Source organism: Cumulibacter soli (genome assembly GCF_004382795.1).
Classification (GTDB): domain Bacteria; phylum Actinomycetota; class Actinomycetes; order Mycobacteriales; family Antricoccaceae; genus Cumulibacter; species Cumulibacter soli.
Genome location: NZ_SMSG01000001.1, coordinates 286318 through 399950 on the forward strand (window position 1 = coordinate 286318; position 113633 = coordinate 399950).

At 64.4% G+C, this 113633-nt stretch carries 118 protein-coding genes and 1 tRNA gene (2 of these 119 only partly in view); 49 read left to right on the plus strand and 70 right to left on the minus strand.

Features of this window, described 5'->3' with window-relative positions:
• Positions 1–22 carry the 3' end of a beta-ketoacyl-ACP synthase III gene (locus E1H16_RS01390; RefSeq protein ID WP_134321901.1) on the plus strand. Its footprint begins 923 nt before the window's first position, so only the last 22 of its 945 coding nucleotides appear in the window; its start codon lies off the left edge, out of view; the stop codon is at positions 20–22.
• Positions 23–157: 135 nt separating this feature from the next.
• On the opposite strand, the gene menD is transcribed toward E1H16_RS01390, so the two are convergent.
• From menD to rpmF, 4 genes are all read right to left on the minus strand, one after another.
• Positions 158–1816 (minus strand): 2-succinyl-5-enolpyruvyl-6-hydroxy-3-cyclohexene-1-carboxylic-acid synthase, encoded by a 1659-nt coding sequence (gene menD, locus E1H16_RS01395; protein ID WP_134321902.1) that lies wholly within the window; start codon positions 1814–1816, stop codon positions 158–160.
• Positions 1813–2781 carry an o-succinylbenzoate synthase gene (locus E1H16_RS01400; RefSeq protein ID WP_243837549.1) on the minus strand — a complete coding sequence of 323 codons (969 nt, stop codon included), beginning with the start codon at positions 2779–2781 and terminating at the stop codon, positions 1813–1815. Before E1H16_RS01400 ends, menD begins: the two co-directional genes overlap by 4 nt.
• A gap of 83 nt (positions 2782–2864) precedes the next feature.
• Positions 2865–3011: a type B 50S ribosomal protein L36 gene (gene ykgO / locus E1H16_RS01405; RefSeq protein ID WP_481764296.1), complete on the minus strand. Its 147-nt coding sequence runs from the start codon at positions 3009–3011 to the stop codon at positions 2865–2867.
• Positions 2984–3151 (minus strand): 50S ribosomal protein L32, encoded by a 168-nt coding sequence (rpmF, locus tag E1H16_RS01410; RefSeq protein WP_134321904.1) that lies wholly within the window; start codon positions 3149–3151, stop codon positions 2984–2986. Before rpmF ends, ykgO begins: the two co-directional genes overlap by 28 nt.
• A gap of 80 nt (positions 3152–3231) precedes the next feature.
• Between rpmF and E1H16_RS01415 the strand changes: the two genes are divergently transcribed.
• Entirely contained in the window at positions 3232–4173 is a 942-nt protein-coding gene (locus E1H16_RS01415) for a 1,4-dihydroxy-2-naphthoyl-CoA synthase (protein ID WP_243837551.1), read from the plus strand.
• A 5-nt stretch (positions 4174–4178) separates the two neighbouring features.
• On the plus strand, positions 4179–5306 hold the full coding sequence (locus E1H16_RS01420) for an AMP-binding protein (protein ID WP_208378792.1): 1128 nt from the start codon (positions 4179–4181) through the stop codon (positions 5304–5306).
• On the opposite strand, the gene E1H16_RS01425 is transcribed toward E1H16_RS01420, so the two are convergent.
• Positions 5307–5606 (minus strand): DUF4229 domain-containing protein, encoded by a 300-nt coding sequence (locus E1H16_RS01425; protein ID WP_166741577.1) that lies wholly within the window; start codon positions 5604–5606, stop codon positions 5307–5309. It abuts the gene before it with no gap.
• A gap of 143 nt (positions 5607–5749) precedes the next feature.
• Here E1H16_RS01425 and E1H16_RS01430 point away from each other — a divergent pair, with 143 nt between their 5' ends.
• Positions 5750–6001, plus strand: a complete 252-nt coding sequence (locus E1H16_RS01430) for a hypothetical protein (RefSeq protein ID WP_134321906.1) — start codon at positions 5750–5752, stop codon at positions 5999–6001.
• 107 nt (positions 6002–6108) lie between these two features.
• Here the strand turns inward: E1H16_RS01430 and ccsB are convergent, their stop codons facing one another.
• The 7 genes from ccsB to E1H16_RS18720 all read right to left on the minus strand — a co-directional run bounded on the left by ccsB (position 6109) and on the right by E1H16_RS18720 (position 13593).
• Positions 6109–7158: a c-type cytochrome biogenesis protein CcsB gene (gene ccsB / locus E1H16_RS01435; RefSeq protein ID WP_134321907.1), complete on the minus strand. Its 1050-nt coding sequence runs from the start codon at positions 7156–7158 to the stop codon at positions 6109–6111.
• Positions 7158–8864: a cytochrome c biogenesis protein ResB gene (gene resB, locus E1H16_RS01440; protein WP_134321908.1), complete on the minus strand. Its 1707-nt coding sequence runs from the start codon at positions 8862–8864 to the stop codon at positions 7158–7160. The genes ccsB and resB overlap by 1 nt, the downstream gene beginning before the upstream one ends.
• A complete protein-coding gene (locus tag E1H16_RS01445) occupies positions 8861–9631 on the minus strand; it encodes a cytochrome c biogenesis CcdA family protein (protein ID WP_166741578.1) in 771 nt (256 codons plus the stop codon). The genes resB and E1H16_RS01445 overlap by 4 nt, the downstream gene beginning before the upstream one ends.
• Entirely contained in the window at positions 9628–10197 is a 570-nt protein-coding gene (locus E1H16_RS01450; protein WP_134321909.1) for a TlpA family protein disulfide reductase, read from the minus strand. Before E1H16_RS01450 ends, E1H16_RS01445 begins: the two co-directional genes overlap by 4 nt.
• The gene (locus E1H16_RS01455) at positions 10194–10823 is read right to left on the minus strand and encodes a histidine phosphatase family protein (protein WP_134321910.1); all 630 of its coding nucleotides are present in this window, start codon (positions 10821–10823) and stop codon (positions 10194–10196) included. The genes E1H16_RS01450 and E1H16_RS01455 overlap by 4 nt, the downstream gene beginning before the upstream one ends.
• Positions 10824–10825: 2 nt before the next feature.
• A complete protein-coding gene (gene hemL, locus E1H16_RS01460) occupies positions 10826–12151 on the minus strand; it encodes a glutamate-1-semialdehyde 2,1-aminomutase (RefSeq protein WP_134321911.1) in 1326 nt (441 codons plus the stop codon).
• A gap of 1127 nt (positions 12152–13278) precedes the next feature.
• A complete protein-coding gene (locus E1H16_RS18720) occupies positions 13279–13593 on the minus strand; it encodes a hypothetical protein (RefSeq protein WP_243837553.1) in 315 nt (104 codons plus the stop codon).
• Here E1H16_RS18720 and E1H16_RS19000 point away from each other — a divergent pair.
• Complete coding sequence (locus tag E1H16_RS19000; RefSeq protein WP_424948519.1) at positions 13496–13777, plus strand: TlpA family protein disulfide reductase; 282 nt, start codon at positions 13496–13498, stop codon at positions 13775–13777. The genes E1H16_RS18720 and E1H16_RS19000 overlap by 98 nt on opposite strands.
• Before the next feature lie 25 nt (positions 13778–13802).
• Here the strand turns inward: E1H16_RS19000 and E1H16_RS01470 are convergent, their stop codons facing one another.
• The 3 genes from E1H16_RS01470 to E1H16_RS01480 all read right to left on the minus strand — a co-directional run bounded on the left by E1H16_RS01470 (position 13803) and on the right by E1H16_RS01480 (position 15789).
• Positions 13803–14012 (minus strand): hypothetical protein, encoded by a 210-nt coding sequence (locus E1H16_RS01470; protein WP_243837560.1) that lies wholly within the window; start codon positions 14010–14012, stop codon positions 13803–13805.
• 75 nt (positions 14013–14087) lie between these two features.
• Positions 14088–14765, minus strand: a complete 678-nt coding sequence (locus tag E1H16_RS01475) for a hypothetical protein (protein ID WP_134321913.1) — start codon at positions 14763–14765, stop codon at positions 14088–14090.
• Between the two features lie 370 nt (positions 14766–15135).
• Positions 15136–15789, minus strand: coding sequence for a hypothetical protein (locus E1H16_RS01480; protein ID WP_134321914.1), 654 nt, complete (start codon positions 15787–15789; stop codon positions 15136–15138).
• A gap of 142 nt (positions 15790–15931) precedes the next feature.
• On the opposite strand from E1H16_RS01480, the gene E1H16_RS01485 reads away from it, so the two are divergent.
• The 3 genes from E1H16_RS01485 to E1H16_RS01495 all read left to right on the plus strand — a co-directional run bounded on the left by E1H16_RS01485 (position 15932) and on the right by E1H16_RS01495 (position 20189).
• The gene (locus E1H16_RS01485) at positions 15932–16756 is read left to right on the plus strand and encodes an enoyl-CoA hydratase-related protein (protein ID WP_134321915.1); all 825 of its coding nucleotides are present in this window, start codon (positions 15932–15934) and stop codon (positions 16754–16756) included.
• A gap of 179 nt (positions 16757–16935) precedes the next feature.
• Positions 16936–18510 (plus strand): ABC transporter substrate-binding protein, encoded by a 1575-nt coding sequence (locus E1H16_RS01490; protein WP_134321916.1) that lies wholly within the window; start codon positions 16936–16938, stop codon positions 18508–18510.
• 107 nt (positions 18511–18617) lie between these two features.
• The gene (locus E1H16_RS01495) at positions 18618–20189 is read left to right on the plus strand and encodes an ABC transporter substrate-binding protein (protein ID WP_134321917.1); all 1572 of its coding nucleotides are present in this window, start codon (positions 18618–18620) and stop codon (positions 20187–20189) included.
• A 43-nt stretch (positions 20190–20232) separates the two neighbouring features.
• Here the strand turns inward: E1H16_RS01495 and hemB are convergent, their stop codons facing one another.
• The 6 genes from hemB to E1H16_RS01525 all read right to left on the minus strand — a co-directional run bounded on the left by hemB (position 20233) and on the right by E1H16_RS01525 (position 26087).
• Positions 20233–21210, minus strand: a complete 978-nt coding sequence (hemB, locus tag E1H16_RS01500) for a porphobilinogen synthase (RefSeq protein WP_134321918.1) — start codon at positions 21208–21210, stop codon at positions 20233–20235.
• A gap of 70 nt (positions 21211–21280) precedes the next feature.
• Positions 21281–22834 (minus strand): bifunctional uroporphyrinogen-III C-methyltransferase/uroporphyrinogen-III synthase, encoded by a 1554-nt coding sequence (locus tag E1H16_RS01505; protein ID WP_134321919.1) that lies wholly within the window; start codon positions 22832–22834, stop codon positions 21281–21283.
• Entirely contained in the window at positions 22831–23760 is a 930-nt protein-coding gene (gene hemC, locus E1H16_RS01510) for a hydroxymethylbilane synthase (protein WP_134321920.1), read from the minus strand. Before hemC ends, E1H16_RS01505 begins: the two co-directional genes overlap by 4 nt.
• Entirely contained in the window at positions 23757–25064 is a 1308-nt protein-coding gene (locus tag E1H16_RS01515) for a glutamyl-tRNA reductase (protein ID WP_134321921.1), read from the minus strand. The genes hemC and E1H16_RS01515 overlap by 4 nt, the downstream gene beginning before the upstream one ends.
• A complete protein-coding gene (locus E1H16_RS01520) occupies positions 25061–25741 on the minus strand; it encodes a redox-sensing transcriptional repressor Rex (RefSeq protein WP_243837561.1) in 681 nt (226 codons plus the stop codon). The genes E1H16_RS01515 and E1H16_RS01520 overlap by 4 nt, the downstream gene beginning before the upstream one ends.
• An 85-nt stretch (positions 25742–25826) precedes the next feature.
• Complete coding sequence (locus tag E1H16_RS01525; protein WP_134321923.1) at positions 25827–26087, minus strand: glutaredoxin family protein; 261 nt, start codon at positions 26085–26087, stop codon at positions 25827–25829.
• 83 nt (positions 26088–26170) lie between these two features.
• Between E1H16_RS01525 and E1H16_RS01530 the strand changes: the two genes are divergently transcribed.
• Positions 26171–27175 (plus strand): HAD family hydrolase, encoded by a 1005-nt coding sequence (locus tag E1H16_RS01530; RefSeq protein WP_134321924.1) that lies wholly within the window; start codon positions 26171–26173, stop codon positions 27173–27175.
• On the opposite strand, the gene E1H16_RS01535 is transcribed toward E1H16_RS01530, so the two are convergent.
• The 8 genes from E1H16_RS01535 to E1H16_RS01570 all read right to left on the minus strand — a co-directional run bounded on the left by E1H16_RS01535 (position 27099) and on the right by E1H16_RS01570 (position 32837).
• Positions 27099–28019, minus strand: a complete 921-nt coding sequence (locus E1H16_RS01535) for a lysophospholipid acyltransferase family protein (protein WP_134321925.1) — start codon at positions 28017–28019, stop codon at positions 27099–27101. The two genes, E1H16_RS01530 and E1H16_RS01535, sit on opposite strands and share 77 nt — an antisense overlap.
• On the minus strand, positions 28016–29041 hold the full coding sequence (locus E1H16_RS01540; protein ID WP_134321926.1) for an NAD-dependent epimerase/dehydratase family protein: 1026 nt from the start codon (positions 29039–29041) through the stop codon (positions 28016–28018). The genes E1H16_RS01535 and E1H16_RS01540 overlap by 4 nt, the downstream gene beginning before the upstream one ends.
• A 19-nt stretch (positions 29042–29060) precedes the next feature.
• Positions 29061–29159 (minus strand): 30S ribosomal protein bS22, encoded by a 99-nt coding sequence (locus E1H16_RS01545; protein ID WP_003948845.1) that lies wholly within the window; start codon positions 29157–29159, stop codon positions 29061–29063.
• Positions 29160–29256: 97 nt separating this feature from the next.
• Positions 29257–29478: a helix-turn-helix domain-containing protein gene (locus E1H16_RS01550; RefSeq protein WP_134321927.1), complete on the minus strand. Its 222-nt coding sequence runs from the start codon at positions 29476–29478 to the stop codon at positions 29257–29259.
• 171 nt (positions 29479–29649) lie between these two features.
• A complete protein-coding gene (gene proC, locus E1H16_RS01555; RefSeq protein ID WP_134321928.1) occupies positions 29650–30462 on the minus strand; it encodes a pyrroline-5-carboxylate reductase in 813 nt (270 codons plus the stop codon).
• 12 nt (positions 30463–30474) lie between these two features.
• Entirely contained in the window at positions 30475–31092 is a 618-nt protein-coding gene (locus E1H16_RS01560) for a TetR/AcrR family transcriptional regulator (protein WP_134321929.1), read from the minus strand.
• Positions 31093–31115: 23 nt separating this feature from the next.
• On the minus strand, positions 31116–31853 hold the full coding sequence (locus E1H16_RS01565) for a sugar phosphate isomerase/epimerase family protein (RefSeq protein WP_243837563.1): 738 nt from the start codon (positions 31851–31853) through the stop codon (positions 31116–31118).
• Positions 31854–31901: 48 nt separating this feature from the next.
• A complete protein-coding gene (locus E1H16_RS01570) occupies positions 31902–32837 on the minus strand; it encodes a Ppx/GppA family phosphatase (protein ID WP_134321930.1) in 936 nt (311 codons plus the stop codon).
• A 56-nt stretch (positions 32838–32893) separates the two neighbouring features.
• Here E1H16_RS01570 and E1H16_RS01575 point away from each other — a divergent pair, with 56 nt between their 5' ends.
• Positions 32894–33691 carry a DUF3109 family protein gene (locus E1H16_RS01575; RefSeq protein ID WP_134321931.1) on the plus strand — a complete coding sequence of 266 codons (798 nt, stop codon included), beginning with the start codon at positions 32894–32896 and terminating at the stop codon, positions 33689–33691.
• A 46-nt stretch (positions 33692–33737) separates the two neighbouring features.
• Here E1H16_RS01575 and E1H16_RS01580 read toward each other — a convergent pair whose 3' ends face one another.
• From E1H16_RS01580 to E1H16_RS01590, 3 genes are all read right to left on the minus strand, one after another.
• On the minus strand, positions 33738–34037 hold the full coding sequence (locus tag E1H16_RS01580) for a hypothetical protein (protein WP_134321932.1): 300 nt from the start codon (positions 34035–34037) through the stop codon (positions 33738–33740).
• Between the two features lie 101 nt (positions 34038–34138).
• Positions 34139–34819 (minus strand): response regulator transcription factor, encoded by a 681-nt coding sequence (locus tag E1H16_RS01585; protein ID WP_134321933.1) that lies wholly within the window; start codon positions 34817–34819, stop codon positions 34139–34141.
• Positions 34820–34840: 21 nt separating this feature from the next.
• Positions 34841–36100, minus strand: coding sequence for a sensor histidine kinase (locus E1H16_RS01590; protein WP_134321934.1), 1260 nt, complete (start codon positions 36098–36100; stop codon positions 34841–34843).
• Positions 36101–36346: 246 nt separating this feature from the next.
• Between E1H16_RS01590 and phoU the strand changes: the two genes are divergently transcribed.
• Positions 36347–37051: a phosphate signaling complex protein PhoU gene (gene phoU, locus E1H16_RS01595; protein WP_134321935.1), complete on the plus strand. Its 705-nt coding sequence runs from the start codon at positions 36347–36349 to the stop codon at positions 37049–37051.
• Positions 37052–37120: 69 nt separating this feature from the next.
• On the opposite strand, the gene E1H16_RS01600 is transcribed toward phoU, so the two are convergent.
• Positions 37121–37867 carry an SDR family NAD(P)-dependent oxidoreductase gene (locus E1H16_RS01600; RefSeq protein ID WP_134321936.1) on the minus strand — a complete coding sequence of 249 codons (747 nt, stop codon included), beginning with the start codon at positions 37865–37867 and terminating at the stop codon, positions 37121–37123.
• A 50-nt stretch (positions 37868–37917) separates the two neighbouring features.
• On the opposite strand from E1H16_RS01600, the gene E1H16_RS01605 reads away from it, so the two are divergent.
• The gene (locus E1H16_RS01605) at positions 37918–38493 is read left to right on the plus strand and encodes a type III secretion system chaperone family protein (protein WP_243837564.1); all 576 of its coding nucleotides are present in this window, start codon (positions 37918–37920) and stop codon (positions 38491–38493) included.
• 17 nt (positions 38494–38510) lie between these two features.
• The gene (locus E1H16_RS01610; protein WP_134321937.1) at positions 38511–39266 is read left to right on the plus strand and encodes a phosphoglyceromutase; all 756 of its coding nucleotides are present in this window, start codon (positions 38511–38513) and stop codon (positions 39264–39266) included.
• 82 nt (positions 39267–39348) lie between these two features.
• Here E1H16_RS01610 and E1H16_RS01615 read toward each other — a convergent pair whose 3' ends face one another.
• The 5 genes from E1H16_RS01615 to E1H16_RS01635 all read right to left on the minus strand — a co-directional run bounded on the left by E1H16_RS01615 (position 39349) and on the right by E1H16_RS01635 (position 42993).
• The gene (locus E1H16_RS01615; protein ID WP_134322343.1) at positions 39349–40362 is read right to left on the minus strand and encodes a UDP-N-acetylmuramate dehydrogenase; all 1014 of its coding nucleotides are present in this window, start codon (positions 40360–40362) and stop codon (positions 39349–39351) included.
• A 2-nt stretch (positions 40363–40364) separates the two neighbouring features.
• Positions 40365–41198 (minus strand): alpha/beta fold hydrolase, encoded by an 834-nt coding sequence (locus E1H16_RS01620; RefSeq protein WP_134321938.1) that lies wholly within the window; start codon positions 41196–41198, stop codon positions 40365–40367.
• The gene (locus E1H16_RS01625; protein ID WP_424948517.1) at positions 41195–41482 is read right to left on the minus strand and encodes a DUF2516 family protein; all 288 of its coding nucleotides are present in this window, start codon (positions 41480–41482) and stop codon (positions 41195–41197) included. Before E1H16_RS01625 ends, E1H16_RS01620 begins: the two co-directional genes overlap by 4 nt.
• 130 nt (positions 41483–41612) lie before the next feature.
• A complete protein-coding gene (locus tag E1H16_RS01630; RefSeq protein WP_134321940.1) occupies positions 41613–42617 on the minus strand; it encodes a hypothetical protein in 1005 nt (334 codons plus the stop codon).
• A gap of 10 nt (positions 42618–42627) precedes the next feature.
• The gene (locus tag E1H16_RS01635) at positions 42628–42993 is read right to left on the minus strand and encodes a helix-turn-helix domain-containing protein (RefSeq protein WP_243837566.1); all 366 of its coding nucleotides are present in this window, start codon (positions 42991–42993) and stop codon (positions 42628–42630) included.
• A gap of 122 nt (positions 42994–43115) precedes the next feature.
• On the opposite strand from E1H16_RS01635, the gene E1H16_RS01640 reads away from it, so the two are divergent.
• Both E1H16_RS01640 and E1H16_RS01645 read left to right on the plus strand, forming a co-directional pair.
• Positions 43116–43688, plus strand: coding sequence for a peptide deformylase (locus tag E1H16_RS01640; protein WP_134321941.1), 573 nt, complete (start codon positions 43116–43118; stop codon positions 43686–43688).
• Between the two features lie 109 nt (positions 43689–43797).
• Positions 43798–45063 (plus strand): SAM-dependent methyltransferase, encoded by a 1266-nt coding sequence (locus tag E1H16_RS01645; RefSeq protein WP_134321942.1) that lies wholly within the window; start codon positions 43798–43800, stop codon positions 45061–45063.
• Positions 45064–45111: 48 nt separating this feature from the next.
• On the opposite strand, the gene E1H16_RS01650 is transcribed toward E1H16_RS01645, so the two are convergent.
• Positions 45112–45915: a class I SAM-dependent methyltransferase gene (locus E1H16_RS01650; RefSeq protein ID WP_134321943.1), complete on the minus strand. Its 804-nt coding sequence runs from the start codon at positions 45913–45915 to the stop codon at positions 45112–45114.
• Between the two features lie 86 nt (positions 45916–46001).
• Here E1H16_RS01650 and E1H16_RS01655 point away from each other — a divergent pair, with 86 nt between their 5' ends.
• Entirely contained in the window at positions 46002–46814 is an 813-nt protein-coding gene (locus E1H16_RS01655) for an enoyl-CoA hydratase/isomerase family protein (protein WP_134321944.1), read from the plus strand.
• Between the two features lie 126 nt (positions 46815–46940).
• Here the strand turns inward: E1H16_RS01655 and ygfZ are convergent, their stop codons facing one another.
• Entirely contained in the window at positions 46941–47969 is a 1029-nt protein-coding gene (ygfZ, locus tag E1H16_RS01660) for a CAF17-like 4Fe-4S cluster assembly/insertion protein YgfZ (RefSeq protein ID WP_134321945.1), read from the minus strand.
• A gap of 86 nt (positions 47970–48055) precedes the next feature.
• Here ygfZ and E1H16_RS01665 point away from each other — a divergent pair, with 86 nt between their 5' ends.
• Both E1H16_RS01665 and E1H16_RS01670 read left to right on the plus strand, forming a co-directional pair.
• Positions 48056–48952 carry an aminotransferase class IV gene (locus tag E1H16_RS01665; protein WP_134321946.1) on the plus strand — a complete coding sequence of 299 codons (897 nt, stop codon included), beginning with the start codon at positions 48056–48058 and terminating at the stop codon, positions 48950–48952.
• Between the two features lie 421 nt (positions 48953–49373).
• Positions 49374–49844: a hypothetical protein gene (locus E1H16_RS01670; RefSeq protein WP_134321947.1), complete on the plus strand. Its 471-nt coding sequence runs from the start codon at positions 49374–49376 to the stop codon at positions 49842–49844.
• A 42-nt stretch (positions 49845–49886) separates the two neighbouring features.
• Here E1H16_RS01670 and E1H16_RS01675 read toward each other — a convergent pair whose 3' ends face one another.
• Both E1H16_RS01675 and E1H16_RS01680 read right to left on the minus strand, forming a co-directional pair.
• Positions 49887–51146: a M18 family aminopeptidase gene (locus E1H16_RS01675; RefSeq protein WP_134321948.1), complete on the minus strand. Its 1260-nt coding sequence runs from the start codon at positions 51144–51146 to the stop codon at positions 49887–49889.
• A complete protein-coding gene (locus E1H16_RS01680) occupies positions 51146–51691 on the minus strand; it encodes a heme-binding beta-barrel domain-containing protein (protein ID WP_134321949.1) in 546 nt (181 codons plus the stop codon). Before E1H16_RS01680 ends, E1H16_RS01675 begins: the two co-directional genes overlap by 1 nt.
• Before the next feature lie 193 nt (positions 51692–51884).
• On the opposite strand from E1H16_RS01680, the gene E1H16_RS01685 reads away from it, so the two are divergent.
• From E1H16_RS01685 to pstB, 6 genes are all read left to right on the plus strand, one after another.
• On the plus strand, positions 51885–52634 hold the full coding sequence (locus tag E1H16_RS01685; protein WP_134321950.1) for a response regulator transcription factor: 750 nt from the start codon (positions 51885–51887) through the stop codon (positions 52632–52634).
• Positions 52631–53497, plus strand: a complete 867-nt coding sequence (gene mshD, locus E1H16_RS01690; protein ID WP_134321951.1) for a mycothiol synthase — start codon at positions 52631–52633, stop codon at positions 53495–53497. Before E1H16_RS01685 ends, mshD begins: the two co-directional genes overlap by 4 nt.
• A 258-nt stretch (positions 53498–53755) precedes the next feature.
• Entirely contained in the window at positions 53756–54853 is a 1098-nt protein-coding gene (gene pstS / locus E1H16_RS01695; RefSeq protein ID WP_134321952.1) for a phosphate ABC transporter substrate-binding protein PstS, read from the plus strand.
• A 182-nt stretch (positions 54854–55035) separates the two neighbouring features.
• Complete coding sequence (gene pstC / locus E1H16_RS01700) at positions 55036–56049, plus strand: phosphate ABC transporter permease subunit PstC (protein ID WP_134321953.1); 1014 nt, start codon at positions 55036–55038, stop codon at positions 56047–56049.
• The gene (gene pstA / locus E1H16_RS01705) at positions 56046–57134 is read left to right on the plus strand and encodes a phosphate ABC transporter permease PstA (protein ID WP_134321954.1); all 1089 of its coding nucleotides are present in this window, start codon (positions 56046–56048) and stop codon (positions 57132–57134) included. Before pstC ends, pstA begins: the two co-directional genes overlap by 4 nt.
• A gap of 30 nt (positions 57135–57164) precedes the next feature.
• Positions 57165–57941: a phosphate ABC transporter ATP-binding protein PstB gene (gene pstB / locus E1H16_RS01710; RefSeq protein WP_134321955.1), complete on the plus strand. Its 777-nt coding sequence runs from the start codon at positions 57165–57167 to the stop codon at positions 57939–57941.
• 81 nt (positions 57942–58022) lie between these two features.
• On the opposite strand, the gene E1H16_RS01715 is transcribed toward pstB, so the two are convergent.
• Positions 58023–59507 (minus strand): hypothetical protein, encoded by a 1485-nt coding sequence (locus E1H16_RS01715; RefSeq protein ID WP_134321956.1) that lies wholly within the window; start codon positions 59505–59507, stop codon positions 58023–58025.
• Positions 59508–59819: 312 nt separating this feature from the next.
• Between E1H16_RS01715 and E1H16_RS01720 the strand changes: the two genes are divergently transcribed.
• Positions 59820–60644, plus strand: coding sequence for an SURF1 family cytochrome oxidase biogenesis protein (locus E1H16_RS01720; protein ID WP_134321957.1), 825 nt, complete (start codon positions 59820–59822; stop codon positions 60642–60644).
• A 149-nt stretch (positions 60645–60793) separates the two neighbouring features.
• On the plus strand, positions 60794–61342 hold the full coding sequence (locus tag E1H16_RS01725; RefSeq protein ID WP_134321958.1) for a YbhB/YbcL family Raf kinase inhibitor-like protein: 549 nt from the start codon (positions 60794–60796) through the stop codon (positions 61340–61342).
• A gap of 92 nt (positions 61343–61434) precedes the next feature.
• Here E1H16_RS01725 and secA2 read toward each other — a convergent pair whose 3' ends face one another.
• The 4 genes from secA2 to E1H16_RS01745 form a co-directional block, all read right to left on the minus strand.
• Positions 61435–63786, minus strand: a complete 2352-nt coding sequence (gene secA2, locus E1H16_RS01730; RefSeq protein ID WP_134321959.1) for an accessory Sec system translocase SecA2 — start codon at positions 63784–63786, stop codon at positions 61435–61437.
• A 68-nt stretch (positions 63787–63854) separates the two neighbouring features.
• Positions 63855–64283, minus strand: a complete 429-nt coding sequence (locus E1H16_RS01735) for a hypothetical protein (protein ID WP_134321960.1) — start codon at positions 64281–64283, stop codon at positions 63855–63857.
• A complete protein-coding gene (locus E1H16_RS01740) occupies positions 64280–64864 on the minus strand; it encodes a hypothetical protein (RefSeq protein WP_134321961.1) in 585 nt (194 codons plus the stop codon). The genes E1H16_RS01735 and E1H16_RS01740 overlap by 4 nt, the downstream gene beginning before the upstream one ends.
• Positions 64865–64911: 47 nt before the next feature.
• Positions 64912–66234, minus strand: a complete 1323-nt coding sequence (locus E1H16_RS01745) for a UDP-N-acetylmuramoyl-tripeptide--D-alanyl-D-alanine ligase (RefSeq protein WP_243837568.1) — start codon at positions 66232–66234, stop codon at positions 64912–64914.
• 107 nt (positions 66235–66341) lie between these two features.
• On the opposite strand from E1H16_RS01745, the gene E1H16_RS01750 reads away from it, so the two are divergent.
• Positions 66342–67436: a D-alanine--D-alanine ligase family protein gene (locus E1H16_RS01750; RefSeq protein WP_134321963.1), complete on the plus strand. Its 1095-nt coding sequence runs from the start codon at positions 66342–66344 to the stop codon at positions 67434–67436.
• Between the two features lie 42 nt (positions 67437–67478).
• On the opposite strand, the gene rfbB is transcribed toward E1H16_RS01750, so the two are convergent.
• On the minus strand, positions 67479–68477 hold the full coding sequence (gene rfbB, locus E1H16_RS01755; RefSeq protein ID WP_208378793.1) for a dTDP-glucose 4,6-dehydratase: 999 nt from the start codon (positions 68475–68477) through the stop codon (positions 67479–67481).
• Positions 68478–68576: 99 nt separating this feature from the next.
• A complete protein-coding gene (locus tag E1H16_RS01760; protein ID WP_134321964.1) occupies positions 68577–69110 on the minus strand; it encodes a hypothetical protein in 534 nt (177 codons plus the stop codon).
• A gap of 141 nt (positions 69111–69251) precedes the next feature.
• Between E1H16_RS01760 and E1H16_RS01765 the strand changes: the two genes are divergently transcribed.
• The 5 genes from E1H16_RS01765 (at position 69252) to E1H16_RS01785 (ending at position 73210) form a co-directional block, all read left to right on the plus strand.
• The gene (locus tag E1H16_RS01765) at positions 69252–70769 is read left to right on the plus strand and encodes a serine/threonine-protein kinase (RefSeq protein ID WP_134321965.1); all 1518 of its coding nucleotides are present in this window, start codon (positions 69252–69254) and stop codon (positions 70767–70769) included.
• A 114-nt stretch (positions 70770–70883) separates the two neighbouring features.
• On the plus strand, positions 70884–71114 hold the full coding sequence (locus tag E1H16_RS01770; RefSeq protein WP_134321966.1) for an AsnC family protein: 231 nt from the start codon (positions 70884–70886) through the stop codon (positions 71112–71114).
• Positions 71115–71116: 2 nt separating this feature from the next.
• Positions 71117–71656 (plus strand): Clp protease N-terminal domain-containing protein, encoded by a 540-nt coding sequence (locus E1H16_RS01775; RefSeq protein ID WP_134321967.1) that lies wholly within the window; start codon positions 71117–71119, stop codon positions 71654–71656.
• Between the two features lie 19 nt (positions 71657–71675).
• Entirely contained in the window at positions 71676–72245 is a 570-nt protein-coding gene (locus E1H16_RS01780) for a carboxymuconolactone decarboxylase family protein (RefSeq protein WP_134321968.1), read from the plus strand.
• A gap of 110 nt (positions 72246–72355) precedes the next feature.
• On the plus strand, positions 72356–73210 hold the full coding sequence (locus E1H16_RS01785) for a hypothetical protein (protein ID WP_134321969.1): 855 nt from the start codon (positions 72356–72358) through the stop codon (positions 73208–73210).
• A 132-nt stretch (positions 73211–73342) separates the two neighbouring features.
• On the opposite strand, the gene E1H16_RS01790 is transcribed toward E1H16_RS01785, so the two are convergent.
• Complete coding sequence (locus E1H16_RS01790; protein ID WP_134321970.1) at positions 73343–74107, minus strand: SDR family NAD(P)-dependent oxidoreductase; 765 nt, start codon at positions 74105–74107, stop codon at positions 73343–73345.
• A gap of 43 nt (positions 74108–74150) precedes the next feature.
• Positions 74151–75347 (minus strand): cytochrome P450, encoded by a 1197-nt coding sequence (locus tag E1H16_RS01795; RefSeq protein WP_134321971.1) that lies wholly within the window; start codon positions 75345–75347, stop codon positions 74151–74153.
• 167 nt (positions 75348–75514) lie between these two features.
• Between E1H16_RS01795 and E1H16_RS01800 the strand changes: the two genes are divergently transcribed.
• Entirely contained in the window at positions 75515–77077 is a 1563-nt protein-coding gene (locus tag E1H16_RS01800) for a TM0106 family RecB-like putative nuclease (RefSeq protein WP_134321972.1), read from the plus strand.
• A 117-nt stretch (positions 77078–77194) separates the two neighbouring features.
• On the opposite strand, the gene E1H16_RS01805 is transcribed toward E1H16_RS01800, so the two are convergent.
• Entirely contained in the window at positions 77195–78706 is a 1512-nt protein-coding gene (locus E1H16_RS01805) for a fatty acyl-CoA synthetase (RefSeq protein ID WP_208378794.1), read from the minus strand.
• Positions 78707–78810: 104 nt separating this feature from the next.
• On the opposite strand from E1H16_RS01805, the gene E1H16_RS01810 reads away from it, so the two are divergent.
• Entirely contained in the window at positions 78811–79290 is a 480-nt protein-coding gene (locus E1H16_RS01810) for an SRPBCC family protein (protein WP_134321973.1), read from the plus strand.
• 21 nt (positions 79291–79311) lie between these two features.
• Here E1H16_RS01810 and E1H16_RS01815 read toward each other — a convergent pair whose 3' ends face one another.
• From E1H16_RS01815 to E1H16_RS01835, 5 genes are all read right to left on the minus strand, one after another.
• Positions 79312–80532 carry an MFS transporter gene (locus E1H16_RS01815; protein WP_166741579.1) on the minus strand — a complete coding sequence of 407 codons (1221 nt, stop codon included), beginning with the start codon at positions 80530–80532 and terminating at the stop codon, positions 79312–79314.
• Between the two features lie 124 nt (positions 80533–80656).
• Positions 80657–82102, minus strand: coding sequence for an MFS transporter (locus tag E1H16_RS01820; RefSeq protein WP_208378795.1), 1446 nt, complete (start codon positions 82100–82102; stop codon positions 80657–80659).
• A complete protein-coding gene (locus E1H16_RS01825; protein WP_134321975.1) occupies positions 82099–82560 on the minus strand; it encodes a MarR family winged helix-turn-helix transcriptional regulator in 462 nt (153 codons plus the stop codon). The genes E1H16_RS01820 and E1H16_RS01825 overlap by 4 nt, the downstream gene beginning before the upstream one ends.
• A 115-nt stretch (positions 82561–82675) precedes the next feature.
• Complete coding sequence (locus E1H16_RS01830; protein ID WP_134321976.1) at positions 82676–84421, minus strand: chorismate-binding protein; 1746 nt, start codon at positions 84419–84421, stop codon at positions 82676–82678.
• A 21-nt stretch (positions 84422–84442) separates the two neighbouring features.
• The gene (locus tag E1H16_RS01835) at positions 84443–84739 is read right to left on the minus strand and encodes an antibiotic biosynthesis monooxygenase family protein (RefSeq protein WP_134321977.1); all 297 of its coding nucleotides are present in this window, start codon (positions 84737–84739) and stop codon (positions 84443–84445) included.
• Positions 84740–84889: 150 nt separating this feature from the next.
• Here E1H16_RS01835 and E1H16_RS01840 point away from each other — a divergent pair, with 150 nt between their 5' ends.
• Entirely contained in the window at positions 84890–85897 is a 1008-nt protein-coding gene (locus tag E1H16_RS01840) for a DMT family transporter (RefSeq protein ID WP_134321978.1), read from the plus strand.
• Positions 85898–85916: 19 nt separating this feature from the next.
• On the opposite strand, the gene E1H16_RS01845 is transcribed toward E1H16_RS01840, so the two are convergent.
• From E1H16_RS01845 to E1H16_RS01855, 3 genes are all read right to left on the minus strand, one after another.
• Positions 85917–86399, minus strand: a complete 483-nt coding sequence (locus E1H16_RS01845) for a DUF1648 domain-containing protein (protein ID WP_166741580.1) — start codon at positions 86397–86399, stop codon at positions 85917–85919.
• Between the two features lie 63 nt (positions 86400–86462).
• Positions 86463–87692 (minus strand): MFS transporter, encoded by a 1230-nt coding sequence (locus tag E1H16_RS01850; protein ID WP_134321980.1) that lies wholly within the window; start codon positions 87690–87692, stop codon positions 86463–86465.
• The gene (locus E1H16_RS01855) at positions 87689–88384 is read right to left on the minus strand and encodes a GntR family transcriptional regulator (protein WP_166741581.1); all 696 of its coding nucleotides are present in this window, start codon (positions 88382–88384) and stop codon (positions 87689–87691) included. The genes E1H16_RS01850 and E1H16_RS01855 overlap by 4 nt, the downstream gene beginning before the upstream one ends.
• A 174-nt stretch (positions 88385–88558) precedes the next feature.
• Between E1H16_RS01855 and E1H16_RS01860 the strand changes: the two genes are divergently transcribed.
• The 4 genes from E1H16_RS01860 (at position 88559) to E1H16_RS19005 (ending at position 94387) form a co-directional block, all read left to right on the plus strand.
• Positions 88559–89362 carry an ABC transporter ATP-binding protein gene (locus E1H16_RS01860; protein ID WP_134321982.1) on the plus strand — a complete coding sequence of 268 codons (804 nt, stop codon included), beginning with the start codon at positions 88559–88561 and terminating at the stop codon, positions 89360–89362.
• A 195-nt stretch (positions 89363–89557) separates the two neighbouring features.
• Positions 89558–92197, plus strand: a complete 2640-nt coding sequence (locus tag E1H16_RS01865; protein WP_279586351.1) for an ABC transporter ATP-binding protein/permease — start codon at positions 89558–89560, stop codon at positions 92195–92197.
• On the plus strand, positions 92194–93999 hold the full coding sequence (locus tag E1H16_RS01870) for an ABC transporter ATP-binding protein (protein WP_134321983.1): 1806 nt from the start codon (positions 92194–92196) through the stop codon (positions 93997–93999). Before E1H16_RS01865 ends, E1H16_RS01870 begins: the two co-directional genes overlap by 4 nt.
• 151 nt (positions 94000–94150) lie before the next feature.
• The gene (locus tag E1H16_RS19005; RefSeq protein WP_134321984.1) at positions 94151–94387 is read left to right on the plus strand and encodes a helix-turn-helix domain-containing protein; all 237 of its coding nucleotides are present in this window, start codon (positions 94151–94153) and stop codon (positions 94385–94387) included.
• A 443-nt stretch (positions 94388–94830) separates the two neighbouring features.
• Here E1H16_RS19005 and E1H16_RS01880 read toward each other — a convergent pair whose 3' ends face one another.
• A complete protein-coding gene (locus E1H16_RS01880) occupies positions 94831–95142 on the minus strand; it encodes a putative quinol monooxygenase (protein ID WP_003941073.1) in 312 nt (103 codons plus the stop codon).
• Between the two features lie 108 nt (positions 95143–95250).
• On the opposite strand from E1H16_RS01880, the gene E1H16_RS01885 reads away from it, so the two are divergent.
• Positions 95251–96192 (plus strand): GlxA family transcriptional regulator, encoded by a 942-nt coding sequence (locus E1H16_RS01885; protein ID WP_134321985.1) that lies wholly within the window; start codon positions 95251–95253, stop codon positions 96190–96192.
• 588 nt (positions 96193–96780) lie between these two features.
• Here the strand turns inward: E1H16_RS01885 and E1H16_RS01895 are convergent.
• From E1H16_RS01895 to E1H16_RS01925, 6 genes are all read right to left on the minus strand, one after another.
• Positions 96781–97032, minus strand: a complete 252-nt coding sequence (locus E1H16_RS01895; RefSeq protein ID WP_134321987.1) for a hypothetical protein — start codon at positions 97030–97032, stop codon at positions 96781–96783.
• Positions 97033–97808: 776 nt separating this feature from the next.
• Positions 97809–99290, minus strand: a complete 1482-nt coding sequence (locus tag E1H16_RS01900; protein ID WP_208378796.1) for an MDR family MFS transporter — start codon at positions 99288–99290, stop codon at positions 97809–97811.
• Between the two features lie 152 nt (positions 99291–99442).
• Positions 99443–100654 carry a Dyp-type peroxidase gene (locus E1H16_RS01910; RefSeq protein WP_208378797.1) on the minus strand — a complete coding sequence of 404 codons (1212 nt, stop codon included), beginning with the start codon at positions 100652–100654 and terminating at the stop codon, positions 99443–99445.
• Positions 100629–101216 carry a copper chaperone PCu(A)C gene (locus E1H16_RS01915; protein ID WP_134321988.1) on the minus strand — a complete coding sequence of 196 codons (588 nt, stop codon included), beginning with the start codon at positions 101214–101216 and terminating at the stop codon, positions 100629–100631. The genes E1H16_RS01910 and E1H16_RS01915 overlap by 26 nt, the downstream gene beginning before the upstream one ends.
• 295 nt (positions 101217–101511) lie before the next feature.
• A complete protein-coding gene (locus E1H16_RS01920; RefSeq protein WP_134321989.1) occupies positions 101512–103023 on the minus strand; it encodes a PepSY-associated TM helix domain-containing protein in 1512 nt (503 codons plus the stop codon).
• A 448-nt stretch (positions 103024–103471) separates the two neighbouring features.
• Entirely contained in the window at positions 103472–104218 is a 747-nt protein-coding gene (locus E1H16_RS01925; RefSeq protein WP_134321990.1) for an SDR family oxidoreductase, read from the minus strand.
• Positions 104219–104376: 158 nt separating this feature from the next.
• Here E1H16_RS01925 and E1H16_RS01930 point away from each other — a divergent pair, with 158 nt between their 5' ends.
• Together E1H16_RS01930 and E1H16_RS18545 are read left to right on the plus strand one after the other, a co-directional pair.
• Positions 104377–105045: a sigma factor gene (locus tag E1H16_RS01930; protein WP_208378799.1), complete on the plus strand. Its 669-nt coding sequence runs from the start codon at positions 104377–104379 to the stop codon at positions 105043–105045.
• Positions 105042–105278 carry a sigma-70 family RNA polymerase sigma factor family protein gene (locus E1H16_RS18545; protein ID WP_208378800.1) on the plus strand — a complete coding sequence of 79 codons (237 nt, stop codon included), beginning with the start codon at positions 105042–105044 and terminating at the stop codon, positions 105276–105278. Before E1H16_RS01930 ends, E1H16_RS18545 begins: the two co-directional genes overlap by 4 nt.
• Before the next feature lie 19 nt (positions 105279–105297).
• Here the strand turns inward: E1H16_RS18545 and E1H16_RS01935 are convergent, their stop codons facing one another.
• Complete coding sequence (locus tag E1H16_RS01935; protein WP_134321991.1) at positions 105298–105771, minus strand: SRPBCC family protein; 474 nt, start codon at positions 105769–105771, stop codon at positions 105298–105300.
• The gene (locus E1H16_RS01940) at positions 105771–106091 is read right to left on the minus strand and encodes an ArsR/SmtB family transcription factor (RefSeq protein WP_134321992.1); all 321 of its coding nucleotides are present in this window, start codon (positions 106089–106091) and stop codon (positions 105771–105773) included. The genes E1H16_RS01935 and E1H16_RS01940 overlap by 1 nt, the downstream gene beginning before the upstream one ends.
• A gap of 206 nt (positions 106092–106297) precedes the next feature.
• Here E1H16_RS01940 and E1H16_RS01945 point away from each other — a divergent pair.
• The 3 genes from E1H16_RS01945 (at position 106298) to E1H16_RS01955 (ending at position 107606) form a co-directional block, all read left to right on the plus strand.
• Positions 106298–106373: transfer RNA gene (locus E1H16_RS01945), tRNA-Lys, on the plus strand.
• Between the two features lie 48 nt (positions 106374–106421).
• A complete protein-coding gene (locus E1H16_RS01950; protein WP_134321993.1) occupies positions 106422–107012 on the plus strand; it encodes a DUF4303 domain-containing protein in 591 nt (196 codons plus the stop codon).
• A gap of 192 nt (positions 107013–107204) precedes the next feature.
• Positions 107205–107606, plus strand: a complete 402-nt coding sequence (locus E1H16_RS01955) for a DUF4259 domain-containing protein (RefSeq protein ID WP_134321994.1) — start codon at positions 107205–107207, stop codon at positions 107604–107606.
• Between the two features lie 65 nt (positions 107607–107671).
• Here E1H16_RS01955 and E1H16_RS01960 read toward each other — a convergent pair whose 3' ends face one another.
• Positions 107672–109309, minus strand: a complete 1638-nt coding sequence (locus E1H16_RS01960) for an AMP-binding protein (protein ID WP_134321995.1) — start codon at positions 109307–109309, stop codon at positions 107672–107674.
• Between the two features lie 210 nt (positions 109310–109519).
• Between E1H16_RS01960 and E1H16_RS01965 the strand changes: the two genes are divergently transcribed.
• The 4 genes from E1H16_RS01965 to E1H16_RS01980 all read left to right on the plus strand — a co-directional run.
• Positions 109520–110659 carry a CaiB/BaiF CoA transferase family protein gene (locus E1H16_RS01965; protein WP_243837569.1) on the plus strand — a complete coding sequence of 380 codons (1140 nt, stop codon included), beginning with the start codon at positions 109520–109522 and terminating at the stop codon, positions 110657–110659.
• A 199-nt stretch (positions 110660–110858) separates the two neighbouring features.
• The gene (locus E1H16_RS01970; RefSeq protein ID WP_166741583.1) at positions 110859–112391 is read left to right on the plus strand and encodes a sodium:solute symporter family protein; all 1533 of its coding nucleotides are present in this window, start codon (positions 110859–110861) and stop codon (positions 112389–112391) included.
• The gene (locus tag E1H16_RS01975) at positions 112388–112810 is read left to right on the plus strand and encodes a hypothetical protein (protein WP_134321998.1); all 423 of its coding nucleotides are present in this window, start codon (positions 112388–112390) and stop codon (positions 112808–112810) included. The genes E1H16_RS01970 and E1H16_RS01975 overlap by 4 nt, the downstream gene beginning before the upstream one ends.
• A gap of 73 nt (positions 112811–112883) precedes the next feature.
• On the plus strand, positions 112884–113633 hold the 5' end (the start) of the coding sequence (locus E1H16_RS01980) for a metallophosphoesterase (protein WP_134321999.1). It continues 1041 nt past the right edge of the window; only the first 750 of its 1791 coding nucleotides appear in the window; it begins with the start codon at positions 112884–112886; its stop codon lies off the right edge, out of view.

Genomic DNA, 113633 nt, shown 5'->3' on the forward strand with positions numbered 1-113633 from the left:
TCAGGTCATCAAGGCTCCGTAGCCGAGGGAACGCCGCCTCGCGTGACGAAATACCCGTACACGATGCTGGTCGACGGGTCGCAGCGGGTCACGATCCGGCGGTGGTGATGTTCTCACCGCAACCGAGCACGCGGACTACGTATGCGGACTACCCGGGCTAGGCGTGGGTCGCGTCCGCGGCGGCGATAACCCGACGCGCGAAATCCGCGCGGCGCTCCCGCTCGTGATCCCGACTCACCTGCACCTCGATCACCCGAATACCACGGGTCGTCCCAGCGAGGGCTGCGCGCAGTGATTCGCGGTCACGGCAGCGCACATGAGGCGTACCGCTCGCCGCACAGAGCGCCGCGATGTCCACGCCCAGTGGCGTTCCGAAAACCCGTTCGAAGTCATCCGCGTACGCGGATGCACCCTGTTCCAGGCTCGCGAAGATCGCGCCGCCGTCGTTATTGATCACCACGATGCTCAGATCGGGTCGGGGCTCGGATGCGGCGATCAACAGGCCGTTGCTGTCATGCAGAAACGCTAGGTCGCCCAGCAGCGCGGTCACCGGCTCGTTGTGCTCGCGCTGATGTGCCAGCGCCGCGCCGATCGCCGTCGAGACCATCCCGTCGATCCCCGCGGCTCCGCGATTCAATAGAACTCGCCGTGCCCGGCGTGCGGCCCGGGTATCTAGATCACGAATCGGGTTGGACGACGCTACAACCAACAGGCCCGGGTACGTGTCGGCGACCTGGTGCGCGGCGGCGCCTGCGTCGAACCTCCGCGCCGACTCCTCGTCGATCACCGTGGCCGCAGCCAGATCGGCGCGGCGCCACACAGCGGCGAACTCCGGGTCGACCGGACCGGTGAAGGACACCGCGGACGCCAACCGGGCAGCATGGCCAGTCTGAAAGGCATCGGCCAGGTTGCCCTGGTCATGTACGACCGTAACGTCGATATCGCTCTCGGTCGCCAACGCCGGGATCGCACGCCCCAGCGTCGGCCTGCCCACGATCACCAGATGCTCCGGACGCCAGCGCGACAATAACGCCGAGGACAACAAGAACGCGCCGCTGCGCAGGCACTCCTCGTTGGCCCACCCCAATGCGCTACTGGCCTCGACATGAACAGGGAATCCGGCCGCCGTCGCCGATTCAATCGACGAAGCGGCCAGCGCTGCGCCGCATTCGGCTACAACTACCACGGTGCGCGGTGGCAGCGCGACGTCCACTAGTTCGGGGAGTTGTTCGCGGGGATTGCCTTCATGCTGGGGATCGGCAAGTTCATGAAGGCGCCAAGGAGCGTCGGGAACCAGTGGTGCGGTAAAACCGAGGTCGATCTGCACCGGTCCCGCTCCGCCGCTGGCACTGGTGAGTTCGGTGACAGCCTCCTTCAGCAAGACCGCCCAATCGCCGGGGCGCTGATCATCCAGATGGACCGCCGCGCGAGTCGCACTGCCAAACATACCCACCTGATCGATGGTCTGATTCGCTCCGGTACCTAGCAAGCCCAACGGACGATTTGCTGATATTACGACGATCGGCGTATGGGACGTCGACGCTTCGACCACCGCAGGATGAAGGTTAGCCACGGCCGTTCCCGATGTGGTCACCACTGCGGCGGGCACCCCGCCGGCCTTCGCCAGTCCAAGCGCCAGGAAACTCGCCGAGCGCTCGTCGATACGCACGTGCAACCGCAGGACGCCGGCCCGCTCGGCGGCGGCCAACTCCAGCGATAGCGGGGTATTTCGCGATCCGGGGCTAAGGACGTAATCGCGAATACCCGCATCCAGCAACGCACGCAGGGTTTCGTGTGCCAGCTCGACCGCGCTCATGCACCCACACCCGTCAGCGATATCGCTGATATCCGGTCGATCCAGCGTTGACGGGTAGTCGCGTCCGCGCGGACGTGGTCAAGTCGGTCAGGCACAATCCGCTCCTGCGGTACGGCGATCTCACCGTCGGCCGCGATCAGGCTGGTGCTACACGCATCATCGGTGAGCAACTGCGCAGTGTTGAGACCGCAGGCGTAGGGCAGTTCCGGCAGCGCCGCGGCCAGCGCTACGGACATTGCCAGTCCGACGCTGGTTTCCAGGGCCGATGACACCACCAACGGCAACGTCAGCTGCTCCGCGAGTTGCAGCGTGGCGGCAATCCCGCCCAGCGGCTGCACCTTGATGATTGCAACGTCCGCGGCTTCCTTGCGTTGCACGAGAAGTGGATCCTCGGCGCGACGGATCGACTCGTCCGCGGCGATCGGCGTGTCGACCGAGCGTCGTACGGCCGCGAGCTCGTCGACTGTTGCGCAGGGCTGTTCGGCGTACTCCAGCCCGCCGGCAGCGGCGTCGATCGCCCGGATCGCGTCGATCGCATCGGTCACAGTCCAGCCGGCGTTGGCGTCTACCCGGATCTTGCCCCCGGGTCCGAGCACGTCGCGGACGGCGGCAACTCGGTCGCAGTCCTCGCGCAGCGACCCTCCGGGCTCCGCGACCTTGACCTTCGCCGTACGGCACCCGCCGGAATCTCGTATAACCTGCTGCGCGCGCTCGGTACCGACGGCGGGGACGGTGCAGTTGACCGGGATCGACGTACGCCTCGGCGCCGGGAACGGATGCTGCGCACCATCGATGGCCGCGCGCAACCAGGGAGCAGATTCGTCCGGGCCGTAATCCCAGAACGGCGAGAATTCAGCCCACCCCGCCGGCCCCTTCCAGAGCACACCTTCGCGCACGGTGATTCCGCGGAATCGGGTCCGCATCCCGATGGAGTAGACGAAGAGCTCGTCGGGGTCAGGAATCACCCAACTAGTTTAGTTCGACTGGTTTTGGTTAGGCGGCCCTGACTGACCGATAGATTGTGATCCGCCAGTCAGGGTCGACACGCTTAGCCCTGTCGGGCCTTGAAGCGCGGATTGCGCTTATTGATTACGAAGGTTTTGCCGTGCCGCCGCACGACCTGGGACCCAGGACGGTTTTTCAACGAACGAAGACTCTTGCGGACCTTCACGGCAGTTCGACCCTCCCCTCGCACACCGCGCGTACCAGCCTGCGCGGCACCGAATGCTGCACCCCATCGACGACGATCGGCACGAGATCTGGCGCACTTGCCCGCCATCGCGCGCGTCTACTACGAGTGTTGCTGCGCGACGTACGCCGCTTCGGAACAGCCATACCAACCTCCTTATTGAGAACGATTCTCGATAGTACAGGATGGCGTCGTGCAGGTTCGGGTCGCTACGTAGACTCACGTCGTGACTGATAGCGCGCCCGCGAACGGCATCTCAGAGATCTTCGACCCGTCGTCCTGGCAGGAGGTGTCGGGATTCGACTTCACCGATATCACCTACCACCGCAGCGTCGGCGACGCCGAGACTAAATCTCGCGGCGTCGTACGTATCGCGTTCAACCGCCCCGAGGTGCGCAATGCGTTCCGCCCGAATACTGTCGACGAGCTCTACCGGGCGCTTGATCATGCCCGCATGTCTACCGATGTCGGCGCGGTCATCTTGACCGGTAACGGACCGTCTCCCAAGGACGGCGGCTGGGCGTTCTGCTCCGGCGGCGACCAGCGGATCCGCGGCAAGGACGGCTACAAGTACGCCGAAGGAACCACCAGCGACACCATCGAACCCGCACGGGCCGGCCGTTTGCACATCCTGGAAGTGCAGCGGCTGATCCGCACCATGCCGAAAGTTGTCATCTGCGTTGCGACCGGCTGGGTCGCCGGGGGCGGGCACTCGCTGCACGTCGTTGCCGACCTGACCATTGCCTCGGCCGAGCATGCGCGGTTCAAGCAGACCGACGCCGATGTCGCGTCCTTCGATGCCGGCTATGGCTCCGCATACCTCGCGCGTCAGGTCGGGCAGAAGTTCGCCCGTGAAATCTTCTTCCTCGGCTCGGAGTACTCGGCCGACGACGCCCATCGGATGGGCATGGTCAACAAGGTCGTGCCGCACGCCGAACTCGAGAAGGTTGCACTGGAGTGGGGCCGGACGATCACCCGCAAATCCCCCACCGCTCAGCGGATGCTGAAGTTCGCGTTCAACATGATCGACGACGGTTTGATGGGGCAGCAGGTATTCGCCGGCGAAGCAACTCGCCTGGGCTACATGACCGATGAGGCGGCCGAAGGCCGCGACTCATTCCTGCAGAAGCGCGACCCCGACTGGTCGGCGTACCCGTACCACTTCTAACGACCGTGCAACTCCTGCGACCGTACGTCGTACAAGCGGTCCCGACGCGTGCCGATATCGCCGAAGTCGCGTCGGTGCTCGGCGCACCACGAGACATCCTGCTGCCGGTGGACGCCGCTGATCGCGAGCGCGTCCTCGCTGCCGCTCGGGTCACCGATCCGGTCATCGGCGACCAGGAGCCCCTCGTGCTCGGCGTCGCCACGACTGGGTCGACCGGAGCACCGAAAATCGTGCTGCACACCGCGCGTTCGCTGCGCGCATCGGCTGATGCCGCCATCGAGTTCCTCGGCGGACACGGCCAATGGCTGCTGTGCCTGGGTATCAACCACATCGCCGGCATTCAGGTCGTACTGCGCTCCGCGCTCGCAGGGATCGACCCGGTCGTCTGCCCGGCCGGTGGTCCATCGTTCGTCGACCAGTTCACCGCGGCCACCAACCAACTCACCCACGCTCGCCGGTACGTGTCATTGGTCCCCACCCAGTTGCAACGCCTCATCGACGGCGGCGCGTTGGATGCCCTGCGTTCGCTAAGCACCATCCTGCTCGGTGGGGCGGCGGCGGATCCGGGCCTGCTGGCGCGCGCCAGAGACGCGGGGGTCAACGTGGTGACAACGTACGGCGCGAGCGAAACGGCCGGCGGTTGCGTGTACGACGGCATTCCGCTGCGGGGCGTCGAGGTCGACACCACCGGCGGTATCGTCCGACTCAGCGGTGATGTCGTCGCCAGCGGCTACCGCGATCCGGTAGCGCAGGACCCGCTCGACGGGCGCACGTTCACCACCTCGGATCTCGGCGAGATAAGTGACGGCCGGCTGCGGGTGCTGGGACGTGCCGACGACATCATCAACACCGGCGGCAAGAAAGTCTCGCCGCTGCGGATCGAGCAGGCGCTCCGCACCCTGCCTGGCATCGATGACGCGATCGTGGTCGGGATCCCGGACCTCGAATGGGGGCAGCGGGCTATCGCGCTCGTCAGCGGTCCCGGTTGCGATGAACCCCGCGAAGCGTTACGAACCTTGCTTGCACCGCACGAATTGCCTACCCAGTTCTTGCTGCTGCCGGAGTTGCCGTACAAAGGTATCGGCAAACCGGATCGCGCTCAGGCGTTGCGGATCGCGCTCGAGAATGCGTGATCAGTCGGCTTTCTTGCCGGTCGACCGGAACTCGTCGCGCATGCTGAGTTGTTTCTCCTTGCGCTGCGACATTCCTTCCGCGACGCGGACGCGCATCTTCGACAGCGCGAAGAAGGACACCGGAATGGACACGATGGCCGCCGCGACCGCACCCGGCAGACCTCGGAAACCGATCAGCCAGAACCCCGCCAGAATCAGCGCGAAAATACCGAGCCGCGCGATGAAGTAGCTCAGGGCGAGGCCGGTGGTGGACTGCTTCTGCTGCGGGGCCTCGGACGAGGATTCGGGAGTGTCGCTCACGGCCGCCATTATCGCACTGACTGCGCCGCAGGCGGTGAGATGTCGCGCACCGGCCCCTCACCCGATGCGAGTCATTGCCGCCACAGCGCGCCGCGGAATACCGAGTTAAAGTAGACCAGCACAGCACGACCGGAAGGCCCGCCATGTATGCGCTCTTCGCCGCGTTGATCGCCATAGCCGTGGTCACCATGATGTGGCGCTATTTGGAGCGTGAAACGCGTGCTGGTGACGATGACGACGGCGATCTTCAGGCCCGTCGACCCCGACCGGCCCTGCCCCGTCGCGCGCCCAAGACACGCACCCTCGCTCCGGACGACGATCCGGACTTCCTGCGCGAGTTGGGCAAACGGATCCATAAGGACCCCAACGACGAGCCCCGGCCCGACTCGAACTAACCAACCGGCGGCCAGCCGCCTGCGCTGCTGAAAACGCAGTCTGAGCGGCGCCTCATCGCTGTATGTGGCTTAACTGCACGCCTGGACTGCGACTTCAGCAGGCTGGATCACAGGCCGCTGTAGGAGTGCAGGCCGGAGATGACCGTGTTGACCACGACGAAGTTGAAGATCATCGTCGCAGCGCCCAGCAGGTTGATGTACGCCGCGCGCTTACCCTTCCAGCCTGCGGTCGCCCGCGCGTGCAAGTACACCGCATACACGACCCACGAGATGAACGCCCAGGTTTCCTTCGGGTCCCAGGCCCAGTAACGGCCCCATGCGGACTCCGCCCAAATCGCGCCGGTGATGATCGCGAACGTCCAGATCGGGAAGGCAAACGCCATGGTGCGCGCCGCGAGCCGATCCAGCACCCCCGACGACGGTAGGTTCCCGGCGATCCGCGACGGTACGTAGTCCTCGGTCTCCCGCTCACGCGCCTCATGCTTGGCCTTCACCAGGTACAGCCACGACGCGACCGCGCTCACCAGCAGAATTCCGCTGGCGATCGTCGCTGCCGTGACGTGCACAGCAAGCCAGTACGAGCGCAGGGCAGCCACGACTGGCCCCGCCTCGGCGTAGAACTGAAGTCCGATAACTACCAGGATCAGAATCACTGGGGGCAGGACGAACACGCCAAGGAAGCGTCGGGACGACTTCGCCGTCGAGAGCACGAGATAGGTCGTCACCGCGCAGATGCAGATAGCGGACGCGAACTCGAACATGTTGCCCCAGGGCAGTCGGTTCGTCGCGATACCGCGCGCCACCAGGGCGGCGACCTGCAGTGCCAGGCCGAGGATCGTCAGCACGAACCCGATCAGCCCGAGTCGGGGACCCCACACCGACTTCGACGGTGGCGGTTCGTTGGGTTCGACGGGTTCGTCTTCGACGAGACCGCCGGCAGCGGACGTCGAAGCTCCGACACTCGCCAGGTCGCGCTCGGTGGCCTCAGCGCGCAACACACGCTGGCGCTCGCGGGCCGCGGCCTTCGCGGCAGCACGCCGCTCCCCCTTACCAAACGCGTAGTCACCGCACAGGGCGAACAAGCCCGCGGAGTAGGCGACGATCGCGCCGGAGAACAAATGATCCGATACGGCCGCCAGCGACGCGTTGACGCTCATCAGGCCTCCTCATCTGGTGCAGGGTCGTCATAGAGAATACGCGCACGTAATCCGGCGAACTCATCGCCGAAGGCCGCGTGACCGGAGTGTGCGAGACCGCCGACCTCGATGCGGCGTACGCCGTCCTCGACATCTCGCACACGCACCCAGAGCCGGCGGCGCCGCAGGAACAGCGTGCCCATCAGTCCGATCAACGCGGTGATCGCGAACGCCAGTACCCAGCCCTGAGCGGGGTCATGGCTGATCTGGAAGGCCGCCCATTCGGCGACCCGATCGAAGGTGATCGTGGTGCCGTCCGGCAGGGTCACCGACTCGCCCGGAGACAGGTTGACCGACTCGACCCGCTCCAGCAATCCGTCCTCGATCACTTGCTGATCGAGCGTGTAGACCGACTGCGGAACACCGGTGTCGAGGCCGGTATAGCCCTGGTAGATGAACAACGCGACCATCGGGTTCAGCAACCGCGGGTCGGTGGACACGATCACGCCGTCCCCCGCGTCCTGCGCGGTCGGGGCGAGGAACCCTTCCATCGCCAAGGAGTTTTCCGCGTCCCCGGTGTCGATCTTCAAGGCGCCCTCGGAGCCGAAGTTCTGCTGATCCGACGGCAAGAACGGTGCCTGCTCCTCGCGGACGGTGCCGTCGGGCATCTCGATCGTGAAGACCGGCGCATATCCGTGCCCGGTGACATAGGCGCGGACGCCGTCCGTACGTAGCGGGTCGTTCGTTCCAATCACCTTGTGAGCACCGGTCGAGTCAGCAGCCGGGCCGTAGTTCACGTCGGAGAGGAACTGCGCCGGAGTGAGGTCGGCCTCGTACACCGTCTCGAACGAGTTCAGCGTGATGCACAGATCGGCCATATCGGCGCCGTCGACGAACGTTCCCCCGGCGAACGAGTCGTACGCCATCTGCGTATTGCAGAACTCCTCGCCCTCGATCGCGATGCGCGTGGCCTCGTAGCCATTGACCTTGCCGACGGCGAGCGCGATGAGCAGTCCCAGCAGGCTCAGGTGGAAAACCAGATTCCCGGCTTCCTGCAGGTAGCCCTTCTCGGCGCTGAGCGTTTCACCGTTGGCGTCGTGGCGGCGTACGACGCGCCACCGTTTGCCGCGCAGGGTCTTCTGCGCGTCATCGAGTACGGCGCCGGATTCCAGTTCGGTGGTCGCGTCGCCGTACTCGGCGAACCTGGACAGGTTCCGCGGCGCTTTCGGCGGTTTAGCGCGGATCCCGCGCAGATAGATCGAGATCCGCGGCACCAGGCAGCCGACGAGCGAGATGAACAGCAGCAAATAGATCGCGGCGTACCACGGCGAGGAGAACACCTCGAACAGGCCGAGCCGGTCGATCCATGGGGCGAGAGTCGGATGGTCGGCGTAATACTCACGGATCTTCGACGGACTCAGATTGCGCTGCGGCAATAGCGAGCCAGGTACGGAGGCCACGGCGAGCAAGAACAGCAGGATCAGTGCCGTACGCATCGAGGTGAGCTGGCGCCACCAGTAGCGGCCGATCTCGCGCGCGGAGTGAATCACCGGCTTACGCGGCGAGGCATCCTCGCGCCAGAGCACGTCCTCGCGCGGTTCGGGTTTGGAGTTCAGCGTATCGGCGTCGCGCTCGACATCGGCCTCCGCACGGGCATCGACAGAGTCGCTCCCCTGGACCTCGTCCTCGCGGCTGTTGGTCTCGGCATCGTGTTCGTCGCGGGTCACAGCAGGAGCTCCCCGGCCGGGAACCAACCTTGAATGGTGGCGACGATGTCGATCCACCAGCCCGTCAGCAGCACGATCCCGAGCAGGATCAGCATCACGCCACCGATCTTCATCAGCGCGCCGGCGTGCTTGCGCGCGAAACCGGAGGCCTTCATCGCCCAGCCGAATCCAGCGGCGATCAAGATGAACGGAAGTCCCAGGCCGATGCAGTACAGCGCGGTCAAGAACGCGCCGCGTTCGGCACTGCCCTCCTGATACGAGAGCGTGAGAATCGCGGTGAGCGTCGGACCGATGCACGGTATCCAGCCGATCGCGAAGAACGCCCCCAGCAGCGGTGCACCGACGAGTCCGGCGGCGGGCAGCTTGTGGAAGCGCCACTCGCGCTGCATCCACGGCAACTTCCCCAGAAAAGCGATGCCCATGATGATGATCAGCACGCCCATCACCTTGGTGATGGTTGCCTCGTATTGCCGCAACCAGTTTCCGGCCTGGCCGAACAGCGTGCCGTACGACACGAAGACCGCGGTGAACCCGAGGACGAACAGTGAGGCGCCGAGCATGACGCGGCGGCGGGCAGGTTGCTGCCGCGCGGCGGGTTCGGTCCCCGATTCGCCCGCGACGGTCGCGACATAGGACAGGTAGCCCGGCACAAGCGGCAACACGCAGGGAGATGCGAAACTCACCAGGCCTGCCGCGAGCGCGAGCAGGCTCGCCAGCAGTAGCGAGCCTGCGGTGACGGTGGTGTCGATGTCGGCGAGGAGGGTCATTCGGCCAGCAGCTTCTCGATCGTGCTGGTCAGATCGTCGAGGTTGACCGGGGCGGTGTACGCCGCAGCGACGCGACCTTCAGCGTCGAAAACGACGGTCGACGGGATGGCTGCGAGCGGGTAGTTATTCAGCTGCAGTCCGATCTTGGTACTCGGGTCGAACAGGCTCGGGTAGGTCAGTCCCTCTTGTTTGCTGTAGGTCTCACCCTGGCCCTTTGAGTCGCGGACCAGGACGCCGATCAGTTGCACACCCTGCGGTTGGTAGGTCTCGTACACCGCCTGCAGGTCCGGCGCCTCGACGCGGCACGGTGGGCACCAGGTGGCCCAGAAGTTCATCACGACGATCGTGTCGGCGTAGTCGTCGAGTTCGAACGGTTCGCCATCCAGCAGCTCGCCACTGATATTCGGCGCGTCCTGCCGCTCGTCGACAGGAATGACCTCGCCGTGCGGGGTGCCCTCCACGAACCGGAACTCGCTGCCGCCCTCAGGGGCGTCGGTGCTGGCCGAGCAGCCCGCGAGTGCAAGCGCCGAAACGAGGAATGCGGTCAGTATCCGTACGAGCCTCATGCGCCGACTCCGTTACCGCCGTCGCCGCACGGTTCGACGTACTCGACGTGTGAGACGACCTCGCCCTCGAAATGCAGTGAGGTCACGGACGCGAGCGCGCACTGACGACTGCGCGGATCGTGCCATAGCCTGCGACCCTGCACGGCGCAACGCATTGTCCAGATCGGCAGTTGGTGTGACACGCACACCGCCTGGTGACCGCGTGCCTGCTGGCGGGCGGCTTCGACGGCCATGCTCATCCGCACCACGATGTCGACGTACGGCTCGCCCCAGGAGGGCTTTATCGGGTTGCGTAGGTGCGGCCAGTTGCTCCGGCGGCTCAGGATCCCGCCCTTGCCTCCCCAGCGCTGGCCCTCGAAGGTATTAGCTGCCTCGATCAACCGTTCATCAACGGCGACTGGTAAATCCTTGGCACGTGCCAGCGGCGCTGCCGTGTCTTGGGCTCGCTGCAGCGGGCTGGCGACGAGGTAGCGAACGTCGCGATCGGCGAAATAGTCCGCTACCCGTTGCGCCATCTTCGCCCCGTCGTCGGACAGCCGGAACCCGGGCATCCGCCCGTAGAGGATCCCGTCCGGATTGTGCACCTCGCCGTGCCGCACGAGGTGGACGACGGTTTGCTCGCCCACCGTTACCGCGCCGCGGCCGCGGCGCTGGCGGCGTAGGGCAGCGCCTCATCGATCCGCGCCAGCACGGCATCGTCGTGCACGGACGAGAGGAACCAGCATTCGAATCCGGACGGCGGCAGGTACACACCGCGCGCGAGCATCTCGGCGAAGAACGCGGCGAACCGGGTCGAGGACTGGGTCCGCGCGAGTGCGTAGTTGGTGACTTCGGGCGCCTCGGTGTCATCTTCGAACAAGAAGACCGAGAACATCGTGCCGGCGGTCTGGATGCGGTGCGGTACGCCTGCGTTGAACAGCGCCGCGGACACCATGCCTTGCAACTGGCTACTGGCTGCCGCGATCTTGCCGTATGCCTCATCGGTGGACAGTTGCAGGCTGGCCAGCCCAGCAGCGGTCGCCAACGGGTTACCGCTGAGGGTGCCCGCCTGGTAGACCGGCCCGGCCGGGGCCAGCATCGACATCACGTCTGCACGGCCACCGAATGCAGCGGCAGGCAGTCCGCCGCCCATCACCTTGCCGAAGGTGAACAGGTCAGCGGTGACCGGGTCCAGTCCATACCAACCAGTGGCCGATGCCCGGAAACCTGTCATCACCTCGTCGCTGATCATCAGCGCGCCATGCGCCTCGGTGACTTCTCGGATGACCTGGTTGAACCCAGCAACCGGCGGTACGACACCCATGTTGCCCGGCGCTGCTTCGGTGATCACACAGGCGATCTCGGCACCTCGCTCGGCAAACAGCGCGCGCAACGCGGACGCGTCGTTGTACGGCAACACGAGGGTCTCAGCGGTCTGGGTCTGCGTAACGCCCTTCGTCTCCGGGATAGCCAGCGTCGCGACCCCCGATCCGGCTTCAGCAAGCAGCGAGTCGACGTGCCCGTGGTAGCAGCCGGCAAACTTGACGACCAGGCTGCGCCCGGTGAAGCCGCGGGCAAGGCGAATCGCGGACATCGTGGCCTCGGTCCCCGAGTTGACCAGTCGGATCGCTTCAACCGGGCTGCGCGAGACGATCTCCTCGGCGAGCAGCACTTCGTTTTCCGTCGGGGTGCCAAAACTCGTGCCACGCTGCGCCGCGCGAGTGACCGCCTCGACTACCTCCGGGTGCGCGTGCCCATGCAGCAGCGGTCCCCAAGAGCCGACGAGGTCGACGTACTCGCGGCCGTCGACATCCGTCATGAATGCGCCTTTACCGGAGGCTATGAACCGCGGCGTCCCGCCGACAGATTTGAACGCGCGGACCGGAGAGTTCACCCCACCCGGAACGACCTCGCTCGCGCGGGCGAACAGTGCGGCGGACGCGGGGGCTTCATCTGGATATGGCACGTTCGTCATTGTCCCACCCATGAGGCCGTCGTGCTCCCTCAGGCAGCGGTGGCCCGCACCACTCTGCTCTTCGCAGCACCGATCCTACGCACTAACGCACCCATCACATCGCATCGACGGCGTGCGGGCATAAGGTCAGTAATTTCATAAACATTTGAGAACGATGAAATTCAATTCATTGCGATTTTCCTCGCCGACACTTAACTTGACGGGGGTCGACCTAGAAATCACTGCTACAAGAGAAACAACGAGATCAGGTGATTAACGAAATGAGTTCAATCTCAGCACACGCAACCGGTCCTTCGAATCGAATCGGTCAAATTCGGCGCCGCTTGGCCACCATTGCAGCTGTCGGGTTAGCGGCAACTGGCTTGGTGATATCGAATGCCGCCGCCAGCGAGGCGGCTCCGGCTCCGGCTCCGGCTCCGGCTCCGGCTGCTACATCATGCGGCGTAAATCTTAGCGGGATCTATGGTCAAGCATATTGCTATAGCATCACGGCCCCGTATTCGCAAGTGCGGGCAAAAGTGTCATGCCCGGGCGGATATATCAACTACGGGCCATGGGTCGGCGCGCAGCAGTACTCAGCGGCGTTCTGCGGGTTTGGCATTTATCCGACTCTAGTCGACTACCAGCTCAGTTAGTAATAGTTAATAACCAGGACCAGCTTGATCAGAAAAACCCTGATCATCAGTCGATGGGAGTATTGCGACCCGAACCGCAATGCTCTCATCGACTCATGACCAGTTGACACACCAAAGGAGCGTGGAACGTCGGGTTGCCATATGAGGGTCTACAGATCACCACAAAGCTGTATCGTCTGCGTCCGTTCCCGACATTCCTGTTTCACGCGAGTTGTACGTCATCCATTAATAGATCGCCACCGCGCAGGATCAAACGTTAGCCCGCACCCGGTGAGGCTCGATGACTTGCCAGCGCAGTCCGCGTCGGGATCGCTCGGTTTATCTATAGCAGGAACCATAGTCACCGCGCGGTTACCGCCTCCCGCTCGATTCAGACGTCATCGGCCGTAATTCACACATGTACGCGTTCGCTGTCCTTCACGCCAGATGGCATAGTGGTGCGTAGTCCTCGCATTCCAACCCGAAGGCCAACATGCGCCGCCCCTACATCGCTCAGCGTCTACTGGTTGCCTGCCTCATCATGATCGCCCCGGTCGCAGGCTGTAAGTCATCCAACGCCTCGCCAAGTTCCGGGCCGAGCCCGAGCGTCGCCGAACGGATCGATTCGGCATCGCTCGACTGGATCGACAGCGTTCCAGACCTACACACGCTCGGAAAGCCAACTGTCATCAATTTCTGGGCAACGAATTGTGGGCCCTGCGTCGAGGAGATGCCGATGCTGCAGGAGTTCGCGAGCGTGCACACAGCCGACGTAGCGGTAATCGGGATCGCCATGGAGCGATCAAGTTCAACTGTCGAGTCTTTCATCGACGAATACGGTGTGACCTACCCAATCGGCGTGGACGCAAAGTCAACCGTGGGAAGCCTTTTCCCAGAAGTGGTTGGGCTTCCGGTCTCCCTTTTCATTGATTCGAGCGGGCGCGTAGTCGAGACGCACATAGGGGCGCTCACAGCGTCAGATCTCGACGGATTCTTGGCACCCGCCCGTTAGCCATGAGCCGGCCTGGCTCATCCGACTACCGCAACATTGCCACCCGGATGTTCCATGTGTCGCCATCGACGACCGTCAGGTCCGCGCCTTTACCGGAGGCTATGAACCGCGGCGTCCCGCCGACAGATTTGAACGCGCGGACCGGAGAGTTCACCCCACCCGGAACGACCTCGCTCGCGCGGGCGAACAGTGCGGCGGACACGGGGGCTTCATCTGGATATGGCACGTTCGTCATTGTCCCACCCAGGAGCGGGTCGTGCTCCTTCAGGCAGCGGTGGCCCGCGCCACTCTGGCTGCCGTAGCGGCGTCGTCACGCCTCAATTGCGCCGGCCACCTTACGTTCAAGCGCAGCCATACCGCGGCGCGGCAGTACGACGATTCCGTTGATCTCCTCGCGTCCACGCCCCAGTGCCTGAGTGCGTTCCTGTGCAGAGGCGCCGTCATCAGCGGCGAGATCGAACAGTTTGCGAGCGCGGTTCAGATGCGCCTGATCGGCGACATCGAAGTCGCTGAATCCGCGCCTAATCGCTTCAGCCTCGGCTGCGCGGAACGCGGTCTGCAAGGTATGGACCGCGGCTCGGTACTGGTCGACATCGTCACGATCAGTGAGATCCTCGGCGCTGCCCGGCCGCAGACTGTCAGCAGTGAGCATCGCGTGATGGAAGGCCGACACGAGCGGGTCGCGCACATCCGCCATCACCGGATACTCCAGCATCCGCTGAGGGTCGAGTTCGTACGCAGCCCACTCGTCGATCGTTTCCTGATGCTGCCGCATGAGAGTCCGCACCTCACGCGTACGAGTAGCCCCTTGTTCGAGGGCCGACCCCTGCGCCTGCACTTTCGCGAGGCGGACCTCCTGCTTGAGTCGGTAGCGCTCCTGGGCCCGTTCGGCCCGGCGCTCGTTCATCGCCTCAAGCCGATTGATCGCAGTCGAGATCACCCCGCCGAAGACGGGGATGATCCAGAACAGATGCCACATCCATTGCACGCCGCTAGTATGCGCCCGTTGAACGGCTCCGGCATCTGCCATATGTCACGGCCCGCACGGAATCTCCCCCGAAACGCGCGCGACGGCGGACCCTGCGGCGTCTCCGCTCGCTCGTACCTCGCTCAGTCGACGGCCGGTCGAGCAGGAATACCCCACAACCCGGTCACCGACGGCAGCGCACCCCCCCAATCCGGTCATCGACCGAAGCGGCGACGAGGAACGAGGAACCGCGCAGCGGAGATGCCCGCAAGACACCCACACACCAACACCCCGCGACGTCTCCGTTCGCTCGTACCTCGCTCAGTCGACGACCGTACAAGCAAGAACGACCGGATAAGCAGGGACGACCGGCTGGGCAGGGACGACCGGTTCAGAGGTCGTATGGGGCGAAGAAGTCCGGTCCCGATTTGCGGCCGTCAACATCAGTTCGCTGGGTATGCGGCTGCGCAGGATGAGCACCCGCCTGATCCCCCGGCAGCGTGGCCGGTCCAGGTGCAGCATTGGGGATCGGGGCCAGACCGATTCCGGGCAACGGGAACATCCCGGGGAAACGTCGCGCGAGTTGCTGGCGCGCCATCTCGCGGTTCCGGGCGTCCTGTGCACGCATTCCGGTAGCTACCCACCACACGCCGATCACGATGACTACCGCCGACATCGGCAACACGAACCAACTGAGCACCCTGAGCCCGGTCGGCGTCCCCTCCCGCAAGGGCGAATAGAACGAGCCGTCCTCCGGCGCAGATACAACTATCGATTGACCGCCGGAATAGCTGCCGAGAATCACTCCGGTATGCCACGTCCCGTCGATCTGGTAATCGACCTTCCACGCGCCGTACTCACCATCAGCGACCGTGTCCTCGGCGCTGAGCGCGTCGGGGCTGACTCCCCACTGCACCACGCCATCGGCGTCCACCCGCGATGACAACCGGTCGGCGAAATTCAACGGCCCGAACGAGAGAACTAGTCCGCCAACACCGAGCACGAGCAGCAGGATTCCGAACCGAATCCGCCACGTTTCGCTCACCGCTACCTCCCGCTACCAGCCCTCGACCGGTCCCAGCCTAATCGTCGGCGCGATCGGCTGACTGGTGCCGCGGGGACTATCGCAGCGGGGCACCACGGACGCATACTGCCTAGCAATCATCGACAACAACGGAAGAGAGCCCATGTCTGCGGCGAACGCAACCACCATCGATCTCGACAGCAACGGCACGGTCCTCGCCCAGTTACGCGGACACACCATGTTGATCACCCTCAATCGGCCAGAAGCGCGCAATGCGGTCAATGTGCAAGTGGCTTACGGGCTTGGTGAAGCGCTCGAGTACGCCGAGCGCACCACCGACGTCTGGTGCGTGGTGCTCACAGGTACCGGCGACAAGGCGTTCTGCGCAGGCGCCGACTTGAAAGCATCGGCCGCAGGCGACTTCGACAAGGCCGATGAACGGCTCAGCCGGTGGGGCTTTGGCGGCTACGTGCAGCACCCGATCAGCAAACCGACGATCGCGGCCGTGAACGGCTTCGCGCTCGGTGGCGGTACCGAACTCGTGTTGGCCAGCGACCTGGCCGTCGCCGCCGAGTCCGCCAGTTTCGGACTGCCTGAAGTGAAGCGCGGAATCTTCGCCGCGGGCGGTGGCGCGTTCCGGCTCCCCCGCCAGATTCCCGCCAAGGTCGGCATGGAGGTCATGCTGACGGGCCGTCCACTCACCGCTGAACGCGCATTGGCGCTGGGGTTGGTGAACGCCGTCGTGCCCGCCGAGCAATTGCTGGACGCCGCATTCGAGTTAGCGGACGCGATCAACGAGAACGCTCCGCTCGCCGTCCAGGCGACGAAACGAACCGCACTGGGGATCACCGACGGCAACATCGCTACCGAAAACGACGACTGGGCCCGCAACGGCTATGAACGCGAACGGCTGATGCAGACCGCAGATTCGATGGAGGGCCGGCTGGCTTTCGCCGAGAAGCGCGCTCCTCAGTGGACCGGACGCTAACGCGAATTGGAGCGGTCCGGGTTGGCGAAATGACCGCCAGCCCGGGCCGTACTGCGTGGTTGGCCGAGAATCCGCATCGATTCGCGGCCGAGAGCAACCTGGACAATCGTTCGTTAAGTTAGGAATACTCCGACGCAGTACCCGACATCCTCGATGTCACGCCATGCGAAGGAGTACTTATGCGTCGAAGCCTCGTACTGTCCGGTGGGCTGCTTTCGATCGGGATGGTTCTGGCCGCCTGTGGAAACAAGCCCGACGAGTCGACGTCGAGTCCCAACGAGTTCAGCGACAGCATCGCTGCGGCGGACGACTTCGATGCCGACGGGCACTTCGACTTCGCATTTAGCGTGTTCGCGCCCACCTGGGACCCGATCGAAAGCATCGGCGGCGTCGACATGACGTTTTACGAACCCGTGTACGACAGCCTGCTGCACGAGAACAAAGACGGCGGGATCGAGCCGATGCTCGCCACCGACTTCACTCCGTCCGAAGACAACAAGACCCTGACGCTCACCCTCCAGGAAGGCCTGAAGTTCTCCGACGGGGAAGCGTTCAACGCCGATGCGGTCAAGTTCAACCTCGATCGTGCGAGGCAGACAACCAGCCGCGTCGCCGGCGACCTGTACATGGTCGACGAGGTAACCGTCACGGGCGAGTACACCCTCGAACTACATCTATCGGGCGCGATCGGGTCGCTGCCGACCGCCCTCGCAAACGCGGCGGGCATCCAGGTCTCACCCAAGGCGGCCGAGGCAGGGATTCTCAGCGAGAAGCCTGTCGGGATCGGCCCGTTCGTGGCTACCAATATCGAACCTGGGGCACGCGTTGACTACGAAGCGAGCCCCGACTACTGGGATCCCGACGCTCAGCGAGTCGCCACGATGAGCTACCAACTCATGGCCGACGATCAGACCCGGATGAACGCACTGAGATCCGGCGAGATCGACGGCGCAGCCGTCACACCGATCGATATCGACTCTATCGCAAGCGACGGCTACACGACGCTCGTCAAACCGTCCTCGCAGATCGTGTACCTCAGCGTCAACGGCTCGAAGGGCAAGCTGGGCGATCCCGAAGTACGCAAGGCATTGAACATGTCGATCGACCGCGAAGCCCTTTCCGAGGGGTTGTACGACGGCTACTGCGTGCCCCAAATACAGCCGTTTCCCGAGTCAAGTGCCGGCTACAGCGAAAAAATCGGCGATGGATCGGACGCCTATCCATACGACCCCGAAAAGGCGAAAGACCTGCTCGCAGCGGCCGGCGCCAGCGATATGAGCCTCAAACTCGTCACGGGTAATGACACCCGAAATACTCAGCTTGCCGAGGTCGTGCAGGCGCAATTGACGGACGTCGGCATCGATGTGCAGGTCGAGATCATGCCGCCCGTCCCGTTGGTCGAGGCCTACACCGAGACCGAAACCATGGACATGCTGGCCTCCCAGTCGAACGGTCTCAATGATCCGGGCGTCATGGTGCAGCGTTATCTGACGCCCGAAGCGCTGTTCAATCCGGGCGATCTGGAATATCCCGAACTCGCGAAGTTGGGCAACGAAGCCGCTGCCACACTCGACCCGGAGGTCCGCAAGGCGGGATACGAAAAGTTCATGGACGCGTGGGTCGAGGCCCCGCCACACTTCGTTCCGCTGTGCCTGAGCAGCAACGCGGCCGCCTACGCGGCGGGCGTCTCCGGCGTGACGCAGAAGGCAAACGGACTGCCTGGTCTGCGGGGCGTCGCCGTCACCGAGCAGTAACCTTTCCGGGAACTGGACCTGGACAAACGTTCGTTAAGGTCCGATACTCGCCAAGCAGTACCCGAACGTGACGGGCGTCGCGTTCGGCGAGTTGCGAAGGAGTGTCCATGCGCCGAACCCTCACGTTCACCAGCGCCTTAGTTGCCGCGGGGCTGCTACTCACCGCCTGCGGGGACAAGCCGGAATCGACGTCCGCAGATTCGAACGAATTCGCCGACAGCATCGAGGTCGCTGAGGATTACGACCCCGAAGGCCATTTCGATTTCGCCTACACCACGTTTGCGCCCACATGGGACCCCATCGAGAGCGTCGGCGGCGTCGACATGATCTTCTATGACCCCGTCTATGACCGGCTACTGAGCGAGAACAAGGACGGCGAGATCGAACCGATGCTCGCCACCGAGTTCACGCCGTCCGAGGACAACAAAACGCTGACACTCACCCTTCAAGAGGGCTTGTCGTTCTCCGACGGTGAACCTTTCGACGCCGAAGCAGTCAAGTTCAACCTGGAGCGCACCCAGGAGCCCACCAGCCGCGTAGCCGGCGACCTGTACATGATCGACGAGATCGAAATCGTCGACGACTACACCGTGGCCCTGCACCTGTCCGGCTCGATCGGGTCGCTGCCGACCGCACTGGCGAACACGGCGGGGATCATGGTCTCACCCAAGGCGGCGAAGGCCGGGATCCTCGGTGAACAGCCGGTTGGCATCGGCCCGTACACCGCTACCGCCATCGAACCTGGTGCGAGCGTGGATTACGAACTGACACCGGACTACTGGGACCCGGACGCCCAACGAACCGCAACGATGACCTACCAACTCATGTCCGACGACCAGACCCGCATGAACGCCCTGAAGTCCGGTGAGATCGACGGGGCGACGGTGAGTTCTACCGACATCGACTCGATCTCCGACGAGTTCACGACGATCATGAAGCCGTCCTCGCTGATCATCTACATCAGCGTGAACGGGTCGAAAGGCAAGCTCGGCGACCCCGAAGTACGCAAGGCGTTGAACATGTCGATCGATCGCGAAGCCCTTTCGCAGGGGCTTTTCGACGGCTACTGCGTGCCGCAAGTACAGCCGTTCCCGCAGTCAGGTTTCGGATATAGCGAGAAGATCGGCGACGGGTCGGACGTCTTCGGTTATGACCCCGAAAAGGCCAAGGAGATGTTCGCCGACGCGGGTGCCGCCAATATGAGTCTCAAACTCATCGCCAGCAACTCCACGATGACCAGTAAGCTCGCCGAGGTCATCCAGGAGCAACTCAGCAAGGTGGACATCGATATCAAGGTAGAGACGATGCCCCCAGTCCCGCTGGTCGAGGCCTTTACCGAGAGCGAAAGCGCCGAGATGCTCACCTCAATGTCCAGCGGTATCAACGATCCCGGCGTGATGGTGCAGCGCTACCTGACGCCGGAGGCGCTGTACAACCCGGGCGATCTTGAGTATCCCGAACTCGCGAAGTTGGGCAACGAAGCCGCAGCCACACTCGACCCGGAGGTCCGCAAGGCGGGATACGAGAAGTTCATGGACGCGTGGGTCGAAGCCCCGCCACATTTCGTGCCGCTGTGCATGATCAGCAACGCGGCGACGTACGCCGACGGTGTGTCCGGCGTCGCCCAAAAGGCAAACGGTTACCCGGACCTGCGTGGGGTTGCGGTCGCCAAGGAGTGACCACCGGTGAGGTGATCGGTTAGTCGATAACCTCACCGTGCGGTCAGCGCGATCGACGAGCAACTTCCACGGCGTAGTAGGTCAAGATCATCGAGGCTCCGGCACGAGTGATCGCTGTCAGTTGCTCGTCGATCATTCGATCGCGCTCGATCCAACCGTTCGCCGCAGCCGCTTCGATCATCGCGTATTCGCCGGAAACCTGGTACGCCGCGACCGGTAGATGGGTCGCCTCGCGCACATCGCGAATGACATCGAGGTAGGTCGAGGCGGGCTTGACCATGACGATGTCGGCACCCTCGTTGACGTCCAGTTCCAATTCGCGCAGTGCTTCACGAGCGTTGCCCGGGTCCTGTTGGTAAGTACGTCGATCCCCGGTCAGCTGCGAATCCACAGCTTCGCGGAATGGCCCGTACAGCGCCGAGGCGTACTTCGCCGTGTACGCCATCAGCGACACATCCTGGTGTCTGGCAGCATCCAGCGCCTCGCGCATCACGCCAATCTGCCCATCCATCATCCCGCTCGGGCCGATGATGTGCGCGCCGGCGTCAGCCTGCGCAATCGCCATATCGGCGTACACCTCGAGGGTCGCGTCATTATCGACTCGGCCCCGATCATCCAGGACGCCGCAATGGCCGTGATCGGTGAATTCGTCCAGGCAGCCGTCGCTCATCACCACGGTCTGCTCGCCGACCTCGGCGATCAGATCAGCGATACCGAGATTAAGGATTCCGTCCTGGCGTACCGCCGCGCTCCCGACGGCGTCCCGCTGCGCCGGCACGCCGAACAGCATGAGCCCGCCGACCCCCGCGTCGACGGCCTCCGCGGCGGCACGACGCAGTGAGTCACGGGTGTGCTGCACGACACCCGGCATCGAGGCGATCGGTCGTGGCTCGGTGATGCCTTCGCGCACGAACATCGGCAGGATCAGTCCGGCCGGGTCGATCCGTGTCTCGGCGACCAATCGACGCATGGCGGCGGTGTTGCGTAACCGGCGAGGACGTGACTGCGGGAACTGGCTCATCGGCGTACTCCTTGGTTTCACGACGATTGGCTTGCGCCACACGGTGCGCTCGCCCCGACGCGCACCGCTGCTACTGCGTCTTACGGGCCCGCGACTTGGTCTTCCGTGGCGGCTTGTCGTACCCCTCCACCTCGCGCAGGTTGATCGCGTATGCGGCCAGCGCGTCAATCACCGAGGGGATGTCCGCGGTCTCCGGCTGCACATCGACGCGCAGTCCGAATTCGGTCGCGGTGGCCGCGGTCGCCGGACCGATGCATGCCACAACCGTGCGAGCATGCGGCTTACCCGCGATACCGACCAGGTTACGGACGGTCGAGCTCGACGTGAAGCACACGGCGTCGAAGCCGCCGCCCTTGATCGACTCGCGGATATGCGCGGCAGGCGGTGCGGCGCGCACCGTGCGGTAGGCCGTCACGTCCTCGATCTCCCAGCCGCGCTCCTTCAGCCCCTCGGCGAGAGTTTCGGTCGCGATGTCTGCACGCGGCAACAAGATCTTGTCGATGGGGTCGAGCACATCGTCGTACGGCGGGAACACCTCAAGCAGGCCGAGGCTGGATTGTTCACCGTCGGGCAGTAGTTCGGGAGTGACCCCGAAGGCCTGGACGGCGGCTGCGGTCGAGGCGCCAACGCACGCAATCTTGACGCCGGCGAACGCGCGCGCATCCAACCCGAATTCCTGGAACTTCTCCCACACGGCCTTGACCGCGTTCGTCGAAGTAAACACGATCCACGAGTACCGGCCGTTGACCAGACCCTTGATCGCACGTTCCATCTGCGCCGGGGTCCGCGGCGGCTCGACCGCTATCGTCGGTACCTCGATCGGAATCGCGCCGTGCTCGGCGAGCATCTCGCTCATATCGGCGGCCTGATCCTTGGTGCGCGGCACCAGGACCCGCCAGCCGTACAACGCGCGCTTCTCCCACCAAGCGAACTTGTCGGCCTGCGTGACACCGGCTCCGACGGTCAATTGGGCCGGCCCTTCGAGGGCCTTCACCTCTGGATTACTGCCGACCAGGTCACCCAGTACCCCAGAGACCGTCTTCTGCTGCAGCGAGGTCCCGTTCACGGTCACGGCCGCGGGCGTGTTGTCGGCTAGGCCGGCCTCGATCAACGCCTTCGCGATCGCCTTGACATCGGCGAGGTCGAACGACGCCAGCAGAGTCCCGCCGGGGGTAATGAGGTTCGACAACGAGGTGCCGGCGGTGAACCCGCGAAGGTCGGTCGAGGTGACCGGACCGACGGTGGGGATCCCGGCGTACGAGGCGATCACGGAGCGAGCCGAAGCGGCAGCGAGCACCTGATATGGAACGGCTGAGCGGCTGACCGCGGTGATTTCTTTGACCATGCGGTCGCTGGCGAGTATGTCGCCGGTCGCTACCCGGGCGATCCGCTTGCCCGTCTTCGCATCAGCGACAAGCTGCTTGGCGACGGTCGCTGGGACCTCATCGGTCTCGATGACCTCGCCGACCGCAAGCACGCGCACCTCCTCGGGTACGTCGCTGTCGACGATCAACTCGTCGGCTTCCTGAATCGCCTCGATCGCCCGGCCGGTCAACAGGTTGGCATCGGCGGGACCGCATCCGACGAACTGGATCCGGCCACCGGTTTTACGTGCCCGCGTCATCGCGTGCTCCCCATAAGTTCCGTGGCGCCGTCCTCGAGCATCAAGCGGGCAAGCCGCTGTCCGAGTCCGGCAGCATCTGTGAGTGATCCGACGGCCGACTGGCGGATGGCATCGCTGCCATCGTGCGCAGTGACGGACGCGCGGAGTGATAGTTCGAGACCAGCCTCGGCCTCCACTACCTCGGCGAGGGCTCCCACCGGCGATGAGCAACCGGCTTCGAGCTCGGCGAGCAATGCTCGCTCAGCCTCGACGCAGAGACGACTGTAGTGATGATCGAGCCCTCGCACCAAATCGAGAACGTCGCTGTTGTCAGAGACACACTCCACGGCCAACGCGCCCTGACCGGGTGCGGGCAACATTTGAATGGGGTCCAGGAACTCGGTGACGCGCTCGCGCCAGCCAAGCCGGCTCAATCCGGCAGCGGCCAAGATCACCGCGTCAAGCTCGCCGTCTTTGACCCTCGCGGCACGCGATTCGACATTGCCACGGATCGGCACAACCTCCAGCCCGAGACCTAGCGCCAGCAATTGCGCGCCACGACGCAACGAACCGGTGCCGACCTTCGAGCCGGGCGGTAACTCGGCGAGCGTGAGCCCGTCGCGCGCGATCAGCGCGTCGCGCGGGTCGACCCGCGGCGGAATCGCCGCCACGACGAGACCCGCGGCCTCGGCGGTCGGTAGGTCCTTGAGCGAGTGGACGGCGAAATCAACGTTGCCGGCCAGCAGTTCATCGCGCAGGGCCGACGTGAATACGCCTTGACCGCCGAGCGTGTGCAACGGTGCGCTGGTGACGTCGCCCTGCGTGGTCACGGTAACGAGTTCAACTTCGCGTCCGGTTGCGGCGGTCAGCGCATCGGCGACATGCTGCGACTGGCCCTTCGCGAGCGCACTGCGCCGCGTACCGAGCCGTAAGGGCACCACACTCATCCGGGAGTTCCGTTCGTCAGGTTTCTCGCGGATACGCCAACGCCGCTGGCGGCGGCATCCCGGGTCGGCGGCTCCCCCAGTTCGAATAACGCTCGTAACGCTTCGGCGTACGCCTCACCGTTGGGTGTTCCGGCGCTCTCACGTACCCGCACCTGCGGGGCATGCAGCATTTTGTCGACGACTCGCTCGACGGCGTACTCAATTTCGGACATCGCTCGGGCGTCAACATCGGGAATCCGGTGACGCAGCCGATCGAGTTCGGAGTCGATCACTTCCTTGGCCCGCGCTCGCAACGCGGCGATGGTCGGCGCGACTGAGGCGCTGCGCTGCCGCGCGACGAACGCGGCAACTTCCTCAGCGATCACGTCATCGGCGCGGGCACCGTCGACGGCTAGCTCGAGGCTCTGGGCGCGTTCACGGATCTTCTCCATCCCGATATAGGAGATGTTGGCCAATTCGGCGGCCGCGACGGTGACGTTCTTCGGCAGCGCGAGATCGACCAGGACCGTCGCCCCGGCCGCACGGGCCAACTCTTCGGTGACGAAGCCCGGTGAGGAGCCCATAGCAGTCACAACGACGTCGGCCCGGCCCAAGGCGGCGCCGAGGTCCTCGGTCGCCTCGCCGTCAAATCGCTCGGCGAGGGCCTCAGCTTTCTCCACCGATCGGTTCACGATCTGTAACTGACTCACGCCCTGATCGCGCAGCGCACCGGCTGCCAGGGTGGCCATCGCGCCGGCGCCAACCACCAGCGCGGACTTGCCGCTGAGTCCGCCGGCGGCACTACCTGCCGCGTCGACACCGACTGATGCGATATTGCGCCCGACTTCGTGCATCCCAAGATCGGAATGCACCCGCTTACCGACCCGCAGTGCGTGTTGCGACAGCGCATGCAATTGCCGGCCCACGGCCTCACGGTCAGTGGCGTCGAGGTAGGCGGTACGCAACTGTCCCAGGATCTGGGGTTCACCCACGATCATTGAGTCGAGGCCGCTGGCCACACGCATCATGTGCTCGATCGCGTCCTCGTCGTACGACACCTGGAGGTACTTCGCGAGTTCGTCAGCGGAGGTGTCCAGACGATCGGAGAGCCATTCGACCACGGCGTCCAGGCCGGGGTGGAACTTCTCGACGTTGGTATAGAGCTCGACGCGGTTGCAGGTCGAGAGAATCATCGCTTCGGTGACCTGCTCGTGCGCGAGCACCCGAGCGAGAGTGTTGTCCAGCTCCGCGGGCGTGACCGCCGCACGTTCGAGAATGTCGAGCGGCGTATGCCGATGCGTCAGTCCCACGACGAGAAAGCTCATGATGCACCTTTCGTGGACGGCGAATTGAGCCTGAGATTGAAAGCCAGAATCTGCAATTCGCTGGCTAGGTCGACGCGGCGTACCTCGACCCCTTCCGGGGCCCGCAGCGTCGTTGGCGCGAACGAAAGAATTCCGGTGATACCGACACGCACGAGGGTGTCCAGCGCGTCCTGAGCGGCGTTCGCCGGCGTCGCAATGACACCGATGCTGGAGCGATACGTCTCGGCCTTGGCGATAAATTCGCTGATCGGGCGCACTTCAATGCCGGAAACGATCTCGCCGACGCGCTCCACGTCGAAGAGTCCGACAACGCTGAAACCGCGCGCCGGCAAACCTTGGTAACCGGCGAGCGCATGGCCGAGATTTCCGACGCCGATGATGACCACAGTGCGCGGTTCGCTGACCCCGAGAACCTCGCCGAGCCGGGTGCGCAACATGTCGACGTCATATCCGACGCCGCGGGTACCGACAGTGCCGGTGAAGGAGAGGTCACGCCGCAACATCGCCGGGTTAACGCCGCTGAGTTCGGCAAGTTCGTCGGAGTTGACGCTGTCGCGTTCAGCCAACTGGTCGATCATGCGCAGATAAAGTGACAGTCGACCCAACGTCGCTTCGGGGATGCGTCGACCGTCCGTCGTGCTGCGAACGAGGTTAGGCGTCCCGGCGGCAGTCGTCACAGAAAGTTCTCCACACATTTGCCGCACCGATGTGCGGTCCGGGTAAGCCTGGCCAGCGTACCCGCTTGTGCATTATTGCACAAAGTCAGTCTATGTGACCATTCTGCAGCGCCTGCAGTGCGGGACGCAACCGGTGCTCGTCGACGGTGTAGTACCCATGCTCCTTACCGTTGAGCAGTACCACCGGCACCCGATCGCCGTACTCGGCGCGCAACTCGGGATCGGAATCGATATCAACCTGACTCGCACGCAGCCCGTAATCGGGCAGGATCCGCGACAGTTCGCCCGCCGCCACCTCACAAAGGTGGCAGCCCTGACGGGTCATCAGCGTTACTTCGATCGGCACGCCAACACGATACGCGAGCGGGGGCGGCGCACGCGCCGCGATCGCTTTAGGGTGGTAGCGAGTGCCGCCCCGAGGAGGTTCTGATGCGTTTGCCATTCATGCGCAAGCCCACCGGCGCCGATGAGCACGCCCGAGCGCGCGCGGCGGGCACGGCTGCGGCCGCGGTAGCGGAGGTCGGAAGCGATACCGTGCCGACGTCGGACCCCCACGCCGCCGCATTTTTCGACGTCGACAACACCATGATGATGGGCGCGTCGATCTTCCACTTCGCCAAAGGCCTGGCGACGCGCAAGTTCTTCACCACGGCGGACATCGCGAGGATGGTCTACCAGCAAGCGAAGTTCCGGATGATCGGCGCGGAGAACACCGACGACATCCACTCGTCGCGCGATCGCGCACTCGCCTTCGTCAAGGACGTCGAGGTTGCGCGGATAAACGCGCTCGGCGAGGAGATCTACGACGAGGAAATGGCCCAGAAGATCTACTCCGGCACCCGCGCACTCGCCCAGATGCACCTGGACGCCGGGCAACGCGTGTGGTTGGTGACCGCTACCCCAGTCGAGTTGGCGACCGTGATCGCCGACCGGCTCGGGCTCACCGGGGCATTGGGCACGGTCGCCGAGCACGTTGATGGTAAATACACCGGCCGCCTCGTCGGGGAGATGATGCACGGCAGCGCGAAAGCTGAGGCCATCAGCGCGCTCGCCGACCGCGAGGGCCTCGATCTGAGCAGATGCACGGCGTACTCCGACTCAGTGAACGACCTGCCAATGCTGACGCTGGTCGGTCGAGCGGTCGCGGTCAATCCCGACCCGGACCTGCGCAAGGAGGCGATGGAACGCGGGTGGGAGATCCGCGACTATCGCACCGGACGCAAGGTCGTGAAGATCGGCGCATTGACCACGCTCGCCGGTACGGCGGCCGCGGCAGCCGCGATCGGGGGCGTTGCCGCATACCGCGCGTTGCGGCTGTACGCGCGGCGTAATGAACAGCCGGCGCCCACCACGACGATCAGAAGAATGTCCGATCGCGTTCGCGCAGCAGCGCATACAGCCTCGACTGAATCCGTTCGCGTACTCGGTCGGTGATCTCGAAGACCTCCATCGGGTCCTCGGCGGTGTGCACTCCCAGCTGCGCGGTCGGCATCGGCTCATCGACTTCAATGATCCATCTGCTCGGCAGCGGGATCAGCCCCAGTACGCCCAGCAGCGGGAACGTCGGCGTCACTGGGAAGTACGGCGCGCCGATGGCGCGAGCCAACGGCGCGATGTCCGCGATCATCGGGTATGCCTCCTCGGCGCCGACGATGGAGATCGGCACGATCGGCACCCCTGCCTTGATCGCGGTAGCGACAAATCCGCCACGCCCGAACCGCTGTAAGCGATAGCGCTGCGCATAACCCTTGCCGACGCCCTTGAACCCTTCGGGGAATACCCCGACGAGCTCACCGTCGCCGAGCAGTCGCTCGGCGTCCTCGGAACTCGCGAGCGTTCCGCCGGTTTTGCGGGCGAGGTCGCCGATGACCGGCAGACTGAATACGAAGTCAGCGGCCAGCGGCCGCAGGAACCGATGCGGGTCGGTATTGCGGTGGACGGCGTACTGCAGGATCACGCCGTCTAGCGCGATCGTGCCGGAGTGGTTCGCTACCAAGAGCGCCGGTCCGTCGACGGGAATGTTGTGCGCGCCGCGGAACTCGACGTGGAACCACTTGTCGTAAAGCAGCTTGACCAGCGGGTAGATGACCTGTTCGGTGAAGTCGCGGTCCAGCCCGGCTTCATCAAGATCACGCTCGCCGGTGATGCGGCGGCGGATGTATGCGACCAGACGCGCGAGGGCGCGTTCCACCTCGGGGTGCGCGCGGGCCAACTTCTCGGCGCCGTCGATCACCATCCCCAGCGCCGCGACGACCGGGTCTGGGCGCCCGGCGCTCATGAACGGCTCCGCAATGCCCCACGCAGTGCGCGCAACGGCAGCGTGGGGGTGATGGCACGACCGGCGACGTAGTCGTCGAATGTCTCAAGGGTCGAATAGGACGGCGTAAAGCCCAACTGCTCGCTGGCCAGTTCGGTCTGCATGGCGCGACCGTACCGGAGGTATCGGATCAGCTCCGGGGTGAAGTCCGAATAACCGAGCAGCCGTACCAGACGGCTCGCGACGGAGGCGGCCGGACCTGGAATCACCGGCAGTGATACCCGCCCGGCGCGCAGCACCGCCTGCGAGAGATACATGATGTCTGGCGCTGCGATATTGAACACGCCCGCGGCGTCGTCATCGTCGAGTCCGGCGCAGTGCACCAACGCTGCCACGCCGTCCTGCTCGTGCACGAACTGCAGTCGCGGGTCGAAGCCAATCAGCCGCGGCACGGCGGCCAACTCGAAATACGGCGCGAGCACCGAATCGACCTGCGGGCCGAGGAAGTTCGCGAATCGCAGCACAGTCGTCAGTACGTCGGGGCGGCGCCGCACGAAACCGCGCACATAACCTTCGACATCCTGCACGTCTTTGCCGTATCCGCCGGACAGGTACCGAGGTTGCATCTGCTCGGTAAACAGCACCGGATCTCGTGGACTGGCACCGTAGACGGCACCGGAAGATTTCACGATGAGCCGTCGTACGCCGCTGGAGTGCTGACAAGCCGCTAGCAGCCGCATGGTGCCCATCACGTTTGCCTCCTTCATGGAGGCACGCCCGCCGGAGGCGCTCGCGGAGGCATTGATATCGGTGTGGATAACCGTGTCAACGCCGGCGGAATCAATAACCTTGGCGATCAGCGGACTGCTGATGTCGGCGCGAACGAACTCGGCCCGACTGTGCGAGGACGCGAAATGGGGGTGCGGTGCGGTGATATCGACGCCGATAACCCGCTCGACACTCGCGTCTTGCGCGAGCACGCGCGCCGTCGCTCCACCGAGGAACCGGCTCACACCGGTGACGAGGACGACGCGCGAGGTCATCGTGGGCGCCTAGAAGCTACTACTTCTTATTGCGACGCTGTACGCGAGTGCGCTTGAGAAGCTTGCGATGCTTCTTCTTCGCCATCCGCTTACGGCGCTTCTTGATGACTGAACCCATGGAATTCCTTACCTACAACATTGGTGCGGCATCACCGCAGAAATGGCTGAGCCGGACAAGTCTACCTGCCCGGCTCAAACCTCGTTTCCAGACCCCATCACGCTGTCTCGATGAACGCCCCATCCAGATATTCATGAACGGCCTTCTCGGGCACCCGGAATGAGCGGCCGACGCGCACGGCGGGGAGTTCCCCGGAGTGCACAAGTCGGTACACGGTCATTTTCGACACCCGCATCATCGTGGCCACTTCGGCGACCGTCAGGAATTTCACCTGAGATACGCCGGAGGTGGACGATGTTTGGGTGGTCTTCTTCGACATAGATCACCATCGTCTTCCGGCACGCGTCGCCCGACGGCTTCCCCACCGACGCATGACACGCACGTGCTGTATGAACACTAGCGTGACCGGTGTTGCTGTGGCGATATGAGTTACCCCTGATTGGGCAACGTTTTCGTCACGGTGACCCGACACGCCGTGTTTGTTGCTGGACTACCCATTGTTCCCTAGTGAGACGGACCTGTCACGGGCAGCGGTGATCATCGCGGTGAAAAGGTCGCGGGCGCCGTTGTCCTCGAGCACCTGCAGACCGGCGGCGGTGGTGCCGCCCGGGGACGTGACGTCGGTGCGCAGAGTCTGTGCGTCCCGGCCACTGTCACGCAACATCGTCGCAGCGCCGTACGCCGTCTGCACGACAAGTTCGGTTGCGGTTGCCTTATCGAGCCCCAGCGTCTGCGCCCCATCTATCAGTGCCTCGACCAGGTAGAAAAAGTACGCCGGCCCGGAGCCCGAGACCGCGGTGACCGCATCCAGTTGGGACTCCTCAAGTTGCACGACCTTGCCGGCACCGGACAGGATCGTGCGGGCGTGCTGCAGGTGTTGCGGGCTCGCGGCGGCGCCCGGCGCGATCACCGACATACCCTCCCCCACCAACGCTGGGGTATTTGGCATGACCCGCACGACGGGGACGTTCGGCAGCGCTGCCTCGAACCGCGCGGCCGGCACCCCCGCGGCCACGGAGATGACCACGGCGTCGGGATCGATCACGCCCCGAAGTTCAGTAATCACCGCGTCGACGATCTGCGGCTTGACGGCCACGACGATGATGTCTGCCTGGGACGCCAATTCGGCGGTGCTAAGAGTGCGGACGTCGTACTGCTCACGCAAGTAGTCCGCGCGCTCAGCGACGGGCTCGGCGACGAGCACGGACGGCCCCGCGATGTCACCGCTACGCAGGACGCCGGCGATCAACGCCTCGGCCATATTGCCGCCGCCGATGAAGCCGAGAGTCTTTCCGTCAAGCATTCGTTGCATCCTTCAGTTAGGGCGATAGGCCACGATGTCGAGGGCGACATCGACAGTATTCTGCGCGATCTGCTCCGGGCTCAGTTCACCGTCCGCCGAATACCACTGCGCGGTCTGAAGACACATTCCAGCAACCGCGCCGACGGCCATGATCGGATGCCCGGTGTGGAATGCGCCTTGCTCGACGGCGAGGTCGACATCGCGCTGAATGTGTTCCTGCAGCTCTGCGCGCATCGTGATGAACCGCGCTCGGTTCGGCTCTTCCAACGAGCGCATCTCGGTGCTGCCGATCGCGGTGGGCTTCTGCCAGTAGATATGCGAGAGGGTCAGGGCGCGCACCTGGTTACAGAATCGCTGGACCGGGTCATCGCCGCCCGCCTCACGCGCAGCGGCGTTACGCCACTTGAGTTCCTCCATCACGCTGGTCAGCACCGCCATCAGCATCTCCTGCTTACCTGCGTGATGGTGATAGATACCGGCGACCGAGAGGCCGCAACGTCCCGCGATATCGCGCACTGTTGCGGCGTGGTAGCCCAATTCATTGAACGCGTCGACCGCGGCGCTGAGCACGGCATCCAGGTCGGGGCGACCGTACACCCGCCAATCGCGAGCGGGAGTCGTAGATGACATACGCGCACTGTACCGATCGCTCGTTAGGGCAAATGGCGCCGGGCGAACTGTAGGGCCTCATTGAGATCATCCATCCGCTCTGCTCGTTCAGCGGACCGAGTGCTGACCTCGACCACGACGTCACCGCGATAGCCCGGGCCAAGCGCCGCAAGCACCTCGGCACAGCGGCCAATCCCGCGACCGGGCACGAGGTGCTCATCGGTCGGCCCGCCGAGCCCATCGCCCAGGTGCACGTGCGCCAACCGCCCGCCCATCCGCGCGCGCATCTCCAGCGGATCGCTGCGCGAGACGACCGCGTGCGAGGTGTCCAACGTGTAGTGCCCAAACTGGTATTCGGCGACGTCCCAATGCGGCGCGTACGCCGATACCTCCCGATCACGCACACGCACCGGAAACATGTTCTCCACCGCGATCGTGACCGAGGACAGGCGCTCCAATTCACGAACTCCCGCGCGGAACTGCCGGGCGTACGCCGGCTGCCACCGAAACGGCGGGTGAATGACCACGGTTGAAGCCTGCACACGGCTGGCCAGCGTGACCGAACGGGCCAACTTGGGTCCGGGATCCGTGCCCCATACGCGCGCCGTCACCAGCAGACACGGCGCGTGTACCGAGCCAACCGGCAATTGCGCCTGATTTATCAGTTCGTTGATCGCGTCGGGGTCCTGACTGGCCGGGTCCGCCCAGATCATCACCTCGATCCCGTCGTACCCAAGCTCGGAAGCGATCTCAAACGCGGCGTCCAGCGGTTCAGGAAACACGGATGCGCTAGACAGCATCACCCGGGTTCGCTGCCGCCGCGCCACGGTTCATTCCCCGTCGCTGAGCATGTCGATCTGGCGCAGGATGACACCCTCGCGCAACGCCCACGGGCAGATCTCCACCCGCGGCACGTCCAGGTGACGCATCGCGGACTCTGCAACGATGGCACCGGCAAGCAACTGGTGTGCCCGCGCGCCACTCACGCCCTCGAGGTTCGCCAGATCGCGACTGGACATGTGCGAAATGAACATGATCAGTTGCCGCAGACCCGGTAGCGAAAGTTCGCGCTGTACCCGCAGGCCCTCAGAGGACGGTGCGGCGCCGGTCAAGCGGGCGAGCGATCGGAACGCTTTCGACGTCGCTACAACGCGGTGCGGCTCATCCACCTCGCGGAACGGCACGATCGCGCCAGTGATCATTTCGTCGACGTACCGGCGCAGCCGCGCGATCTCCGATTTCCCCGCAGGATCGCCCGCTAGCCATTCACGGGTCAGTCGCCCAGCGCCCAGCGGCAAGGACGCCGCGACCTCCGGCGTCTCGTCCATCCCGATACCGAGTTCCAGCGAACCGCCACCGATATCCATGCAGAGCATCTGGCCGGCGCTCCAGCCGTACCAGCGCCGAGCAGCAAGGAAGGTCAACCGCGCCTCATCCGCACCGGACAGCACCCGCAACTCCACGCCGGTCGCGGACAGCACGTTGTCGAGGACTTCCTTGGAGTTGTTCGCGTCCCGCACCGCACTGGTCGCGAATGGCAACAGACGATCACAACCCTGGTCCTCACTGATCGCCTTGGCCTCGGCCACGAACTCGATCAGGGATTGCTCACCGGCGCGAGTCAACTCACCGCTCTTGTTCAGCGACTCGACCAACCGCAGTTCAGCCTTGTGCTTAAAGATCGGAGTCGGGTGCGCACCATCATGGGCGTCCACGACTAACAGATGAACGGTGTTGGAGCCCACGTCGAGCACGCCAAGTCGCATTCCACAACGCTAACGCGCGCGTCGATGTGACCGAACAGGCGCCTACGCTAAGCAGCATGGACGCTGCCGACGCCGCCGACGATCGCCCGCGGGAAACCGGGCTCGACTTCGCTCGCGAGTGGATCGAATTCTTCGACCCGAACAACGACACGCATCTCATTCGTGCCGACCTCACCTGGCTCGGCTCGCGATGGACGTGCATTTTCGCCGCTGGCTGTCACGGGATCGACCGCACCAAACCAGACCTCGGTTGCTGCGTGCACGGCGCATTCTTCAGCGATGACGACGATCGCAAGCGGGTCAAGCAGTTCGTCAAATTGCTCACCCCCGAGGACTGGCACAATCACCCCGGCCGAAAGGTCACCGCCCGCGATTGGGTGGAGGAAGACGACCTGGACGGCGAGCCGCAGAAACGCACCCGCACCAAGGATGGCGTCTGCATATTCCAGAACCCGCCGGGCTCACCGATGGGTCTGGGGTGCGCATTACACGGCCTCGCGCTGCGAATCGGAAAACACCCACTCGAAACCAAACCCGACGTCTGCTGGCAACTACCGATCCGACGCGATCAGCAATGGCACACCCGTCCGGACGGCACCGAGATCCTGGTGACCAGCCTTGAGGAGTACGACCGGCGCGGTTGGGGTGCCGGTGGGCACGATCTCGACTGGTACTGCACCTCATCACCGGAAGCCCATGTCGGCAGCGAACCGGTTTACGTCACCTACGCCCCCGAACTGATCGCGCTGATCGGTGAGGACGCCTACGCCGAACTCGTCCGCCTCGCAGATGCCCGGATGAACGCCGGCCTCATCGCCGTCCACCCCGCGACAGCCGCGCAGGACGAGCAGTAGCCGTCTCGGCCGAAGAATTGCGAGTGCACAGCGAAGTCTGGTGCCATCAGGACGCCGCCGCGGCAGTGTCGGTGGCTGCGGACTGCCCCAGACCGCTCACCGCGCGCATCCGCGCGGAGAACCCACCGAGCGCGGCCGCCGTGCCAGCGGCTACCGACACTTGTTGAGCGCCAAACGCACCGAGCGCCCCGCCGACTTCACCGGCGCGCGGCGTACTACCCAATGCGCTGGGATCGAAACTCAGCGCAGCTAGCGTGGCATGCGCGGACTGTGACTGGGCTGCGGCAGCGTCGTACCGCCCGGCGGCATCCAGCAACCCATCAATATCGAAACTTATCTGTGGCATCTGCACTCCTTCTGGTTCGTGCAGATGACGCTAAGCCAGACGGCATCCAGCACCGTCGGAATTGCCGCCGTTATCCACAGCGCCGCGCTGGATCCACAGCCCTAACCGTCAAACTTGTACCCGAGCCCACGCACAGTCAGTACGTATCGGGGGCTGGCCGGGTCCGGCTCGATCTTCGCCCGCAGCCGCTTGATATGGACGTCGAGCGTCTTGGTGTCACCGACGTAGTCGGCGCCCCAGATTCGATCGATCAACTGAGCGCGGGTCAGCACCCGGCCGGCGTTGCGCAGCAGTAGTTCGAGAAGATCGAATTCTTTCAGCGGCATCGGAACGACCTCACCGTCGATCGACACCACGTGCCGATCGACGTCCATGCGGACACGCCCGGACTCGAGTGCGGCGCCGCCCGGGTCCTCCTGTTCGGACCCGCGACGCAGGACGGCCCTGATCCGGGCGATCAACTCGCGGGCCGAATACGGCTTGGTCACGTAATCGTCGGCGCCGAGTTCGAGCCCGACGACCTTGTCGATCTCCGAATCCTTGGCGGTGAGCATGATGATCGGGACGCTGGATCGCGAGCGCAACATGCGGCATACCTCGGTACCTGGCAAACCGGGCAGCATCAGGTCGAGCAGCACGATATCGGCACCGTTACGGTCGAACTCGGCGAGCGCATCGGGCCCGGATCCGGCCACAGCAACCTCGAAACCCTCCTTGCGGAGCATGTACGACAGCGCGTCCGAGAACGACTCCTCGTCCTCGACCACTAGAACTCGTGCCACCTTTATTCCTTCCGTACTGCGTTATTCCGGAAGCGTCGAGCGCGACGCTCCGCTTTGTGTTCCGTGCTCTGCCACCTCGATGGCCGTGTCGCTGACCAACGAATGATCGGCGGCGTCGATCGCTGCATTCCTCGCCGGCCGGCGAGGAATGCGCAGGGTGAACGTCGACCCTTCGCCCTCCTGGCTCCAAACCTCGATCGAACCACCGTGATTGCTCGCGATGTGCTTCACAATCGCCAGGCCGAGTCCGGTGCCGCCCGTCTGCCGAGAACGGGCCCGGTCGACCCGATAGAAACGCTCAAAAATCCGCTTGATGTCGTCGGCGGCAATACCGATGCCCTGGTCCTTTACGACGATCACCGCATCGTCGCGCTCGGCCCTGTACGTGACGGCGACCGTGGTCGCCTCCGAGCTGTAGGACACCGCGTTGGTCAACAGATTCGTCAGCGCCATCACCAGGTGACGCTCCACGCCGAGCACCGTCAGATCGGCCTCGCCGGCGGTTTCGATCTGAATAGATTTGGCCGCGGCGACGGTACGCGCCCGGTCCGCGCATTCGGCGACGATGTCGGCAATCCGGATCGTGGTGCCCGGTGGGGACGGTTCGCCGCCCTGCAGCCGGGATAGTTCGATCAGTTCCTGCACCAGCACGCTGAGGCGTTTGCTTTCCTTCTGCATGCTCAATGCGAACCGGCGTACGGCGGCTTGATCATCCGCGGCGTCTTCGATTGCCTCCCCCAGGAGGGTGATCGCGCCTACCGGAGTTTTCAGTTCGTGACTGACGTTGGCGACGAAGTCGCGTCGCACTGCCTCGACCCGATACGACTCTGAGACGTCCACCAGCACCAGGCCGACCATGCGGTCGGCGAGGCTCAGACCGTGACCGCGGAGCGCAACACGCTGGCCGTCGCGACGTACTTCGAGATCGATCCATGCACTGTCATCCAGATGCGCCTCTCGGCATAAGGCCAGCAATTCTCGGACCACGACCCGGTCCTCACGAACCAACTTCAACGTGCGCGCCGACCGGTTGGCCAGCCGGACCCGCTCGGTGGAGTCGACCACGATAATGGCCGGCGACATTTCTTCGACGAGCTTGCTGACGGTCCGGCGAGTATTGGCCACGTCGTCGTGCGCCACGGCATCATCTCCGGCGCCGGGAGTGCGCACCTGCGGCACAGTTGCGGGCGCACGCGTCGTACGACGGGAATTCCGACCGATGGCGATACCGATCGCGAGTGTCGCGAGCGCACACACGGCGCCAAGTATCCAACCGGTCATATGCTTGATGCTGCCAGATCGCGGCGTAGACGCGCGCGGGCAGCGAACGTTGGCGCGGGCACATCACATCCCACGTCGGGATTGTTCACCGTGGGTCTATCCCGCGTTTACCGCGTTTCACCGGCACGGCAGTTCGGACGGTTAACGTCAATAGGCACGCTTCATGGCGCCGGCCGGACTACCATCACACCTCGGTGTACATCCGGCGGCACCCAACCCGCCAGCAAGCCAGGAGTTAGCAACGACATGCGCGACACTTTCCAGGACGACCTCGACCAGGTCGGTAACCGGCTCGTCGAAATGACGAACCTCGCAGGTTCGGCCTTGAACCGAGCGACGACAGCGTTGCTGAACGCCGACATCAAGACGGCCGAAGCGGTGATCGATGACGACGTCAAGATCGACCAACTGCGCGCCGAGGTCGAGCAGGAAGCATTCGACCTGCTCGCACGACAGCAGCCGGTCGCGACCGATCTGCGTGTCGTCGTCACTGCCCTACAGATGGCCCTTGACCTAGAGCGAATGGGCGATCTCGCCGCGCACGTGGCCAAGGTGGCTCGGATGCGTTACCCGAATCAAGCACTGCCGGACACGGTCCGCCCGATCTTCCAGGAGATGGCGCAACACGCTGGGCGCAACGTCGCCAAGGCCGGAACCACGATCGGGTCCCGGGACGCCGACCGCGCCGAAGAGTTGGAGACCGATGACGATTCGGTCGACGAGTTGCATCGCTCCCTGTTCCGCGTCGTCCTCGACCCCGAGTGGTCGTACGGCGTGGAGGCGGCGGTCGACGTCACGCTGCTGGGCCGGTACTACGAGCGGTTCTCCGATCACGCGGTCGCGCTCGCCCGGCGGATCATTTACGTGGTGACCGGCGTACCGACCGACGGCGAGACCGACGCATCTGGCTCGATCGGATCAGGCCACCGCCGTCCGCCGGAAACCATGTAATTGCGCTTCGCTTACCGCTCGCGGCGGTCGTCCACCTCGGATGACCGCCGCGAGTTGTTTCGTTCGTGGTTACGAGCGAGCAACCTTGTAGTTGGAGGCCTGCGCGATCGGTCGGATGACGAGTTGGTCGATGTTCACGTGCTGCGGTACGCCGACGGTGTAGGCGATCGCATCGGCAACGTCCTCGGCCACCAACGGTTCGGAGACCCCGGCGTACACCGCGTCGGCCTTTTGCTGGTCGCCGCGCAACCGGTTGAGTGAGAACTCCTCGGTGTGCACCATGCCCGGCAGCACCTCAACGACTCGAATCGGTTTGCCGTTCAGTTCCAGCCGCAGCGTTCCCATCAACGCGTGCGCACCGTGTTTCGCCGCGGTGTACCCGCCTCCGCCTTCATACACACCGGTCCCGGCGGTCGAGGTAACCGTGACGATGGTGCCAGCCCCTGAAGCCTCCAACGCAGGCAGTAGCGCGCGAGTCACGCGCATCACGCCAAGGACATTGGTGGCGTACATCGACTCCCAGTCATCATCGCGAGCCCGCGCAATCGGATCCACACCGAGCGCTCCGCCGGCGTTGTTAACGAGCACGTCCACCCGGTCCAGGCTCGCGGCGAGGTCAGCGATCGAATCGGGCGAGGTGACGTCCAGTTCGCGCGCGATGCCGCCGATCTCCTCGGCCAGCGCCGTCAGCCGATCCAGCCGGCGCGCGGCACACACAACTTGGTAACCGAGAGCGGTGAGGGCGCGCGCTGTCGCCGCTCCGATCCCGCTCGATGCTCCGGTGACGACGGCAATTTTTGACTCAGTCGTGGACATACCTTCATCCTGCCAGCCACCACCCTCGCCGCCGGGAGCAGGATAGAGGCATGGAGCAGACGTATTCGACCGCCTCGGGTCCCAACGTGATGACGAGCGACATGACGCGCGCCGCCGAGGTCATCGCGACCACCCTCGCCGAATTGGAGTTGGAGCATCAGCGGTTGGCCGACGATCACTTCGTGGCTGAGCTTCCCGGAACGCGCCGACTGAAGACGACCTGTCACCTCAAACTGTCGCCGCACTCGCTGCAGATTTCGGCGTTTGTGATGCGCCACCCCGACGAGGCCTTCGAGGATCTGTGGGCCTACCTCCTGACGAAGAACGCCCGCTCATACACCGTCTCGTGGGCGATCGACAAGGTCGGCGACGTGTATCTGATGGGTCGCCTGCCGCTGATCGCCGTGACGGCCGAGGAAGTAGACCGAGTGTTGGGAACGGTGCTGCAGCAGGCCGACGACAATTTCAATCCGATGTTGGAGATCGGCTTCCGAACGGCGATCGCACGCGAATGGAAGTGGCGGATCAGCCGGGGTGAACCCACGAACAACCTTGCCGCGTTCCGTAACCTCATCGAGTCGATGGAGAAGGCCGAGAAGCAGCCGGATCTGGACGCCGAATCGTAGCGTGGCAACATTTGGGAATGACCAATATCGGCACCCTCATCCTGTTGCGTCACGGTGAGAGCGACTGGAACCAGAAGAATCTGTTCACCGGCTGGGTGGACGTCGAATTGACCGACCTCGGTCGTACCCAAGCCACTCGCGGCGGCGAGTTGCTCGTCGAGCGCGACCTGCTCCCGGACGTTGCCTACACGTCGCTGCTGCGCCGCGCGATCATGACCTGCCAGCTCGCGTTGGACCGCGCGGATCGGCACTGGATCCCGGTGATTCGCTCTTGGCGCCTCAACGAGCGTCATTACGGCGCACTGCAGGGCAAGGACAAGGCGCAGGTCCGCGACGAGTTCGGCGAGGAGCAGTTCATGCTCTGGCGCCGCTCGTACGACACTCCCCCGCCCGAGTTGGCGGTCGATGACGAGTTCTCGCAGTACACCGACCCGCGCTACGCGGCGATCCCGCCGGAGGCGCGCCCGCAAACCGAGTGCCTCAAGGACGTGGTCGCGCGGATGCTGCCGTTCTGGTACGACGCGATCGTGCCCGACCTGCTAGCTGGCAAGAACGTGCTGGTCGCCGCACACGGCAACAGCCTTCGCGCGCTGGTCAAGCACCTCGATGACATGAGCGAAGAGGACGTGGTCGGGCTGAACATTCCGACCGGCATCCCGCTGATCTACCAGCTAGATGGCGCGTTGCGGCCGCTATCGCGGGGCGGGGAGTACCTCGACCCGGAAGCCGCGGCGGACGCGATTCAGGCCGTCGCCAATCAGGGCAAGAAGTAGTAACACACCCGATCTCTGCGGTGGCCACGGGGTGGATACGCGACGGCTACCCACCCCTAAACCACCGCAGAGTTGTCTTCAGCTACAGCGCGCAGTTGATCAGCAGGGGTTCGGGGCGTAGTTCGATCCCGAACCGCTGCTGCACGCCGTCGCGGATCTCGCGCGCCAGGTCGAGGATGTCCTCGGCATTCGCGCTGCCGCGGTTCGTCAGCGCCAGCGTGTGCTTGCCGGACAGCGCCGCGCGGTCGTTGCCAAATCCCTTCGCAAACCCGGCGCGCTCGATCAGCCATGCCGCCGAGGTCTTGACCAGACCGTCTGGCGCGTCGTACGCCGGTGCACCCTCGGGTACCGCGGACGGCGGCACGATCGGGTTGGTGAAGAACGAGCCCGCGCTCCACGTGTCGTGATCGGCGCTGTCGAGCACCATGCCCTTGGAGCTACGCAAACCGAGCACCGCATCGCGGACCGCGCGAAGCGGTGCGCGATCCCCTGGTTCGACGCCGAGGGTACGGGCGAGTTCGGCGTACCGCACCGGCGCTGAGGACGCCGAACGCCGCAACCGCAACCGTACGGCGAGCACCACGTAGTCATCGGAGTGCTTGAACATGCTCGAGCGGTATCCGAACCCGCATTCGGCCGCGCTCAACGTACGACGGCTATTGCTGAGCCTGTCCCACACGTCGACGGAGACCAGCACGTCCGCGATTTCGGCACCGTACGCGCCGACGTTCTGGATCGGCGTTGCGCCGACCTTACCGGGGATCCCAGAGAGCGCCTCGATACCGCTGTAGCCCTCATCGATCGTGCGGGCGACGAGGGCATCCCAGTCCTCGCCCGCGGCAATATCGAGCACCACCTGCTCACCGTCGCGCTCACCGGCGATGCCGATGTTGGCAATCAATACGGCGATCCCGCCGAACGGGTCGTCGCCGATCACCAGGTTGCTGCCACCGCCGATGAGCAGGACCCGGCGACGTTCGTCGTCGGCAGCACGCACCGCCGCGATCAGCTCATCGGTAGTTTCGGTGCGCATCAATTGCGCGGGTCCACCGATCCGCATCGTGGTGTAGTCGGCGAGCGAGATCTGAGCGGTCATCGTCACGACTCGAGGTTATCGCTGCGAGCGCCGCCGTCCCCGACGGACTCCTCTGCCGTCGCGTCACCGAGGAAACCCGACAGCAGCCCGCGTAATTCGCGGCGCGCAGTCCACAGCGGTGCCGCATCGGCGAAGACGTGTACCTCGCCGTTGTCGAAGCACGCCGCTGCTTCGGTGGCTGCCTCCACCGGGTGCAGCCGGTCGCCTCGCGCACCGATCGCCAGTAGGCGGGTTGGGCTCCGCCGGGCGCTAGCGGCGTCGTCGATCGGCGCCTCACGCTCGAGCATGTCGGCGTACGCCGCAATCCCCGGACGCCGCAGGGCCTGGGTGCGCGCACCAAGCCACCGCCGCGCGAGTGCGGTGCTAGCCACCGAGTCCGGTAACTCACCGCCGACGTAATCCTGTAACGCCTCCGCGCTGGCGAGCGCGTTGCGTAATCGTCCTGCGGGGCGTGGCGTAGTCGCTGCCGCCGGTAGATACAGCACCGCTCGGTGCAGGGCGAACGCACGCCGGGTCAGCCAACGCAGCAGGACGGCACTGCCCAGCGACACGCCAAGCGCCTGGGTGGCGCCTTCTTTGGCGGCAATGGTGCTGGCGATGTCGACTAGATCATCGAGCCGGAGCAACTCGCCAGCGTCGTCGGAATGTCCATGTGAGGGCAGGTCTACGAGTACGAGTCGCCCGGGTACGCCGCTGGCCAGCGGGCGAGTCTGTTCGGCGTCCGCGCCGAGCCCGTGCAGGTACATCGTGGTGGGCCCGTGCGAGCCTTTAACCAGGTAGGAGATGCGCAGGCCGCTGACTGCCGTCTCGCGGCGTTCGGGAACGCCGGGGGTCACCAGCGATTGCCACCCTGTTGCAGTTCACGCACCGCAGGACGTACGTCGGCCAGGTAGACACCGGTCGCGACGGCGGCAAAGATGCCCAGGAACGACATGAAGCCCATGAAGTACAGCACCAGGCCCGCCAAGGCCAGGATTCCCATCCAGGCGACTTTGCTGAGTTTGTCGGACGCCGAGAATGCGGCGGCGGGGCGAATCGCCGCGTCAATGAACGCCCACAGGCACAAGGCGAGCGAGCCATAAGTCAGGCCGATCGAGATCCAGAACTCCGCTATCCGCACGGCGGCCATCCTATGTCGATTTACACCTCGGCTGGTTCCGCATCGCCGCCAGCACCATCGCCACTGCGCGGCAGACACGCCGCTGCCCGCGACGTCGCGCGTCGCGCGCAGCAGCTGTGCAGGCGCCTACTTAGGCGTTGTCGCTCTCATCCGTCGCCGGCTTGGCAGCAGCGGTCTTCGCCGCAGTCGTCTTCGACGAGGTCGTCGTGGCGGTCTTCGCTGCGCCCTTGCGCACCGGAGCCTTGCGTGCTGGGGCGGCCTTACGGGCTGGGGCCTTACGCGCGGCCTTGGTGGCTGGCTTCGTGGCGGCAACGTCAACGTCGATCGTGCCCTGACCGTTCGCGGCCTCGGCCGCCTTGACGGCGTCCTCAACATTGCCAGCAACCTTCACCGCGGCGCGAGTTGCCTGGTCGACGGGACGGGCAGCGGCTTTCGCCTCGGCGGGCTTTGCCGGAGATTTCGTGGCCGGCTTCGCCGAGGACTTCGCTGCGGGCTTAGTTGCCGACTTGACAGCGGATGCCGCCGCTGCCGTGGCAGGTTTCGACGCCGCGACCTTGTCCTCGAGCGCGGCGTCCTTCGAGGACACGCGCTTGTCGATCTGGTCGGCGACCTTCTCAGCGACCGCGGAAGCCTGGTCGCTCACGCTGGCGACGGTCGCCCGCACCCGCGCTTCGGCCTGCTCGGCGGCCTCTTCGATGGACTTTACGAGGTCCTGGCTCGCCTCGGTAACCTGCTTGGCCACGTCCTGACTCACTTCGCCGAACCGCTTGAGTACGGCGTTCTCACCGAGTGAGTTGGTGAACTGGCCGAGCAGACGCTCGCCGCGCGAAGCGAGCGAAGTGTAGGACTCGATCATCGAGCGGACCTGCGCGCTCAGGTTCGCCTGGATCTGCGCTGCGTCCGCCTGAATCCATGCCTGCTGGAACTCGTTAGCGCGCTCCCGACCTTCAGCAAGTGCCTTATCGAGTTCTGCCCGGGCGACGCTGATGTTGTCAACGGCACCTTCGCGGTAAGCGTCGAAACGTTCCTGCGCGCGCTCGGCTGCGGCCTTGCCCTGCTCGATGAAGAGGTCGTTCAGGCCGATGATGGCGAAGAACGGTTTGCGTGCGTTCTTGATGTCTGAGGTGATGGTCATGGGTTCTCCTTCAGTCCGCGTCGTTATCAGTGCGGTTGGCACTGCGGAACGCGAGGTAGATCTCGATCAGAGCCTGTTGTTGCCGGACGGTCAGGTGGCTGTCACCACGGATCGCTTCTTCGACCCCGGCGGGATCGGCCGCCGGGTCGAGCAGTCCGGCTCGGACGTACAGGGACTCGGCCGAGATACGCAATCCTTTAGCGATCTGCGCGAGGATCTCGGCGCTCGGTCGACGTACGCCCCGTTCGATTTGGGACAGGTACGGGTTGCTGACTTCGGTCAGTTCTGCGAGTTGCCGAAGCGACACCTTCGCTTGTTCGCGCTGGGCGCGAATGAATGATCCGAGACCCTCCAGCGGGTCGGTTACTGCAGCCACGATCTGCCCTCCGCTATCCAGGTTATGAACCCTTGCTTGCAGTTGCAAGCACTTAGCGAGCACTGTGGTCGATGGCACCAGAATGCGCCGTACCACCCCGTGCGCGCTCTTAGGATGGAGCCATGACCGTCAAGCCCATCGTCATCACCGGCGACCCCGTTCTACACAACCCGACCCGCCGCGTTGAGCACGTGGACGACGAGATCCGCACGCTGGTCGCCGACATGTTTGACACGATGTCTGCAGCCAACGGCGTCGGGCTCGCCGCTAACCAGGTCGGCGTGGACCTGCGGATCTTCGTATACGACTGCCCCGACGACAGCGGAGTCGTGCACCGCGGCGTGGTCATCAACCCCGCGCTACAGACGGGCCCACTCCCGGAGGGCATGCCCGATGAGGACGAGGACTGGGAAGGTTGCCTGTCGGTACCCGGCGAAGCGTTCCCCACTGGCAGATCTGACTGGGCGAAGGTCACCGGCACCGACCTGGATGACACTCCGATCGAGATCGAAGGCACTGGTTTCTTCGCACGCTGCCTGCAGCACGAAACCGATCACCTCGATGGCTACCTCTATCTGGATCGCCTCGTGGGGCGCTACAAACGCGAGTCCAAGCGCGCCGTGCGGGCCCGCGGTTGGGCGAAGGATGCAATCACCTCATGGGACCCCAGCACGGCACAAGCCGAGGAGGTTTAGCCGCGCGCGACGGCAAACCAGAGTCCGCATGACGCCGGTGGACGTGCTAGGAAAGAAGGGTTGCCCCGTCAAGGCCTGTCACTGCAGATCGAAAGAAGGCAATTGACAGATGCTTCCCGTTCGAGACTCGCTCCGTGTCCGTTCGCCACTGCCGAGTGCGCGCGTCGCCCTGGCGAAACGGCTTATCCCGCTGGCGCTGGACCGCGTGCCAACGCGGATACACAGCGCCTCCGGACCACCACTGCAACGGGTCGAACTCGAATCCGATGCCCCGCAAATCGACGTCATCAGGCCCGAGCGGCTGACTCGCCGAATGGCGCACCACCCGAAGATCGGAATCGGCGAGGGCTACATGGTCGGCGACTGGCGCGAAGCCCCCGGCACCGATCTCGCCGACGCCCTGGTCCCCTTCGCCGCATCTATGGACACGATCTTGCCGAAGTGGCTCACTCGGCTACGCCGCCTTATCGATCGGCCGATGCCGCGCAGCATGCGCAACAGCATCGAGCAGTCCAGACACAACATCGAGGCACACTACGACCTCAGTAACGAGATGTTTGCGCTGTTCCTGGACGAGTCAATGACCTACAGCAGCGCGTTGTTTCTACCGCAGCAGCCACGCACCGCCGACACGCTGCTGGAGGCCCAACAGCGCAAGATCGATGCAGCTCTGGACCGCGCGCGGGTCACCGAAGGCACGTCGTTACTCGAAATTGGGACCGGCTGGGGAGCGCTGGCGATACGCGCGGCCCAGCGAGGCGCGAAGGTCACCAGCATCACGCTGTCGCGCGAACAGGCAGCGTTGGCCGAGGAACGCGCACAGCGGCTCGGGGTCGCCGAGCAGATCGAGATCCGACTGCAGGATTATCGCGACGTCGAGGGACAGTACGACGCGATCGTCAGCATCGAGATGATCGAGGCTGTCGGCGCAGAGTACTGGGCAACCTACTTCGCCACGATTGACGAACGACTCGCTTTCGGCGGAACCGCAGTCGTACAAGCGATCCTGATGAATGACGAACACATGCGGCGTACCCGTTCGTCGTACGGCTGGATCCAGAAGCACATCTTCCCCGGCGGCCTCATCCCTTCGCTGCCGGCGATCGAACGGACGCTGGACGACGCGACGACACTACGAATGACCGAGATGTCAGCGTTCGGACAGTCGTACGCTGACACGTTGCGCATCTGGCGCGACACCTTCGATGCGCGCGTCGACGAGGTGCGGGCGCTCGGCTGGAACGAGGAAATGATCCGGGCATGGCGGTTCTACCTCGCATACAGCGAGGCCGGCTTCCGCACCGGATATCTGGATGTCGCACAGTTGCGGTTCGAACGCCCCGCCGAGGCCGTGCGTCGCGCCGACGGCGGGTAGTCGCCAGCCCTGCGCTCGCGCGCGATTCACCGCGGGGTATCGCCACCCTTAACCGCGCGCGAGAATTTCACCGTGTGGAATCAGGAACCAGGCGTCGGGCTTGGTTCCCCACTCTCGCCAGGCCTCACTCATCCGCTGCAGGCCATCGCGATCGGCCACACCGCGTTCCATCGCTTGCCCAGCAAATCCCGAATACACCACGCGATCGGCCCATAGGTCCGACCACCATGCGACCTCGACATCACTTGCGTAGCACCACACATCCCCGGACGAGGTCACCTTGGCGAATCCGGCCTCGAGCGCCCACGATTTCAGCATTCGACCGGCGTCGGGGAAGTAGCCACCGGCAGTCGCCGTGTCGCGGTAGGCCCGTTGCCACTGCCGGATCCCAGCCACTTCCGGGAACCACGTCATCGCGCCGTAGTCCGCATCACGCGCGGCAACCACGCCACCCGGAGCACACACGCGCCGCATCTCGGCAAGCGCGGCGACCGGATCGCTGAGGTGTTGCAACACCTGATGTGCGTGTACGACGTCGAAACTGTGATCGGCAAACGGCAGGGCATATACGTCTGCAGGTTGGAAGCTCAACGAGTCGGGCGACTCGGCGTCTGCGGCGTTATTGCGCGCCAGTTCGAGAACCTCTTCCGATGGCTCGATCCCGATGACCTCACCGGGAGCAACCAATTTCGCAACATCGATCGTGATCGTCGCCGGACCGCAACCGACATCCAGCACTCGCATCCCGGGCTGCAGCGACGGCAGTAGATAGCCGGCCGAGTTCGCGGCAGTCCGCCAGGTATGTGACCGCAGCACACTTTCGTGATGACCGTGCAGATACTGATCGCTCATACGCTCGAGAATGCACCGCACGCCCATACTTTGGAACATGATTTCACTATATGGTCACTCGCGTACGTGTTCGCTAGCATCCTGCTATGAACCACTTCACTCTCGCCACTGCCGACAGTGTGGCCACACTGACCTTCGACAATCCACCGATCAACCTGATGACCGCAGCAGCCCACCTCGAACTGGCCGACATCCTCGATGACATCGCGGCCGACGACAATGTGCACGTACTCGTGCTGCGCTCAGCGAACCCAGAATGGTTCATCGCGCATTTCGATGTCGCAGCCATCCTGGGCATGCCCACCGAAGCCGGCGATCCGCCCACCGAACTCACTAGGTATCACCAGATGTGCGAGCAACTTCGCATCATGCCAAAGGCAACCATCGCCGTCATCGACGGCCGCGTCGGCGGCGGCGGCAATGAGATCGCGATGAGCTGCGATATGCGCTTCGCGTCTCCGGCCGCGGTGTTCAATCAGCCCGAGGTCGCACTCGGGATTATCCCTGGCGGGAGCGGCACGGTCCGACTGCCGCGGCTCGTCGGGCGCGCACGGGCACTGGAGACGATTCTCGGATGCGAGGACATCGATACCGACACCGCCGAACGCTGGGGGCTGATCAATCGGGTAGTGCCGGTCGACCACCTCGACGATCACGTGAACCGACTCGCGAAGCGAATCGCCGCGTTCCCACCACATGCCGTCGCGGCCGCCAAAGCCAGCGTCACGAGTGCAGAGTCGGCGATAACCGAACACCTACTCGCTGAATCCCACGCCTTCAGCCGGACACTCGGTGAACCTCGTGCTCGCGCGGCGATGGAGGGGTTCCTCGCGAATGGTGGGCAGACTCCAAAGGGCGAACGTCGGCTGGGCGATCTCGCTGGCGAACTGAGCGGATAATACCTGTAGCCGCCGAGGCAGGCCCTGAGCGAGCACGCACCGGGACAAACTGGTGCCCCGCCCACTCGCGGCCCGTCTTCAGGCGCGCTTTGTCCGCACTCGACGCGACGGATCAGACGCGATGGGTCAGACGGTGAGACCGGTGTCGATCAACGCGGCGTACTCCACGTCGTCGTCGACGACGATCACGTCCGCGCCGTCGGCGAGGTTGCGCTTGATGACCGCGAGCGCGATCGGACCCTCCTCATGGTGCATCACCGCTGTGCCAACAAACCCGACCTCGCGGCCCTCACTGAGCACCTTCGCGCCAGGGGACGGGACGGTGTGCTGCGACCCGTCGACCTGCAGCTTCACCAGCCGACGCGGCGGGCGCCCCAAGTTCTGCACGCGCGCGACCGTCTCCTGGCCGCGGTAGCACCCCTTATTGAGGTGGACGGCGTCGCCAATGAGTCCCACTTCGTGCGGAATGGTGCGGTGATCGGTCTCGCGTCGCTGCCGTGGACGCAGATTTTCCACCCGCCACGCGTCGTACGCCATCGCGCCTGCGGGCTGCGCGCCTGCTTCCAATGCTGCGGCCACCGCGGCGTTCACGTGCGCCGGGGTGCCCAGCAGGTCGAATTCGCCGGGGTACGGCAATGCGCGCATCATGACGCCCTCGCCGTACGCGACCATTCCCGGATCCGGCGGCGAAGCACCAAGCACGGCGGCCACGACGTCTCGGGCTTTCGGGCCGATCAGCGTGGCCATCGAGAACGAATCCGAGGCATCCTCGACCTCTACCCGGAGCATGAACTGCATCTTCGTCAGGTAGTCCGCCAGCGCGGGCGCATCACCTGGTTCGCAATCGATCCAGACTTCTTCACCGGTCGACGTGAACCACAGATCGTGCTCGACGTGCCCGTGCGGCGAGAGGATCAAACCTTGGATCGCCGAGGACTCCGGCATCTGCTCAAGGTGCTGAGTCGACAGCGAGTGCAACCAGGATAATCGGTCAGCCCCGCGCACGATGACCAGCCCGCGATCGGAGCGATCGATCACCGCCGCCGACCGGGCGAGGTAGCGCTGTTCACGCAATGGGTCACCGTAATGGGCGGCGACGCCGGAGTCCAACCCCTCCCCTGGTACGCGGCCGGGGTAATTTGCCAGAGTTGTCATCGAACGTTCCTCCCTCGGCGCGCTCACGCCGGACGTGCCCATCGTAGGCCGCCCGATACCCCGCTGCCTGTGAGAAAATTACGCCCATGACGTCGACTCCCGCCCCACGTTTCGTGAGTGTCCTACGCCGAGAGAACCAAGATGAATGGGCGGTGCATCGCCACGATCCAGACGCGCCACTACTCACCGCGTTCGACTACGCGCCAAACCGCGGCGACGGCGCCTTCGAAGCAATGCACGTGTACAACGGCGTCGCCAACAAACCGCACCGCCACCTCGAGCGACTCTCGCGTTCGCTGCACAACCTACAGATCGTCGGCCCGCCGTACGCCGCGTGGCGCTCGCTGATTGACGACCTCATCGCGCAGTGGCCGGACGGCGTCGAGGGCGTCCTGAAATTGATCATCAGCCGCGGTCAAGAAGGCGGTCCCATCGATCAGGACCCGACGGTGTTCGGTTATCTCGTCGAGCTCGATCCGGTGCTCGCCGCCCAACGTCGCGATGGCATCACGATGGTGTCGCTGACCTTTGGCTACCCAGCCGACGTGCGCGAGCGCTCTCCGTGGTTGCTCGGCTCCACGAAGTACCTGTCGTACGCGGTAAATATGGCCGCCAAGCGCGAGGCGGCCGAGCGCGGTGCGGACGACGTGCTGTTCCTCTCCGAGGATGGTCAGGTGCTCGAGGGCCCGAACTCGACCCTGATTTGGCTATCAGGCAAGCGGCTGGCGACCCCCGGGTCACACACCGGAATCCTGCGCGGCACGACGCAGGAAGAGATCTTCTCCCGGGCCGGCGCGGCCGGTCTCGAACCCATGATCACCTCGGCCACCCTCAGCGACATTCTCGCCGCGGACGCGGTCTGGATGTCCTCCAGTACCCGCGGGATCGCCGCTGTCCACGAAATCGACGGGGCATCGATCGCACAGGACGCCGAGAAGACACGCCTGCTGCAAGAACTGTCCGGTTTGCCGGTCCCCAACTAATTCCGTTGCACAGATCGCCAGTGCGATTTACGCTCCCAAGTACACAAGAGGGGAGGTGATCCGACGTTGATTTCGACTCGGACCTGTGAGGTGGTCTCGCACTAGCACCTCCATGAGGCGCCAGTGAATACCACGGGACTGCCGGAATCCCCAGGCGCGGGCCTCGTCCCCCCGCCCTCCGCCGATTGGCGAGGAGCAGCCTGGGGATTCACCATGTCCACCCCCAGGACCGGTAAGCAGCGGCGAAAGTCACCACGGATGCCGTCCACCACCACGACAATCCTTGCCGTCGCAGGTCAAGAGATCGCGCATAACCCGACACAATCTTTACCGTCTTGAGACCTAGCGCGCCGCCAGTGGCATGAGTCACACTTATGGGTGCACGACCGGCACAACGTGTCGGCGACGGCAAGGAGCACACATGCGCCCAGCACCTGACCCACGATCAGATACACACGCACCGACGCGCGCGGGGAGCGGTTGGCTACGCGCCGTACCCGATGCCGACTCAACTCAATTGCTCGGGCCCCAGCACGCGGAGCTCACCTCGTTCTTCACATCGGTCGGCTTCCTCACCCCCGAGCAGGACGCCGCGATCGAATCGAAGTGGTACGACATGCGCGGCCCGGAACGGTTCGCCTCGCGCGGGCAGGCATCCCAGGCCGCCAGCACTCACGCCCGCCTCGAGGAACAACTCAATGCCCGGCAGCGGGCGTGGGCGGCGACCACGATGCGCGCCCGCGATGCGGCCGGCGATGCCGCGCACGCGTTGTCAGTGCGGGATCTGATCGGTGTCGGCATGAGCCAGGAGGCGTACGACGAACTCGTCGCGCCGTGGGCCTTAGTGATGGGGCCTGTGCACCCCGCGGACACCGATCCACGATCCAGGTAGCCAACTACCGTCGTACCACGGCACTGTCGCGCCCAGCGCCGGTTATGCGCCGTGGAAAAACTCGCGTAGCGCGCCCGCCAGCATGACTGGATCGGCCACACCACACATCTCACGCACCGAATGCATCGACAGCAGCGGGATTCCGACGTCCACGGTCCGAATGCCGAGGCGGGTAGCGCTGAGCGGTCCGATCGTCGATCCGCACGGCATCGAATTGTTCGACACGAACACCTGGTACTTCACGCCCGCAGCCTCGCACGCGCGGGCCCATAACGCGGTCCCTTGCCCGTCCGTGGTGTAGCGCTGGTTCGCGTTCACCTTCAACAGTGGCCCCTCACCCAACAACGGCCGGTGCGTCGGGTCGTGTCGCTCCGGGTAGTTCGGGTGGACGGCGTGCCCGGCATCGGCCGACACGCACCACGATCCGGCGCAGGCGCGACGCAAGTCATCACCGTCGCCACCGAGCGCGTGATTGATCCCGCGCAACACGTCTTCGAGGACCGGCCCGCTGGCGCCCGTACGGCTCGCGCTGCCGACCTCCTCATGGTCGAATGCCGCGAGCACCGGAATCTCGCGGCCGTTAGTTGCCTGCTCCAGTGCCACCAGCGCCGCGTGTACCGAAGAAAGATTATCCATCCGGCCGCACGCGAAAAACTCCCCGTCGGCACCAATCACCGCGCCCCGCTGCGTGTCGAAGGCAACCAGATCGTGACCGACGATTGATCCCTCATCCAGCCCGGCGCGTGCGGCTAGGTGGGCGAGAATCCCGCCGGCGTTCAATCCCCACACCGGCTGCAAGTGGGTTTGCTTGTTCAGCGTCAGGCCGTCATTGACCTGACGGTCCAGGTGAATCGCCAATTGCGGCACCCGCATCACCGCGTCCGTCGCGACCAGCGATTCGCTGCCATCGCGACTCACCAGCCTTCCGGCGAGTCCGAGATCTCGATCCAACCAGGAGTTCAGCAGCGGACCGCCGTACACCTCGACGGCGACTTGGCGCCAACCATTCGAACCCGTTTCGGGATTGGGTTTGACCTTCAGTCCGGGTGAGTCGGTGTGCGCCCCCACGATTCGGTACGGCGTCGCGGCATCGGCGCCGTTGGGCAGTCGCCACGCGACGACGGCGCCATCACGAACCAGCACGTAGCCTCCGGGCGCGGACCCGAACGGCTCGGATTCAGGAACCTCGACGAAGCCCTGCGCGATCAACCGATCGGCCACCGCGCGAGCAGCATGGTAACTGGACGGAGACGCTGCGACAAAGTCGCCGAGATCATCGAGATGCACTGCTGCTCCGGGCATTACTGCACCCGCGCCAGTCGCGCCGAAATGTGCGGCTGCAACTGTTGACCGACGGCCGCCATATCCATCGCGTACATCAGATCACCCTCGACGATCCCGTAGAGCCGGTGGTTACCGTTGACTTCCTTCGCACTCCCGGTCCTGGCAACGACGTCGGTCGTCAACTCCCAACTGGTCGTGGTGCGGGCCGTGCCGACGAACACCTCAACTACGCCTGACTGGTGTGCGAGCACAACCTCAAAGTCATCGCCGGAACCCGGGCGCCAGAAGCCCATCTCGCGCGCGGCCGGACGCACGAAGGCGCCGTCGGCATCCATGATCCACGAACGCGTCTGCATCCCCAGGAACGGCCGACCGTCGTGCCAAAACCGAATCTCTTGGCCGTACCGGAAGCCATCGATCGTCGGATAGTCGCCCTGGCCCTCTCCACGCCACACGCCCAGTAGTGGAAGCAGCGCGAGCATCTGCGGATGAATCTCCGGTCCCTCACGCACGTCGACGGTGTCGATCGGCAGTTCCTCGGGCAGCGGCATCAACGCGCTCATCGCTCACCTACGAACGTCCGATAGGCACCACGCGCGCAATACGCAGCGAGCAACAGGGTGGCGATGACCAGGAGTGAAGTGATGAAGGCTTCCACATGGCCAGGATATCTGCCGTGAGCAGGATCGCGGCCACGCCCGCTGCGCGCGCCGGGTCGGGCTCACTAAACTGTAGAACTCACCCGTTGGAGGCGGCATGGACATCACTCTCATGTCGCGCACGGACGCGCCCATCGCGGATGTCCTGCCCGCGCTCGGTCTGCTCACCCATCACGTGCGCACCCTCCCGCCGGAGGCAACCGAACTGCTCGACGCGGACGCGGGCGACGTCGTGCTGATCGACGCCCGCACCGACCTGGTCGCCGCCCGCGCTCTCTGTCGCCTGCTGTCGAGCACCGGCGTTTCCGCTCCCCTACTGGTCGTCCTCGCCGAGGGCGGGCTCGTCGCGATGTCGGCCGAGTGGGGCTGCGAAGACTTCATCCTCGCCACCGCAGGGCCCAGTGAAATCGAGGCACGGTTGCGACTGGCGACCACCCGCCGCAACCTGGTCAGCGAGCACGAGACGAATGTCGTCACTCGCGGCGATCTCACGATCGAGGAAGAGTCGTACACCGCTCGGATCCGAGGCCGCTCGCTGGATCTGACCTACAAAGAGTTCGAGTTACTGAAGTACCTGGCCCAGCACCCCGGCCGCGTGTTCTCCCGGGCGCAACTGCTCAGCGAAGTCTGGGGCTACGACTACTTCGGTGGCACGCGCACGGTCGACGTACACGTACGGCGGCTGCGGGCCAAACTCGGCAACGAACATGAATCACTGATCGGCACAGTGCGTAACGTGGGCTACAAGTTCGTCACTCCCCCCGAGCCGAAAACGGACTCCGCCCACCGAAACACTTCGGACCGGGCTCCCCGCTCGAGCACTCCCACGTCGAAGGTAAGCCGATGACCAGCAGCGACCACCTCTCCGCCGCCGACGCCGACGCCGTACGCGCGCTCAACGAGACCGCCAGCCGCACCGATGAAGCCCACGCCATCTCCGAGCAGTTCTTATTGCGCCTGGGCGATCCGGCCGGTGCCGGGCGGGTTCGGCACGTCACCCACCACACCGACGGCGTGCTGGACGGGTACGCCGTCGCCGAAGTCGCCACCGAACCATCCGGCGAGCTACTCGTCGCGCCGCAGTCGCGTCGCCGCGGCATCGGTAGCGAACTATTGGCCGAGTTACGGGCCGCAGCCGGGGAGCCGCTGCGCATCTGGGCGCACGGGGACCTCCCGGCGGCGCATGATTTCGGCGCCGCGCGTGATGCGCACGCCGTACGCACGCTGTTGGAACTGCGCCGTCCGGCCACCGACGTCGACGTCCCCACCCCGACGGACGGTGTCACCGTACGCACCTTCCGTCCCGGCGAGGACGACGCCGAGTGGTTGCAGGTGAACGCGAGCGCGTTCGCCACACACCCCGAGCAGGGTGCGATGACCCAGCGAGATCTCGACGAGCGGATGGCCGAACCATGGTTCGATGCGGCCGGGTTCTTCATCGCCGAACGCGACGGACAGATCGTGGGCTTTCACTGGACCAAGGTGCACGGTCCCGAACTGGGTGAGGTGTACGTCGTCGGCGTACGCCCCGATGCGCAGGGGTTGAAACTCGGCAAGTTGCTCACCGCAACGGGCCTCGCGCACCTGGTCAGCCAGGGCGTTTCGGAGATTTCGTTGTACGTCGAAGGCGACAACACCCCGGCGCTCGCGTTGTACCAAGGATTGGGTTTTAGCCGCCATCGCGCCGACTCCCAATGGCTCACCGCCTAGCCGACTAGGGCGAATGCCCGACTTCGCTTCCGGGCGAAATTCAGTTCACCTCACGTCCACCAACCCGACACCGTGTGTGTTGGCTCACTACGCGGCAAGTTCACGCTGCGTTCACCAAGTGCGGTCCGGTCGGTCACTTTCCATACCTACCTTTCATGTGGGCGCGCGAACACGGAGTTCGCAGCCGCGTGGTCACAACCCGCTCGGCAGCCTCCTCCACCCGAGGAAATGACACGTAACCCCAGAAGGGACCTGTAGGTGAAGCGCACACGTACCTACGCGATCGCCGGCCTCGCCGCCGCGGGCTCGCTGCTTTTGACCGCCTGCTCCGACGACAACTCCGGCGGCTCCGGTAACGGTGGATCGGGCAGCGGCGCCGACATCGAGTGCGGCGAGGGCGACCTCAACGCCAGCGGGTCTTCGGCCCAGGCCAAGGCCATCGACGCTATCCAGGCCAGCTTCGCTGCGACCTGCGACTCCATCGCCGTGAACTACGACGCGAGCGGCTCCGGCGCCGGCGTCAGCGACTTCATCGCCGGCAAGGTTGACATGGCCGGCTCGGACTCGGTTCTGAGCGAGGAAGAGACCGCCGACGCGGGCGAAATGTGCGCCGACGGCCCCGCGATCAACCTGCCGATGGTCATCTCGCCAGTCGCGATCGTCTACAACGTCGAGGGCATCGACAACCTGAACCTCAACGCCGAGGTCACCTCGAAGATCTTCGCCGGTGAGATCACCAGCTGGGACGACGAGGCTATCGCCGAGCTGAACCCCGATGCCGACCTGCCCGGCACCTCGATCACCACGGTGCACCGCTCGAAGGACTCCGGCACCACGGACAACTTCACCAAGTTCCTCGAGGCCGCCGGTGACGGCGCCTGGACCTTCGGTACCGGCAAGGCCTGGAGCGCTCCCGGCGGCCAGGGTGCGCCTGACTCGGCGGGCATCGTCTCGGCGGTCAACGCGACCGACGGCTCAATCTCGTACGTCGATGGTCCGGACGCCACCGCGAACAACCTCAACGTTGCTTCGATCGACTCCGGCTTCGGCCCGGTCGAGCTCAACGCCGACTCGGTCGGTAAGGCCGTCGAGGCTGCCGAGCACGTTGGTGAAGGCAATGACATCAAGCTCGAGCTCGACTACGGCCTGAAGGAGGAAGGCGCCTACCCCGCCCTCCTGGTCACCTACGAGATCGTGTGCGAGACCGGTCTCGCCGATGACAAGATCGACGTCGTCAAGTCGTTCCTGAAGTTCGCGGTCACCGACGGACAGACCGCCATCGAGGAAATCGGATACATTCCGCTTCCCGAGGAGCTGCGCGCCGAGGTCGAAACCGCGGTCGACGCGATCAGCTAGTTGATGTATTTCACGCAGCGCGCCGTACGCGCCCACTCATTCGGACGTGTACGGCGCGCTTACGTGTCGGCTCACTCGCACCACTAGAAACAATCCCGTACGCCTGGGACGATTCTTCGCGGCGCAGGTAAGTAACTGCGCCCGCACCATCCAGCACTTCATCCTCAGCCCAAAGGAGCCAGATGTCGACGCCAAGCGACACGGCCACGGTCGCCCCGGACGGCGCACCTGCACCTGACTCGCCAGCGGGACCTCGCGGCGCAGAGTCAGCGAAGGTCCGCCCCGGTGATCGAGTCTTCTGGGGCCTGTCCGCCGGCTCCGGTCTCGTCGTCCTCATTTTGATGGCCTCGATCGCGTTCTTCCTGATCTACCGCGCGATCGACGCCCTATCTGCCAACCAGGCCAACTTCCTGACCTACGAGGCCTGGCAGCCTGACGCCGAAGTGCCGATGTTCGGCATCGCGGCCCTTGCCTTCCACACGCTGGTGACCGCGATCATCGCGATGATCGTCGCCGTCCCGATCGCCGTCAGCATCGCGCTGTTCATCACGTTCTACGCACCGCGCAAGTTGGCGACCGGCCTGGCGTACGTCATCGACATCCTCGCCGCCGTCCCCTCGATCGTGTACGGCCTGTGGGGCGTCTTCTTCCTTGCGCCCCACATGACCGGGCTGACGCTGTGGTTGGACAAGTGGTTCGGCTGGACGTACATCCTGTCGTATCAGCCCGACAACATGCCGAACAACCGCTCGGACTTCACCGCCGGCATCGTGCTCGCGATCATGATCCTGCCGATCGTCGCTGCCCTGTCGCGCGAGGTCTTCCAGCAGGTTCCCCGCACCAACATCGAGGCGGCGTACGCCCTGGGTGCGACGCGTTGGGAAATGGTCAAGATGGCGGTGCTCCCGTTCGGTCGCCCCGGCATCGTGTCGGCATCGATCCTCGGCCTGGGTCGCGCACTTGGTGAGACCATGGCCGTCGCCTACATCCTGTCCGCGGTCTACGAGATCAATTGGCGAATCACCGAATCCGGCGGTATCACCTTCGCCTCCAACATCGCCCTGAAGTACGGCGAGGCGGGCGGCGTCGGCATGGGCGCGCTGATCGCCTCCGGCATGGTGCTGTTCTTGATCACGCTGATCGTGAACTCGATCGCTCAGGCGATTCTTCGTCGAGGAATGGTGAAGGACCGATGACCACCACGACCACGCCCGGCGCACGTCAGCGACCCACCAAAGACGAAGGCGGGCTATCCGGGCGCAAGTTGCCCAAGCCGCTCGTCTGGGCGCTACCGTTCGTCGCCGTACTCGTCACCCTCGGCCTGTTCGCCGTCACCGAATTACAGGGGGACGCCGGATTCATCGTCGTCACCTTGATCGTGTACGTCGCGTTGCAGACGGCATTGAGCTTCACCATGGAAGGCCCACGTCAGGCACGCGACCGGATGGCGACAACGCTCATCTATGTCAGCTTCCTGATCGCGCTCGTACCGTTGATCCTGATCATCTGGTACACGATCTCGCGCGGTATCCGTGCGATGTCGATGGACTTCTTGACCCACTCGATGTTCGGCGTCCAGTCCTCCATGGCTGGCGGCGGCGTTACCCACGCCATCATCGGCACGCTCCTGGTGTCGCTGATCGCGGCGGTCATCGCCGTACCGCTCGGCATCTTTACCGCCATCTACCTCGTCGAGTACGGCGGCCAGAACCGGTTCGGCCGGACGGTGTCGTTCTTCGTGGACGTGATGACCGGTGTCCCCTCGATCGTCTCGGGTCTGTTCATCTACGCGTTCTGGTTGCTCACCCTCGGGTTCCAGAAGACGGCACTCGCAGGCGCGCTGTCCCTCGTGCTGCTGATGCTGCCGATCGTCATCCGCTCAACCGAGGAAATGCTGAAGCTAGTCCCCAACGACCTGCGCGAAGCGTCGTACGCGTTGGGCGTGCCCAAGTGGCGCACCATCACCAAGATCGTGCTGCCCACGGCGATGTCCGGCATCATCACCGGCGTCATGCTCGGCGTCGCCCGCATCATGGGTGAAACCGCGCCACTGCTGCTGCTGGTCGGCACCAGTATCCGGATCAACGGCGACCCGTTCGTCGGCCAGATGGAAACACTGCCGACCTTCATCAACAAGTATTTCGGGCTGGCTGCCGGCGATATCGCCTCGGCGAACGCCGACCGTGCCTGGGCTGCCGCGCTTACCCTGATCGTGCTGATCATGCTGCTGAACCTCGGTGCGCGGATCCTCGCACGCTTCACCGGCGTGAAGCAGAAGTAGCCCTCGACCTTTCGAAAGAAGCAGGATTCAATGAGCAAGAGCATCGAGGTCAAGGACCTCAATATCTACTACAGCGACTTCCTGGCCGTCCGGGGCGTGTCGATGTCGGTAGCGCCGCGTTCGATCACCGCGATGATCGGCCCGTCCGGCTGCGGTAAGTCCACCGTGCTGCGCAGTATGAACCGCATGCATGAGGTCATTCCCGGCGCCTACTGCGAAGGGCACGTGCTACTCGACGGTGAGGACATCTACGGCTCGTCCGTCGACCCGGTGAACGTGCGCCGTCAGATCGGCATGGTGTTCCAGCGTCCCAACCCGTTCCCGACCATGTCTATTTACGACAATGTGATCGCCGGGCTGAAGCTGCAGGGCCGCACCCGCAAGAGCGAAACCGACGAGATCGTCGAACGATCGCTGCGCGGCGCGAACCTGTGGGACGAGGTCAAGGATCGCCTCGGTAAGCCCGGCTCGGGCCTGTCCGGTGGTCAGCAGCAGCGTCTGTGTATCGCCCGCGCGATCGCGGTCGAGCCCGACGTACTGCTGATGGATGAGCCGTGCTCGGCCCTCGACCCGATCTCGACCCTGGCGATCGAGGACCTCATGCAGGAACTCAAGGAGAAGTACACGATCGTCATCGTCACGCACAACATGCAGCAGGCCGCGCGCGTGTCCGATATGACCGGCTTCTTCAACCTGAAGGCCACCGGCGAACCCGGTGAGCTAGTCGAGTACGACGACACGAAGAAGATCTTCTCGAACCCATCGAACAAGCGCACCGAGGACTACATCTCCGGCCGCTTCGGTTAATACCTCGGGTAGATTCCCGCCCGGTCGTGCCTTTCGTGGCTCGGCCGGGCGGTTTTCGTTAGCCGGTCAGTCGTTGCTCGGTCAGCTGCTGGGTCTTGGCCGTCGTGGCGGCGATGCCTCCAGCTCGCCGCGTACGACGCGTTCGAGCGATCGCACGGCGTTGGCCGATACGCGCGGTACGACGTGCGCGCGCATGATTTCCGCGGCGGTGCGGCGATAGTTCTCCGCCTCGACCCCGTCGGCACTCTCCGCGTGCCGCAGCAGGCCGGCGGCCCGGCTGAACCCTCGGGCCTCCTCCGCGCCCAGGTAATCCCGACCGGTACGGCGCGCGAAACGCTCAGCAACCGCCCATGCCGATTGCATTGCCGTCACTGCCTCCAGGAAGGCTTGGGCGTGATCGGAATCGTGCGGGCCGGTGTCAGTGCGCAACGCGCTCGCGTGAGCGCTACGCCGATGGAAGTCCTGCGTCGAAGCGACGTCGACGTCGAGGATGGCGGGATACGCCAGGATCAAGTGCGGGTCGGTCTCGTAGGCGACATATGCCTGCAGTACGTCGTTGTGGCGCTCGATCGCGGCGTCCCAGGTCAACCGGTCGATCGACGGCGAGGACTTCCGCTGCCACCAACGGGGGCGCGCCCTCGGCATCGTCACGGCGCCTCTGGCGGGGGCCTCAGCGGCAGGACGGGGGCTCGCGTGCCCGGCGGTGTTGTACGAGGTATCCGCTTGCGCGGCCGGCGATGCGACGGGGATTTCATCGCGGGCGGCGTACGGCGCTTCGGGCTCGTCGATCGGCGGCACGTCGAAGGTCGGGATCGGCCCACATACCGTCACGAACGGCCGCAGCATCGCTTGAATGTCCGCGCTGCTGGGCGGCTTCGCGATCGACTTGACGAGGCGCCGAAAGACCGCTGGGGTATCGGGGGGCATCTCGGCGTCCGCGTCCATGGCCCGCATCAGCGCGACGTAGGTCGCGTCCAGGACGAGCACCCGCCAGCCGTCGACGCCGCGCGGCAGCCGCTGTAGCGGCGCCTCGAGTTGCCACGCAAAGTACTCCATGCCCCCACCGACGGCGCGGATCCGGTCGATCAGGCTCGGTTCCACCCACGTGCGTGCCAGGCGCGCGATCCGCTCGTGCTCGTGCAAGCTCAGTTGCTCGATCCGCAGCGCGAAGGCTTGTAGCAGCGGCGCTTTCGGCACCTCCGCCAGCCGTGAAGGCGCACCGCCTGAGAGCAACTGCAGGTAGTCGCCGACCGTCGGCGCTGGGATCTGTAGTTCGATCGGGGCCGGCCCGGGCGGCGGGGCGCCGGCCGCGCGCGGGGCCTCGACACCCGGCACCCCCTCACGCGGCGCGGTGCGACTAGGTGGATCTATCAGCCAGTACTTTTCGGGGTCGGCCGGATCGCAGGCAACCGGCACGCGCTGCCGCAGCGGAAGCAGTCCGCCCCACTCTTTACTCAGCGGGACCTCGATGGGGTCGATCGTCGGCGAGAAGAGCGTGCCAGCAGTCGCATCGGTGCTCACGAGCACTGCCCTGGTGAGCGCGGCGCTGCCGCTTGGCGAACCCATGCCCCTCATTCAAACATCACTCACTCGGCGCGCTCGAACCTCCAGCCGCGCATACATCGGCGTCCGGTCGTCGATGGAGCGAGGAACGAGCAAGTAAAGACGCCGCAGGCCGCGTGTCCTTATTCGCGCAATTACCCGCGCACTTCTACCCCGAGTACGGGGCACAAGCGCGCGTGCTAATGCGCGAACTGCTCGTCGTTCACGGCCTTCAGCATGATATCGGCTACGTCGTACGGCTCCAGCACCGCGCAGGGAGGTGATTCCGGTCGCGAGCAACACCGCTGCCCGGCACGGGGCGTATAACGTTGAACTGTGTATCGCTTCCTGGCCACCCCGCGCTGGATCGCCGGTTTCCTGGCGCTCCTACTGGCCGCGGCGATCATGGTGCGGCTCGGATATTGGCAATGGGACCGGGGCCAGCAAAAGTCCGCGGCGAACGACGCCGTCCAAGCCGCTCAGCAACGCGATCCGGTCCCGGCAGGCGATCTGATCCCCGCCACGGCCGAGAACGCCCCCGCTGCAGCGGACGAATGGTCACAAGTCACGATCAGCGGCGAGTACGACCCAGCCAATACCGTGCTGATCCGCCAGCGGTCGTTCGAGGGAGGCGTCGGTTTCGAGGTCGTCGTACCGTTCCACGGCGAGGACGGCGTCACCTATCTCATCGATCGCGGGTACGTGCTGGCCACCGGCGGTGCCGCTCAGGAGCCCGACGTCCCGGCGCCACCTACCGGCACGGTGACGGTCACCGGAATCGTAAAACGCGCGTACGACGCGCCCGCCGATGCGACGCGGGTTGAGCAGGTCGGCTCCTACGACAGCGTCCGCGCGCTGGATCCCGCGGTACTGTCGGCGTCCTTCGGTCAGCCGCTAGCCGGCGGATACATCATCGCTAGCGACGAGCAATTGGCCGACGGCAGCGTGATCGAAGATATCAATCGCATCCCACCGCCCGAACTCTCCGACGGACCGCACCTCTCGTACGCCGTCCAGTGGTGGATCTTCGCCGCGATGACGCTGTTCGTGTTCGGTTACCTCGCCCGTCGCGAGGCGATCACTCGGCTGCTCGCCGATGAGGACGAGGACGACGAGGACACGCGATCTCCGGCGTACGCCTCCAGCCCCACGGACACGTAACTGCTGCGCTCGACGCTCGAGCGGCCCATGATCGGCAGCTACGCGCAACACCGAGTGGGTGAACTACTACGCGGATGGGCTGAAGCGAAGGTCCGGATCGTCGGATAGGTTCGTGGCGAGAGCATCACGACCTACAACGGGAGGCACGCATGACCAATCCGCTCGAGCGCCCACAGCATCCAGATCCGTACGAGCTGCTGCCGAAGGTCGGCTCGTTCACCGTGACCAGCACCGACGTCGCCGACGGCCAGCCGATGGGCATGGACCAGGCACACCCGATGGCTGGCGGCGACGCCAAGAACATCTCGCCGCAGTTGTCGTGGTCCGGCGCCCCGGAGGGCACCAAGAGCTACGTCGTCACCTGCTACGACCCTGACGCGCCGATCCCGGGCGGGTTCTGGCACTGGCTGCTGGTCGACGTACCGGCCGACGTGACTGAACTGGCGACGGACGCCGGCCGCGAAGGTAAGGCGCTGCCGGGCAAGTCGTTCCACACCCGCAATGACTTCGGCACCTTCGACTTCGGTGGCGCCGCCCCGCCGGCGGGAGACCCCGCACACCGCTACTACTTCGTCATTCACGCCGTGGACGTCGAGTCGCTCGGTGTCGACGAGAACGCGTCGGCCGCGTTCGTGTCCTTCAACCTGGCTTTCCACACGTTGGCGCGCGCCATCATCACGCCCACCTTCGGCGGCTAAACACCACCAGAGGCAGGTTTTCGATCGACTTGCGGCGTACTGCTCGAAACAGACCCCGTTCTGTGGCGTCGAGCGGTGCGCCGCAAGTGGCGTTATTTGTGCTCTACCGCCGCGGGTCGGCCGTTTCGCACCGCCCGGCCTACGGCCTCGACCACCCGGTCCATCTCAGCGCCATACGGATTGTCCGTGACAAGGTAGGTCCAGGTGGACGACGGACGTCGTAGCCCTAGATCCGACAGGGTCGTGGCGTCCTCGGGTGCGTCGTCCAACGTTTCACGGACCCGCTCGAGTGATTCGGTGCCGAGGGTATGGAAGTCCCTGATCGCGTGACGGTTGAACTCGTCCAGTGGGTCCTGGCGTGCCAACGCCCGCAGGTGGATTCCCTCCCGGATCTCCGCCATCCGGTTCAGGTGCCCGGTCCATGCCTCATCCAAGGTAAACAGCACGACCGCTCGCGCCAGTGCGCGACGAGACTCCGCCGACCACCGCTTGGCGGCCTTGGGGTTATCGGGCCACACCCGCTGGAGGTAATCCCGCAGCGCATCGTCATCACTAAGCACCTTTTCGCGGGTGTCCAGCACGGTACGACGATGCTGATCTGAACCCTCGTGATAACGACGGGTCGTTCGATGCAGGCTCAACATCTTGCCTTCGGCAACCCGCTGCGCATGCGCGTAATGCTGCGCGAACTTGGGGTCCGAGATCAGCCCATCGTCCTCGACCGCACGCGGCTCGACGTTCAATTGCAGGTGTTCGGTGACGACTGGATCCTCGATGCAGGTGTAAAACACCGACCGACCAGGATCGCCTTGGCGCCCCGATCGACCACGTAACTGCTGGTCCAGTCGCGGCGAATCGTATCGGCCGAGCCCGACGACGAGCAGGCCACCAGCCTTATGCGCATCGTCGTCCAGCCGGATGTCCACGCCGCGACCGGCCATCTGGGTCGACACGGTGACACGACCGCTTTCGCCTGCGCGCGCGATGATCTCGGCCTCAGCCTCGTCGTTCTTCGCGTTGAGTACCACGACCTCGACGCCGTACTTTCCCAACCTACGGGCGAACCGCTCGGACTCCCCGATGCTGGCCGAGCCAACCAGCACGGGTTGGCCGGCGCGGTGCGCCTTGCGCACCCGCAGCGCCGCGGCGACGTCCCGCTGCCGCTGGGTAACGTACAGCCGATCGGGCTCATCAACTCGAACGCAGGGCTGGTTCGTCGGTATAGCCCCGATCTTGACATCAAGATCGTCGGACAGTCGTTCTGCCGCCTCCAGCGCGGTGCCGCTCATACCGGTCAGGAAGTTGTAGGCGCGCGCCACCGTCTCAACCAGCATCTGGTCCATGATCTGTGCGTTGCCCGATACCGCGAGCCCTTCCTTACGCTCGATCGCGGCATGCAGGCCGTCGGGCCAGCGCTGCCGGTCGGCGACGCGCCCGCGGGCGTCGTTGATCAGTTGCACCTGCCCGTTGCTGACGATGTAGTGCACATCGCGATCGACCAACGCGTGCGCATGCAACGCGACATGTGCCGCGGCGAGCAGGTCCACATGCGCCTCGTCGTAGAGGTGTTCGACGTCGAGTGCGCGTTCGAGGCGCTTAATCCCGGAATCAGTGAACCCAGCGTTGCGGCGCTCGCCATCGACGTCGAAATCCTCGCCCTCGGTCATATCCGCGACGGTGTGATCGATGATGGCTGGCGTTTCTTGCGCATCGGCGTCCCCGGCGATTACCAACGGGACCATTGCGTCGTCCACGAGTACGGCGTCGATCTCGTCGACGACGGCGGCGTCCAACTCGGGGACGAGTCGCTGTACTCCGCCGGCGCGCTGACGGTCGCGCAACAGGTCGAATCCGACCTGATGCATGGTCGCGTACACGACGTCGCTACCGTACGCCGCGGCGCGTTCCTCGAACGACATGCCATCGATGACCGCGGCCGACGACAATCCGAACGCGGCGAACAACGGCTCGCCCTCGTGCGCATCACGTCCAGCGAGATAATCATTCGCCGATAGCACGTGTACCCGCAGTCCCGCGGTGGCTAGCCCGGCAGCGACGAGGAAACCGACCAGGGTCTTGCCTTCGCCCGTGGCCATATCGACGACGCGAGCGCGCAACATGCTGATCGCGGCGAGTTGCTGCACCTTGAACGGTGTGAGGCCAAGTTCGCGGTGCGCTACTTCAGAGGCGGCCGCGAGGTACTCCACGATCCAGTCATCGGTCAGGCCGGAGTCGGACGCCGTCTTCGGTAGTTCAGCCAGCAGCGCGGTGAACTTCTTTTCGGTTAACTCGCGCACCTCGACCTGTCGCGCGGCGACCCGTTCGGCGAGTGCTTCGTCCCGGCGCAGATTCGTCGTGCCGGGGTCCTGACGGAGTTTGCGGACCCACACGGCGGGTCGTTGCCACCACGCGGCCGCTCCACGCAGTTGCTCTGATCGACCCATCAGACCAGGATATCTACCTTGCCTCGTGGCGGGTCACAGTGAGGCCTAGGTATCACCACACGCATCGATCAGTGATCCAGCAGCCAACGACAGAGCAGGCCCACGCCCACCGCGACGATCATCGAGGCGAGGGTGCCGATGATGAACCGTTCGCTCGCCCCGGCGTGCTCCTTCAGTTCGGGGTACCGCCCCAGACCCTTCACCGCGACCACGAACGCGACGAGCGTCGGCATACCGGCGATGATTGCACCGGTGACAGCAACGCGCTCCAAGATCCCGATCCACAGGCCGCCGCGCAGCAGCGGCGCTGGCTTTGTCGCGGCATCCTCAACACCCAGCACGGGGACGGCGCGTCCATGCGAATCTCGCTCGTAGCGTGCCACCGCGACGTCGGGAACCTTGGCGAGGCGCAGCACGGCGACGGTGACGACCCACCCCACACCGACCGAGATCAGCAGCGCGGCCAGCACGATGCCTGCCTGCACCCACCAGGTCACGTCTGACTCCGCTCGTCGGCTTCGCGTAACAATCGCGCGAGCAGAGGATAACTGTCCCTGACGACATCATTCCCCGAGGCGAGCAGCGATTTGGAGATCGCCTGCTCAGTGATGCGAAGCTGGGTCGCCGCCGTGGCGCGGTTACCGGCCGCATCGACCGCATCGATCACCCGCCATTGCGCCGCCGTACGCCGCCGGAGCACGGCGCCGATCAGCCGGAAGTACGCCTCGAGGTCGTCGCCACCGCCGCGTACGGCGATGTGGACCGTCGCCGATTTCTTCGCCGCCTCGACGGCCTCTCGGGCGTTCAACAACGCAGCACCGCGCGCCTCACGGACCGAGGAAGGCAGCGGCGTTTCGATCGGGCCGACGCCAAGCCCGACCGACCAATCCCCCGAGCGCATCGCGCATTCTATGGCCGCAATGACGCCGTCGGGGTGTGCGATCAAGCCCTGGACTTCATCACCTGCGGTTCGTTCGAACGGCAAGATCACGTCCAGGCGCGCCAGCAGCGCGAGCAACTCCGGCACCCGGTCAGGACGAGCACGGGAAGACCGTTGGTCGATGGTCAGCGCGAACACACCACAAGAGTAAACCGTTATCGGTTGATTCGCAGCATTTCAACCAATTATGGTTGTTTCAATAGTTCATCGGCGACGCGTTCCAACGCGGCGACCCGACTCCCCTTCACCAATACCGCGTCCTGGGCGCCGAGTGCTCCGAGCACCCTCAGCGCCTCATCGACGTCGCCGACATGATTCGCCCGAGCGCCGTAGTCAGGCGCGGCGACAGCAATGACGGTAATCCCCTCCTCCGTGGCCCGCTCAGCGATCGCGCGATGCGCCGCGGCAGCATCCTCGCCAAGTTCGGCCATAACACCCACCACGGCAAAACGCCGCTGTGCCGGCAGCGTCAACAGCGCATCGATACCGGCATTCATCGACGTGGGGTTGGCGTTGTAGGCGTCATTGAGCACCATCGCACCGGACGGCGCCCGATCGAGTTGCATGCGTAAACCGGAGATCTGCGCACCGGAGAGTCCCGCAACAATCGCCTCCAGCGGCACGCCCACTCCCCCGGCCGCAGCCGCCGCCGCGAGCGCGTTGAACAGTTGATGTTCACCGCGCACGCCTAACTGCACCTCGGCGCTCCCCCATGGGCTTCGCAAGGTGAACGCCGGACGCAGTTCGGCGTCCAGCCGCACGTTCCCCGCGGTGACGTCCGCACCCGAGGAGCGACCGAAGGTCAGCACCCGCGCCGACGTGCGCTCACGCATCCCGAGGACGACCTCCTGATCGGCGCTGAGCACCGCGAGACCAGATGACGGGAGCGCCTCGACGAGTTCCCCCTTGGCCTGCGCGACGGCCTGCAACGAACCGAACATCTCCAGGTGTACGCCGTCCACCCGAGTAACGACGCCGACCGTCGGCGAGGCAATCGAACAGAGCAACTCGATATGTCCGACACCTCGCGCGCCCATCTCGACGACGACTGCCTCGGCATCGTCCGGAGCACCAATCAGCGTAAGCGGCAGGCCGAGTTCGTTATTGAAGGAGCGCTCATTCGCGGCGGTGCGGTACGTCGTACCGAGTACGGCGGCCAGCATGTCCTTGGTCGACGTCTTCCCCACCGAACCGGTGACGCCGACGACGCGCCCGGGAACCCGCGCACGCGCGGCCCTCCCGAGGTCCATCAAAGCCGCGGCCGTATCGGCGACCCGAATCACCGGAGCCTCGACGCCGGGCACCTGTCGACTGGCCAAGTACGCACCGGCGCCCGCCGCGACAGCGGATGGTACGAAGTCGTGCCCGTCACGTTCAGCGACGATCGGCACGAACAGTTGCCCCGACGCGACCGACCGCGAATCGATGGACGCACCGTCCAAGGCGAGGTTCTCGCCGTGAAGTTCTCCGCGGACCGCCGCGGCTACCTGCTCAGTCGTGAAATGCACGCCGATGACGATACGAGATAATCGCGATGCGCACCGAGGCCGAGGGCACATCGGTCGCCCGGAATGCCTACCGCTTCGCGGCGCGCCTCGGTCGTAGGCTGAACGGCATGCCTAGCGCTTCCGATTCCGACCGCATCCGCCTGATCGTGCTCTTCGGCGGAATCTCCGCCGAACACGACGTCAGCTGCACCTCTGCGACCCACCTGTTGGCTGCGGCGAATCACGAGGCCTACGACCTGGTGCCGATCGGGATCACCCGTGATGGTCAGTGGGTGCGGCACGACGTCGCGCTCGAGGCACTAGCCGGCGGCCGCCCGATCGAGGGCACGCTGACGCCGACCGGCACGCCGGTCAACCCCCTGGAGATCATCGGCGCCGAACCCGACCGGGTGACCGTCGTCCTGCCGTTGTTACACGGTCCGCACGGGGAGGACGGCACGGTGCAGGGCATGCTCGAACTCGCCGGCGTGCCGTACGTCGGGTCGGGCGTGCTCGGGTCGGCCGTGTGCATGGACAAAGCGATGGCCAAGACCGTGACCGCACAGGCCGGTATCCCGCAAGGAAACTGGATCGCCTACTACGACGGCACCGGCGAAACACCCGAACAGTTGGCTGAGCGGGCCGCGGCCGAGTTGACCTTTCCGATCTTCGTCAAACCCGCCAACATGGGGTCTTCGGTCGGCGTCAGCAAGGTGCCCGACGCGGCTGGCCTCACCATGGCGATCAAGGATGCGCTGCAGTACGACGAGGTCCTGGTACTGGAGTCGGGTATCACCGGTCGCGAGATCGAGGTCGCGGTGCTCGGCGATCTCGAGCCCGAGGCGAGCGTGCCGGGCGAGATCATCCCGGGTGCTGATTTCTACGATTACGAGGACAAGTACATCTCCGGAGGAGCGCAACTACGCATCCCCGCAGACCTACCCGCGGAACAGATCGCCGAGGTGCGCGAACTGGCGGTGCGCGTGTTCCGGACGCTGCGCTGCAGCGGACTGGCCCGGATCGACTTCTTCTACGATGCCGGGACTGCCGAGCGCCCCGGTGCGGGCTGGTTACTGAACGAGCCCAATACGTTGCCGGGGTTCACGCCGTACTCGATGTACCCGAAACTGTGGGAAGCGACCGGCGTGAGTTACTCGGACCTGATCGACCGCCTGGTTGAGATCGCGATACGGCGGCACGCCCGCCGCGCCGCAATCCGCTGACCAACCCGCGCGATCCCGGAGACCAGGGACCGGCTGGCGTCGCTACCGGCCGAGCTTCTGGTAGCGGGCCTCGGTCGCTTCCTTCAGCGGCTTCCACCACCACTCGTTCTCGCTGAACCACGCCACCGTGGCTTCCAATCCTTCGCGCAGGGTGGCGTACTGCGGCGCCCAGCCCAGTTCGGTACGGAGCTTGGTCGAGTCGATCGCGTAGCGAAGATCGTGCCCTGGACGGTCCGGCACGAAGTCGAACGCGTCGGCCGCCTGCCCCATCACGTCGAGCAATTCGGTGAGGATGTCCTTGTTCTGCCGCTCCTCACCAGAGCCGATCAGGTAGGTCTCGCCGATGCGGCCCTTCTCGAGGATCAGCAGCACGGCGGCGTTGTGATCGTCGACATGCGTCCACTCGCGCACATTCACGCCGGCGCCGTACAACTTGGGGCGCTGACCGGTGAGGATATTGGTGATCTGCCGCGGCAGGAACTTCTCCACGTGGTGGTACGGACCGTAGTTGTTCGCGCAGTTCGACAGCGTCGCCTGCAGGCCGAACGAGCGGATCCAGGCGCGTACCAGGTGATCGGACGCCGCCTTCGAGGCCGAGTACGGCGAGGACGGGTCGTAGGGAGTGTCCTCGCGAAACTTATCCGGCGAGTCGAGTTCAAGATCCCCGAAAACCTCATCGGTGGAAATGTGGTGCAGCCGCTTACCGTGCTTGCGACACGCCTCCAGGATCGAGAAGGTGCCGAGGATGTTGCTGTCGATGAACGGGGACGGATCGTCGAGCGAATTATCGACATGCGATTCGGCCGCGAAATGGACCACGATGTCGGTGTCCTTGATCAACGAATCCATCAGGGCGCGGTCGGCGATGTCTCCGTGCACGAACGCGATCTTGTCGGCGACGGTCTTCAGGTTGTCACGGTTGCCGGCGTACGTGAGCGCATCGACGACAGTGATCTCGAAGTCCGCATTGGTGCGCAACGCCTGGATGACGAAGTTCGCGCCGATGAAGCCAGCGGCTCCGGTCACAAGCATGCGAGTCATGAAAGATATTGCCTTCCGATCAGGGTCCCTCTGACCTGACAGGCTATCGCGTCAGCACTGCTGTATCGCGGCGTCTGCGCTGTGACGTCGATATATCTGTCAGTCGTCGTAGGTGTCGTCCTCGTCGAACCACTGCAGCGAGTTCTTCGCGAATTCGTTGGGCTCGAGGGCTTCGGCGCCCTCCGGTAGCGCACCGATCACCGGGACGCCCACAGCCGCCCCCAGGAACTGCCGCGCCTCGACGTACTTGATCGGATCGGTCGGCGCGGTGTCCAGGACCAGCCCGCTGGGCTCAAGACTGCGCTCACGCAGCGCATCGACCAACTCCACAGCATCATCGGTGGATCGACCGCAGGCCACGTGCAGCACCAGATCGATATCGGCGTCCTCGACGGCCTCGCATACCGAGTAGATGAATGCCGGATCGTTCGCGGCGTCCTCGAAGAACACGATGCACAACTCGACCTGCTTCAGCAGTCCACTCACCGCGGTTACGAAGCCTGGTACGTCAACGTCAGTGGTCTGCAGCGCACCCAGATTGACTCGCGCACCGCGCATTCCGGCCGCGGCCGCCATGCCGGCGGCGATCACATTCGCGCGGCCTCCGCCTGGGGCAACGAGGATCAAAGTCATAGCCCCATCGTGCCATCCTCTGCCGACGGGACCCGCGCACGGCCGGTGGTATTGGCGAGGGAGGATCCCCAGTCGAAAACTGCGCGTCGGACCTAACATCTCGATCGGTACGATCACCGGCACGCCCAGCAAAGGACTCATGTGGAGAACGAGCTCATCGCCGGCCGCTACCGGCTAGTGCGGCCGATCGGCCGTGGCGGCATGGGCACTGTCTGGCTGTGCCACGACGAGGTACTTGACCGCGAGGTCGCGATCAAGCAGATCGGCGGCCTACCTGGCAACGACGCGGAGCAGGCCGAGCGCGCCCGTCGCGAGGCGCGGCTCGCCGCGTCCCTCAACCACCCGAACGCGGTCGCGATATACGACGTCACCGAACATGAGCACAAGCCGTGGCTCGTGATGGAGTACGTCGCTGCTCAGAACTTGTCGGAGATCATCACCAGCCGCGGCCTGTTGACACCGCGCGAGATCACCCCGATCGCAGCGCAGGTCGCCAGCGCGTTGGCCGCGGCCCACGCCGCGGGGATAGTGCATCGCGATATCAAGCCGAGCAACATCCTGGTCGACGAGTTCGGGCTGGCAAAAATCACCGACTTCGGCGTCGCGAAAGCCAACACCGATCCGCAATTGACTCGCACCGGGTTGCTCGCGGGGACGCCGGCGTACTTCGCGCCAGAGGTTGCCCGCGGACGCGCTCCCGCGCCGCCGTCCGATGTGTGGAGCCTCGGCGCGACGATCTTCCACGCGCTGGAGGGGTACCCGCCGTTCGGGCTGAACGAGAACACGATCGCGCTGCTGTATCGAGTCGGGTTGGAGACACCCGAACCGGCGCACCACGCGGGTTACCTCGCGCCAACGCTGGCACATCTGCTGGACGTCGACCCGCTTCGTCGCTGGAACATGGCCACCGCGCACGAGAAACTCGCAGAACTCGCCGCGTCACCGCCGTCCGATTCCGAGTCGCGGACCGTTGATGTGCCGGCGTATCAGGGCGCGCAGCCATCATCGGCGCCTACGCCGTACGCCGCGCCACCACCGAGTTCCTCAGGTTCGCGAGGCCGGCTGATCGCGATTATCGCCGCTGCCGTCGTGTTATTGGGCGGCGCCGCGGTCGCACTCGTCATGACGCTGTCGCAGCAGGAGGATTCACCGACCGGAAGCCCACCGGGGTCCGTGGCCACTACCTCCGAGGACGCCGACCCGAGCGCCAATCCTCCGGGATCAGGATCCTCAGAACCGGAGCGTTCCGAGGAATCTCCCTCGAGCGAATCGTCATCTCAAGCACCGTCCGAGACGCCCTCCGCCAGCGCGTCGATGTCGAGCACCCCTGAAGAAGCCGCCGTGGCGATGGAGAACACTGTCTCGGACTACTACGCGATGTTGCCGCAGGATCCCGGCGGCGCGTTCAACGGGTATCTGACCGGCAGCCTGGCCAGCAATTACCCGAGTTACCTGGACTACTGGGAAACGGTGAATTGGGTGACGTGCACCGACTTCACCGCCGACCCCTCGTCGTTGACGGTCTCGATGCATTGCGTCTACGACACCGATACCGAAATCACCGAGCAAGACCAGACCGCAACCCTGGTGGAAACCGCCGACGGCGGCTACAACCTGACGGCGATGTCGGTGGCGAACGACGTACACACCCCCAAATAGGGCCACTGCCTCACCACGTTCGCGCGTGATCTGTGCACATCTGGACTCGGCAGGCCTCGACTTGCCGTGTCAACATATGTTGACATGACCGGTCCGTCAACATATGTTGACAACATGACCAACACCGACCAACTCACCACCACCGCGGGAGGCGCCGACCCCGACCGCGGGTTGAAGGCGGTACACGCCCTGCGCATCCTCGTCGAACGACTCGAGGCGCTCCAGGTCGATAACGCCCGCAAACTCGGCTGGTCCTGGCAACAGATCGCCGATCGACTCGGCGTCACTCGGCAGGCCGTACATCGCAAATACGCGCGCGGCCGCATCTTCAGCAAGGAGAAATAGGCATGTTCGAACGATTCACCAAGACCGCTCGCGACATCGTCGTCGGCGCCCAGGAAGGAGCCGTCGCCCTACGGCACGACCACATCGGCACCGAACACCTCATCCTGGCGATCGCAAATCACCCCGGCAGCGTCGCCGCCGGAGCGCTCGCTCAACGCGGACTCAGCCGGGATGCCATCGAGCGCGCAATACGTGACCTCGCGGCGCCGAAGGACGGGCTCGACGCCGACGCGCTCAGCGACCTCCGCATCGACCTGGATACCGTCCGCGAACGGGTCGAAGCGTATTTCGGCCCCGGCGCCCTCGAACGAGGTCACCGCAAAGGCCACCTCCCCTTCAGCAAAGCGGCCAAGAAAAGCCTGGAACTGGCACTACGCGAAGCGATTCGGCTAGGCGAGAAGGCGATCGACGACCGACACCTGCTGCTCGGCGTACTACGCGAATGCGTCGGATCCGGTTACCGCATCGTCGTCGACGCGGGCGTCGACATCGCAGCGCTTCGCGCCGAGTTGGACGCCGGCGGGACCGCACAAACCGCGTGAGAGATGGCAGACTCGCCCCATGAATGAGAAGCCGGTGCTACGCCCTATTCCCCGCAACGAACTCAGCGACGAACAACGCGACTTGTACGACGCGATCCTGGGCAAACGCCAGAATGTCAGCTCGAACCTTTCGTTGACCGACGAGGACAACGCACTGCGCGGGCCGTTCGATCCGTTGCTCCGCACACCGCAGATCGGCGCTGCGGTGTCCGCACTCGGCGTTGCGTTGCGCCATGAGGCATCGCTGCCGCGCAGGGTGAACGAAGCGGCGATCCTCACCACCGCCGTGCACTGGGAAGGCCGCTTCGAATGGTGGGCGCATGAGGCTATCGTGCGCCGCGCGGACCTGCTCACCGACGCCGATATCGCCGCGATTCGCGAGGGCAACCCGCCCGCGGACCCCGAGATCGAGTTGGCTTGGCGAGCAGCACGCGGCGTACTTTCCGGTGCCCGGCTACCGGACGATCTCAGCACCGAGATTCTCGGCGCGTGGGGTGAGCAAGGTCTGGTCGAAGTGTGCTTACTGGTCGGGCACTACAGCAATCTCGCGCTGTTAATGCATTCACTGGGCATCGAACCGCCGCGCTAAGGGTTCGGTGCCCAGCAGCGGACTACAGTGAATTCGCACGCGTAACCCCGCGCGCACAGGTGCCCCGTACCAGCGGGCGCCATGGCGGCCCATCCCCAGGAGGACCCCTGATGACCGGCTCTGGCTTCGACCCCAACGATCGCGCGCCTGATCAGCCCACCCGCGATACCGATCAGTTCCGCAGTGACGGCATGGGCCCGACCGACCCCGCGGCCCAACGCCAGTACGACGACGGTGACGTCGAGTCGACCCGCGCAATTCCCGCGGTGCCGGCGTACGACGATCAACCGACCACGGAAACGGCGACCTTCCCGGCCGGTTTGCTCCCGGCAGATGGCCGCGAGCGCCCCGAAGACCGGTTCATCACCGGCTCGACGATCGACGACTCGACAGCAGCCCCCGTCCCAGCCGAACAGGGCGTCGCCAAGCGCGGCTTCCACATCCCCGCCGTCGGTGGCTGGATGTTGGGGATCCTACGAATCTTCGTCGGATGGCAATTCTTGTGGGCGTTCCTGGACAAGACATTCGGGTTCGGCTGGTCCACTCCAAGCGAGAGCGCCTGGATCAACGGTGGCAGTCCGACGTCCGGCTTCCTCGGCGTGGTCGTCAACGACCCGAACAATCCATTCGCGTCGTTCTTCGAGACGTTCTACGGCCAAACCTGGGCTGACTGGCTGTTCATGGCCGGCCTACTGGGCATTGGCATCGTGCTTCTAGTCGGACTCGGCACCTGGCTGACGTGGTTTGCCTCGATCTGCGGGATCGTGATGTACGCGCTGATGTACCTCGCGTCGTGGCCGGCAGGGCATCGCGCCGCGGACGGCGTTTCCGCGGCGACCAATCCGATCCTCGACGATCATCTACTGGGCGCCGTCCTGCTGTTGGCCTTGGCGCTGTGTAACGCCGGCGCGTACCTCGGATTCGCGAAGGCGTGGCGTAGTCACCGCGCCGTCCGCGACATCTGACGGCGATTGGCCTCTCGACACCGTGTTGGCCCTCGGCCGGCGGGGTCACTCCTGCTGGACGAGGGCCAACGCTATGTACGACGTAAAGCGTGTACGACGTAAGTCGGCGTTGCTGCGCCGCCCGGTCGCCGGTTAGCGGACCGTGAGACCGCCGTCGACGACCAGCGAGGTACCAGTGATGAACGATGCGGCATCCGAGCACAGGAAGATCGCCGAATTGACGAGTTCGTGGTTCTCCCCAAGCCGCCCCATCGGTGCGGTCTCCGCGACGTACTGCATGTATTTCTCGTCCTGCTGATCGGTCATCTCGGTCGGGAAATAACCCGGCTGGATCGCGTTCACGCGGATACCCTTCCGCCCGGTCAACTGCACTGCCAGATCGCGGGTGAGGCCCAGCAGCGCGGCCTTGGTTGCGGAGTACGCCGCCTGCGGAAGACCGCCGGACCAGATCGCCAGAATGCTGGAGACGTTCAGGACGTTGCCGCCGCGCTCCATCAGCGGTACGGCGGCCTGGGTCATCCAGTAGACGCCGTTGAGGTTGATGTCCACGACCTGCTGCCACTCTTCGGGCTTTTCGCGGGTCATCGGTACCGCGGTGCCAAGGCCCGCATTGTTGATGACTACGTCGATGCGGCCGAGTTCGTCCATAGTGGTCTGTGCGAACCGCTGGCAATCCTCGATCTTGCTGTTGTCGGCCTGCACGACGACGCAGCGCCGACCGGCCTCCTCGACCTGCTTGGCGACCTGCTCCAGTTTTTCCAGACGTCGGCCACAGATGGCGACATCGGCACCTTGCTCGGCGAACGCAACCGCCATCGCCGCGCCCAGACCGGACGAGGCGCCGGTGATCAGGACGACCTTGCCGTCGAATCGAGTGAGATCTGCGAATGAAGTCATGCGCCGACTTTAGACCGTCCACTCGCGCCGGTCACTGATCGGATTACCAGGTGACGGGCAGCGATTCCAAACCAAAGACAATCGAAAACATCCGATACTCGGCTTCATCGGGATCACCGACATGTTTGAGGTCCGCGAATCGGCGCAGCAACTCCGGAATCGCTACCTTGAGCTCCATTCGGCCAAGTTCGGCACCGACGCAACGATGGATGCCGTAGCCGAACGCCATATGTGAGGTTGATCCCCGAGTGATCTTGAAGGTGTCGCCGTCCTCCGCGAGCGCTTCATCGCGGTTCGCGGCAACGAGCGAGACCAGAGCAAGTTCGCCCTTACGGATGAGCTGACCACCGATCTCGACGTCTTCCTTGGCAAGGCGCGGGAAGCCGATCTGTACGACGGTCAAATAGCGCAGCAGTTCGTCGACGATCTGCAGCATCTGCTTGTCGTCGGCTTCGCGGACGATCCGCATGTGCTCTGGATCCTGCATCAGCAGATGCGCGGCGAGGGCGATCATCGACGCGGTGGTCTCGTGCCCACCGGTGAGGATGCCGTCGGCCAGGCCGGCGAGTTCGACGTCGCTGATGCTGTCGCCGTGTTCGCGAATGATCTGGCCGATCAACCCGTCGTTCGGGTCCTTACGCATCTTCGCCACCAGGCCACGCAGGTACTTCAGGGACTCACCGATCTCACCGAGCGAGTCGCCGATGTCACCGGTGAAGTTGAACCGATCGGCGCTGTGATCGGTGAACTCGTCGCGGTCCTCATACGGGACGCCGAGCAGTTCGCAGATAACCAGGGCGGGGATCGGGACGGCGTACAACTCCACCAGGTCAGCGCCGGGACCAGCCGCTTCGATCGCGTCGAGACGCTCAGCGATGATCCGCTGAATCATCGGTTCGAGACGACGCAGACGCCGCATGGTGAACTCGGGGGTGACGATCTTGCGAAGCCGGGTGTGATCGGGCGGGTCCAGCAGACCCAAGCCGCCCGGGTCCTGGTTGATCAGGTCGGTCAGATCGCCGGCCTCGGTTAGTTTGGTGAAGTCGTTGGAGAATCGCTGGTGATCTCCCAACACGGCCTTCGCATCCTCGTAGCGCGTGATCAGCCAGGCGCCGACGTTGATGCCCTCGGGTAGTTCGAGCTTCGCGACGGGGCCCTCGGTGCGCAGCGCTCCGAGTTCGGGGGCTGGATCCACACCCTCGCGTAGTAGCGGGAGGACAAAGTTCGCTTCGGCGGTCATGGAACAACTCCACGTCTCGATCGGCTCGGGCATCGACGTGATCCGATGTCGAGTCTTGCGTTTCGACCTTAACGCCGCCCACGCCGACTGCTCTGGCGGCTCAGTGGTGAGTCCGACCACGGTTGTCCGGACCGAGGGATACGGTCGATGCAGACGAAAGGATACGGATGCGCCTCGAGCACGGCAGATTTTATTACACGCCGAGTGATCTGCGGGGGTTCGCAATCTGCCAATTCAGCGCACTGCGGCAGGCCGATGCGGTGCTGGGTCGCGGCGAAGCGATCGAGGACACCGACGTGCTCGGTCAGCGGATGGGGGACGTCGGACGGGCGCATCAGCAGCGAGTGCTGGAGGATTACCTACAGCGGTACGGTGCTCACTCGCCCAACTCCCTGGGCGGGGTCGCCGTACTTTCCGGGGCGAGCGATCCGACGGGCCGCGAGGCAGCGGCAGCGATGTCAGCGTTTACCTCCGGGGCTCAGGTGCTGGCTCAGGTTCCGATATCGGCGGGCTCACTGTATGGGTCTGCCGATCTGCTGTTGCGTATCGGTGAGCGGTGGCAGTTGACCGAGGTCCGATTGGGTCTGCGGGTGAAAGACGTCTACCTGTTGCAGATCGGCGCGATCGCCTTGGCGTTGCTCTCGCGCGGCGTACCGCTGGAAGCCGAAGCGATATTGGTCAACGGCAATGATGCGCGACTCGACGTCGCACTACCCGAGGCGATGGAACGCGCACGAACGGAAATGGCCCGGTTCGATGCCGCCCTGGCGCGGCGGTTGACCGCACGCACCGCGGTGTCCTGGGAGGACGATTCGGTCGCGGCCTGCGGGTGGTGCGACACCTGCCGCGAAGCGATGACCGTCGCGCGCGATGTGCGGCTGACCGCCGGGGTGCGGATGCCAGATCGGGTATTGCTGCGCGCCGCCGGAATCCGGACCCTGGACGAGTTGGCGGTGGCCACCGGACCGGTTGAGGGGTTGGAGCAGGACCGCTTCGCGACCATTCGAGCACAAGCACGACTGCAGGTACGCCAGATGCCCCCGGGCACTGAGTTGGACCCGTCGTTGCAACTCCCGCCGGTGTACGAGGTGTACGACGAGAGCCCGCTACGGGCGATGCCCGCGCCGGACTCACTGGACGTCTTCTTCGACCTCGAAAGCGACCCGATGTGGGCGCAGGGGCCAGGCGACGAACGCGGATTGCATTACCTATTCGGCATGTGCGTGCCCTCAGAGCCGAACCCCTACGTCACGTTCTGGGCGCACGACCGGGATGCCGAACGCGACGCGTTGCTGAAGTTCGTCGAGTTCGTTTCGGCGCGGCTGCGTCGGTCACCTGAGTTTCACATCTATCACTACGGCAACTATGAGACTGCCGTTCTGATGGAGTTGGTAAAGCGGCATGCGGTGGTCGGCGATGAGGTGTCTGCGTGGCTTTCGGCTGGGTTATTCATCGACCTGCTGCCGGTGGTTAAAGGCAGCGTCCGTACCTCGCAATCCGGGTACGGATTGAAGAAGATCGAGCCGTTGTACATGAGCGAGCAGCCACGTACCGGTCCGGTGCTCGATGGCGCCTCGTCCGTACTCGGTTACCAGCAATATATGGAGTTACGCGAAAGCGGACGTTATCAGCAGGCGGGCGCGGTGCTGGACGCGCTAGCGGCGTACAACGAGTACGACTGCATGTCGACCCGCCGACTCCGCGACTGGCTGCTCACCCACATTTCCTAACTCGTCGCCGCACGTGGTCGGCAACCGCGTGGCTCACGGCACGCGCAGGACGACTGACACGTGACCAACGAACGCTCGGACGAGCAACCGGTCAGACTAGCCGGAAGGACGACCGGATTAGGCGCCGTCGCGAAGGACTCGCTTGAGCAGCTTGCCGGACTGGTTACGCGGCAACTCCTCGACGAACCGGATCTCCTTCGGGATCTTGAACTTCGCCAGCGACTTGCGGGTGTGCTCGATCAACTCCGCGGCTTCGACCGATGCATCTGGCCGCAGCACCACAAACGCGGTTATCGCCTCGATCCACTTCTCATCGGGCATCCCGACGACGGCTACCTCCGCCACCGCTTCGTGGGTATACAAGCAATCCTCGACCTCACGTGAGGCCACCAGCACACCACCGGTGTTGATCACGTCCTTGATCCGGTCAACCACGGTGATGTAACCCTCGTCGTCGATCCTGGCGAGATCGCCCGAATGGAACCAACCGCCGGCAAACGCCTCTTCGGTCGCTTCTGGCTTGTTCCAGTAACCTTCGAACAACTGCGGCGAACGGTAGACAACCTCACCAGTGTCACCCGGCGCTACGTCGTTCATTTCCGTATCAACCACGCGCATCTCGACGAACAAGATCGCGCGCCCACACGAATCCATCCGCCCCTCGTGCTCCTCCGGCCGCAGTACGGTCGCCAGCGGACCGACCTCCGACTGCCCAAAGCAGTTGTAGAGGCCGAGCTCGGGAAGGCGGTCCATCAATCGGCGGACGACGGGCACCGGCATGATCGACGCCCCATAGAACGCCTTACGCAACGACGACCAATCCCTCGTCGCGAACTCCGGATGATTGGTCAACGGCACCCACACGGTCGGTGCCAGGAATATGTTGGTCGCCTTCGTTGACTCGACCTTTTCCAGGATCTTCGGCACGTCCGGCACCTGCATGATGTGTGTCGTGGCGCCGATTGCCAGGTGCGGTGTGAGGAAGCAATGCATCCCCGCGGAGTGGTAAAGCGGCATGCACAGCACCTGCGTATCGGACTCCTGCAGGTCCAGCGCCACCACATTTGAGGCCAGATGGAAAGTCATCGCGCGATGGGTCATCATCGACCCCTTCGGGCGGGAGGTCGTACCCGACGTGTATAGCAGCTGTGCGAGGTCCTCCGGATCGGCACTCTGGCCTAACTCGGGAACGTCCCCGACAGAAGCGCGCGCCAGTACGCTGTCCGGGCCCTCGGTGAATGATCTACGGATCGCAGGCACCGCCGGCAGCGCGTCTATGTACTGGTCGAGGTGCTCATCAACGAAGATCGCCGACGCACCACAGTCATCGAGCAGATATTCCAGTTCTCCGCCCGTCAGCGCATAGTTCAGCGGGACGTGCACCAGCCCGGCGCGCCCGCATGCGTAATAAAGGATTCCGTAGGCGTCCGAATTCTGCCCGTAGGCCGCCACGCGGTCGCCTTTGGTGAGCCCGAGAGACTGCAGATAACCAGCGACCCGCGAGATCGCGTGGTCGAACTCCTGGTATGTCCAGGAGCGGTCTTCGTATGTAACGGCCGTCTTAGTGGGGATCCGCCGTGCCTGGCGGGAGACGGCAACATCGATGGTATTCGCATGGCTCTGCAGCACGGCCAACACGCTCCTGTTACGAGGGGATTGTGGTACCGAACACTGTACTTCCGCAGTGTGGTTAACCCTCGCGCAGGCCAGCGCAGACGATTACCGTCAGAGGTATGAGCGACACCGTCGAACAGTCCGAGCACAAACTGAGCGTTTCTGTAGTCACCGACGCCCCGATTCCCGCACTGTTCGACTTCTTGACCGTCCCGGCCAATCACGTGCTCATCGACGGTTCTGGCGCTCTGCTCGCGGCCGAAGGCGCCCCGGTACGCGCCGTCGGCGACACGTTCACTATGCAGATGAGCGACCGTGACGGCCAGCATTACACCGTCGAGAACCACGTCGTGGAGTACATGCAGGATCTGCAGCTCGCGTGGCGTCCGACGAAACCGGCCACGCCTCCTGTCGGTGTGCGTTGGGACTGGCAATTCGACGTCGGCCCGAAGGGTGAGACCGTGGTGACTCAGACCTGCGACTGGTCCCAGGTCACTGATGCCGGCTACCTCGAGCACAACCGACTCCCCCGGGTCACCAGCGACGAGATGCGCCAGACGATCCGCCGCCTGATCGACCAGGTCAGTTCGTATTCCTAGGTGACGCGAATTCTCTACTACCTAGTCCCGAAGAGCGGGGCGCCGCGATACATGAATAAAGAACAAGCATGCGGCTGCACAGCCGGTCAGCACGATCGTGACGATCAGCGCCACTTCGTACGAAGCGCCGTCGATGATGGCCCCGATCATGGTTGGGCCGATTAATCCACCGATACCGGCAGACGTATACAGCAACCCGAGCGTCTGTCCGAGGCCTTTGGTCCCGAAAATGGTCGCGGCGACCGCGGGCATCAACGCGATGTATCCGCCGTAGCCGATGCCCATCACAATCGTGAACACGACCAGTACGGCGAAACTTCCGGACGAGAACAGCCACAGGAAGTAACTGAGAGTCATCAACACGAAACTGCCACGCAGCAACCGGATCGGTTCGAAGCGCCCGCCGAGACTGCCGATACCAAGTCTGCCGATGACGCTCGCGGCGCCGACCAGCCCGACCAGCAGCGCCGCGGAACTGTCCGAGATGTCGTAGCCGACCGCGTAGTTCTTCAGGAAGGCGAACGAGATCAGGATCGTACTGCCGATCAGCACGCCGTTGAGATACAGCAGCACGAACGACCGATGGCGCAGCAGGTACCCCAGAGACGGCCGGGGTTCGACCTGCTGGCTGACCGGTGGGCGCTGCGCGATCGCCGCCGCGATCAGCATCGTGATCGCACCACCGATACCAAGGATGACGAACGCCTGTCGCCACCCATACGCGTTGATCAGCGCCTGGGAGACCGGCGCCATGACCAGCGTGCCCATCCCGATACCACTGACCGCGACGCCGAGCGCCGTCGTCCGCTTCTTGTCGAACCAGCCGCCGACAAACGCGACCATCGGCACGTAGGCGCACGCCACTGCGATACCCAGTCCTGCGCCGTACGTGACGTAGCCGAGTTCAATCGAGTCCACGCGAGAGGTCAGGATGATTCCGGCACCGAGGGTGACCGCGGCCGTGACCAGTAACGGTTTCGGTCCGAGACGATCACCGATACGACCGGTAACGACACCCAGACAGAAGTAGATCGCGCTGGTGATCGCGAGCATGAAAGCGGTCGCGGCTCGGCCCACGTTGAACTCGGCAGCCATCGAATCAAAGAAGGCGCCGAAGCTGTAGACCAGGCCAAAGCCAGTGAACGTGCTGATGAAGGTGGCCACGACGACCAACCAGCCGCGACCCGAATCGACGGCGTACCGCGGGCCAGTGCGCGCGTCGGTAGCCGCTAGGTCGGTCATGTGCCCGATCATTGCAGACGCCCCGGACTACTGCGACACTGCGCCGTACGAACGTTGGCCTCCGCGTCACTTCTACCGTCCGTCACTTGTGCGCGGATCAGTCAACTCTCGCGTGGCTACCCGCTCATGTCTCCAGGGCTGTTTGGGTCTCGTCTGCGTGTTGGTTATGGCCTCGCGCGGCCCACCGTATTCGCGCCCGGGCCCGCAAGTCCGCTTGGCGAAGTCGACGGGAGAACGCTGAACCGACGACGAGCGCCGCCCCGACGATCACGATGAACCAGCCCACCAGATGCAGCGCCGAGTCGCCGTCCCCGCTTGTACCCGTGAGTTCGATGACGACCGAGGCGAGATTCGCTCCGACGTACTGCACGGTTCGGTACATCCCGATGGCCGGCCCGATCTGCGACACCGTCGTCACCGCGTTGACCGCGTTCTGATTACCGATGTTGTTGAACCCGTTCGGTATGCCGAAGACGCACGCGACCAGCAACAGCACCGGAATGCTGGTGGACGCCGACTCGACGAACACGATCAACAGACCGCTGACGATCAGCATGCCGCTGCCGACCAGCAGGGTCCACCGGATACCGCGGGTGGCCACCGTCCTGGTCGCGACGAGGGTGGAGACAATGCCGATGACGGCGATCGGCAACATCACCAACCCGGCGACCGATGCGTCCAGACCTCGCGATGCCTGCAACCACTGCGGGATCCCGAAAAATATGCAGTAGAACGCGGCGTACGTCGCGGTGGTGCGCACCAGGGTGAGCATCAGCGAGCGATTGCCCGCGAGCGCGCGGACGTCGACGAACGGCTCGTCTTGGCGGCGCTCCCACCACACGAAGAATGCGGTCACCGCGGCGAACACCGGGATCAGCCACCACAGCGGATCATCCACTAATGACAGCAGCACGAACATCATCGTGGCGATCACGGCGGTGAAGGACACCAAGCCGATCGGGTCCAGCACCCGGATCAGTTCCCGGCCGTGCACCCGCAGCGGCGGGTCTTTCGGCACGATCTTCAACACCCATACCGTGGACATCAGCACCAGCGGGAGGTTGATCCACATGATCGCCTGCCAGCCGAACAGCGAGACCAGTAAGCCTCCGAGGGTCGGCCCGAACGCGACGGTCGACTGCGCGCACATCGACATCACCGCGATTGCGGAGTTCGTGGAGGCGCCGGTTTTCGCCACGATGGTGCGGATGATCGTCATCGCGGTCGGGTACTGGCTGGCGGTCCCGATACCTTGCAGCACGCGAGCGGCAATCAACCAGCCGAGGCTCGAGGCGAATGCGCCCAACAGTGAACCGGCGGCGATGACGGCCAGCCCGCCGAGGTAGACGCGGCGTGCACCGAGGACCGTCCCCAGCCTGCCCGCACTGGGCGCGGACACCGCGGTTGCGATATATAAGGCGGAAATGATCCATGCGATACCGTCCGCCGAGCCCAGGTGGAGCGCGATCGGCACCACCGCGACCGCGATCATGGAGGAGTTCAGCGGTTGCAGCATGTTGCCGGTGCCGAGCCCGATCGAGATGGGCAGGGGCACTCGCTTGGCGCTCACCGGTCCCCGGGCGTTTGCCGTGGCGCGTCGGCCAGCTCCCCCATGATCCGGCCCGCGACGAAGAGGATGTCGCGCTCGTGCGCGGTGCACTCGGTGTGAATGAGTTCGGTGAGCAGTCCGGCTCGACGTTCACGATCGTCGGCGAGCAATCGTTGGCCAGCGTCGGTGATCTCGATGAGGTATGCGCGCGCGTCGTGTGGATCGGGGGTGCGGGTCACGAGTCCGGCGTCCTGCAATATCGCGATCGTGCGAGCGATGGACTGCGGGGTCACCTGCTCGTGGTGCGCGAGTCGAGTGGCTGACATCGCGCCGTGCCGGCGCAGGTGGCCGAGGGCTTGCAGCTGAGACGGCGTAATGAGGTGATCGGCACGTTCGCTGCGCAACCGGCGCCAGAACGCGGTGACGTTATCGCGCAGTTCGATCACGCGCTCGAGGTCCGGCGGAGGCGTATCAGGCACCTTAAGTCGCCCCCCAAATTTACGCAACAATACTGGCTATTTCCCTAGCGCTGTTCACCATACGCTCTGGATTCGTTCCGATGAGCGGTGGATCTAGTCAGCCAACCTGACCAATTCACGTATCGATCTGGACCCGGTTCCAGCCACGCAGGCTGTTCACATGCCACACCTCATCGCACGTCTGAAGTTCCGCGACGGAGATGACCTGTTCACGTACGCCGTCCGCGAGGGCAATCGCGCGACCGACGCCGGGCAGCAGTCCACACCCCAGCGGCGGGGTCAGCAGGTCAGCGCCACGGCGTACGACGATATTGCCGAACAGGAACTCCGTGACTTCGTCGCGTTCGTTCACCAACAAGGTGGTGTCGACTCCCGCAATGCGGCGCGAGTCGTAAATCCCGCGATCGGTCAGTTTGTGTCGCAGGCGTACGTCGTCGCTGCGTACCCGGTCGGCGCAGATCCGGGCGGTCATCACCTTTTGCGGCTCGGGCATGAACGAATGGGCCTCGACCCGCACGCCTCCCGCTCGACTAAGCAGCAGCCGCGCGCGCCAGCTACCGCTCGGGTGCTGCGCCGCACACTCGTCGAGCGCACGGCGCACCATCACCTCGTCGTAGATATATCCCAACTGGATGGACGATGCCGTTAATCGCCCTAGATGCCGATCAACGTGCGCGAACTCGCCGTCGTGCAGCAGCATCGTCTCGAGCAGATCCGGTCCGGGAAGCGTGAGGGCGATGCGCGCCTTGGTCAGTAACTCGTCGTACTCCTCGGCGGGGTCCGAGGCGGCCGTGATACCGCCGCCGACGCTGTATCGCAGCGTGCCGCCCGGGTGTAGTTCAGCGGTGCGGATCGCGACGCTGAATCGCGTATCGCCGCCGGGGGCAAGGATTCCGATTGCGCCGCAATACACTCCACGCGGACGGGATTCTTCCTCGGCGATGATGCGCATGGTGGACGCCTTCGGCGCTCCGGTCACCGACCCGCATGGGAACAGCGCGGCGAAGATGTCGACGAGATCGACCCCTGGGGCCTCGGCGGTGATCGTCGAGGTGAGGGCATGAAAACTCGGGTACGTCTCCAACCTCACCAATTCGGTGACGCGTACCGTGCCAGGCGAAGCTATGCGGCCGAGATCGTTACGCAGTAGATCCACGATCATCGTGTTCTCCGCGCGGTTCTTCGCCGACGTCAGCAGCCAGCGACGATTCGCATCGTCACTATCGCTCGTGCTTCCGCGCGCGATGGTGCCCTTCATCGGACGCATGGTGAGCTGCGAGCCACGACGGGAGAAGAACAGTTCGGGCGAGACGCTGAGTACTGACGTGCCGCCGACATCGAGAAACGCGGCGTACGAGGTGGGTTGCCGTCCATACAGTTCAGCGAACACGTCACGCGCGCTACTCGAGGTGTGCGCCTGCAACTCGACGGTGTGGTTGACCTGGAAAGTGTTGCCGTCGACGATCTCACCGTGGATCCGCGCGAGCGACTCGTAGTAGTCGCTGCGCGGCGGGATCGTCCAGGCCCCGGTCTGCACTGGTGCACCGCTTGGCGCTACGGCGGGTTCAGCGACGTCGTACACCGCAAAGTGCGCTAGTGGAAGTTCCCCGGCGCCATGCGCCACCCGGGAACGATCGAACGCTGGCGCCGCCTCGTAGGCGACGTACCCCACACACCACTTACCCGCCTTGGCGTACTGCTCAGCGGCGCGCAGGACTCGCGGTACGTCGGTGAGGTCGCTCGCCTGGAGGATCCGCTGCGGATCGCGGAATTGCTGCCATACCGGGGAATCGTCATCTCGCCAGAGGCAGGTGAGTGCCGTGATGTCACCGGAGGCCCCGGCGCCGCCGAGCGCGGTCATCCTGTGATCGGTTCTCTCGACCTAGAGGTCGACAACCTCGAACTCGAGGAGGCTGGCGCCTGAAGCGACCGGCTGCTGGCCCTCCTTTAGACCGTGAGCCGCCGGAGCACGATCCTCGCGCCACGACTGAAACGAGGCTTCATCCGCCCACTGCGTAACGACGAAGTAGCGATCCTCCCCCGCGGTCGGCCGCAGCAACTGGAATCCTTCGAAACCTGGCGACGAATCGACCGCGTGCTTACGCGCGGCGAAACGCTTCTCGAGTTCAGGGCCCGCGCCCTCAGGGACCTGGATGGCATTGATCTTCACAACTGACATGCCTTCAGCCTAAGTCGCCGCCATCGAACAGGCGGCCGCGGGCAGGAGGGGCTTAGTGCGGACAGTCACGCTCCGATGCCTCGAAAGCATCGCCAGATCGGGTCTAGGGTCGACTGCGTTCCACGCACCCTTCGACCGACGGGATACGGCATGCGTCAGCCCGGCTCGCACGTAACACGATCTGCCGCGACCGTCGCGACGCTCGCGACTGCCGTAGCCGGCGTCGGAATGGCGCTACAAAGCACGGCGAACGGCGAACTCGGCAGCATCCTCGGGCACGGCCTCATCGCCGCTACGTACTCGTTCGGATCGGGCCTGATCGTGCTGATCGTCGCATCCATACTCACCCCGAAGGCACGCCGCGGGATCGGCAGCGCCATTAGCTACGTGCGCTCGGGCGAGTTCCCGTGGTGGATGACCCTCGGCGGACTCGGAGGCGCGATGATCGTGCTGTCCCAATCCGTGACGGTCCCGTTGATGGGTGTCGCTGTGTTCACCATGGCGTTCGTGTCTGGTCAGCTCACCGGCGCGCTGGTCGTGGACAACACGCACCTGCCACCGGGCGGGCGCAAGCCACCGACGCTCTGGCGGATCGTCGGCACTCTGGTCGTCATCGCGGGCGTTACGCTGTCCGCGGTCGACGTACTCGGCAAGGGAATCCCGCTGTGGGCGCCAATCTTGCCGTTCGTCACGGGCGGGCTGACCGCACTGCAGCAGGCATTCAACGGACGACTACGGATCAAGTCCTCCTCGGCGATCGCGGCGACGACCATCAACTTCTTCGTCGGTACGGTGTTCCTTGCACTGTGCACAGTCGTGCTCTTTGGCACTGGATTCCGAATCCACGACACACCTCAACTGCCCGGCCAATGGTGGGTGCTCATCGGCGGACTGCTCGGGATCGTGTTCATCGGCGTCACGACGGTCACGGTCGCGCGGTTGGGAGTGCTGCTGCTGAGTCTCGTATCACTATTCGGCAACCTACTGGGCTCCCTGATCATCGACCTCACGTTCCATTCTGCCGAGGCAGAGGTTGGCCCGACGACATTCATCTCGATGGCCATCGTCCTCGTCGGACTGCTGCTCACGACCATTCCCAGTCGAAAGATCGGTCCGCCCGTCGAAGCCGACACACCCGAGCGGGTTGGCCCTCCCTAGCGATCGCCGAGCCGCGACGTCACGCTCGCAGCATCCTCACGATTCCAACGATCAAAACGATCCCCATCGCGATGAGGCCCGCCACCACCACGACACCGCCGCTCCCGGACTCCAGGATCGCCAGCACGGCCCCCAGATATAGCAGCCATACCGCGCCGTTCGTCCACGCCAGCATGCGCTCGCCCTCGCGGTAGAGCCGCTGCGAGTTCGCTTCCGTCACGCGAACCGGGTAATTGAACGATGCGGGTTTCCCGGATAGCCATGCCAGTAGAGCGACCACTGCGGTCAGGATTGCCGCGAGCAGGATCACCGTCCATCGCGGGCCGTAGGCGTCCGCCTCCCCGCCTAACCCAAAGTGTGTCGGCACGCGCTGAGGCATAGACGGATAACGCACCAACACGAACACGGTCAGTATCGCGGTGGCGACGATCGTGGTCCATCGCAACAGCACGACAACCTGGCCCGTTTGGTAGGTCCGCACCGGGCGTGCACGCGCGGCCATCAGCATTCCCTCCCGCTCAGATCGAACTACGACTGCAACGGGGCACATCGTACGAGGTCGACCTCAGTGCCGCGAGGACTCGCGGATCACGACCAACAGGCACCCCAGGCAGATCAGCGAAACAGCAATCAGCGAAGGGCCGTACGAGACGAGCGGCAACAGCGCCGCGAGCGCCGCCGGCAACAGAAATCCGGTGTAGGTCAGCGAGTAGTACACCCCAGTCAGCCCCGCTAGGTCCTGCGGCGTCGCGATCGCCTGCACGTGGATCAGACCCGCGACCAGACAGATGCCGTACGCCGCTCCGAGGGCGATCGCGACAAACACAGCGATCACTGGATTAGCCAGTTCGGCGGCGATCACCGCTAGCGCCAGACCCGCCGCCATCGCCGCGAGACCCACGACGAGCGCGCGTCCACCGGTACGACGGTTGATCGCCGATACCGCGTTCTGCGCGAGCGCTCCCGTCCCGAGCGTCAGCACGGTCAACGCTGTTGCGTACAGGGTCGCCTGATCGCCGAGTCCGGACTGCACCACGGCCGGCATGATCGCGTACGCAACCCCGGCTGCGCCGAATACCCACGGCGCCGCCGGTAGCACCAACCGAGTGAATCGTCGGTGCCCGGTCGAGGGAATTCGCAGGTCCTGCCACCATGATTTGTCGGTACGTGATGCCACGGGCAATGACTCGGGCGCCCGCGCCAAGACCGCGAGGGCGACAACACTCAGCGCGATATGCACCGCGTACGGCGTCACCTGGGGTGCCGGCCCCCACTGCGCCAGCAATCCCGTCACCAACGCACCCAGCGCGAAACCGCCAGTCAACGCCAGAGACGGCCGCCGCGCTCCCGCGCTGCCGCTCGAATGTTCGTCGTACGGCGGCGAAGAGAGTTCCTTGATCCAACTGGTGCCCACGGACATCGCCACACCGACGCCGATTCCAGCGAAGGCGCGCCCCACGCACAGTAGCCAGTAACTGTCGAATCCGGCGCCAAGCAGCACTGAACCGCCGATCGCCAGCAGCGTCCCACCGAACAACACCGGCTTACGGCCATGTCGATCAGAGATCGCCGAGGCGATCAGCAACCCCGGGACGAGGCCGGCGACATACGTGCCTAGCAGCAGATTTGCTTGCCACGACGCGTATCCACCGCGCACTTCGTACATGTGCAGCAGTGGAGTGAAGTGGTTACCGCCCCACGCGAGCAGAAAAACGGCCAGCGCAACCCGCTTCCAACCCGCACCACCGGCACGGGTTGGATCGACGGCAGGCGCTTGGAGTAGCGCAGCGCTCAACGGGCAGCTCCGCGCGGACCGAAGTGCACATCGTTGATATGGCTGCGAACGAGGGAGCCGAACTTCGTCGCGTCACCGGCACTGGCGAGGTCGACCAGTTGCTCATGCTCCGCGAAAATCTTCTCGAGCGAGCCCACCTGGTCCAGGATCGCCTGATAGGTCAATCGTGCCAGACGCGGGCCGAGTCCGGCCAACACTTCGTCGACGATGCTGTTTCCGCCGCCGCGGATGATCCGGGCGTGCATGGCGTAATCCGTGCTCGCAAACTGCAAGATGTCGCGCTCTGCCAACGCATTGCGCTGCATCTCGACGATCGCACGCAGGTCCTCTGCCAAGGTCGCGGTGTCCTGGCCAATCGTCGCGATCGCGTTGGTCTCGAACAGAGCCCGAACCGCGAGCAAGTCACGGCGCTGCTCACTGGTCACCGAGGTGATGATGGCGCCCTTCTTAGGCACCAACCGCACCAATTGCCAACTCTCCAACTGCAGCATGGCCTCGCGAGCCGGAGTCCGACTCACGCCCAGCGAGTCCGCTAGAGCGCCCTCACTCAAGAGGTCTCCCGCCTCAAAACGCCGTTCGACGATCTGCCGTGCCGTGAACGCCGCCATGCGCATGGCAATGGTGCAACTGTCGTCCAAACGTTCCCACGGAAGTGTCAGCAGATCGACCATGTTGTCGATCGTACGCCTCATGCATCTATGCTTGCATCTATCCTTGCGGAAGGAATCGCCACAGGACAGATCGCGTGTGCGCCATCTCGTACCCGCAACGGCGTGATCCGCCGGGAGAGTTAAGTAGCGTCTACCTCTTGCGACCGCGCGGACGACGGCAACCCGAATCATCACCACGAAAGGATCCATCCGCGGATGAGCACTAGGGACACCCTGCGACTACGGAGCGTCGACTTCGTCCGCGCCGGCCGACAGATCCTCACCGATATCAACCTCACTGTTCGCGCGGGCGAACATTGGGCCCTGATCGGTCCGAACGGCGCAGGGAAGAGCACCATCCTGAGCATGTGCGGCGCGCAGCAGCACCCCACTCGCGGCACCGTGCATGTGCTGGGTCATCAGTTGGGCCGCGTGGAGATCCGCAAATTACGTGAGTCGATCGGCCACGTGAACCCGCGGCATCCGCTGCGCACGGCGCTGAGTGTCCGGCAGGCCGTACTCACCGGAGCGACCGGTACGACCGAACTGATGGCGCGGTGGAATCCCGATAAAGATCTACTCGCCCGCGCCGACGAACTCATCACCACACTGGGCCTGGACGCACTCGATGGCGCGACCTGGCCGACCATGTCTCAAGGCGAACGCGGCCGCACGCTGATCGCCAGAGCATTGATTACCGATCCGCAGTTGTTACTGCTGGATGAGCCGTCGACCGGGCTGGATGTGGCTGCCCGTGAACAGCTCTTGGAAACCGTCGATCGGCTACACCACTCCAAACCCGAGCTCGCGACGATCCTGGTGACCCACCACTTGGAGGAACTACCGGAGACCACCACACACGCGATGCTGATCAAGCACGGCACCGTCCTCGCGGCCGGACGTGCCGAGGATGTGTTGACCACCGAACTCGTGACCGAGAGTTTCCAGCACCCGATCCAGATCGAACACCAGGACGGTCGTTGGCTGGCGCGGGCCCGTCGCACGTCTGTCATGGCGTAGTCGCACGCCAGCGACGTCGATGCAAACCGGCTACGCCCCCGACACAAGGAACCACAATCCCGCTACGGCGCTGCGCCGGCGACTACGACGGCCGATGAGTCGCCGCGGGCACGTCCAGGGACACCACGGCACCGCAGCGAGGGCGATCAGCGGTGACGGCATCCGAGAACAACCGCGCAATTAGTTACCGTAGGCTTGCCTAAGCATTACGGGGCGGGCGGGGATGAGCTCGCCGCCGAGAGAGGCGGCTCGATGGCCAAGCGCGGGCTACAGGGCGCGATGATGCGCAGTTTCGGCGCACACGATCACGAAGCGACCGTGACGAGTACCGAACTGCTTGCACCGGATTTCTTACGCATTCGGATGCACTCCCCGACGCTCCTGCAAGAGGCCGAGGTCGCGCCCACCGCCTGGCTACGATTCTGGTTTCCCGACCCGGACGGCGGCGAGACCGAGTACCAGCGCGCCTACACACTCTCCGAGGTCGACCTTGGGTCCGGGACCTTCGCCGTGGACGTCGTCCTGCACGAGCCCGCCGGGCCCGCCTCCGCATGGGCGCGGCGCGCGGACGTGGGCAGCACGATCGCCGCGACGTCGCTCGGGTCGTCCCGATTCGATCTCCCGGACGAGTTCCCAGCGGGGTACCTCATCGTTGGTGACTCCGCCTCAATTCCTGGCATCAATGGAATCCTGCGCACGGTCCCACACCATGTGTCGATTGAGGTTTATCTCGAGCAGCATTCCAAGAACGACCTACTCATCCCACTCGTGGAGCATCCCCGAGCCGCCGTGCACTGGATCCCGCGACACGGGGAGTCCTCCCTTGCCGCGGCGATCGAAGCGCGTGACTGGAGCGATTGGTACGCGTGGGCCGCGACCGAATCCGGCTCCCTGAAGGCATTACGCACCCGTCTGCGCGATGAGTTCGGATTCCCCAAGTCCGAGATTCATGCGCAGGCCTATTGGTTCTACGGTCGAGCATTCGGCAAGAACAGGTCGAAAGCCGACCCGGAGCCCGACGTCACGCCGCAGTCCCCGGCACCGGATTCGAGCACCGACGGGCCGACACCCCCCGACGTCACTGCGAAAAGTCCCGCGGCCGCACCGACCGGCGCATGGCGCGCGCAGGCGGGCAGTCGACTTCTCGCGTCGATGCGCCCAACCTTCATCATTGCCGGCATCGCGCAGGCACTCATCACGCTGCTGCAGCTCGCACCGTACGTGCTACTGGTCGAACTGGCTCGGCTGCTGACCGCCGGCGCACCATCCGGCGACCTCTGGCAGGTCGGGATCTGGGCGGTCGCGTTGATGGGCGCGGGCGTCCTGCTATCGACAGCATTGCTGTTGTGGATGCATTACATCGACGCCCGGTTCTCGCACGCGTTACGCAAACGCCTGCTACGTAAGCTGTCGCGGGTTCCGTTGGGGTGGTTTGATGCCCGCGGCTCCGGCGCAGTGAAACAGCTCATCCAAGGCGACACGCTTTCGCTGCACTACCTGATCACTCACGCCGTCCCGGACGCCGTTGCGGCCACCGTCGCACCGATCGCCGTACTCACCTACCTCTTCGTCGTCGACTGGCGTCTCGCCCTGGTGCTGTTCCTGCCCGTGTTGGCATACATCGTGGCGATGTGGATCATGCTGGTGCGCTCCGGGACCAAGCCGGCGCAGGCGATGCGATGGGCGGAACGGATGAATACCGAGGCAGGGGCATACATCGAAGGTCAGCCGGTTGTCCGGGTCTTCGGTGGTGCTGCCTCGTCCACCTTCCGCGCAAAACTCGGTGAGTACATCGACTTCCTGGACAAATGGCAGCGCCCGCTCAACGGGCAGAAGACATTCATCGATCTCGTCACCCGACCCGCCACCTTCCTGGTGCTGATCTGCATCTTTGGCACCCTGATCATCACCTCCGGCGGGATGCTCCCCGTCGATCTGCTGCCCTTCTTGCTCCTGGGAACGACCTTCGGCTCGCGGCTCATGGGGATCGGGTACGGCCTCGGCGGCCTGCGCGACGGATTGATGGCAGCCCGCAGGATTCAGGTCGAACTCGACGAGCGGGAACTCGATACCACCGAGATGCAGAGCGCAGCCACGCTCGACGGGCTCGTCGAGTTCGACAACGTCGGTTTCTCCTACCGCGACGGCGTTCGCGTACTGCAGGACGTCAGCATGCGGCTCAAACCGGGAACCATGACCGCGCTCGTCGGGCCGTCCGGCTCGGGCAAATCCACCCTCGCCGCGCTGCTCGCGCGATTCCACGATGTCGACGACGGCGCGATCCGGATCGGCGGAAGGGACCTGCGCGAGCTCGAGCCGGACGAGCTTTACGCCCGGGTGGGCTTCGTATTCCAACAGACCCAACTCGTGCAGGGGACGGTACGCGACAACCTCGCGCTGGCCGCACCTGACGCCACCAGAGAACAAATCGAGAGCGCGGCTCGAGCAGCTCAGATTCACGACCGAATTCTCGAACTGCCGAATGGGTACGACACGGTGCTGGGACCGGACGCCGCCCTCTCCGGCGGCGAACGCCAACGCCTCACGATCGCCCGCGCGATCCTCGCCGACACACCGATCCTGGTGCTCGATGAGGCAACCGCCTTCGCCGATCCGGAGGCGGAATTCTTGGTACAGCAGGCATTAACTGCGTTGACGCGCGGGCGAACCGTCTTGGTGATCGCGCATCGATTGCACACCGTCACCGGCGCAGACCAGATCATCGTGCTCGACGATGGACGCGTCCAGGAGCGCGGCACCCACCAAGAACTGCTCGACTCGGGTGGGCGATATAGCCAGTTGTGGAACGCCACGAGTGCGGAGGTGTACCGATGATTCGCGCCCTACTGTCACTGCTGGCACCGGACGTACGGCGGCTGGTCGCGCGATATCAGATTCTCGCCGTGATCGGGTTAGTGCTGCGCGCGGCCGGCGCCGTCCTGCTCGTACCGCTCATCGGCGCCCTGTTCGGTGCCGACCCCTCCGATACTTGGGGCTGGGTCGGCGTACTCACCCTGGTCACCATTACCGGTTGGATCGTAGATTCCGCGGTTGCGCGCCTCGGCTTCGAAATCGGCTTTGGATTACTGGACACCGGGCAGCGCACGGTCGCCGATCAGGTCGCGGCAATCCGCCGAACCTGGTTCACCGCAGAACACACCGCCACCACGCGCCAAGCCATCGCAGCGACTGGGCCAGATCTGGTCGGCCTGGTGATCTATCTGATCACGCCACTACTTGGTGCAACGCTATTGCCGATCGCCATCGGTGCCGCACTACTGTTTATCGCCTGGCCACTCGGGTTGGTCGCACTGCTCGGTGTGCCGGTCCTGCTGGGCGCGTTCTGGGCCGCGAACCGGCTCGGCCGCAACGCCGATCAGGCGGCTAGCGCGGCAAACACCGAGTTGACCGAGCGAGTCGTCGAGTTCGCCCGGACTCAGCAAGCACTACGCGCGGCACGGCGGGTCGAACCCGCGCGAAGTCATGCCGGAGCCGCCTTGCACGCACAGCACTCGGCAGCACGACGGCTACTGCTGATGCAGATCCCTGGCCAGATAGTCTTCGCGGTCGCCAGCCAGCTAGCGCTGATCGCGTTGGCCGCTACAACGGTGGTGCTGACGACCCGCGGCGATGTGACTGTCGCCGAAGCGATCGCGCTGATCGTCGTCATCGTGCGCTACCTCGAGCCGTTCACCGTGCTCGCTGAGTTGTCGCCCGGGATCGAGACCACCCTCACGACGATGCGGCGGATCATTGAGGTTCTACGTGCTCCGCTGGCGCCAACCGGCTCTCACAATCTGACCACGAACGGCGCGCCACGGGTCCAGTTACGCGAGGTTCAGTTCAGCTACTCCCCCGATTCCCCGCCGGTGCTCAGCGAGTTCGACCTGACATTCGAGCCCGGAACGACCACCGCGATCGTCGGCCCGTCAGGATCAGGCAAGAGCACCGTGCTCGCGCTGCTCGCGGGACTGCAGCATCCGAACGACGGGCAGGTGCTCATCGATGGAGCGGACGCCGCCACGCTCAGCGCCGACGCTCGCCGCGAACTGATCAGCGTCGTCTTCCAGGACCCGTATCTGTTTGACGGCACGATCAGCCAGAACGTACTGGTCGGAGCCCCCGACGCATCACCGGACGCCGTCGCAGCCGCCGGAGAACTCGCCCGGTTGACGCCGGTGATCGCTAGCCTGCCCGACGGATGGGACAGTCGCGTCGGCGAGGCAGGGACGTCGCTATCTGGGGGCGAACGTCAGCGTGTGTCGATCGCCCGCGCGCTGCTCAAAGGAGCACCGTTGTTGCTGGTCGATGAAGCAACCAGCGCGCTGGACAACGAGAACGAGGCCGCGGTGGCTGCCGCGTTGTCCGACGACCCGACCCCGCGTACGCGGGTGATTGTCGCGCACCGACTCAGCAGCATCCGCGCGGCAGATCGCGTGGTGTTCCTGGAAGCCGGTCGCGTCGTCGAGGACGGCACGATCAGCGAATTACTCGACGCTGGTGGCCGGTTCGCCGATTTCTGGACCCAACAGAATGCGGCTTCTCAGTGGCGGCTATCGAGCACGGGTTCCGCCGACGCCAAGCAGTCTCCTGTCCTTCATGAAGGCGAGAGTGCCAACGCCGTTCGTCAGTCCTAGATCGCTGCTGGGCCAAGCCCGCTAACGAGTTCCGCGGCAGGGGCGAGCGGTCACCCGCCGCGAACGAGCGGTTCCGGTCAGTGGAACTCACGGTGCTCAAAAATGGAAGCTCCCTGGTTACGATTCGGCTCACCGAACGAATGAGGGAGCCATGTCGCTCAACAGAACTGCCTTGAAGCCGTCCGACGAGCCGCCATCGATCTTGACGAAAGCATTCGACCTGCTGCGGACATTCGACACCAACACCCGCGTGCTGACACTGAGCGAACTGTCGAGAGCCTCCGGGCCGCCCAAATCAACCGCGCACCGAGCGGTCAGGTCAGGGCGGCCGAAGCCGGCCGGCGGGGTAGCGTCGGACACGTCGAGGTCTTTCGGATGGATGGCGTAGGAACCTCCGTCGTCGGGAGACCTCGACGTCTATCTGCGGACCGACGCGCCCGGCCGACCTACACCGTCATCTGAGAGGAGGAGGGCGCGGTGAGCTAAAGGAATGGAGCTTGCTCGGCTTCGACGCCGCCCCAAGCTCCGGTGAAACGGTCGGTACTGGTCGGTCGTCGTCGGTCACCACCGGATGGCGGCGTCCCCCACGCTCGGCGTTTACGCAGGGCAGGGGCGGTTCGGTTCTGGTGGTCGCGCGATGCGCTGGCCTCACGGCCCTGCCCGACGCCGACGTCGCTCTACTCTGCGACGGACCCCTCGCCGGCTGAGCGCTCGCGGCCGGCATCCTGTCCGTGTGCCGATAGGCCTCGCACCGCTCGGCAACGCAGCGTGGCGTTGCGTGGCGACCTGGCGACGGCTCGGCGGGGCGCGATCGTCGCGTGCATTGGCGGACTACGGGAGCTTGGACGCGAGGACGTCGGCCGCCAGGATCTCGGGTGCTGCGCCGAGGAGGTGCTGGTTGGCCATCAGGGCTGCGACGATGGCGCCGTTGGCGTGGGCGTCGCGAGCGGCCTCGTCGGGGAATGCATCGAAGATCCAGAAGGTGTCGGCGTGGGTCCTGACCGCGAACCAGACAATCGTTCCTACTTCTTCGTTGGCGAGCGCGACAGCGCCGGCGAGCAGATCGGCGAGCGCGTCGTGCTGTCCATCGGCCGCGACGATCTTGGCGACGAAGGCATACGGAAGTGATGCGGGTGTGGACATGAGGGGTTCTCCTAGGTGTCGAGGTTTCTTGGTGAAGCGAGTTCAGCGTATGACGAGCAAGGGCATGTGAGAAGTGGCGTATACGGCAGTATTGCTATTGTTCGCGCCATGCGTATCGGACTGATCGCGATCGACGGCTGCTTCGGTTCGGCTGTCGCGTCGATCATCGACATCGTGCGGGTGGCCGACGGAGCCCGCGGCGATGTCGACCCGCGGATCGACCCGATCGAACTCGCCATCCTCGGACCGAAACGGAGAGTGACCACGACGACATCGATGACCCTGTCGGTGGACCACCCGCTGTCGGAGTCCGCAGAGTTCGACGTGGTCGTCGTCCCTGCGCTTGGAACCCTCACGGCCGCCGCTACCAACGACGCCCTCCAGAGCCGAGATGCTCGTTCGATCATCGCCTCGCTCGGGCGCCTCGACGACGCGACCACCCGGATCGCCGCGGCGTGCACCGGCGTGTTCGCTGTCGCCGAGACCGGACGGATGCACCATCGGCGGGCGACGACCAGCTGGTTCCTGGGGCCGGAGTTCCTGAAGCGCTATCCGACCGTCGCCCTCGATCTCGACACCATGGTCGTGGTCGACGGGAACCTCGTCACCGCCGGCGCCGCGTTCGCCCACATCGACCTCGCGCTCTCACTCGTGCGATCGATCAGCCCCGACCTGGCCCAACATGTCGCCAAGCTCCTCATCATCGACGAGCGTCCGTCGCAGGCGGCCTTCGTCGCCTATGAACATCTCCGGCACGAGGACCCGATCGTCGTCGAGTTCGAACGCTTCGTGCGCGCCCGCCTGGACGAACCGTTCAACGTCGCCTTCGTCGCGCAGTCGCTCGGCACCAGCCGGCGCACCCTCGAACGACGAGTCCGTGCGGCGCTCAACCTCACTCCGCTCGGCTTCGTCCAACGGCTTCGCATCGAACGAGCTCGGCACCTCTCAGCAACCACGGACCTCACCTCCGCCGAGATCGCGCTACGGGTCGGCTACGCGAACGCCGAGACTCTGCGCTCCCTCCTGCGTAGGGAGCGACGCCGTTCCTGACCTATCGACGTGCCTGTAGCCGGTGTCCTAGTGCTCGACTGGAACCACCTCTCAGCATGTCGCGTCGACGCTCCTGCGTCGCCCCTGGACGACCACTCGACACGCCCGCAGCACAGGCCATGTGACGTGTCCCGGCTTCCCGGACGGTCGGGGTTGGGTGGCTGTGATGTCGCTGCGTTCTCGTCGAGGGGGTCAGCAGACTCGATCAGGGTCGATTGGGATGAGACGCGAAGGCGGTCAGGTCAGGGCGGCCGAAGCCGGCCGGCGGGGTAGCGTCGGTCACGTCGAGGTCTTTCGGATGAATGGCGTAGGAACCTCCATCGTCGGGAGACCTCGACGTCTACCTGGACCGACGCGCCCGGCCGACCTACACCCTCATCTGGGAAGAACCGCCAAACCGCCGGCCTCCGCGATCGATTGTCGCTACCCGATCCTGGGAGCACGAGCTATCAACGAGGGTTCAACAATCCCGCCCGACCGAAGGACCCTGAACATATTCCTCACCGACGCAGACCGGCATAACTTGTCCCCTAGCGCCGACTCGCATGTCACCTGCCACCTGCGAGCAGGCGACATACGAGTCCCGGATTAATCCTGGCCGACCGTAACTCCCCGCAACCCGACGCCGCCGCCGGATCCGCGATAAACGTTCGAAACGTCCGGCTGGACACCGATGCCCAGTTGAACCATGCAGATCGGAATGATGTTCGGCGGTGCGCCGACCCACGCGTTCATCATTTGGTCGTACGCGTCAGAGCGGATGTCGGGGTCGATCGACGCCGCGCCCACCTCGGCAGTGTTGGTCGGAGTCGCGTCGCCGCACCTCGCCATGAGCAGCATTGCGATCATTGTGCTGCTTAAGATTCCAGTACTCTTACGCATTTTGGCTCCCGCGATATTGTGGATAGATTCGAAGAGTGTCGCCATGTCGACTGCACCCCGATCGCTGGCGGCATTGGCAGGGATCTGGCCCTCGATTCCCTGAGCCGCCTCCAGGAAAGCTGCCAGTTACCGAGACCGTCGCGGTTCGACTTTTCGGAGACGGTGACCTTCTGGAGATGGTGGGCGTATGCGTCGACTGTCGCTGGCCAAACGTTAAACGTCTGCCGAGTGCCAGGGAGGGAGAGTTCCGCGGGATGGAACGCCCGCGAGGTCGCGACGTCGGCCGCGACCATTCATGAAATCGGTTGGGGTGGTGCCCAGGCTGAGCGAGCGGGGCCCTATCTATCGGCGAGGTGTCGATCGATCGTTGAACTGTCGGGGGGGGCTCGCAATGGTCGCGGACGAAGGCCACTACCTAAACGCCTGGGATGGCCCATTCCTTGACAGGCCGGGTTATTTTCCGGTGGTCGAATCTCGCCCGGACTGGATATCAACCCGCTGGCCTCTGCAACGAAAGCCCGAATCGCCCCGCCTCGTCGGCCAGGTCGAACTCAACCGCGGTGATGGTGTCCAGTTCTTCGAAGGGCCCAGGTCGACTGATATCTCACCGAAGGCCTAGGTGCTTGCAGCGACCTCGAGTTGTTCCGCACCAGAACTGGGCGGGTACGCACGATCCGGCCGCGCCCACCCCTGTGTCGCGCGCCGGTCCGATGAGATGCAATCCCGTTGTGGGGCTAGTGCTGCATGAGCGGTGCGTCGTCCTCCTGGTCTTCGGGCTTCTGGATGAAGAACGCCAGCGCGACCGGTATCAGCGCAATGCAGCCGGCTATCAAGAATGCCGAGTTCGCACCGGGTTCGCCAGCGGCGGGAGTCGAAAGTCCATCCGCCTCGCCGGCGTGCAGGAACGAGGAGTAGACGGTAATCAGTAGCGCCGTACCCGCCGCACCAGCGACCTGCTGCAGCGTGTTCAACGCGGCCGCACCGTGCGAGTACAAGTGTCGTTCCAGCGATCCCAATGATGCCGAGAACAGCGGCGTGAACGATCCCGCGAGCCCGAGCGAGAGCACCATCTGAACGATGATCAGGAACCAGGTCGGCGTGTCAGCCCCGACTTGCGAGTAGGTGAACAACGCCGTGGCGATCATGATCGTGCCCGGAATCAACAGGGTCCGCGGACCGCGCGCGTCGTAGATGCGGCCCATGACTGGCCCCATCAGACCCATCAGGATCGACCCTGGCAGCAGCACCAGTCCAGACTGCGTCGCACCGAGTTCGGCGACGTCCTGCAGGAACAGCGGCAACAACGACAGCGTGCCGAACATCGACAGCGCAACGACCGCCATGATGACGACCGCCAGCACGTAGTTACGTGAGGCGAACACGCGCAGGTCCAGCAGCGCGTCCTTCTTTTTCTGCAACGCAATCTGACGGACGACGAATGCCGCGAGGAAGAACGCGCCGCCCGCGATGACCATCCATGGGAGCGCACCGGCGCTGCCGCCAGATCCGCCCTCACCACCGAACTGGCTCAGTCCAAACACGATGCCACCGAAGGCGAGCGCCGACAGGGCGATCGAGGGGTAATCGATTGGGGCGTCAGTGGTCTCGCCGAGGTTGGTCATCCACTTTGCGCCGAGTGCCATCGCCACCAGCGCGATCGGCAAGATGATGCCGAACAGCCAACGCCAGTTCAACGAGTCCAGGACGACGCCCGACAGCGTGGGTCCTATTGCGGGAGCAAGGCTGATCACGAGCCCAACGCGGCCCATCATCCGACCACGCGAGCGCGCCGGCACGACATTCATGATCGTGGTCATCAGCAGCGGCATCATGATGCCGGTGCCGCCAGCTTGGACTATGCGGCCGACAAGCAGGATGAAGAATCCGGGCGCAACAAGGCAGATCAGCGTGCCGAGGGCGAACGCCGAGATGGCCGCCAGGAAGACCTGCCGCGTAGTGAACCGCTGAAGCAGGAAGCCGGTCGTCGGGATAACGACGGCCATAGTGAGCATGAAGGCGCTGGTCAGCCACTGGCCTTGCTCCGGTGGGATCCCGAGCGTGGCGTTGAGTTCCGGGATGGCGATCGCCATCGTGGTTTCGTTGAGGATCGCGACGAATGCCGCGACCAACAACAGCCAGATGACCCGCATGCCGACGGGGTCGATGGACTCGTTCCGTACCGTGCGCGCGCTGGCGCTGGCGGTTTCCGTTGTCAAGGTGAACGTGCTCCGTACCGAGATATCGAGTCGGCCTCGGGCCAGGGCGGGCGAAGGCCCCCGCAGGCAGACGACTTTATTCAACGTCGTGTGTCTGCGGTTAATTCCCGATCAGACGGATTTTTCTACCCCGAGTAGATCCGACCGATGCCTCATGCGAGAACCCCATCGCCCAGGACCTGGCCCTCGGCGCACCCGGGCAGTACTGCAAAGACCGCCGAACCTACCGGTGTCGTCCATTCATTCAGCAGGTCCGATTCGGCCAAGCGCTGCTGCACCGGAATGAACTGCGCTGCCAGGTTGGCCTGGTATGACAGAAAAATGAGCCCCATATCGGTCGACTCCGCGCTTGAATCGTCGTAGTTATACGGTCGCCGAAGCAGTTGCTGCTGTGGGGTGTCGGCACGTGCGAGTCGAATGTGGGCACCTTCGCGAATCACCGGCAACCCGAATTTGTTCGTTGCCCCCAGGTCGGCGATGTCGTGCTCATGTTCGCCGGTCAGCGGTGCACCGGTGTCCAGACGGCGCCCCACAACCTCGTCCATCGCAGAGCGGTCCAACGTGTCCCAGGTGTCCATCTCCATCCGGATTCGGCGTACGACGAGAGTGGTTCCGCCGGCCCACGGCCCTTCGTTGATCCACACGGAAGCGTCGAAGTCGTCGGACTCAGCGGCCGGATTCACCGTGCCGTCCTTCTGTCCGAACAAGTTGCGGGGCGTGTCGGTCGGCGCTGCGTCATGGAAGCCGCGCTGAACCCATCGAATGCTGGCGAAGCTTCTCAGGTCCTTCGTTAACATCCGCAATGAGTGCGACACGGTCAGCGGATCGTCGCTAGTAATCACCAGGACCAGGTCGCCGTCGCAGTACGCCGGGTTGAGCTGATCGATCGGCTCGAATGGCTCAAGCGCGGTGAACCCGGCCGGAGCGGGGATGCCATAGCGTTTCAGTAACCCGGGTCCTAACCCGACGGTCACGCTCAATCCCGCCGGACTTGCGGCGAGCATGGGTGCGGTGTCACCGAGCGCCGGCGCGCCCTGCGTGATGCGCGAAAGGTCGTCGGTCACGATGCCCATCGCGGCGCCGAAGCGGGAGAGGTCGATATCACTCAGCACGTCGTAGGCCGCGACCGCGCAATGTGCCGGCGGTCGGGTTGCAATCCCGCCTTGGTGCGGCCCGTAGAACGGTCGCGTCTTGGCCGCGACGGTAGGGCCCGCGCTCGTCGAGGACGCGCCGGGACTTGTCGCCCGGCCGATCCCGAAACCTGCACCCCCGGCGACGACCGCGGTTCCACCCAGCACCGCGCCAAGGAAACCGCGCCGTCCTAACTGTGGATCCTGATCAGCCATCGGCGTTGCTATTGCCATGGTCGGCGCCGTGGTCACCGCCAGCATCATGGCCGCCGTCATACTCTTCGTTCGCGCCAGCAAAGTCCTTCGCGATCACATCGAAGGTGACCTCGCTGTCGTCGTCCAGGGTGAGCGTGACGGCGTAGGTCTCACCGACGACGACATCGTCGCTCAAGCCCATGATCATGATGTGGAAGCCGCCAGGCTCGAGTTCGAGTGATCCGCCGGCCGGAATGGTGAGACCACCCTGCGCCTCTTGCATTACCATCTCGCCGTTTTGCTCGATCATCTCGTGCAACTCGGTCTCATCGGACATATCCGTGCTGGCCGATTTCACGTGCACGTCAGCGTCGGAGTCGTTCTGCAGGACCACGAACGCGGCCGTCATCATCTCCTCCGGCGCGGCCGCCTTCACCCACCCGTCTGTCGCAGTAATTGCCGCCGCTTGTGACTCATCGACGGATTCGGTACCGGCTGTCGTCGACTCAGATCCTGACGAGTCGCCCTCCTCGCCGGCGGAACAACCTGATACCAGCAAGACGAATACGGACGCGACTGCAGCAATACGTATAGATTTCATCAGAGCCCTTCAACTCGATAACGACTTCAAAGCCGATAGTCGTGTTCGGGTCGTCGATAGTTCCGATCGAACATGCGACTCCGCACACCCCTTGCGGTGCGGGTCCCGGCGCATCGGAAGGCACCCGCGGTTCGATCGCGAAACACACCTCGACGCGGCAGATGCCGAGCAATCCGCACGTACGAGTATCTTTCGACGCCTCGTCATTCAGTTGCCGAACGGAGCGGCTACGCCACAGGTCAGCCGCCTCCTAGGCATTCGGATCACGATGCCGGCGACTTGCGGCATTCGCGAATCAGGCATCGATCGTGTCAGGAGGTGGCGCGGTCGACTCAGCACGAGGGGCGGCCTTGGACTCGGCCAGCCGTCGGGCCAGGGCTTGGTCCACGATGAGCATCACCAGCAGACTGATGCCCAACAGCGGTAGGAAAGTTCCCACCGTGAGAAGGAATATTGCCACAATTCCCCATTCCCCCGCAGCCAACGAGCGGTTCGGTCCGGGGACTCCCGCAATTCCGTGGCGCGTAGGACGGCGTTTCCACCACATCACGTAGCCCGTCGCGACAAGCCCGGCGATACCGAGCCCGCAGATACACAGCAGAATCTGCAGCGGCAGGCCGAACATGATGCCCATATGCAAATAGATTCCCCAACTCGTGAGCTTGCTGAACAACGGCAACTCAGAGAATGGCAACCGATCGATGACCTCGCCAGTTTGACCGTTAACGCTGACGGCGTCAGAGGTGAGCCGCCATTCCTCCCAACGTTCGCTGGCCTGCCAACCCTGCTCGCCATCCGAGGGCGGGTATAGGCGCAACTCCCCCGTCAGTCCTTCCGAGCGCGCCGTGTCGAGCACGGTCTGTGCCTGTAACGCGATCTCTTCCGAGGAGACCGGCTTCGTCTCGGCGGCGCCATGCGACGCCCCATGGTCCGCGTGAGCGCTGCCGCTTGAAGGCGGCACGGTATCGGTCAGTGACGTGTCGATCGCGCGCGGCGTTTCGCTGATGGCGTCGATTGTCGTGCTAACGTTCTCGCCCGCATAGGTTGACCAAGTGAGGCCAGTCGCGGAGATACCCAACATCACGACGATCAGCCAAGTACCAGCGACACCGTGCAGGTTGACAAAACGATTGCGGGTGCCACGGGCCCTCTCAACTGCGCCAGCCTTCCCGTCGTCGCGGCGAGCGCGTAGGCCGACGAACATTCGGCGCACCCGGCGGGCGCGGCCGAGCCAAATAACCAGACCGCCGAGAGCAACGAACCACATCCACGAGGCCGCTAGTTCGGTGTACAGCAGTCCCGGTTCGCCAAGGTGTAGATCGCGGTGGGTCTCGGAAATGAACTTCCGAACCGGAAGTTCGCCCAGGCCGGAGTAACTCGTCTCGTCGCCGATGACTTGACCAGACGCCGGATCGACAAAGACGCTGCGCAACTGACCATCCTCGAGGGACTCATCAAGAAGAAGAACTCGAGTTGGATCCTCCGCCTCAGTGGCTGGCCACACCTGTGCGATCGGCTTGTCCGGATGCACGGCCTGGGCGTTGTTGATCTGTTCTTCGAGCGGAACGGGGTTATCAACGGTGTCCACCGCAAGTATGTCGGAGTAGACAACCTTCTCAAGGGAGGGCGACATCGCGTATGCCGCGCCAGTCAACGCGGCAATGAAAATGAACGGTCCGATGAACATTCCCGCATAGAAATGGATCCGACGAATGAGCGCTCTCAAACCACTTCCAGGACTGGTGCGTGCAGATCTGGCTTCCGTCAACGGGACACGTCCTTCGGTCAAATCGCACCATCGGCCCATCTGAAGGCCGTCGTCGATGCTGGCGTCACATGGACAGTCGATGTCAATGGCCCATTAGTTCCTGAGAGTAGGTATTGAAGCGGAGAGCAAAGGCCAAACCGCCGAGCGGCAATATGACTTCGTACGCGATCGCCGATAATTCCAGAGTCCAGCCACGTCCACGCCGTCAACCATTGGGAACAGCCAACGCACTCAGGCGTCCCGAACTGCACTAGGCCAAGGCGACGGCGTCCGGCTCATCGTCATGCCCGTCGGCGGGCGTTCCTGCGTTCAGGACCTTGTCCAACCGCGGCGCGCCAAAGAGAATGCCGCCCACGCACAGCGGCCAGCACCGGTATCAGTCGGCGTCCGATAACTCCGGAGCCGCCTGCAAGGAAGATGCGCATTGTTTGTCCCTTCTTGTATGAACTCGTTAGCGCAGGGCGTGTGGCCGCTCGAGAACGGAGCGTCAGCGGGTCTGCGCGGCGAGCCATTCATCGAAGGTTTGAAGTCCCAGACGCGTGCCAGACTTTGGTAGGAGGGAGCCGTCTCGCATTCCGCGGCCCCAGGCTCCGGGTATCGGGAGCTCGATGACGGGCCGGCGCTGGCCCGTGGCGGCGAGATATCGCCGTACCAACTCGGCCATCGTCTCTTCCCGTGGTCCGGCGAGATCGGGCTCGATCCCGCGGGGATCGCCGCAGGCGATCGCGACGAGTTCGGCGGCGACCTCGGCGGCTGCGATCGGCCGGGACCGCATCTTCGGCACGCCCTGCAACGGACCGAGTCTGCCGTGACTGATGAGTTGCGTGACGAATTCGTGGAATTGCGTCGTACGCAGCATCGACCAACCACCCGGTTCCGCCCGCAGAATCGCCTCCTGGGCTGCCTTGCCCGCGTAGTAGTTCACGTTCACCTTCGCTGCACCGATGATGGAGATCGCGACATGATGGGAAACGCCCACGGCGCGTTCAGCATCAAGCAAATTACGAGTCACTGTCGTGAAGAAGTGGATGGACTGCTTGGTCGCAGTACTAGTCGATGCGGACGCGTCGATGACGGCGGCCGCACCCTGCAGCGCGTCCGCGAGGCCGGATCCGGTGATGAGGTCAACTCCGGACTCTCGACTGATCAGCACCGGCTCATGGCCCGCGGCGCGCGCCGCCGTGATGACCTGTGTTCCCAGGGTTCCGGTTGCACCGGCGACGACGACCTTCATCGTGAGCACCTCGGGATGTCGATACTCCTGGCGATCGAGCGATAATGCATGTCAGGCATTGCGTTCATACCCTCCACGACAGCGCAGCCATCCCGGATGTGAGGTCGCCGACTCACATATCCCTCGGCAGCCCGGTCCGATAGGTAAAGGAGGACGCGATGGTCACCGAAGAATCTGACGAGCTGCATGCAGAAGTGTTGAGCGAGCGGCGGTATCTGGTCTCTCTGGTGTTCCGAATGCTCGGCACGGTTGCCGAGGCCGAGGACGCGGCGCAAGAGACGTACATTCGCTGGTACCGGCTCAGCCCGGAAGAACGCGACGCGATCGAAGTGCCGCGCGCCTGGCTGACTCGAGTCGCCAGCCGGGTCTGTCTCAATGTTCTCGACTCCGCCCGGCGCAGGCGCGAGCGATACGTTGGCCCATGGCTGCCAGAACCGGTACCGGCGTACGCGTTTGCAGTTTCGGCGACCGCAGCCGAAGACCCATTCGAGCACGCCACGCTCGACGAGTCGGTGAGCACTGCGCTGCTGGTGGTGCTGGAAGCTATGACACCGGCTGAACGAGTCTCCTTCGTGTTGCACGACGTGTTCGCGATGCCCTTCGACGAAATCGCCGAGATCGTGGGGCGCTCCTCTGCGGCGTGCGACAACTCGCTACCTCTGCTCGGCGCCGTGTACAGCAGGACCGCAGTCGTCACGTATCGCGCGCCGAACATGACGATGCGGTCAAGGCTTTCGCTGCCGCCGCGCGTGCCGGCGACATCGCCCGTCTCATCGCCGCCCTGGACCCGAACGTTGTTCTGCGCTCCGATGGCGGCGGCATCGTGACTGCAGCGCGCAATCCGGTTTTCGGCGCCGACAAGGTAGCTCGGTTCCTGTTCGGCGCGCTGCGGAAGAATCCGGATGCCGTCGTCCTGGACCAAGAGACACCCGACGGGCTCGGGTTCGCGCTCTGGGACGAGGGTCGCATCATCGGCGTCGTTACCCTCGACGTCGTTGCTGGCCTTGTGTCCGACGTGCGACTGATGATGAACCCCGACAAACTCACGCTCTGGAACTAACCGCCTACCAACGGTGTGATCACATCAAGCGTGTTCGATAACGTTCGATCTTGACTTCGTCGGCACCGGAGTGGCCGGTGACTGGTTCGCCTGTGAGCAGTGCCAGCAGGTCCTCGAAGCAGGTGTCCCAACCAGCAGCGGTGCGCGGCATCCAGTCCGGATCGATGACCGTATTGCTCAAGCGGAGAATGCTGCCTCCGCCGTCGGGCTCGACGGTCCACCGCAACCGCTCCCCTGACCATTCATAGGCCAGCGCATGCGGCGGATCGAACTCGGTCACCCGCGAGACCTCCGGCACTTCGTCGTCGAAGTGGAAGGTGATGCGGCCGCCTTCGCGAGGTTCGAGGTCAATCCGGCACGGGTACCACTGACTTAATTCCTCAGGCCGGGTGATCGCCTCCCATACTCGCGCGACGGGATGGGGCAGGCGTCGGATCAGCAGCAGCGTAGGTCCATCGGGATTGCTGCGGTCGACGGTGGCTTCGGTGCTCATTACTTCTCCTTGGTCGGATTCTTGTCGAGGTGACCCGCGAGCGCGTCGATCGCGCCAGTCCACTTACGCCGGTACGGGGCGAGCCAGTCCTCGAGCGGTTCTAGTGCCTGCGGGTTGACGCGATACCGGCGGGCTTTGCCCTCGGGGACCTCATAGACGAAGTTGCCCTCGCGTAGGAGGCGTAGGTGCTTCGAGATGTTGGACTGAGTAAGCCCGGTCGCATCAACGAGTTCGCCTACGAGCATTCCGTCGCGTTCGGCCAGCTCGTCAAGGATGCGGCGCCGCGAGGGTTCGGCGATCACGGAGAACACGTCAACCATGGCTCCGATTATGACCCGCTAGTCATATGACCGTCAAGTCATGCGACTTAATGGGCAGTCTTTGGACTCCGCCAGAGGCTGTGCCGTGCGCTCGATAACCGAGGCCGGATAGACACGCGACCAGCCAGGGTGCGCCCGCCGAGCGATTGGGTTCAGCTAGCCGGGTCGGCCACCATTCCGGTCAGGATGGGCGGTAGCATGTCCTCGCCCCTATAGCTCAGTTGGTAGAGCAGCGGACTTTTAATCCGCGAGTCGTCGGTTCGAGCCCGACTGGGGGCACCAAAGCATCGCAATTAGGGCCGGCATCGCGCCTCGGTATCGTCTGACGCCATGGACACTATTGATCGCTTCCTGGACGACTGGGGCAGGCGCTGGGTCGACGCGATCGCCGCGGCAGTAGGCACTCTGCCGGCCGATGTCACGACCGGACGTATCTACGGCGCGGCTATCACGGTGGCCGATGGAAACACGGCCCCCGGACTGCTTGTGCAGACTGAGTCCCGTCTCGCCGCGATCCTTGATCCGGAAGCGGACGCCGAGGACGCCAGCTATTACCGATGGTGGCCCGACGAGTCAGGACTAGAGGTCACCAACCATTCCTTGGCTACATTGTCAGCTGAACTAGACGACTGGGTGGCGACACATCCGCAAGCCACGACCAAGGTGGACGAGGATAGCGACCTTCAGCGCTGGCGCAACGGGTGGATCGCCGCTTCGGGTCGCGCCCTAGTCGAAGCTTTGGGATCGGATCTTGTGCGGCAGGCGTTCGCGCGCCACGGAGCAGATCCGATACTGGTCCTCACCGAGACCGACGGCGGCGCCGCCCGAGCGCTCGCTGCGTTTGATGCGCTCAACGGTCACCGTGGCGACGAGTTGGTCCATGATGCACGCGAGTTCTGGCAGGAGAACGCCGACAGTTGACTTGAAAAGTGCGCATCACGATCGGTCAAAGGACTGTTTGGCGTCGCCAGAACCTGCGAAATGTCCCCTGAGGTAGCCAGAACTCCAGATTGTCACCGCATCGACACCGTGATTTCGCGGTCACGGTAGCCAAGACGGCGCCGTCCCTGCGAGGATGGAGCGACCTAGACGATCCTGGAGGGGATAAGTTACATGAGCGCATGGGGCACGGGCCCATTCGAGAACGATGACGCCCTTGACCTGGTCGGCGAGATCAACGACTCGGAGCCCGATGCGGTCGCCGAGTTACTCTCCGACATTCTCTCGGTTCCGGAGAGCGGCGATGAACTCGACGAGGTAGAAGGCACCGAGGCGTACGCCGCGGCGGCACTACTGGCCGCCAAACTCGGCCGCCTCGAATTCTCCTCACCGGATGTTCTCGACGCACTTGCCAAGATCCCGACCGACTCCGTCGGCGCCTTACTTCCGGACGCGCGCACTATGCTCATTCGCATCCTGGGCGAAGGTAGTGAGTTCGCCGAGTTGTGGATCGAGTCCGGGCGTCTGGAAAAGATCCGCGGCGAGATTGGCAAGATCCAGCGCGCCCTGCGCTAACGAGCGAGCGGCCGCCAACGCGCGTGCGGCGCGAACCCCACGCGGATCCGCGCCGCCACAGCGGACTACGCGGTCTTGGTGGCTGCTGCTTCCTGCAATCCCAGACTCTCGATTGACGTCTGGCGCATGTCAACCTTGCGCACCTTACCCGTCACCGTCATCGGGAACTCGTCGGCAATGATGACGTACCGCGGAATCTTGTAGTGCGCCAACTTGCCACTGCAGTACTCGCGCACGTTCTCGGCATCCAACGGCTCGGCGCCGGCCTTCATCTGGATCCAGGCGCATAGTTCCTCGCCATACTTCAGATCCGGCACCCCAACGATCTGCACGTCATCAATGTCCGGGTGCGTGTAAAGGAACTCCTCGATCTCCCGCGGGTACACGTTCTCCCCGCCGCGGATCACCATGTCCTTCAGTCGCCCGACGATGTTCACGTACCCGTCGGCGTCCATCGTCGCCAGATCGCCGGTGTGCATCCACCCGTCGACGACCGCCTCGCGAGTCTTCTCTTCGTCGTTCCAGTATCCGAGCATGACCGAGTAACCCTTGGTGCAGTACTCGCCGGTCTCGCCGTACGGCACGGTCTGTCCTGTCGCCGGATCGACCACCTTGATCTCGATGTGCGGAAGCACCCGCCCCACGGTTTCGGTACGACGCTCCAGCGAGTCATCCATCCGGGTCTGCGCCGACACCGGCGACGTCTCGGTCATGCCGTAACAGATCGTCACGCCGTCCATGTGCATCTCGCTGATCGTCCGTTTCATCACCTCGATCGGACACGACGATCCGGCCATTACCCCGGTGCGCAGCGTCCTCAGGTCACGCGAGCCGATGTCGGGCTCGTTCAGCATCGCGATGAACATCGTCGGTACGCCGTACAACGCGGTGCATTTCTCGGCGACGACCGCGTCGAGAGTGAGCTTGGGGTCGAATCCGGGCGCGGGAATCACGGTGCAGGACCCGTGGGTCAGCGCACCGAGATTTCCCATCACCATTCCGAAGCAGTGATAGAACGGCACCGGCAGACACACGCGATCCTGCTCAGTCCACTCCTGGACTTCAGTCATAAAGAACCCGTTGTTCAGGATGTTGCGATGCGACAGTGTCGCGCCCTTCGGGAAGCCCGTCGTACCGGACGTGTACTGGATGTTGATCGGCTCGCTTGCGCTCAAGGTCGCCGCAATAGCGCCGATCCGTGCCTCGTCCGCGTCGGTGTCTACCAACGATTGCCAGGATTCCTCGCCGATGAACACCAGATTTTGCAACCCCGGCGTCTCCGAGCGGACGTCGTTAACCATCTGCTTGTATTCGCTGGTCTTGAACGAAACCGCAGAGACGATCGTCGATATCTCCGACTGGTTCAACACGTACGCCAACTCGTGGGAGCGGTACGCCGGATTGATATTGACCAGGATCGCGCCGATCTTCGCCGTCGCATACTGGGTGATGGTCCACTCCGCGCAGTTCGGGGCCCAGATTCCTACCCGATCACCCTTCTGCACACCGAGGTCCAACAGGCCGGTGGCGACGCGCGCGGCGTCAGAGTTCAGCTCTGCCCACGTCCATCGCCTACCGCTGGCAGACTCCACAATCGAATCGCGTTCGCCATACCGAGATGCCGTCTGCTCCAGCATCTCGCCGATCGTCAGGTCCAACAGGGCCGGCTCGGTGCCGCCCTTGCGGTAGCTCTCTGCGGTCATGTCCATCTCCACATGCAGCGAACGGGTATCAACGCCACCGCGGCACCGAGGTGCCGGGCGACATGCGATAACCCTAGCGACAATTGTTGCGCAGGACACACCCCTATTTGTGGCCGCGGTTGGTCCGCGAACGCATCACCATTAATGTTCGCAGTAGAAACTATTCGGCAGTTCAATACACGATTCGGCGTACGCCGGAGAGGAGCCAGGGTGGGACCCCTCAAGGGAATCAAGGTAATCGAGATCGCGAGTCTCGCGCCCGCACCGCACGGCACGACGATCCTGGCGGATCTCGGCGCCGATGTCACGATCATTGACCGACCGGGGGCCGCCCCCGGAGGCGCTAATTCCGGCGCCGGCAACCCGGTGCGCCGCAACCGCAAGTCGATCACCCTCGACTTGAAGAACCCCGAGGCCATCGAACTTCTCAAGAAGCTAGTCGAGCAGGCCGATGTCTTCGTCGAGGGTTTCCGCCCCGGCGTGACCGAGCGCCTTGGTCTTGGCCCGGAAGACCTCGCGGCCCGCAATCCACGCCTGGTCTACGCACGAATGACCGGTTGGGGCCAGACCGGTCAGATGTCGCAGATGGCTGGGCACGACATGAACTACATCGCGATGACCGGCGTACTGCACATGCTGGGCAAGGCGGGCGATAAGCCGCAGCCGCCGGCAAACTTGATCGGCGACTTCGGCGGTGGCGGCATGCTGATGGCACTCGGCATCCTCGCCGCTCTGGTCGAGCGTGCCACCTCCGGTAAAGGCCAGACGGTCGACGCGGCGATGGTGGACGGCGCTGCCCAGCTCGCCAACTTCATCTTCGGGATGCGCGGAGCGGGTGCTTGGAACGAACCGCGCGGGGAGAACCTGCTCGACGGCGGCGCTCCGTTCTACCAGGTGTACGAGACTGCCGATGGCGGATACATGTCGGTCGGCGCGATCGAGCCGCAGTTCTACGCCCTGCTGATCAAGGGCCTCGGGCTGGATGCTGCGGATCTACCGCAGCAGCTGGACCGCGCGCACTGGGGCGAGACAAAGGAGAAGTTCGCCGCGATCTTTGCCTCGAAGCCCCGCGATCACTGGGAAAAGACCTTCATGGGCACCGACGCCTGCGTGGCGCCGATCCTCTCGCCCGAGGAGGCGTTCGTGCACCCGGCGAACACCGAACGTGGCGTGTTCACCGAGATCAACGGCATCAACCAGCCGGTTGGCGCGCCGCGCTTCAGCCGCACGGTGAACGATCTACCGAAGGCGCCGCCGGCGCCAGGCGACAATAGCGACGAGATCCTCGCTGCAGCGGGGTTGTCCGCCGAGGACATCGCGAAGGTTCGCGAAGCAGGCGCACTCGGGTAGTCGCTGCCTGACGTAGGTTTCACAAACCTGAGCGGGAGATTCGGATTCGATCCGGATCTCCCGCTTTCCTTATATTTATGAGAACTCCGACGCTGCTGCTACCGACCAGTAGCGGGAAGTTCTTGGTCTGAGGGGTTGCTTTTGAATCCCCGTTGGTGGCAGGTTGTGTCCCAATCGAATGGTAGGTGCGGAGGCAACCTTGGACACCCAGACCGTCATTCTGATCGTCGCGATCGTCTACTTGGCAATCATGGTTGCTATCGGGCTCTGGGCGAATACCAGAATGAAGTCCTCAAAGGATTTCTTGGTCGCGGGGCAGTCTCTGGGATTCTTCGTGATGGCGATCGCATCGTTCTCGTCGATCCAGAGCGGCTGGGGCATGGTCGGCTCAACGGGCACGACGTCTGCGTGGGGCATCGGCGCGATGATCTCAGCCGCCGTCGTACCGCTCGGATTCGCCCTCGCCTGGTTCTTGCTGGGCGGACGATTGCGTCAGATATCCGAGAAACACAAGGTGTACAGCATCCCGGATATCATTCGCGTGCGATACAACAGCCGTTCGGCGCACGTATGGATGTCCATCGCGATGATCTTGGGCGCGATCGGTTACATGACTGCACAAACCGTCGCCGCCGGCGTCATCACCAGCCTGCTGCTCGGCATCCCATTGGGAACCGCCACCTGGATCGGCGCCCTGATCGTCGCCGCATATACCGTCGCCGGCGGCATGCTCGCAGCGATCTGGACAGACCTCCTGCAGGGCCTAGTCATGATCGCGATGTCAATCGTCATCTTCTTCATCGCGATTTCCTCCGGCGGTGGTTGGAGCAACGTTCTGGAGACTCTCTCCGGCGAGAGCATGAAGTTCACCGCGCTCGAAGGCGTGCAGCCAGCCGTGTGGATCGTCGCGAACTGCATCCTGCTGTGTTTCGGAATCGTGGCTCAGCCGCAGTTGATTCACAAGTTCCTGATGCTGAAGTCCCCCAAGGAACTCAAATGGGGCGCCACGGTTGCGGCCATTGGTTACGCGACGACGACCCTATTTTCCCTCGGCGTCGGACTTGCGATGCGGTCGGCGATCATCGAAGGGCGCGCAACCCAACCCGATGTACTGGATGACACCGCGACCAGCTTCCTGTCGGAGTTCACCTCACCGGTGATCGCAGGGCTCGCGCTCGTCGCGCTGCTCGCAGCCATCATGTCGAGCGCGTCGAGTTTCATCACCATCGGCGCATCGGCGCTGACCCGGGACCTCGTCGGCGCGTTCAAGGGAACGCTGACACGCGAGCTCACCTGGAACCGGGTCGCGAGCGTGGCTGTCGTGCTGGCTTCGGTCCTGATCAGCCTCTATCTCGACCAAATCATCTATCTGCTCGGCGCAATCGGATGGGCAGCGTTCGCAGCCGCTATCTTCGGACCCGTCGTGTTCGGTATCTACTGGCGACGCGGCACCGGAACGGCCGCGACCCTGTCGATCGTGGTGGGACTGGCGCTGAACATCCTGCTGACGATCCTCACTTCCCAGGGATTCTGGACGCCGCCACCAGAGTTCTTTGCCGGCCCACTGGTCATCGCTCTCGCGCTCACCGTGTACGTCGTGACCTCGTTCGTCACCAGTTCCGAGCGGGACCGCGAGCGCTTCGACGATCTCTACTTCACTGACGATGAAGCGGTCCGCGCACAGCGCATCCCGACACACAGCGTGGACGCTACAGAAGGGAGTTCACGATGACTCATCCTGCTGAAGGGCAAGGGCGCATAGATCGTCTGGTCGTTTCGTTCACCACGCTCATGCTGCTCTCCATGGTTGGGATGATGATCAACAGCGCGGCACTGATCATCATTCCGGTCCCGCTGATGGTCGCGCTGCTGATGTTGCTTGCCGTGCTGCGCCCCGGGAATCGTTGGCCCGTGCGGTCAGTTTTCGTGACGCAGGGCATCTTTCACCTCATCTCGCTCGCGCTGTGGATCGTCGCGCTGGTGGCTATCGACAGCGAACAGATCACCATCGCGGGGCTCCCAACCAGCACCGGTGTGCTCGTGGTGATCGCGTGGCCGTTCTACACCGTCGTCACCGGCCTGCTGTACGCCTTCTGCTCGAAGCATCTGGTCGCAGTGCAACACGCCGGTGACCAAGTGGCCGACCGGTAGTCGCGTTGCGTTTGCGTGACACTGCGCGCCGATCGGGTTACCCACAGGGCGCAAGCGGATATATGGTGCGGCAGTGCCCGACAGCGACGACGAACAGACCACGCCGACCGGCCCCACCCCGGAGCCAGCCGACGACACTCAGCGTGCCGCCGAGGTGTCGGATGCCCAGAGCAACGGTGCGGCGGCCGAGAGCGACGGCGACGCTAATGAGACCGATGGTGACACTGCCGAAACCGACGCGAGCGAAGACGAGAAGGCGGTCTGGCGCCGTCGTGGAACCCTCGCATTTCGGATCTTCCTACGGGTAATCGTCGCGATTGCCGGCGTCGTCCTCGGCGTGTTGATCGGCGGACATACGACCGCCGATATCGGGCCCATCAAGGTGAGCGCCGATCTGCTGGTCGGCCCCGGCGAGACGACGCTGCGTATCCCACCGCTGGGCGCTCTCGAGATCGAAGCGTTCGATGCGCCGATCCGGCTGGAAATGACCATGTTGCAGGTCGATCAGCAGGAGGCCATCCAGTTCATCAACGAGGCGCAGAGCACCGAAGACCTGCAGCAACTGGCCGCAACGCTGGAAAGCGACCTGAAATCTGCCCTGATCACGCTGGGCATCACGACCACGATCTGGGCGCTCGTCGGCGGAATCGTGTTCAGCGTGTTGCTGTTCCGCCGCTGGCAGGACGGCCTGATCGCCGCGGGCATGTCCGTCGTCCTGCTGCTCGCTACCGCCGCCACTGGCTTCCTGACGTTCAACGCGCAAGCGCTGCAGCAGCCGAAGTACACGGGCTTGCTCAGTCAGGCCTCCACGATCTTCGGCAAC

Coding starts and splice junctions, on each gene's coding strand:
- menD (WP_134321902.1), bottom strand. CDS start 1,816: ATGAGCGCGGTCGAGCTGGCACACGAAACCCTGCGTGCGTTGCTGGAT.
- rpmF (WP_134321904.1), bottom strand. CDS start 3,151: ATGGCTGTTCCGAAGCGGCGTACGTCGCGCAGCAACACTCGTAGTAGA.
- E1H16_RS01430 (WP_134321906.1), top strand. CDS start 5,750: ATGTATGCGCTCTTCGCCGCGTTGATCGCCATAGCCGTGGTCACCATG.
- ccsB (WP_134321907.1), bottom strand. CDS start 7,158: ATGAGCGTCAACGCGTCGCTGGCGGCCGTATCGGATCATTTGTTCTCC.
- E1H16_RS01445 (WP_166741578.1), bottom strand. CDS start 9,631: ATGACCCTCCTCGCCGACATCGACACCACCGTCACCGCAGGCTCGCTA.
- E1H16_RS01450 (WP_134321909.1), bottom strand. CDS start 10,197: ATGAGGCTCGTACGGATACTGACCGCATTCCTCGTTTCGGCGCTTGCA.
- hemL (WP_134321911.1), bottom strand. CDS start 12,151: ATGACGAACGTGCCATATCCAGATGAAGCCCCCGCGTCCGCCGCACTG.
- E1H16_RS19000 (WP_424948519.1), top strand. CDS start 13,496: ATGCCGATGCTGCAGGAGTTCGCGAGCGTGCACACAGCCGACGTAGCG.
- E1H16_RS18720 (WP_243837553.1), bottom strand. CDS start 13,593: ATGAAAGACTCGACAGTTGAACTTGATCGCTCCATGGCGATCCCGATT.
- E1H16_RS01470 (WP_243837560.1), bottom strand. CDS start 14,012: ATGACGAACGTGCCATATCCAGATGAAGCCCCCGTGTCCGCCGCACTG.
- E1H16_RS01485 (WP_134321915.1), top strand. CDS start 15,932: ATGTCTGCGGCGAACGCAACCACCATCGATCTCGACAGCAACGGCACG.
- E1H16_RS01490 (WP_134321916.1), top strand. CDS start 16,936: ATGCGTCGAAGCCTCGTACTGTCCGGTGGGCTGCTTTCGATCGGGATG.
- E1H16_RS01495 (WP_134321917.1), top strand. CDS start 18,618: ATGCGCCGAACCCTCACGTTCACCAGCGCCTTAGTTGCCGCGGGGCTG.
- hemB (WP_134321918.1), bottom strand. CDS start 21,210: ATGAGCCAGTTCCCGCAGTCACGTCCTCGCCGGTTACGCAACACCGCC.
- E1H16_RS01505 (WP_134321919.1), bottom strand. CDS start 22,834: ATGACGCGGGCACGTAAAACCGGTGGCCGGATCCAGTTCGTCGGATGC.
- hemC (WP_134321920.1), bottom strand. CDS start 23,760: ATGAGTGTGGTGCCCTTACGGCTCGGTACGCGGCGCAGTGCGCTCGCG.
- E1H16_RS01515 (WP_134321921.1), bottom strand. CDS start 25,064: ATGAGCTTTCTCGTCGTGGGACTGACGCATCGGCATACGCCGCTCGAC.
- E1H16_RS01530 (WP_134321924.1), top strand. CDS start 26,171: ATGCGTTTGCCATTCATGCGCAAGCCCACCGGCGCCGATGAGCACGCC.
- E1H16_RS01535 (WP_134321925.1), bottom strand. CDS start 28,019: ATGAGCGCCGGGCGCCCAGACCCGGTCGTCGCGGCGCTGGGGATGGTG.
- E1H16_RS01540 (WP_134321926.1), bottom strand. CDS start 29,041: ATGACCTCGCGCGTCGTCCTCGTCACCGGTGTGAGCCGGTTCCTCGGT.
- E1H16_RS01545 (WP_003948845.1), bottom strand. CDS start 29,159: ATGGGTTCAGTCATCAAGAAGCGCCGTAAGCGGATGGCGAAGAAGAAG.
- E1H16_RS01550 (WP_134321927.1), bottom strand. CDS start 29,478: ATGTCGAAGAAGACCACCCAAACATCGTCCACCTCCGGCGTATCTCAG.
- proC (WP_134321928.1), bottom strand. CDS start 30,462: ATGCTTGACGGAAAGACTCTCGGCTTCATCGGCGGCGGCAATATGGCC.
- E1H16_RS01560 (WP_134321929.1), bottom strand. CDS start 31,092: ATGTCATCTACGACTCCCGCTCGCGATTGGCGGGTGTACGGTCGCCCC.
- E1H16_RS01570 (WP_134321930.1), bottom strand. CDS start 32,837: ATGCGACTTGGCGTGCTCGACGTGGGCTCCAACACCGTTCATCTGTTA.
- E1H16_RS01575 (WP_134321931.1), top strand. CDS start 32,894: ATGGACGCTGCCGACGCCGCCGACGATCGCCCGCGGGAAACCGGGCTC.
- E1H16_RS01580 (WP_134321932.1), bottom strand. CDS start 34,037: ATGCCACAGATAAGTTTCGATATTGATGGGTTGCTGGATGCCGCCGGG.
- E1H16_RS01590 (WP_134321934.1), bottom strand. CDS start 36,100: ATGACCGGTTGGATACTTGGCGCCGTGTGTGCGCTCGCGACACTCGCG.
- phoU (WP_134321935.1), top strand. CDS start 36,347: ATGCGCGACACTTTCCAGGACGACCTCGACCAGGTCGGTAACCGGCTC.
- E1H16_RS01600 (WP_134321936.1), bottom strand. CDS start 37,867: ATGTCCACGACTGAGTCAAAAATTGCCGTCGTCACCGGAGCATCGAGC.
- E1H16_RS01605 (WP_243837564.1), top strand. CDS start 37,918: ATGGAGCAGACGTATTCGACCGCCTCGGGTCCCAACGTGATGACGAGC.
- E1H16_RS01610 (WP_134321937.1), top strand. CDS start 38,511: ATGACCAATATCGGCACCCTCATCCTGTTGCGTCACGGTGAGAGCGAC.
- E1H16_RS01615 (WP_134322343.1), bottom strand. CDS start 40,362: ATGACCGCTCAGATCTCGCTCGCCGACTACACCACGATGCGGATCGGT.
- E1H16_RS01630 (WP_134321940.1), bottom strand. CDS start 42,617: ATGACCATCACCTCAGACATCAAGAACGCACGCAAACCGTTCTTCGCC.
- E1H16_RS01640 (WP_134321941.1), top strand. CDS start 43,116: ATGACCGTCAAGCCCATCGTCATCACCGGCGACCCCGTTCTACACAAC.
- E1H16_RS01645 (WP_134321942.1), top strand. CDS start 43,798: ATGCTTCCCGTTCGAGACTCGCTCCGTGTCCGTTCGCCACTGCCGAGT.
- E1H16_RS01650 (WP_134321943.1), bottom strand. CDS start 45,915: ATGAGCGATCAGTATCTGCACGGTCATCACGAAAGTGTGCTGCGGTCA.
- E1H16_RS01655 (WP_134321944.1), top strand. CDS start 46,002: ATGAACCACTTCACTCTCGCCACTGCCGACAGTGTGGCCACACTGACC.
- ygfZ (WP_134321945.1), bottom strand. CDS start 47,969: ATGACAACTCTGGCAAATTACCCCGGCCGCGTACCAGGGGAGGGGTTG.
- E1H16_RS01665 (WP_134321946.1), top strand. CDS start 48,056: ATGACGTCGACTCCCGCCCCACGTTTCGTGAGTGTCCTACGCCGAGAG.
- E1H16_RS01670 (WP_134321947.1), top strand. CDS start 49,374: ATGCGCCCAGCACCTGACCCACGATCAGATACACACGCACCGACGCGC.
- E1H16_RS01675 (WP_134321948.1), bottom strand. CDS start 51,146: ATGCCCGGAGCAGCAGTGCATCTCGATGATCTCGGCGACTTTGTCGCA.
- E1H16_RS01680 (WP_134321949.1), bottom strand. CDS start 51,691: ATGAGCGCGTTGATGCCGCTGCCCGAGGAACTGCCGATCGACACCGTC.
- E1H16_RS01685 (WP_134321950.1), top strand. CDS start 51,885: ATGGACATCACTCTCATGTCGCGCACGGACGCGCCCATCGCGGATGTC.
- mshD (WP_134321951.1), top strand. CDS start 52,631: ATGACCAGCAGCGACCACCTCTCCGCCGCCGACGCCGACGCCGTACGC.
- pstC (WP_134321953.1), top strand. CDS start 55,036: ATGTCGACGCCAAGCGACACGGCCACGGTCGCCCCGGACGGCGCACCT.
- pstA (WP_134321954.1), top strand. CDS start 56,046: ATGACCACCACGACCACGCCCGGCGCACGTCAGCGACCCACCAAAGAC.
- pstB (WP_134321955.1), top strand. CDS start 57,165: ATGAGCAAGAGCATCGAGGTCAAGGACCTCAATATCTACTACAGCGAC.
- E1H16_RS01715 (WP_134321956.1), bottom strand. CDS start 59,507: ATGGGTTCGCCAAGCGGCAGCGCCGCGCTCACCAGGGCAGTGCTCGTG.
- E1H16_RS01725 (WP_134321958.1), top strand. CDS start 60,794: ATGACCAATCCGCTCGAGCGCCCACAGCATCCAGATCCGTACGAGCTG.
- secA2 (WP_134321959.1), bottom strand. CDS start 63,786: ATGGGTCGATCAGAGCAACTGCGTGGAGCGGCCGCGTGGTGGCAACGA.
- E1H16_RS01750 (WP_134321963.1), top strand. CDS start 66,342: ATGCCTAGCGCTTCCGATTCCGACCGCATCCGCCTGATCGTGCTCTTC.
- rfbB (WP_208378793.1), bottom strand. CDS start 68,477: ATGACTCGCATGCTTGTGACCGGAGCCGCTGGCTTCATCGGCGCGAAC.
- E1H16_RS01760 (WP_134321964.1), bottom strand. CDS start 69,110: ATGACTTTGATCCTCGTTGCCCCAGGCGGAGGCCGCGCGAATGTGATC.
- E1H16_RS01770 (WP_134321966.1), top strand. CDS start 70,884: ATGACCAACACCGACCAACTCACCACCACCGCGGGAGGCGCCGACCCC.
- E1H16_RS01775 (WP_134321967.1), top strand. CDS start 71,117: ATGTTCGAACGATTCACCAAGACCGCTCGCGACATCGTCGTCGGCGCC.
- E1H16_RS01780 (WP_134321968.1), top strand. CDS start 71,676: ATGAATGAGAAGCCGGTGCTACGCCCTATTCCCCGCAACGAACTCAGC.
- E1H16_RS01785 (WP_134321969.1), top strand. CDS start 72,356: ATGACCGGCTCTGGCTTCGACCCCAACGATCGCGCGCCTGATCAGCCC.
- E1H16_RS01790 (WP_134321970.1), bottom strand. CDS start 74,107: ATGACTTCATTCGCAGATCTCACTCGATTCGACGGCAAGGTCGTCCTG.
- E1H16_RS01795 (WP_134321971.1), bottom strand. CDS start 75,347: ATGACCGCCGAAGCGAACTTTGTCCTCCCGCTACTACGCGAGGGTGTG.
- E1H16_RS01800 (WP_134321972.1), top strand. CDS start 75,515: ATGCGCCTCGAGCACGGCAGATTTTATTACACGCCGAGTGATCTGCGG.
- E1H16_RS01810 (WP_134321973.1), top strand. CDS start 78,811: ATGAGCGACACCGTCGAACAGTCCGAGCACAAACTGAGCGTTTCTGTA.
- E1H16_RS01815 (WP_166741579.1), bottom strand. CDS start 80,532: ATGACCGACCTAGCGGCTACCGACGCGCGCACTGGCCCGCGGTACGCC.
- E1H16_RS01830 (WP_134321976.1), bottom strand. CDS start 84,421: ATGACCGCGCTCGGCGGCGCCGGGGCCTCCGGTGACATCACGGCACTC.
- E1H16_RS01835 (WP_134321977.1), bottom strand. CDS start 84,739: ATGTCAGTTGTGAAGATCAATGCCATCCAGGTCCCTGAGGGCGCGGGC.
- E1H16_RS01840 (WP_134321978.1), top strand. CDS start 84,890: ATGCGTCAGCCCGGCTCGCACGTAACACGATCTGCCGCGACCGTCGCG.
- E1H16_RS01845 (WP_166741580.1), bottom strand. CDS start 86,399: ATGGCCGCGCGTGCACGCCCGGTGCGGACCTACCAAACGGGCCAGGTT.
- E1H16_RS01855 (WP_166741581.1), bottom strand. CDS start 88,384: ATGAGGCGTACGATCGACAACATGGTCGATCTGCTGACACTTCCGTGG.
- E1H16_RS01860 (WP_134321982.1), top strand. CDS start 88,559: ATGAGCACTAGGGACACCCTGCGACTACGGAGCGTCGACTTCGTCCGC.
- E1H16_RS01870 (WP_134321983.1), top strand. CDS start 92,194: ATGATTCGCGCCCTACTGTCACTGCTGGCACCGGACGTACGGCGGCTG.
- E1H16_RS19005 (WP_134321984.1), top strand. CDS start 94,151: ATGTCGCTCAACAGAACTGCCTTGAAGCCGTCCGACGAGCCGCCATCG.
- E1H16_RS01880 (WP_003941073.1), bottom strand. CDS start 95,142: ATGTCCACACCCGCATCACTTCCGTATGCCTTCGTCGCCAAGATCGTC.
- E1H16_RS01885 (WP_134321985.1), top strand. CDS start 95,251: ATGCGTATCGGACTGATCGCGATCGACGGCTGCTTCGGTTCGGCTGTC.
- E1H16_RS01895 (WP_134321987.1), bottom strand. CDS start 97,032: ATGCTGCTCATGGCGAGGTGCGGCGACGCGACTCCGACCAACACTGCC.
- E1H16_RS01910 (WP_208378797.1), bottom strand. CDS start 100,654: ATGGCAATAGCAACGCCGATGGCTGATCAGGATCCACAGTTAGGACGG.
- E1H16_RS01915 (WP_134321988.1), bottom strand. CDS start 101,216: ATGAAATCTATACGTATTGCTGCAGTCGCGTCCGTATTCGTCTTGCTG.
- E1H16_RS01920 (WP_134321989.1), bottom strand. CDS start 103,023: ATGGGCCGATGGTGCGATTTGACCGAAGGACGTGTCCCGTTGACGGAA.
- E1H16_RS01925 (WP_134321990.1), bottom strand. CDS start 104,218: ATGAAGGTCGTCGTCGCCGGTGCAACCGGAACCCTGGGAACACAGGTC.
- E1H16_RS01930 (WP_208378799.1), top strand. CDS start 104,377: ATGGTCACCGAAGAATCTGACGAGCTGCATGCAGAAGTGTTGAGCGAG.
- E1H16_RS01935 (WP_134321991.1), bottom strand. CDS start 105,771: ATGAGCACCGAAGCCACCGTCGACCGCAGCAATCCCGATGGACCTACG.
- E1H16_RS01940 (WP_134321992.1), bottom strand. CDS start 106,091: ATGGTTGACGTGTTCTCCGTGATCGCCGAACCCTCGCGGCGCCGCATC.
- E1H16_RS01950 (WP_134321993.1), top strand. CDS start 106,422: ATGGACACTATTGATCGCTTCCTGGACGACTGGGGCAGGCGCTGGGTC.
- E1H16_RS01955 (WP_134321994.1), top strand. CDS start 107,205: ATGAGCGCATGGGGCACGGGCCCATTCGAGAACGATGACGCCCTTGAC.
- E1H16_RS01960 (WP_134321995.1), bottom strand. CDS start 109,309: ATGACCGCAGAGAGCTACCGCAAGGGCGGCACCGAGCCGGCCCTGTTG.
- E1H16_RS01975 (WP_134321998.1), top strand. CDS start 112,388: ATGACTCATCCTGCTGAAGGGCAAGGGCGCATAGATCGTCTGGTCGTT.